Origin of the sequence: Martelella mediterranea DSM 17316 (assembly GCF_002043005.1) — a bacterium.
Taxonomy (GTDB): Bacteria; Pseudomonadota; Alphaproteobacteria; order Rhizobiales; family Rhizobiaceae; genus Martelella; species Martelella mediterranea.
The window spans coordinates 3,053,890-3,168,637 of the sequence record NZ_CP020330.1; the positions used below are offsets into that span (position 1 = coordinate 3,053,890).

The 114,748-nt window shown below is 60.7% G+C and carries 106 protein-coding genes, 1 tRNA gene, 4 pseudogenes and 1 riboswitch (2 of these 112 running past the window's edge); of the genes and pseudogenes, 79 read left to right on the forward strand and 32 right to left on the reverse strand.

Going from position 1 to position 114,748, the window contains the following annotated elements; all coding sequences use genetic code 11:
• The 4 genes in view from Mame_RS14280 to Mame_RS14295 are tightly spaced (at most 30 nt apart) and all read left to right on the forward strand, a layout consistent with a single transcriptional unit that may run on beyond the window.
• Positions 1–315, forward strand: partial view of a CocE/NonD family hydrolase gene (locus Mame_RS14280; protein WP_018063159.1) — the 3' end only. 1,299 nt of this gene lie to the left of the window's left edge; only the last 315 of its 1,614 coding nucleotides appear in the window; the start codon falls outside the window, past its left edge; its stop codon occupies positions 313–315.
• The gene (locus tag Mame_RS14285) at positions 305–1,330 is read left to right on the forward strand and encodes an ABC transporter ATP-binding protein (RefSeq protein WP_018063160.1); all 1,026 of its coding nucleotides are present in this window, start codon (positions 305–307) and stop codon (positions 1,328–1,330) included. Before Mame_RS14280 ends, Mame_RS14285 begins: the two co-directional genes overlap by 11 nt.
• A 30-nt stretch (positions 1,331–1,360) precedes the next feature.
• A complete protein-coding gene (locus tag Mame_RS14290) occupies positions 1,361–2,413 on the forward strand; it encodes an ABC transporter substrate-binding protein (RefSeq protein ID WP_018063161.1) in 1,053 nt (350 codons plus the stop codon).
• The gene (locus tag Mame_RS14295) at positions 2,410–4,098 is read left to right on the forward strand and encodes an ABC transporter permease subunit (RefSeq protein ID WP_018063162.1); all 1,689 of its coding nucleotides are present in this window, start codon (positions 2,410–2,412) and stop codon (positions 4,096–4,098) included. The genes Mame_RS14290 and Mame_RS14295 overlap by 4 nt, the downstream gene beginning before the upstream one ends.
• 70 nt (positions 4,099–4,168) lie before the next feature.
• Here the strand turns inward: Mame_RS14295 and Mame_RS14300 are convergent, their stop codons facing one another.
• Entirely contained in the window at positions 4,169–5,071 is a 903-nt protein-coding gene (locus Mame_RS14300; protein WP_018063163.1) for a LysR family transcriptional regulator, read from the reverse strand.
• A gap of 253 nt (positions 5,072–5,324) precedes the next feature.
• Between Mame_RS14300 and Mame_RS14305 the strand changes: the two genes are divergently transcribed.
• From Mame_RS14305 to Mame_RS14325, 5 genes are all read left to right on the forward strand, one after another.
• Positions 5,325–5,753, forward strand: a complete 429-nt coding sequence (locus tag Mame_RS14305; RefSeq protein WP_018063164.1) for a cupin domain-containing protein — start codon at positions 5,325–5,327, stop codon at positions 5,751–5,753.
• Entirely contained in the window at positions 5,753–6,538 is a 786-nt protein-coding gene (locus Mame_RS14310; RefSeq protein WP_018063165.1) for a cysteine hydrolase family protein, read from the forward strand. The genes Mame_RS14305 and Mame_RS14310 overlap by 1 nt, the downstream gene beginning before the upstream one ends.
• The gene (hpxZ, locus tag Mame_RS14315; protein WP_018063166.1) at positions 6,535–6,948 is read left to right on the forward strand and encodes an oxalurate catabolism protein HpxZ; all 414 of its coding nucleotides are present in this window, start codon (positions 6,535–6,537) and stop codon (positions 6,946–6,948) included. The genes Mame_RS14310 and hpxZ overlap by 4 nt, the downstream gene beginning before the upstream one ends.
• A 110-nt stretch (positions 6,949–7,058) precedes the next feature.
• Positions 7,059–8,216, forward strand: coding sequence for an amidase (locus tag Mame_RS14320; protein WP_018063167.1), 1,158 nt, complete (start codon positions 7,059–7,061; stop codon positions 8,214–8,216).
• Positions 8,217–8,223: 7 nt separating this feature from the next.
• A complete protein-coding gene (locus Mame_RS14325; protein WP_018063168.1) occupies positions 8,224–9,810 on the forward strand; it encodes a gamma-glutamyltransferase family protein in 1,587 nt (528 codons plus the stop codon).
• A 6-nt stretch (positions 9,811–9,816) separates the two neighbouring features.
• Here the strand turns inward: Mame_RS14325 and Mame_RS14330 are convergent, their stop codons facing one another.
• Both Mame_RS14330 and Mame_RS14335 read right to left on the reverse strand, forming a co-directional pair.
• Positions 9,817–10,779: an NAD-dependent epimerase/dehydratase family protein gene (locus Mame_RS14330; RefSeq protein ID WP_018063169.1), complete on the reverse strand. Its 963-nt coding sequence runs from the start codon at positions 10,777–10,779 to the stop codon at positions 9,817–9,819.
• A 17-nt stretch (positions 10,780–10,796) separates the two neighbouring features.
• Complete coding sequence (locus Mame_RS14335; RefSeq protein ID WP_018063170.1) at positions 10,797–12,302, reverse strand: amidohydrolase family protein; 1,506 nt, start codon at positions 12,300–12,302, stop codon at positions 10,797–10,799.
• A gap of 142 nt (positions 12,303–12,444) precedes the next feature.
• Here Mame_RS14335 and Mame_RS14340 point away from each other — a divergent pair, with 142 nt between their 5' ends.
• The 9 genes from Mame_RS14340 (at position 12,445) to Mame_RS14380 (ending at position 21,092) form a co-directional block, all read left to right on the forward strand.
• A complete protein-coding gene (locus Mame_RS14340) occupies positions 12,445–13,431 on the forward strand; it encodes a LysR family transcriptional regulator (protein WP_155122119.1) in 987 nt (328 codons plus the stop codon).
• A 163-nt stretch (positions 13,432–13,594) separates the two neighbouring features.
• Complete coding sequence (locus tag Mame_RS14345) at positions 13,595–14,626, forward strand: extracellular solute-binding protein (protein WP_018063172.1); 1,032 nt, start codon at positions 13,595–13,597, stop codon at positions 14,624–14,626.
• Between the two features lie 86 nt (positions 14,627–14,712).
• Entirely contained in the window at positions 14,713–15,561 is an 849-nt protein-coding gene (locus tag Mame_RS14350) for an ABC transporter permease (RefSeq protein WP_155122120.1), read from the forward strand.
• Positions 15,558–16,352, forward strand: a complete 795-nt coding sequence (locus Mame_RS14355) for an ABC transporter permease (protein WP_018063174.1) — start codon at positions 15,558–15,560, stop codon at positions 16,350–16,352. The genes Mame_RS14350 and Mame_RS14355 overlap by 4 nt, the downstream gene beginning before the upstream one ends.
• A gap of 13 nt (positions 16,353–16,365) precedes the next feature.
• Positions 16,366–17,193 carry a nucleoside phosphorylase gene (locus Mame_RS14360; protein WP_018063175.1) on the forward strand — a complete coding sequence of 276 codons (828 nt, stop codon included), beginning with the start codon at positions 16,366–16,368 and terminating at the stop codon, positions 17,191–17,193.
• On the forward strand, positions 17,186–18,286 hold the full coding sequence (locus Mame_RS14365; protein ID WP_018063176.1) for an ABC transporter ATP-binding protein: 1,101 nt from the start codon (positions 17,186–17,188) through the stop codon (positions 18,284–18,286). The genes Mame_RS14360 and Mame_RS14365 overlap by 8 nt, the downstream gene beginning before the upstream one ends.
• Positions 18,283–19,218: a carbohydrate kinase family protein gene (locus Mame_RS14370; RefSeq protein WP_018063177.1), complete on the forward strand. Its 936-nt coding sequence runs from the start codon at positions 18,283–18,285 to the stop codon at positions 19,216–19,218. Before Mame_RS14365 ends, Mame_RS14370 begins: the two co-directional genes overlap by 4 nt.
• Before the next feature lie 3 nt (positions 19,219–19,221).
• On the forward strand, positions 19,222–20,274 hold the full coding sequence (locus Mame_RS14375) for an ADP-ribosylglycohydrolase family protein (RefSeq protein ID WP_018063178.1): 1,053 nt from the start codon (positions 19,222–19,224) through the stop codon (positions 20,272–20,274).
• Positions 20,271–21,092, forward strand: a complete 822-nt coding sequence (locus Mame_RS14380) for a creatininase family protein (RefSeq protein ID WP_018063179.1) — start codon at positions 20,271–20,273, stop codon at positions 21,090–21,092. The genes Mame_RS14375 and Mame_RS14380 overlap by 4 nt, the downstream gene beginning before the upstream one ends.
• Positions 21,093–21,171: 79 nt before the next feature.
• Here Mame_RS14380 and Mame_RS14385 read toward each other — a convergent pair whose 3' ends face one another.
• Positions 21,172–21,615, reverse strand: a complete 444-nt coding sequence (locus tag Mame_RS14385; RefSeq protein WP_018063180.1) for an RrF2 family transcriptional regulator — start codon at positions 21,613–21,615, stop codon at positions 21,172–21,174.
• A gap of 129 nt (positions 21,616–21,744) precedes the next feature.
• Here Mame_RS14385 and Mame_RS14390 point away from each other — a divergent pair, with 129 nt between their 5' ends.
• The gene (locus tag Mame_RS14390) at positions 21,745–22,434 is read left to right on the forward strand and encodes an NnrU family protein (protein ID WP_018063181.1); all 690 of its coding nucleotides are present in this window, start codon (positions 21,745–21,747) and stop codon (positions 22,432–22,434) included.
• Between the two features lie 5 nt (positions 22,435–22,439).
• Here Mame_RS14390 and Mame_RS14395 read toward each other — a convergent pair whose 3' ends face one another.
• From Mame_RS14395 to Mame_RS27330, 3 genes and pseudogenes are all read right to left on the reverse strand, one after another.
• Positions 22,440–23,633 (reverse strand): NnrS family protein, encoded by a 1,194-nt coding sequence (locus Mame_RS14395; protein ID WP_018063182.1) that lies wholly within the window; start codon positions 23,631–23,633, stop codon positions 22,440–22,442.
• Positions 23,634–23,641: 8 nt separating this feature from the next.
• Complete coding sequence (locus tag Mame_RS14400) at positions 23,642–23,938, reverse strand: NnrS family protein (RefSeq protein ID WP_018063183.1); 297 nt, start codon at positions 23,936–23,938, stop codon at positions 23,642–23,644.
• Between the two features lie 302 nt (positions 23,939–24,240).
• Positions 24,241–24,455, reverse strand: a pseudogene (locus tag Mame_RS27330) (IS3 family transposase); the annotation flags it as partial.
• Positions 24,456–24,751: 296 nt separating this feature from the next.
• On the opposite strand from Mame_RS27330, the gene Mame_RS14410 reads away from it, so the two are divergent.
• From Mame_RS14410 to Mame_RS14440, 7 genes are all read left to right on the forward strand, one after another.
• Positions 24,752–25,243, forward strand: a complete 492-nt coding sequence (locus Mame_RS14410) for an RNA polymerase sigma factor (RefSeq protein ID WP_018063185.1) — start codon at positions 24,752–24,754, stop codon at positions 25,241–25,243.
• Between the two features lie 48 nt (positions 25,244–25,291).
• The gene (locus Mame_RS14415) at positions 25,292–26,293 is read left to right on the forward strand and encodes a FecR family protein (RefSeq protein WP_018063186.1); all 1,002 of its coding nucleotides are present in this window, start codon (positions 25,292–25,294) and stop codon (positions 26,291–26,293) included.
• Between the two features lie 143 nt (positions 26,294–26,436).
• Positions 26,437–29,055, forward strand: a complete 2,619-nt coding sequence (locus tag Mame_RS14420; RefSeq protein ID WP_085986542.1) for a TonB-dependent receptor — start codon at positions 26,437–26,439, stop codon at positions 29,053–29,055.
• A gap of 87 nt (positions 29,056–29,142) precedes the next feature.
• Positions 29,143–29,943, forward strand: coding sequence for a calcium-binding protein (locus Mame_RS14425; RefSeq protein WP_018063188.1), 801 nt, complete (start codon positions 29,143–29,145; stop codon positions 29,941–29,943).
• A gap of 10 nt (positions 29,944–29,953) precedes the next feature.
• Entirely contained in the window at positions 29,954–31,786 is a 1,833-nt protein-coding gene (locus Mame_RS14430; protein WP_026173204.1) for a type I secretion system permease/ATPase, read from the forward strand.
• Positions 31,773–33,077, forward strand: a complete 1,305-nt coding sequence (locus Mame_RS14435; protein WP_018063190.1) for an HlyD family type I secretion periplasmic adaptor subunit — start codon at positions 31,773–31,775, stop codon at positions 33,075–33,077. The genes Mame_RS14430 and Mame_RS14435 overlap by 14 nt, the downstream gene beginning before the upstream one ends.
• A gap of 136 nt (positions 33,078–33,213) precedes the next feature.
• Entirely contained in the window at positions 33,214–35,958 is a 2,745-nt protein-coding gene (locus tag Mame_RS14440) for an autotransporter family protein (protein ID WP_162141073.1), read from the forward strand.
• Between the two features lie 221 nt (positions 35,959–36,179).
• On the opposite strand, the gene Mame_RS14445 is transcribed toward Mame_RS14440, so the two are convergent.
• Entirely contained in the window at positions 36,180–36,848 is a 669-nt protein-coding gene (locus Mame_RS14445; RefSeq protein WP_018063193.1) for a TetR/AcrR family transcriptional regulator, read from the reverse strand.
• Positions 36,849–37,046: 198 nt separating this feature from the next.
• Here Mame_RS14445 and Mame_RS14450 point away from each other — a divergent pair, with 198 nt between their 5' ends.
• From Mame_RS14450 to Mame_RS14460, 3 genes are read left to right on the forward strand one after another with little or no spacing between them, the layout of a single operon-like run.
• On the forward strand, positions 37,047–39,197 hold the full coding sequence (locus Mame_RS14450) for a TonB-dependent siderophore receptor (RefSeq protein WP_018063194.1): 2,151 nt from the start codon (positions 37,047–37,049) through the stop codon (positions 39,195–39,197).
• Between the two features lie 5 nt (positions 39,198–39,202).
• A complete protein-coding gene (locus Mame_RS14455) occupies positions 39,203–40,330 on the forward strand; it encodes an ABC transporter substrate-binding protein (RefSeq protein WP_026173206.1) in 1,128 nt (375 codons plus the stop codon).
• Positions 40,331–40,332: 2 nt separating this feature from the next.
• Positions 40,333–41,460: a siderophore-interacting protein gene (locus Mame_RS14460; protein ID WP_155122121.1), complete on the forward strand. Its 1,128-nt coding sequence runs from the start codon at positions 40,333–40,335 to the stop codon at positions 41,458–41,460.
• Between the two features lie 157 nt (positions 41,461–41,617).
• On the opposite strand, the pseudogene Mame_RS14465 reads toward Mame_RS14460, so the two are convergent.
• Together Mame_RS14465 and Mame_RS27625 are read right to left on the reverse strand one after the other, a co-directional pair.
• Positions 41,618–41,804, reverse strand: a pseudogene (locus Mame_RS14465) (PhnE/PtxC family ABC transporter permease); the annotation flags it as partial.
• A 330-nt stretch (positions 41,805–42,134) separates the two neighbouring features.
• Positions 42,135–42,227 (reverse strand): annotated as a pseudogene (locus Mame_RS27625) (hypothetical protein); the annotation flags it as partial.
• Between the two features lie 485 nt (positions 42,228–42,712).
• Here Mame_RS27625 and Mame_RS14470 point away from each other — a divergent pair.
• The 8 genes from Mame_RS14470 to Mame_RS14500 all read left to right on the forward strand — a co-directional run bounded on the left by Mame_RS14470 (position 42,713) and on the right by Mame_RS14500 (position 49,386).
• Positions 42,713–43,693: an alpha/beta fold hydrolase gene (locus tag Mame_RS14470; protein ID WP_079920822.1), complete on the forward strand. Its 981-nt coding sequence runs from the start codon at positions 42,713–42,715 to the stop codon at positions 43,691–43,693.
• 86 nt (positions 43,694–43,779) lie between these two features.
• Positions 43,780–44,481: a YoaK family protein gene (locus Mame_RS14475; RefSeq protein WP_018063199.1), complete on the forward strand. Its 702-nt coding sequence runs from the start codon at positions 43,780–43,782 to the stop codon at positions 44,479–44,481.
• Positions 44,481–44,639: a hypothetical protein gene (locus tag Mame_RS27030; protein WP_018063200.1), complete on the forward strand. Its 159-nt coding sequence runs from the start codon at positions 44,481–44,483 to the stop codon at positions 44,637–44,639. The genes Mame_RS14475 and Mame_RS27030 overlap by 1 nt, the downstream gene beginning before the upstream one ends.
• Before the next feature lie 24 nt (positions 44,640–44,663).
• Positions 44,664–45,182 carry a Dps family protein gene (locus Mame_RS14480; protein ID WP_018063201.1) on the forward strand — a complete coding sequence of 173 codons (519 nt, stop codon included), beginning with the start codon at positions 44,664–44,666 and terminating at the stop codon, positions 45,180–45,182.
• An 88-nt stretch (positions 45,183–45,270) separates the two neighbouring features.
• Positions 45,271–46,926, forward strand: coding sequence for an FAD-dependent oxidoreductase (locus Mame_RS14485; protein WP_018063202.1), 1,656 nt, complete (start codon positions 45,271–45,273; stop codon positions 46,924–46,926).
• A gap of 265 nt (positions 46,927–47,191) precedes the next feature.
• Positions 47,192–47,770 carry a helix-turn-helix domain-containing protein gene (locus Mame_RS14490; protein WP_018063203.1) on the forward strand — a complete coding sequence of 193 codons (579 nt, stop codon included), beginning with the start codon at positions 47,192–47,194 and terminating at the stop codon, positions 47,768–47,770.
• A gap of 127 nt (positions 47,771–47,897) precedes the next feature.
• On the forward strand, positions 47,898–49,121 hold the full coding sequence (locus Mame_RS14495) for an MFS transporter (protein ID WP_051085065.1): 1,224 nt from the start codon (positions 47,898–47,900) through the stop codon (positions 49,119–49,121).
• Positions 49,122–49,203: 82 nt separating this feature from the next.
• Positions 49,204–49,386, forward strand: coding sequence for a hypothetical protein (locus tag Mame_RS14500; RefSeq protein ID WP_018063205.1), 183 nt, complete (start codon positions 49,204–49,206; stop codon positions 49,384–49,386).
• Positions 49,387–49,458: 72 nt separating this feature from the next.
• Here the strand turns inward: Mame_RS14500 and Mame_RS14505 are convergent, their stop codons facing one another.
• The 4 genes from Mame_RS14505 to Mame_RS14520 all read right to left on the reverse strand — a co-directional run bounded on the left by Mame_RS14505 (position 49,459) and on the right by Mame_RS14520 (position 52,193).
• Positions 49,459–49,704: a DUF2188 domain-containing protein gene (locus Mame_RS14505; protein ID WP_018063206.1), complete on the reverse strand. Its 246-nt coding sequence runs from the start codon at positions 49,702–49,704 to the stop codon at positions 49,459–49,461.
• Between the two features lie 111 nt (positions 49,705–49,815).
• Positions 49,816–50,526, reverse strand: a complete 711-nt coding sequence (locus Mame_RS14510; protein WP_018063207.1) for a pirin family protein — start codon at positions 50,524–50,526, stop codon at positions 49,816–49,818.
• A gap of 75 nt (positions 50,527–50,601) precedes the next feature.
• Positions 50,602–51,207 carry an alpha/beta hydrolase gene (locus Mame_RS14515; protein WP_018063208.1) on the reverse strand — a complete coding sequence of 202 codons (606 nt, stop codon included), beginning with the start codon at positions 51,205–51,207 and terminating at the stop codon, positions 50,602–50,604.
• A gap of 53 nt (positions 51,208–51,260) precedes the next feature.
• Complete coding sequence (locus Mame_RS14520; protein WP_026173207.1) at positions 51,261–52,193, reverse strand: VOC family protein; 933 nt, start codon at positions 52,191–52,193, stop codon at positions 51,261–51,263.
• A gap of 128 nt (positions 52,194–52,321) precedes the next feature.
• On the opposite strand from Mame_RS14520, the gene Mame_RS14525 reads away from it, so the two are divergent.
• Positions 52,322–53,221 carry a LysR family transcriptional regulator gene (locus tag Mame_RS14525; RefSeq protein ID WP_018063210.1) on the forward strand — a complete coding sequence of 300 codons (900 nt, stop codon included), beginning with the start codon at positions 52,322–52,324 and terminating at the stop codon, positions 53,219–53,221.
• Positions 53,222–53,233: 12 nt separating this feature from the next.
• Here Mame_RS14525 and Mame_RS14530 read toward each other — a convergent pair whose 3' ends face one another.
• Entirely contained in the window at positions 53,234–53,779 is a 546-nt protein-coding gene (locus tag Mame_RS14530) for an NADPH-dependent FMN reductase (protein WP_018063211.1), read from the reverse strand.
• A 285-nt stretch (positions 53,780–54,064) separates the two neighbouring features.
• On the opposite strand from Mame_RS14530, the gene Mame_RS14535 reads away from it, so the two are divergent.
• The 4 genes from Mame_RS14535 to Mame_RS14550 all read left to right on the forward strand — a co-directional run bounded on the left by Mame_RS14535 (position 54,065) and on the right by Mame_RS14550 (position 59,308).
• Positions 54,065–55,372 carry a c-type cytochrome gene (locus Mame_RS14535; protein ID WP_051085066.1) on the forward strand — a complete coding sequence of 436 codons (1,308 nt, stop codon included), beginning with the start codon at positions 54,065–54,067 and terminating at the stop codon, positions 55,370–55,372.
• Positions 55,369–55,863 (forward strand): (2Fe-2S)-binding protein, encoded by a 495-nt coding sequence (locus Mame_RS14540; protein WP_018063213.1) that lies wholly within the window; start codon positions 55,369–55,371, stop codon positions 55,861–55,863. The genes Mame_RS14535 and Mame_RS14540 overlap by 4 nt, the downstream gene beginning before the upstream one ends.
• Positions 55,860–58,109 (forward strand): xanthine dehydrogenase family protein molybdopterin-binding subunit, encoded by a 2,250-nt coding sequence (locus Mame_RS14545; RefSeq protein WP_018063214.1) that lies wholly within the window; start codon positions 55,860–55,862, stop codon positions 58,107–58,109. The genes Mame_RS14540 and Mame_RS14545 overlap by 4 nt, the downstream gene beginning before the upstream one ends.
• An 80-nt stretch (positions 58,110–58,189) precedes the next feature.
• The gene (locus tag Mame_RS14550; RefSeq protein WP_018063215.1) at positions 58,190–59,308 is read left to right on the forward strand and encodes an FAD binding domain-containing protein; all 1,119 of its coding nucleotides are present in this window, start codon (positions 58,190–58,192) and stop codon (positions 59,306–59,308) included.
• Between the two features lie 30 nt (positions 59,309–59,338).
• Here the strand turns inward: Mame_RS14550 and Mame_RS14555 are convergent, their stop codons facing one another.
• Together Mame_RS14555 and Mame_RS14560 are read right to left on the reverse strand one after the other, a co-directional pair.
• The gene (locus Mame_RS14555; RefSeq protein WP_157624488.1) at positions 59,339–59,902 is read right to left on the reverse strand and encodes a nucleotidyltransferase family protein; all 564 of its coding nucleotides are present in this window, start codon (positions 59,900–59,902) and stop codon (positions 59,339–59,341) included.
• Positions 59,899–60,882: an XdhC family protein gene (locus Mame_RS14560; RefSeq protein ID WP_018063217.1), complete on the reverse strand. Its 984-nt coding sequence runs from the start codon at positions 60,880–60,882 to the stop codon at positions 59,899–59,901. The genes Mame_RS14555 and Mame_RS14560 overlap by 4 nt, the downstream gene beginning before the upstream one ends.
• Positions 60,883–61,290: 408 nt before the next feature.
• Between Mame_RS14560 and Mame_RS14565 the strand changes: the two genes are divergently transcribed.
• The 6 genes and pseudogenes from Mame_RS14565 to Mame_RS14590 all read left to right on the forward strand — a co-directional run bounded on the left by Mame_RS14565 (position 61,291) and on the right by Mame_RS14590 (position 67,876).
• Positions 61,291–62,553: a sensor histidine kinase gene (locus tag Mame_RS14565; protein WP_018063218.1), complete on the forward strand. Its 1,263-nt coding sequence runs from the start codon at positions 61,291–61,293 to the stop codon at positions 62,551–62,553.
• Positions 62,554–62,724: 171 nt separating this feature from the next.
• Positions 62,725–63,651: a helix-turn-helix domain-containing protein gene (locus tag Mame_RS14570; protein ID WP_018063219.1), complete on the forward strand. Its 927-nt coding sequence runs from the start codon at positions 62,725–62,727 to the stop codon at positions 63,649–63,651.
• Between the two features lie 133 nt (positions 63,652–63,784).
• Entirely contained in the window at positions 63,785–64,900 is a 1,116-nt protein-coding gene (locus Mame_RS14575) for an HlyD family secretion protein (protein WP_018063220.1), read from the forward strand.
• Positions 64,897–66,480 carry an MFS transporter gene (locus tag Mame_RS14580; protein WP_018063221.1) on the forward strand — a complete coding sequence of 528 codons (1,584 nt, stop codon included), beginning with the start codon at positions 64,897–64,899 and terminating at the stop codon, positions 66,478–66,480. Before Mame_RS14575 ends, Mame_RS14580 begins: the two co-directional genes overlap by 4 nt.
• Before the next feature lie 286 nt (positions 66,481–66,766).
• Positions 66,767–66,964: pseudogene (locus tag Mame_RS14585) on the forward strand (hypothetical protein); the annotation flags it as partial.
• Positions 66,965–67,231: 267 nt separating this feature from the next.
• On the forward strand, positions 67,232–67,876 hold the full coding sequence (locus tag Mame_RS14590) for a response regulator transcription factor (RefSeq protein ID WP_018063223.1): 645 nt from the start codon (positions 67,232–67,234) through the stop codon (positions 67,874–67,876).
• A gap of 23 nt (positions 67,877–67,899) precedes the next feature.
• On the opposite strand, the gene Mame_RS14595 is transcribed toward Mame_RS14590, so the two are convergent.
• The 5 genes from Mame_RS14595 to Mame_RS14615 form a co-directional block, all read right to left on the reverse strand.
• Positions 67,900–68,850 carry an ion transporter gene (locus Mame_RS14595; protein ID WP_018063224.1) on the reverse strand — a complete coding sequence of 317 codons (951 nt, stop codon included), beginning with the start codon at positions 68,848–68,850 and terminating at the stop codon, positions 67,900–67,902.
• The gene (locus Mame_RS14600; RefSeq protein WP_026173209.1) at positions 68,847–70,049 is read right to left on the reverse strand and encodes a low temperature requirement protein A; all 1,203 of its coding nucleotides are present in this window, start codon (positions 70,047–70,049) and stop codon (positions 68,847–68,849) included. The genes Mame_RS14595 and Mame_RS14600 overlap by 4 nt, the downstream gene beginning before the upstream one ends.
• Before the next feature lie 325 nt (positions 70,050–70,374).
• Complete coding sequence (locus Mame_RS14605; protein WP_018063226.1) at positions 70,375–70,743, reverse strand: response regulator transcription factor; 369 nt, start codon at positions 70,741–70,743, stop codon at positions 70,375–70,377.
• Between the two features lie 31 nt (positions 70,744–70,774).
• A complete protein-coding gene (locus Mame_RS14610) occupies positions 70,775–71,452 on the reverse strand; it encodes a response regulator transcription factor (RefSeq protein WP_018063227.1) in 678 nt (225 codons plus the stop codon).
• The gene (locus Mame_RS14615) at positions 71,445–73,022 is read right to left on the reverse strand and encodes a sensor histidine kinase (protein WP_018063228.1); all 1,578 of its coding nucleotides are present in this window, start codon (positions 73,020–73,022) and stop codon (positions 71,445–71,447) included. Before Mame_RS14615 ends, Mame_RS14610 begins: the two co-directional genes overlap by 8 nt.
• Positions 73,023–73,443: 421 nt before the next feature.
• Between Mame_RS14615 and Mame_RS14620 the strand changes: the two genes are divergently transcribed.
• The 6 genes from Mame_RS14620 (at position 73,444) to Mame_RS26710 (ending at position 79,130) form a co-directional block, all read left to right on the forward strand.
• Positions 73,444–73,689: a XapX domain-containing protein gene (locus Mame_RS14620; RefSeq protein ID WP_026173211.1), complete on the forward strand. Its 246-nt coding sequence runs from the start codon at positions 73,444–73,446 to the stop codon at positions 73,687–73,689.
• 46 nt (positions 73,690–73,735) lie between these two features.
• Complete coding sequence (locus Mame_RS14625) at positions 73,736–75,580, forward strand: amidohydrolase (protein WP_018063230.1); 1,845 nt, start codon at positions 73,736–73,738, stop codon at positions 75,578–75,580.
• A 48-nt stretch (positions 75,581–75,628) separates the two neighbouring features.
• Positions 75,629–76,543, forward strand: coding sequence for a VOC family protein (locus Mame_RS14630; RefSeq protein ID WP_018063231.1), 915 nt, complete (start codon positions 75,629–75,631; stop codon positions 76,541–76,543).
• Positions 76,543–76,962 carry a DoxX family protein gene (locus tag Mame_RS14635; protein ID WP_018063232.1) on the forward strand — a complete coding sequence of 140 codons (420 nt, stop codon included), beginning with the start codon at positions 76,543–76,545 and terminating at the stop codon, positions 76,960–76,962. The genes Mame_RS14630 and Mame_RS14635 overlap by 1 nt, the downstream gene beginning before the upstream one ends.
• 234 nt (positions 76,963–77,196) lie before the next feature.
• Positions 77,197–78,762: an MFS transporter gene (locus Mame_RS14640; RefSeq protein WP_018063233.1), complete on the forward strand. Its 1,566-nt coding sequence runs from the start codon at positions 77,197–77,199 to the stop codon at positions 78,760–78,762.
• 203 nt (positions 78,763–78,965) lie between these two features.
• Positions 78,966–79,130 carry a hypothetical protein gene (locus tag Mame_RS26710; protein WP_018063234.1) on the forward strand — a complete coding sequence of 55 codons (165 nt, stop codon included), beginning with the start codon at positions 78,966–78,968 and terminating at the stop codon, positions 79,128–79,130.
• Between the two features lie 130 nt (positions 79,131–79,260).
• Here the strand turns inward: Mame_RS26710 and Mame_RS14645 are convergent.
• Positions 79,261–79,347 (reverse strand) — tRNA-Ser (locus Mame_RS14645).
• Between the two features lie 290 nt (positions 79,348–79,637).
• On the opposite strand from Mame_RS14645, the gene Mame_RS27575 reads away from it, so the two are divergent.
• The 12 genes from Mame_RS27575 to Mame_RS14705 all read left to right on the forward strand — a co-directional run bounded on the left by Mame_RS27575 (position 79,638) and on the right by Mame_RS14705 (position 91,899).
• Entirely contained in the window at positions 79,638–80,504 is an 867-nt protein-coding gene (locus tag Mame_RS27575) for a septal ring lytic transglycosylase RlpA family protein (protein ID WP_018063235.1), read from the forward strand.
• A 175-nt stretch (positions 80,505–80,679) separates the two neighbouring features.
• Complete coding sequence (gene tmk / locus Mame_RS14655; protein ID WP_018063236.1) at positions 80,680–81,339, forward strand: dTMP kinase; 660 nt, start codon at positions 80,680–80,682, stop codon at positions 81,337–81,339.
• Positions 81,332–82,360 carry a DNA polymerase III subunit delta' gene (locus Mame_RS14660; RefSeq protein ID WP_018063237.1) on the forward strand — a complete coding sequence of 343 codons (1,029 nt, stop codon included), beginning with the start codon at positions 81,332–81,334 and terminating at the stop codon, positions 82,358–82,360. The genes tmk and Mame_RS14660 overlap by 8 nt, the downstream gene beginning before the upstream one ends.
• Before the next feature lie 126 nt (positions 82,361–82,486).
• Positions 82,487–84,034, forward strand: coding sequence for a methionine--tRNA ligase (gene metG, locus Mame_RS14665; RefSeq protein ID WP_026173212.1), 1,548 nt, complete (start codon positions 82,487–82,489; stop codon positions 84,032–84,034).
• 10 nt (positions 84,035–84,044) lie between these two features.
• A complete protein-coding gene (locus tag Mame_RS14670) occupies positions 84,045–84,824 on the forward strand; it encodes a TatD family hydrolase (protein WP_018063239.1) in 780 nt (259 codons plus the stop codon).
• 3 nt (positions 84,825–84,827) lie between these two features.
• Entirely contained in the window at positions 84,828–85,643 is an 816-nt protein-coding gene (locus tag Mame_RS14675; RefSeq protein WP_026173213.1) for an MBL fold metallo-hydrolase, read from the forward strand.
• 315 nt (positions 85,644–85,958) lie between these two features.
• A complete protein-coding gene (locus Mame_RS14680; RefSeq protein WP_026173214.1) occupies positions 85,959–87,053 on the forward strand; it encodes an ABC transporter ATP-binding protein in 1,095 nt (364 codons plus the stop codon).
• A gap of 79 nt (positions 87,054–87,132) precedes the next feature.
• Complete coding sequence (locus Mame_RS14685) at positions 87,133–88,233, forward strand: extracellular solute-binding protein (protein WP_018063242.1); 1,101 nt, start codon at positions 87,133–87,135, stop codon at positions 88,231–88,233.
• A 153-nt stretch (positions 88,234–88,386) separates the two neighbouring features.
• On the forward strand, positions 88,387–89,643 hold the full coding sequence (locus Mame_RS14690; protein WP_026173215.1) for an ABC transporter permease: 1,257 nt from the start codon (positions 88,387–88,389) through the stop codon (positions 89,641–89,643).
• A gap of 10 nt (positions 89,644–89,653) precedes the next feature.
• Positions 89,654–90,505, forward strand: coding sequence for an ABC transporter permease (locus tag Mame_RS14695; RefSeq protein ID WP_018063244.1), 852 nt, complete (start codon positions 89,654–89,656; stop codon positions 90,503–90,505).
• A 63-nt stretch (positions 90,506–90,568) separates the two neighbouring features.
• Entirely contained in the window at positions 90,569–91,366 is a 798-nt protein-coding gene (locus Mame_RS14700) for a DUF1295 domain-containing protein (RefSeq protein ID WP_018063245.1), read from the forward strand.
• A complete protein-coding gene (locus tag Mame_RS14705; protein WP_018063246.1) occupies positions 91,363–91,899 on the forward strand; it encodes a hypothetical protein in 537 nt (178 codons plus the stop codon). Before Mame_RS14700 ends, Mame_RS14705 begins: the two co-directional genes overlap by 4 nt.
• On the opposite strand, the gene Mame_RS14710 is transcribed toward Mame_RS14705, so the two are convergent.
• The 3 genes from Mame_RS14710 to Mame_RS14720 are packed head-to-tail and all read right to left on the reverse strand — an operon-like array spanning position 91,883 to position 95,239.
• Entirely contained in the window at positions 91,883–93,097 is a 1,215-nt protein-coding gene (locus tag Mame_RS14710) for an SAM-dependent methyltransferase (protein WP_018063247.1), read from the reverse strand. The two genes, Mame_RS14705 and Mame_RS14710, sit on opposite strands and share 17 nt — an antisense overlap.
• Complete coding sequence (locus tag Mame_RS14715) at positions 93,081–93,884, reverse strand: DUF1365 domain-containing protein (protein WP_018063248.1); 804 nt, start codon at positions 93,882–93,884, stop codon at positions 93,081–93,083. The genes Mame_RS14710 and Mame_RS14715 overlap by 17 nt, the downstream gene beginning before the upstream one ends.
• Positions 93,881–95,239, reverse strand: coding sequence for an NAD(P)/FAD-dependent oxidoreductase (locus Mame_RS14720; RefSeq protein ID WP_018063249.1), 1,359 nt, complete (start codon positions 95,237–95,239; stop codon positions 93,881–93,883). Before Mame_RS14720 ends, Mame_RS14715 begins: the two co-directional genes overlap by 4 nt.
• A gap of 298 nt (positions 95,240–95,537) precedes the next feature.
• Here Mame_RS14720 and Mame_RS14725 point away from each other — a divergent pair, with 298 nt between their 5' ends.
• From Mame_RS14725 to Mame_RS14755, 7 genes are all read left to right on the forward strand, one after another.
• Positions 95,538–96,032 carry a sigma-70 family RNA polymerase sigma factor gene (locus tag Mame_RS14725; protein WP_018063250.1) on the forward strand — a complete coding sequence of 165 codons (495 nt, stop codon included), beginning with the start codon at positions 95,538–95,540 and terminating at the stop codon, positions 96,030–96,032.
• The gene (locus Mame_RS14730; protein ID WP_018063251.1) at positions 96,029–96,703 is read left to right on the forward strand and encodes a ChrR family anti-sigma-E factor; all 675 of its coding nucleotides are present in this window, start codon (positions 96,029–96,031) and stop codon (positions 96,701–96,703) included. Before Mame_RS14725 ends, Mame_RS14730 begins: the two co-directional genes overlap by 4 nt.
• Before the next feature lie 9 nt (positions 96,704–96,712).
• On the forward strand, positions 96,713–97,126 hold the full coding sequence (locus Mame_RS14735) for a DUF2177 family protein (protein ID WP_018063252.1): 414 nt from the start codon (positions 96,713–96,715) through the stop codon (positions 97,124–97,126).
• A 46-nt stretch (positions 97,127–97,172) separates the two neighbouring features.
• Positions 97,173–97,763, forward strand: coding sequence for an IMPACT family protein (locus Mame_RS14740; protein WP_018063253.1), 591 nt, complete (start codon positions 97,173–97,175; stop codon positions 97,761–97,763).
• Between the two features lie 15 nt (positions 97,764–97,778).
• A complete protein-coding gene (locus tag Mame_RS14745; protein WP_018063254.1) occupies positions 97,779–98,189 on the forward strand; it encodes a hypothetical protein in 411 nt (136 codons plus the stop codon).
• A 163-nt stretch (positions 98,190–98,352) separates the two neighbouring features.
• Positions 98,353–99,444, forward strand: coding sequence for an AbrB family transcriptional regulator (locus tag Mame_RS14750; protein ID WP_018063255.1), 1,092 nt, complete (start codon positions 98,353–98,355; stop codon positions 99,442–99,444).
• 75 nt (positions 99,445–99,519) lie between these two features.
• Positions 99,520–100,497, forward strand: coding sequence for a linear amide C-N hydrolase (locus tag Mame_RS14755; protein WP_018063256.1), 978 nt, complete (start codon positions 99,520–99,522; stop codon positions 100,495–100,497).
• 74 nt (positions 100,498–100,571) lie between these two features.
• On the opposite strand, the gene Mame_RS14760 is transcribed toward Mame_RS14755, so the two are convergent.
• Positions 100,572–102,059 carry an anti-phage dCTP deaminase gene (locus Mame_RS14760; RefSeq protein WP_157624491.1) on the reverse strand — a complete coding sequence of 496 codons (1,488 nt, stop codon included), beginning with the start codon at positions 102,057–102,059 and terminating at the stop codon, positions 100,572–100,574.
• Between the two features lie 71 nt (positions 102,060–102,130).
• Between Mame_RS14760 and Mame_RS26715 the strand changes: the two genes are divergently transcribed.
• A complete protein-coding gene (locus Mame_RS26715) occupies positions 102,131–102,301 on the forward strand; it encodes a hypothetical protein (RefSeq protein WP_155122123.1) in 171 nt (56 codons plus the stop codon).
• Between the two features lie 78 nt (positions 102,302–102,379).
• Here Mame_RS26715 and gcvP read toward each other — a convergent pair whose 3' ends face one another.
• From gcvP to gcvT, 3 genes are read right to left on the reverse strand one after another with little or no spacing between them, the layout of a single operon-like run.
• Positions 102,380–105,244: an aminomethyl-transferring glycine dehydrogenase gene (gene gcvP / locus Mame_RS14765; RefSeq protein WP_018063258.1), complete on the reverse strand. Its 2,865-nt coding sequence runs from the start codon at positions 105,242–105,244 to the stop codon at positions 102,380–102,382.
• On the reverse strand, positions 105,244–105,609 hold the full coding sequence (gene gcvH, locus Mame_RS14770; protein WP_018063259.1) for a glycine cleavage system protein GcvH: 366 nt from the start codon (positions 105,607–105,609) through the stop codon (positions 105,244–105,246). Before gcvH ends, gcvP begins: the two co-directional genes overlap by 1 nt.
• Before the next feature lie 17 nt (positions 105,610–105,626).
• On the reverse strand, positions 105,627–106,769 hold the full coding sequence (gene gcvT, locus Mame_RS14775; protein WP_018063260.1) for a glycine cleavage system aminomethyltransferase GcvT: 1,143 nt from the start codon (positions 106,767–106,769) through the stop codon (positions 105,627–105,629).
• A gap of 161 nt (positions 106,770–106,930) precedes the next feature.
• Positions 106,931–107,018: riboswitch (glycine riboswitch) on the reverse strand.
• A 139-nt stretch (positions 107,019–107,157) separates the two neighbouring features.
• Between gcvT and Mame_RS14780 the strand changes: the two genes are divergently transcribed.
• Complete coding sequence (locus Mame_RS14780) at positions 107,158–107,604, forward strand: type II toxin-antitoxin system RatA family toxin (protein ID WP_018063261.1); 447 nt, start codon at positions 107,158–107,160, stop codon at positions 107,602–107,604.
• Here Mame_RS14780 and Mame_RS14785 read toward each other — a convergent pair.
• Together Mame_RS14785 and Mame_RS14790 are read right to left on the reverse strand one after the other, a co-directional pair.
• Positions 107,595–108,089 (reverse strand): CinA family protein, encoded by a 495-nt coding sequence (locus tag Mame_RS14785; RefSeq protein ID WP_018063262.1) that lies wholly within the window; start codon positions 108,087–108,089, stop codon positions 107,595–107,597. The two genes, Mame_RS14780 and Mame_RS14785, sit on opposite strands and share 10 nt — an antisense overlap.
• On the reverse strand, positions 108,086–109,297 hold the full coding sequence (locus tag Mame_RS14790) for a bifunctional 2-C-methyl-D-erythritol 4-phosphate cytidylyltransferase/2-C-methyl-D-erythritol 2,4-cyclodiphosphate synthase (protein ID WP_026173218.1): 1,212 nt from the start codon (positions 109,295–109,297) through the stop codon (positions 108,086–108,088). The genes Mame_RS14785 and Mame_RS14790 overlap by 4 nt, the downstream gene beginning before the upstream one ends.
• A gap of 145 nt (positions 109,298–109,442) precedes the next feature.
• On the opposite strand from Mame_RS14790, the gene dusB reads away from it, so the two are divergent.
• The 4 genes from dusB to Mame_RS14810 all read left to right on the forward strand — a co-directional run.
• The gene (gene dusB, locus Mame_RS14795) at positions 109,443–110,459 is read left to right on the forward strand and encodes a tRNA dihydrouridine synthase DusB (RefSeq protein ID WP_051085067.1); all 1,017 of its coding nucleotides are present in this window, start codon (positions 109,443–109,445) and stop codon (positions 110,457–110,459) included.
• The gene (locus tag Mame_RS14800; protein WP_018063266.1) at positions 110,456–111,607 is read left to right on the forward strand and encodes a two-component system sensor histidine kinase NtrB; all 1,152 of its coding nucleotides are present in this window, start codon (positions 110,456–110,458) and stop codon (positions 111,605–111,607) included. Before dusB ends, Mame_RS14800 begins: the two co-directional genes overlap by 4 nt.
• Position 111,608: 1 nt before the next feature.
• Positions 111,609–113,060 carry a nitrogen regulation protein NR(I) gene (gene ntrC, locus Mame_RS14805; protein WP_018063267.1) on the forward strand — a complete coding sequence of 484 codons (1,452 nt, stop codon included), beginning with the start codon at positions 111,609–111,611 and terminating at the stop codon, positions 113,058–113,060.
• Between the two features lie 176 nt (positions 113,061–113,236).
• On the forward strand, positions 113,237–114,748 hold the 5' portion of the coding sequence (locus Mame_RS14810) for a sensor histidine kinase NtrY-like (protein ID WP_235726784.1). The gene runs 765 nt beyond the window's last position; only the first 1,512 of its 2,277 coding nucleotides appear in the window; its start codon is at positions 113,237–113,239; its stop codon lies off the right edge, out of view.

Genomic DNA, 114,748 nt, shown 5'->3' on the forward strand with positions numbered 1-114,748 from the left:
CCGGTCTTCGATCTCGTTGCAACACTCTCTCTGGTCACCCCCACCGGACGCGTAAATGTGATCCAGACCGGCATAACCCGGACAAAAAACACGGGTGCGCCGGTGAGCGTCGGCCTCAGAGCGGCTTATGTCACAGTACCGGCGGGCTTTAGCCTCCGCCTGTCGCTGCAGGCCGCCGCCTGGCCCGCCTTTTCTCTCCACGCACAGGACCCGGCATCTGCCGACGGGATGGAGCCGCTGACGCTGGCGATCCGTCACGCGGCCAGCCGTCTTGTGCTTTCCGTTCTGAAAGAGGACACCGTCAATGGCGCCTAAGCCCTATCTCACCCTCGACAATGTGTCGGCGACCTACGGGGATACTACCGCCGTTTCCGGCCTCACGATCGAAGTGCCCAAGGGCGAGCTTCTGTCGCTGCTCGGCCCGTCCGGTTGCGGCAAGACGACGACGCTGCGCATGATTGCGGGCTTCGTCGAACCCTCCGGCGGTCGCATCATCCTCAACGACAAGGACATCAGCCACCAGCCGGTGCATAAGCGCAATATCGGCGTCGTGTTCCAGTCCTATGCGCTGTTTCCGCATCTGACCGTGATCGACAATGTCGGTTTCGGCCTCAGGATGCGCAATGCCTCGCGCGCCGAGTGGCGGGAGCGGGCGGCGAAAACTCTGGAAACCGTCGGCCTCAGCCCCTATGCCGATCGCTATCCCGGCCAGCTTTCCGGCGGCCAGCAGCAGCGCGTCGCCCTTGCCCGCGCGCTGGTGATCGAGCCGGATGTGCTGCTTCTGGATGAACCGCTCTCCAATCTCGACGCCAACCTCAGGGCCGATATGCGCAACGAGATCCGCTCGCTGCAGCAGCGCCTCGGCATCACCACCATTTTCGTCACCCACGACCAATCCGAAGCGCTTTCGATGTCGGACCGGGTGGCGGTGATGAGCAAGGGCGTGATGAGCGAGATCGGCACGCCGCTTGCCCTTTGCGATCAGCCCAGAAGCCCGTTTACCGCAACCTTCCTCGGCCACCGCACGGTGATCGACGGCAAGGTGGAAAACGGTATGTTTTCCGCCCCCGGCATCACCTGCGCCGGTGCGCCGGAAAAGGCCACCAAACTGGTGCTGCGCGCCTCGCGCCTGCGCTTCGGCGAAGGAAATTCCCCGCTTTCGGTTTCAGGAACGCTCGTCAACGCAGCCTATCTTGGCGAGACCTATGAGGCCGATATCCAGGCCGCCTGCGGCATGATCCGGCTTGTCGTTCCCTCCGACACGCCGCCGCCGCCGGTGGGAACAGCATGCCAGGTCACCGCCGAACCGGGCGGGACCACCTTTATCTGACAAAAACATAAAACCAGGAGAACAGCTGACATGAACATCAAGAGACGTTCCTTCAACAAACTCATTCTGGGCGGGGCCGCCTCGCTTGCCGCTCCCTATTCCTTCGTCCGGGCCCAGACGCCGGACCCGAAGCCGGGTGATGAGCTCGTCGTCGGCATCTGGGGCGGCACCCAGGAAAAGATCGTCAAGGAGTATATCGAGCCGGTGCTGGTCGACAAATACGGCTGCAAGATCTCCTACGTGCTGGGCGGCACCGTCGAGCGCCGCGCCCGCGCCTATGCCGAACGCGGCCGTCCGAGCTTCGACGTCCTCTACCTCAACATTTTCGAAAGCCGTCAGGCCGTGAAGGATGGCGTCACCCAGCCGGCGACCGATGCCGTTGAAAACGCCCAGTATCTCTACCCGATCGCCAAGAAGGGCGGTTACGGCGTTGCCATCAATCCCTGCACCATCGTCTACAACAAGACCAAGGCATCCGCCCCGATCACGTCCTGGAAGGACATGTGGAAGCCGGAATGGCAGGGCCGCATCGCCTGGCCGAACGGCCTCGGCGCCGAAGGCATTTCCGCGCTGATGATGTCGACGCTTTCCTGGTTCGGCGACCAGACCAAGATGGCGCCGGAAGGCTTCGACAAGGTCAAGGAACTGAAGCCGTTTGCCGCCATCCAGGGCAGTCAGGCGCAGCTTTTCGACATGTTCGACCAGGACATCGCCGATCTTTCGGTCGAATTCGGCAGCTTCTGCGAAAAATACATCGAGGAACGCAATCCCGATTTCGCCCTTGCCGATCCGGAAGAAGGCAAGGCGCTGGCCATGAACGTTGCCTGCATCACCGAGGGCACCAGGAACCAGAAGCTTGCGGAAGAATGGGTCAACCTGCACCTGTCGCCGGAAGTCATGCTCGCCTATGCCAAGGAGATCTACTATTCGCCGACCGTCGACAATGTCGATATCCCGGCCGACCTCCAGAGCAAGCTGATCATGCCGGATGAAATCGACACGCTGGTCGACTTCGACTGGGACTACATCAATGCCAACCGCAACAAATGGCAGTCCATCTACGACCGGGAGATCGCCGGATGAGGAAATGGCTTGGACCGGCGCTTTCAGCGCCGGTCACCATCTGGCTCCTGATCGCTTTTGCCGCACCGCTGGTCGCGGTGATATTCCTGTCGCTGCATGAATATTCCGATCCGTTCGGACCGCTGATCCAGTCGCCCTCGCTGCAGCAATTCATCGATATTGCCACCGACGGTTTCTACTATCGGGTGGTTTTCGAGACGATCTGGCTTTCGCTCGCCGTGACCATTGCCTCAGCGCTGCTCGGTTATCCCGTGGCCTACTGGCTGTCGCGCATGCCCGGCAAATACCGCGCCTTTGCCTTTGCCATCGTTCTCATTCCGCTTCTGACCAATGTGGTCGTGCGCTCGCTCGGCATTATTCTGCTGCTGTCGCCGGAAGGGCTTATCAACATCGTAACCGGCTGGTTCGGCATTCCCCCCGTCAAGACCATGCTGTTCAATCATGGCGCGGTGATCGTGGCGCTCACCCAGGTATACATGCCCTTCATGGTGCTGGCGCTCTACGACAATCTGCAGAACACATCGCCGCGCGTGCACGAGGCGGCTGAAAGTCTCGGCGCCTCGCCCGCGATCCGCTTCCTCACGGTTGATCTTCCGTTGTCCCTGCCGGGGCTGAAATCCGGCACGATCGTGGTCTTCCTGCTGTCGTCGACCTCCTATGTCTCGGCCACGATGCTGGGCGGCAAGAAGGTCTGGACCACCGGCATGCTGGTGCTGCAGGAGGCCATGCACAACCTCAACACCTCGCTTGCCGCAGCTTTGGCGCTGGTGATGACGGTGACCGGCCTGCTTTTCGCCGTGCTGGCAACGCTCGCGCTCAACCGGCTGATGACCTGGCGGTACGGCGGCAAGAGCCGGCCGATCGCGCTGCCGCGCTTTGTCGAGCCGGTCGTCAATTTCACCGGGCCCATCGTCTCCTGGCTGCTGTTTGCCGCCGCCGTGATCCTGCTTCTGCTGCCGCTCGGCCTCGTCTTCGTGCAGAGCTTCAATGATGTGGAACTGGCAACCGCCGCAGGCTTCCGCGGTTTCACGCTGCGCTGGTATCACGAGGTTTTTGTTTCCGGCTACTACACGGATTCCTTCATCGTCTCGGTCAAGGTGGCGCTCGCGGCGCTTGCCGTATCACTGATCATCGCCGTGCCGGCGGCCTTCGCGCTGGCGCGTTTCCCCTTCCGGGGCCGCTCGGCGCTGCTCGCCTTCTGGCTGCTGCCGTTGACGCTGCCGCATGTGGCGCTCGGCGTCGGCATGCTGAAGCTGTTGCAGATCTATGTGGCCGTGCCGCCCTTCATCGGTCTGGTGGCGATCCATGTGGTGGTCATCCTGCCCTTTGCCATCACGCTTCTGACGGCATCGGTGATCGGGCTGGACGAGGCGCAGGAAGAGGCCGCCGCCAGCCTCGGGGCGAACGCCTGGAAGCGCTTCCTGCTGGTAATCGTTCCGGGGCTGGCGCCCGGCCTGTTCGCCACCTCGATCGTCGGCTTTCTGCTGAGCTTCGACGAGGTGACGGTCACGAGCTTCCTCACCACCGCCCGCCTGACGACGCTGCCGGTGCGCCTCTACGCCGAAGCCTCGTTCGAGCTGAGGCCAACGGCGCATGCGCTGTCCTCCGTACTGATCCTGCTGACGGTTGCGCTGCTTGCCATCGTCGGCCGCTTCGTCCGGCTGGACAGGCTCTACGCACGTTAGACACGAGCATCGGGCGGTCAGTCATGATCGGCCGATGCTTCAAACTCACCGGTCGGTTTCGGTCGGCCGGTCAGTCGGCCATCTCCCGCATCACCGTCCTGATATTCTCCACGAATACGCTGGCAATCGCGGAGATGTTGCGGCGGCCGCCGATCAGCATCAATTGCTGGGTATCGGACTGGAACTCCCGGACCGGCACATAGACGAGGCGGCCCATGCGGCTTTCGAATGCGATATCGAAGGGCGTCAGGAAGGTGAGGTAACCTTCGCTCATCGCCAGATGCCGCATCATCTCGATCGAGTTGGCCTCGACCGCAAACGATATCTGCAGGTTGGAGCGCGCAAACACCTGTTCGATATGGGGTCGGATCGCCGTGGTCTGGTCCGCGCCGGCGACCGGATAGCCGACGCATTCGGAAAGGCGCACGCTGGTGGAGCGCGCCAGCGGATGATCGGGCGCCACCGCGATCCCGAGCCGGCCGATCGCGATCTCCAGAACGCTGATATCCGCATCCGAGGGAAAATCGAAGCCGAGGCCCATATCCGCCTCGCCGGCGCGCACCGCATTGCGGATATCGTCACCGGTGGTCATCAGTATCATACGCACGCTGACGCCGGGATTGGCGCGCTGGAACCGGCCGACGGCGCGCGGCAGGAGATTGGCGGCCAGCCCGCTCATCAGCGCGATCGTCACAACGCCGCGGCGCAGGCCTTTCAAGTCCTCCATCATCGCTTCGGCGCGGTTCATGCCCTTCAGCGTCTCGCGCACATGGCCAATGAGAATTTCGCCCGCCGCCGTCAGTGTCAGACGCCGCCGGCTGCGGTCGAAAAGCTGGGTGTCGAGCGCCTCTTCGAGGGCGGCGATCTGGCGGGAGATGGCCGACGCCGAAACATTCAGCCGCTCAGCCGTCTTGCGCACGGAGCCGGTGCGGGCAACTTCGTCGAGATAATTGAGCAGTCGGCCATGCAGCATGGCATTTTCCTTTGTTGCCTTAGAGGCAACATCATATGCAAAAATAAATGCTTTTAAAGTGACAAAAACTGACACAACATGGTCTCAGTGCTGAAGGCACTTGTGGCGACCGTAAAGCGTTTTTCCCCAGCAAAGCGGTGGTTTCAGCCTTCGGTTCCGGCATGAGCGGTCCATTAAGGTCTCCCACCACCTTGAAATGCTCCGCGCCGCTCATGCCGGCCCCTATCTTCAGAAAAGAACTCCAGAGGGTTCCATGCTCACCTATGCGTTCGAACAGGTTGAAAAGGCCGAGGTCTTCAAGATCGCGCCAACCGACACCAATTATTTCGCGATCCTCTTCGATCCGGAGAAGGACGGGATCGACAACATCTTCGTCATCGAGATCTTCACCGTCGGCGGCGCGACGCCCCCGAACGAGCACAGCCATGCCCATGAATTCTTCTATGTGATCGAAGGGGAGGGCATGGCCTCCAGCGATGGCGAGGAAATGCCGATCAGGAAGGGCGACGCGCTGATGCTGCGTCCGGGCTCCGAGCATGTCGTCAGGAATACCGGCTCCTCCAAGCTTTATACGCTGACGGTGATGACGCCGAACCAGGACTTTGCCGAGCTGATCCGTTCCGGCGAGCGCGTGTCGCTCGACGAGGAAGACCTGAAGGTGCTCACCGGGAAGGCGGCCTGATGCAGGAAGACGCCGATGCCCTGCCGCTCGGCCCCTCGCGGCTGAACCGCTGGCAGGTTTCCGCGGGCCGGGTGGACATGATCCGGCCCCAGCCCGCGCCGCGACCGCTTGTCGTGAAGGACGGCGACCGCGAGGTCGTTCTCGATCTCAACCGCACGGCCATCGTGATCATCGACATGCAGAATGACTTCTGCCATCCCGAAGGCTGGCTTGCCGGCATCGGGGTCGATGTGACGCCGGCGCGCAGGCCGATCGCGTCACTCAACCGGCTTCTGCCAGGCCTGCGTGAAGCCGAAGTTCCGGTCGTCTGGCTCAACTGGGGCAACCGCCCGGACAAGGCCAACCTGCCGCCGTCAACGCTCCATGTCTACAAGCCGACGGGCAGGGAAACCGGGATCGGCGATCCATTGCCCAATGGGGCCAATGTGCTGGAAAAGGACAGTTGGGCAGCCGCCGTCGTCGACGAACTGGAAATCGCCGAAACCGATATCGCGGTCGACAAGTTCCGCATGTCCGGCTTTCAGGACACCGAACTCGACAGCATATTGCGCAATCTCGGCGTGACGACCGTGCTGTTTGCCGGGGTAAACGCCGACCAGTGCGTTCTGTGCACGCTTCAGGACGCCAGTTTTCTCGGCTATGACTGTCTGCTGGTGGAGGATTGCGCGGCGACCACATCGCCGCAATTCTGCATGGATGCGACCCTTTACAACACCCGCCAGTGCTTCGGCTTTGTCTGTTCCTCGGACGATATCGTCGCCGGCCTTTCGCGAGTTCGCGCATGACACAGCAAGACAAGGATGCGGCGGTTCAGCCGGTCAATCTTTCGGACGTTCTGGAGGAGGTCACCAAACTCTGTGATCTTTATGAAAAGGCGCTGATGGAAAACGATCTCGATACGCTGGATGCGCTGTTCTGGGAAAGCGAGCAGACGTTGCGCTATGGCGTCGGCGAGAATCTCTATGGCATTGCCGAAATCCGCGAGTTCCGCAAAGGCAGGTCGGGCGGCTCGCCTCAGCGTGAGGTCATTCGCCGCCAGATTACCACCTTCGGCAGGGACTGCGCGGTCTGCGATCTCGAATTCCAGCGGCCGGGTGCCGCCGTTCGGGGGCGGCAAAGCCAGACATGGATTCGCACTGCTTCCGGCTGGAAGGTTGCCGCCGCCCATGTATCGCTGATGGGCAATTCCCATTGAGGCCGTTTGCCGGGCAGCATCCCTGAATTTCGGGCGTGCGCTTCGCGTTGCGTTTTCAGCGCGGCGCGTGCATGCTCCAGCCACTGTTCCTCCATTATCGGACAAGCTTCATGACGCAGTCCATCGGTCCCTTTGTCGAACGTTTTGAACCTCCGGTCACCGCGGAGACGCCAGCTACAGATCTGCTTTCGGGGCTCACCGTCGCGGTCAAGGACAATTTCGACATCGCGGGCACTGTCACCGGCGGCGGCAACCCCGAATGGGCGGAAGATCAGACTCCCGCCGCGCATCATGCGGCGGCGGTGCAGACCCTTCTCGAAAATGGCGCGGCCCTTGTCGGCAAGGTTCATATGGATGAACTCGCCTATAGCCTGATGGGGATGAATGCCCGGTTCGGCACGCCGGAAAACCCGGCCGCGCCCTCGCGCGTCCCGGGCGGCTCATCCTCGGGCTCGGCCTCTGCGGTCGCATCGGGGCTGGCCGATATCGGGCTTGGCTCCGATACAGGCGGGTCGGTGCGGCTTCCGGCCTCCTTCTGCGGGCTTTTCGGCTGGCGGCCGACCCATGGGCTTGTGTCGGGCGAGGGGCTCTTGCCGCTCGCAGAAAGCTACGACGTGCCGGGCTTTCTGACCCGCGAACTGGAAACGCTGTCCCTCCTCGGTGAAATCTTTGCCGATGGGCAAAGCGCCGATGAGGATGTCCGGCTGGTTTATCCCGCCGATGTCTGGCGGCTGTGCGAGGATGCGGCGGCGGCGGCCCTGAAATCGGCGCTGCCGAAGGGCGATCGCAACGACAGCCCGCTGCTTCCGGGCGGCGACCTGAAGGAATTACTGCCGGTTTTCCGCACTCATCAGGGCTATGAGGTGTGGCAGCATTTCGGGTCCTGGATCGAAAAGCGCGAGCCGGAATTCGGCCCCGGTATCCGCGAGCGCTTCGCGATGGCGGCAAAAATTACGCCGGAGGAATTCGAGGCGGCGAAGAAAAAGCGCGCCGCGTTTCGCGCACATCTGGGCAGGGTGTTGTCGCCGGGCATCATCATGGTCTACCCGACGTCACCGGGACCCGCGCCGCTTCTTACCGATGGCAATGACATCATCGAGACCTTCCGCAGTCGCGCGCTTTCGATGCTGGCGATCGCCGGCCATGGCGGCCTGCCGCAAGTGTCCATTCCGCTTGCGGCAAGCCAGGGCTCGCCGCTTGGGCTTTCGCTGGTCGCGGCACCCGGCAGCGACAGGCTGTTGATCGAAACGGCGAAACGCTTCATCTGAGGGCATCATGCTTCATACCGCGAAAGGCTTTGACGGGGCGTTTTCCGCACCCCACGCTGCGGCAGCCCTGGCAGGCCGCGACATCTTGCGCTCCGGCGGCACTGCGATCGAGGCCATGGTCTCCGCGGCGGCCACGATTGCCGTCACCTATCCTCATATGAACGGCATTGGCGGCGACGGCTTCTGGTTGATCCACCGATCCGGCCACAAGGTAACAGGCATTTCCGCATGCGGGCAGGCAGCCCGCCTGGCAACGCCGGAATGGTATGGAACGCGCGGTTTCGCCGACGCGATGCCGACGCGCGGAGCCCTTGCCGCCCTTACGGTTCCGGGTACGGTTGGCGGCTGGGAAAAGGCGCTGTCTTTGGTGCCGGAAGAAAAGCGCCTGCCGCTCGAAACGCTTCTTTCTTCGGCGATCGGTTATGCCGAAAACGGCATTGCGGTGACCGGTAACCAGTCTTTGTGCACGGCTGAAAAACTTGAAGGCCTGCGCGATGTTGAGGGCTTTGCCGGAACATTCCTTATCGATGGCGAGGTGCCCAGGGCCGGGGCGCGACTTTGCCAGAAGCCGCTGGCGGCGACTTTGCGGGCGCTCGCAGCGGAAGGATTGTCTTCCTACTATTCCGGTGAACTCGCCCGCACCCATACGGCCTTCCTTGAGGAGAACGGCTCGCCGCTGCGCTTCCGGGATTTCACTGCCTATCAGGCGAGCATGGTCGACCCGCTTCATGTCGAGACCGCGCATGGAAGGCTGATGAACATGACCCCGCCGACCCAGGGGGTCGCCTCGCTGATGATCCTGGCCTTGTTTGATCGGCTCGGCGTCGGAGAGGCCGAAGGATTTGATCACCTCCATGGCTTGGTCGAAGCCACGAAACAGGCCTTCATCATCCGCAATGCCGGGCTCGGCGATCCGGATTTCATGGCCGAACCCGCCCAAGCCTGGCTTGCCGATGATCGTCTCGATGCGCTTGCCGCGAAAATCGACATGAAGACGGCCTTGCCATGGCCCTATGAGCCTGCCGATGGCGATACGATCTGGATGGGAGCGGCGGATCGCTACGGCAATGTCGTCTCCTTTATCCAGAGCGTCTACTGGGAATTCGGCTCCGGCCTCACCTGTCCCGAGACCGGGGTTTTCTTCCAGAACCGCGGCGCCGGCTTCTCGCTTTCGCCCGGCCCCAACCAGCTTGCGCCTGGAAAACGTCCGTTCCATACGCTCAACCCCGCGCTTGCGCATCTGAAGGATGGCCGCGTGATGGCCTATGGTACGATGGGCGGGGAGGGCCAGCCGCAGACACAGGCCGCTCTGTTTTCGCGCCACGTGCAGTTCGGCCAGGATTTGCAGGCCGCCATTACCGCGCCGCGCTGGTTGCTCGGCCGCACCTGGGGGGAGGAGACCACGACGCTGAAGCTTGAGGATCGGTTTGATCCGGCACTCGTGACGGCGCTGAAAGAGGCCGGCCACGAGGTCGAGATGCTGCCCGCCTACAGCGATGCCGCCGGTCACGCAGGCGCAGTCGTGCTGCACGACAACGGGTTGATGGAAGCCGCAACTGATCCGCGCGCGGATGGTCTGGCGCTTGTGGACTGATGTCTCTCAGGCCGGATAATGCGTCCTGAGAAAACCGTCGATGAAATCCGAGGCCTTTTCCTCCAGCAGCGGGAAGCCGAGTTTTCGGGCTGCTTCGGCTGCAAAACAGGCGGGAAAATTCTGCGGCCCGTAGACCGGCGGATCGGTGCGGTCGATCAGCGACAAGATGTCGTCTCCTGCCCGTTCTGCAAGCGCTGAAAGCAGCGCCTCGACGGTCAGCGGCACGCCGGGCATCACCAGCGCCCGCGCATAAGCGGGGATCCGGCCCTCGATATTTGCCGCGTGGATGAGCTGGGCAACCGCCGTTTCCGGCGAGGCCAGCCAATGGCGCACATCGTCTGAGGCGGGCAGAAGCGCGCGGCGCCCTTCCAGCGGTTCGCGGATGATGTTGGAAAAGAAGCCGGAATTACCGTGGGTGGCTTCGCCGGGCCTCACTGCAATTGTCGGCAGGCGCAGGCAGATGCCGTCGACAAAGCCCATGCGCGAATAATCGGCGATGATTGCCTCGCTCATCAGCTTCTGCGTGCCGTAGGAACTGTCCGGCCGGGGCGTGGACGCATCATAGATCAGTGCTGGAAAAGGTGCGCCATAGACGCCGATTGACGAAGCATGAACGAGGCGCGGACAATAGTCGTCGCCTGAAAGCCGGATCGCCTCGACGGTTGTCCGCACCGTATCGAAATTGATGTGATAGCCGATGGCGAAATTGCTGTCGGCCTGGCCCATGGCCGTCGCGGCCACGTGGAAGATCACATCCGGCCGGGACGCCACGACACGGTTGATCGTTTCGAAATCCGCCGCATCCCCCGTCACCCATTGCGTGTCGGTGCCACCGATATCGCTCTTGCGGATGTCGGAGAGGATGAGAGCATCAATGCTTTTCCTGCCAAGCCTGCCCCTTGCAATCAGCGTCCGGGCAAGATTGGCGCCGATCATGCCGGAAGCGCCGATGATGGCGACGGAGGTCATGGCCGCTCTCCTTGCTCCTACACCTTCACGCGTGGATAAAGGCCTATCTCGCGCGTTGTCGCCTTGTCGTACATCTGGTCGAGATAAGGCCGAACTTCGGCTGCGCCCCTGCTCATTTCCGGGCAATGGTCGCGTTCGAACCTGGCGGCCGCTTCGGCGATTTCGCCACGCAGATCGTTCTCGTTTACCCTTGTGAGTTTGCGGTCTTCCATCACCAGGTTTCCGCCGACGATCGAATGGGTAACGACATCGGAATTGACCGAAAAGGCAATCTTCTTGATCGGGTCATGCAGCGGCATGAAGCCCCAGTCCGTCCTGTCCATCAGGATGATGTCGGCAAGCATGCCTTCTTCCAGCGTGCCGACCTCCTTTTCCATCAGGCTGGAGCGCGCGGCAGACGTGGTCGCCATGTCGTAGACCTCATGCGCCGAGATCCAGTCATTGTAGTCGAAACTGCCGATCTTGTGCAGGCCGGCGGCTGCCTTGAAGGCGACGAAGATGTCGGCGGTATCGGCAGAGGCCACGCCGTCGCAGCCGAGCGCGACATTGACGCCGGCATTCATCATCCGCCGCACCGGTGAAACGCCGGAGCCGAGTTTCAGATTGGCGAGCGGGTTGTGCGTCGTCGAGCAGTTGGCCGCGCCCATCATTGCAATGTCTTCGTCGGTCAGCCAGATCGCATGGTTCATGGTCAGCCGATGGGTCATCAGGCCCATGTCCTTCAGGAATTGCACCAGCGTGCGGCCATATTTCTCCTCGCCGGTCACGGCCTGGGTCTTGGTTTCCAGAACGTGGCAGTGGACCGGCAGATCGCGCGCTTGCGAAAGGTCCGCGCATTCCTGCAAAAGCCTTTTCGAGCAACGCTGCGGGCCGCAGGGGCCGAGGATGATGCGGATATTGTCCTTGCCGTGCCATTTACCGGAAAGCTCCTCGAACAGCGCGATCTGCTCCTTCCAGTCGGGCGCGGGCATGGCATCGAGCCGTGCCTTCATTTCGGCGGGCATGAGATCGCCCATGAAGGGCAGGCTGTTGCAATAGCTTTCATCCCACATCGAGGCGGTGATCCAGCCGCGCAGCCCCACATCGCGGAAAGCGCTCGCCGTCGCGTCAACGGCTTCCGGCGTGCCGGAAATGTTGATCACATCGTCCTGCAGCGTGGTGACGCCGGAGCGCAGCGAAATGATCGCGACCAGCATGGCTCTGAGATAATGCTCGCGCCAGGTCATCGCCGGCGACCCCAAGGGCGGGTAGACCTCCGAAAGCCAGATTTCCAGCGGTAAATTGTCATACCGGCCCATCTCGAAGCCTTCATTGGAATGCATATGGGCATCGATGAAGCCGGGCATGACCAGCTTGTCAGAGGCATCGATCACCTGAAGGTCCTGAAAGGCGGCGGCGCGTGCCGAAAGATCACCGCCTTTGCCTATTATCCGGTCACCGTCGATCAGCACATCGCCGGTCGCAAAGCTGTGTGCGCCGGTTTTCTGGTTGATGACGAGGCCGTTCTTGATCAGGATTGCCATGCTTTACTCCGTTTGCCTGCCGCTTTTGGTCAGGCGGCATGAAAATTGCTTGGGTATTTGCCGGGGATGAAATTGCGCCGGTCGGACCGCTTGTGGTGGGAGCGATCCGGCCAGACGGAAACCTTGTGAAAGGAACAACGTTTTGGCCACACCAGCCGGAGACCACGGTCTCGACCTGCGCCTGATGCGCATTCTCGATGTGCTGCTTGACGAGTGCAGCGTTTCGAAAACCGCCACGATCCTTGGCCAGAGCCAGCCTTCCGTTTCGCTCGCGCTGAAGCGGCTTCGCGAAATTCTCGGCGATCCGCTTCTGGTGCGCTCCGGCGTGAAGCTGATCCCGACTGAAAAGGGCATCGCGCTGCGCGCGCAGGTCTCCAGTATCCTGCGCGAGATCGACGCGCTCGCCATCTCCGAGGATACGTTCGACCCGGCAAGCTACAACCGCCGCTTCCGCGTCTACGCCGCCAATTGTCTCGGCACCTTCTTCATGCCGCGCATCGGCGAACTGGTGCGCCGCGAAGCGCCCAACATGCCGCTCGATTTCTGCGCGATACCCGAGGAATCCCGGATATTTACCGAGCTTGAGGAGGGCAAGCTGGATCTCGTGATCGGCAACTGGCCGATGCCGCGCGACTACCTGCGGTTTGCGCCGCTGCTCGAAACCGACATTGTTCTGGTGATGCGCAACGAACACCCGCTTGCAGGCCGCTCCCGCATCGACCTTCAGGAATATCTGAGCCTCGACCATCTCTCGCCGACGCCGCATACGAGCCCGGCTATCAGCCCGATCGACGGACAGCTTGCCCAGCTCGATGCCAAGCGCGAGATCGCCATGTCGGTTGCCGAGTTCACGCTTGTGCCACACATGCTGGCGCGCACTGATCTGGTGTTCACCAGCAGCCGCCCCTTTGCCGAGCAGATGGCGCAGTCTGGCGCCTTTTCGATTGTCGGCGCGCCGGAGGAACTGGCCCGGATGAGCTTTTACACGCTGTGGCATGAACGGTCGCATCTCTCGCCCGGCAATCAGTGGTTCAGGAGATTATTGCGCCGGGTTGCCAAACAGATAAGCGAATTCACACCCCTTCCATCAAGTGAAACTTCGCCCGAAGCCATTAGCGGGAACCAATAGAGTCTATTGGGGTCACGGGGCTTATGAAACGTCAATTCCTGCCGTTTAATCGGTTTCGAGAGAGCCGGTTTTCCTCGGACCTCTTCTTGATATCCGGCAAGCGGTTCAGTTGTCCGCGATCCGGGTTCCAGCCAAACAGATAAACAAGGGGAATTGGAACATCATGCTGAAGAAACTGAGCACAGCCCTTCTTGCCGGCACCATCGTTCTGCCTGCCGCCGGCGCCTTTGCCGCTGACGACTATTCCGGCCACACGCTCGTCGTCGGCGTGTGGGGCGGCGATATCGAGCGCCTGCTGCGCGAAAACGTCGCCGAGCCGATCGAAGAGGAAACGGGCGCATCCGTCGAATTCGTTCTCGGCGGCACGGGCGACCGCATGGCCCGCATCTATGCGGAAAAGGACAATCCGACCATGGATGTCGCATTCCTCAATATGTACGAGGCTCCGCAGGCGCTTTCCGATGGTATCGTGCTGCCGCCGGATCCGGAAAGCGACATGTACAAGGCGATCTGGGACGGCATGAACAATGGCTGCTACGCCATGTCTCTGGTCGGCCTCGGCATCGCCTACAACAAGAATATCGTTCCGGAAGCCCCGGAATGGGAGGATATGTGGGATCCGGAATATAACGGCATGATCGCCGTTGCCCAGTATCCGGGCTCGGAAGGCGATGGCCTGATCGGCGTCGCGGCACGCCTTGCCGGCGCCGATGAGCATGATCCCGATGCCGCTTTTGAAAAGCTTCAGGGCCTGAAGCCGATTGCGATGACCTATACCAATCTCGATGAAGTCTTCGCCATGATGGATGTCGGCGAAGTGGCCATGGCGCCGATGATCTCCGGTTACGTTCTGTCGGCGCTGAAGGAACATCCCGATATCGGCTTCTCCTTCCCGACCGAGCCCGGCCCGGTTCTGGTGCGGGACATGCTGTGCCTGGTGAAGGACAGCCCCGAGCCTGAGCTTGCCAAGATGTTCGCGGAAAAGGCACTCGGCGTTGCAAACCAGACCGATTATGCCGAGCAGATATTCTTTGGCCCGACCAATTCGCAAGTCGAGCTCTCGGAAGAAGCTTCGGCAGACGTGATCGACACGCCGGAAGAGGTCGAAAGCCTGGTGCAGCTTGACTGGCCGTATGTCATTGAGCAGCGCAGCGACTGGACCCAGCGCTGGAACAAGGAACTGCTCGAACAGTAAGCGTCGCGATCATTGCCGCCGCGCCGTAACCGACGCGGCGGCGTTCACCCTTTCGGTGATGCTGCAATCCGGTAGATGTGATTTCGATGAACAAACGGGCGCTCATGCTGCTGATGCCGGCACTTATTCTGTCGGGCATCGTCTTTCTGCTTCCCTTCCTGTGGCTGTTCGTCACCAGTTTCAGGGTGCAAGGGGAAGGTTCGCTGTTGATGGCGGAGGGATTTTCGGCGGCCAATTATGCCAGACTGGTTTCCGACAGCTATTTTGCCGAGGTGTTTTTCCGAACCATTTGGATGAGCGCTGCGGCCACCCTCATTTCGCTTGTCATCGCACTGCCAATGGCGCGCCAGATTGCCGTCAGCGCCGGTCGCGCCAAGGGCCTGCTGCTTGCGCTCATTCTGGTGCCGCTCGTCTCCGGCGCGCTTCTGCCCACGCTCGGCATGCTGCATCTTCTGGGGCCTCTCGGCGTCGTCAACTCCATCCTGAAGGACCTCGGGCTGATTACCCGCAGCGTCAAATTTCTCGGCACGGCGCCGGGCGTCATCATCGGCCTGGTGCAGGCCTTCCTGCCGCTGATGCTGCTGCCGCTCGTCAATGCGCTCTCCCGCCTGCCGAAGGATGTGGAGGCGGCGGCCGAAACGCTTGGCGCGCCGACACTCATCGTGTGGCGCCGGGTCATCCTGCCGCTGATCGCGCCGGGCATCATAGCAGGCTCCGTGCTGGTGTTCTGCGCCTCGCTGACCTCCTTCGTCACGCCGCAGATCCTCGGCCAGGGCAAGATCGCGACCTTCGGCACCATGGCCTATCAGCAGGCATCGCTGGTGCTTGACTGGCCTTTTGCTTCGACCGTCGCCGTGGTCATGCTGGCAATTCTCGGGCTTGGCCTTGCCATCGGCTCGCTTGCCGCGAAACGGCTCGCCCGGAGGCCCGCATGAAAACCTATGGCTTTGCCGTTTCGGCCCGCTTTGTCTGGACCGTCCTCGCCTTCGTCTTCCTTTTGGCGCCGATCGCGGTGCTGATCTTTGCGTCCTTCGACGATGCGAGCTTCTTCCGCTTTCCGCCGAATTCCTATTCGCTCCGCTGGTATGAGGCGGCCATCGAAAGCCGGGAATATAGAAGCGCGCTGTCGGTCTCACTGCTGGTCGCGGTGCTTGCAGGCTTTATCGCCGTACTCTTCGGCGCGATGGCAGCCTTTGCGCTGGTGCGTTACAAGCCTGCCGGCGGACGGATCGTCGAAGCGATCCTGATGACGCCGCTGGTGCTGCCGTTGATCGTGTGGGCGATTGCGCTTCTGCAGATCTATTCGAAACTTGGCATGTCCGGCACGCTGCCGGCGCTGGTGCTTGCCCATGCGGTGATCACCATGCCGTTTTCCGTGCGCATCATGGTCTCGACCTTTGCCGATCTCGATCCGCTGCTGGAACAGGCCGCCGCCACGCTTGGCGCCTCTCCCGGACGTGTGGTCCGGCGCATCACGCTGCCGCTTGCCATGCCGGGACTTGTCTCTTCCGCCGCCTTCTCCGTGCTGATCTCGTTCAACGATGTGATCGTTTCCTCGCTGATCGCGGGTGCGCGCTGGATCACCTTTCCGGTCAGGCTTTACGCCCAGCTTCGCAGCCAGGGCATCGATCCGATCACGCTTGCCATCGGTTCGGCGATCGTCGCTTTTATCCTTGTCGCCGCGCTGATCGGCGAATTCATGTTCAAATGGTCACGCCGTCTTTGAGAAAGATCGAATAATGTCTGAAGAATACCGCTATCTCAAAACCATGCCGCATTTCGTGCGCGCCGGCGTGCCGCTGCTCACCGGCTTCAAACGCGATCGTATCGCTCCTTATGTGGTGCTCGCCGTCAAGGATCCGCTGGTCGTCGGGGACGGCGCGGAGGAAGATTCCCTTGCCGCCGCTCTCGACAATGGCGAAGTCGCAGCCAGGACCGGCCTCTTCACCACGGTGACCGGCACCTATGAAGGCGCGCCGGTCTCGATCGTTTCCGGCGGCTCCGGCTCGCCCGAGGCGGAGCTTGCGCTGATGGATCTCTTCAACTTCACAGATTGCACCACAGTCATCCGCATTGGCGGCTGCGGCGCATGGAGCCCGAAGGTCGGCGTCGGCGATATCGTGATCTCGTCTGGCGCCGTGCGCGACGAAGGCATGACCAAAGCCCATGTGCGCGCCGAATACCCGGCCGTTGCCGACTGGCAGGTGGTGAGCGCGATGAAGGAGGCGGCCGATCAGGTCGGTCATCCCTATCACATCGGCATTACCCGTTCGGGCGACAGCGAATATTGCGGCTGGGGCAAGCCGGGGCCGGGCGGCTATCTGCAGGAAGACCACAAGCAGATCATCGATTACTGGAGCCGCGCCGGCGTGCTCAATACCGACCGCGAGGCTGCCGCGATCCTGACGCTCTGCAGCCTCTACGGCCGTCGCGGCGGGGCGGTCTGCTCGGTCGGCGACAACGTGGTAACCGGCGAATTGCACAAGTCGGGCTCCGGCCAGACGGCCGCGATAACGGTCGGCCTTTCCGCCCTTGCGCGACTTTTCCGGGAGGACGCTGATGCCTGAGCCGCGCGCACCCGACCATCTGGTAATCCAGAAGGTGATGAAGAAGTATGGCAGCGGCGAACCGGCGCTGAAGAGCGTGTCGCTCAATGTGCGCAAGGGCGAGTTCCTGGCGCTGCTCGGCCCCTCCGGCTGCGGCAAGACCACGCTCTTGAAGATCATCGCCGGTCTTGAAAAGGCCACCCAAGGGCAGATGGCGCTTGCGGGCGAGGGGCTGGACGCAATCCCCACCTACAGGCGCGATATCGGCATTGTCTTCCAGTCCTATGCGCTTTTTCCGCACATGACGGTCGACGCCAATATCCGTTTCGGCCTCGATATGCGCGGCATCAAGGGAGACGAGGCCGATCGGCGCGTGGCGGAGGCGCTCGATCTCGTCAAGCTTGACGGACTTTCCGCCCGCATGCCCAACGCGCTTTCCGGCGGCCAGCAGCAGCGCGTTGCCCTTGCCCGCGCGCTGGTGATCCGCCCGAAACTGCTGCTGCTTGACGAGCCGCTCTCCAATCTCGATGCGGTGCTCAGAAAAAGCGTGCGCGTCGATATCCGCGAGTTGCATGAGCGCATCGGGCTCACCACGGTGATGGTCACCCACGACCAGGAAGAGGCGATGAGCATGGCCGACCGCGTGGCGGTGATGGCCAATGGCTATGTGCTGCAGCACGACACGCCCGAGGTGATCTACGAGCATCCCGCATCGGCTTTTGTGGCAACCTTCGTCGGCAACCCGCCGGCGATCCTGTTGCCGGTGGAAAAGACAGCCAGGGGCTACGGCATTGGCGGCACGGCATTTGCCCCGTCAAGGTCGCTCGCCGCGGCCATCGACCGGCAGAACGGAAAGCCGGTTCTGCTCGGCTTGAGGTCTGACCGGCTCTCCTTCGCCGACGAGTCCGGGCCGCTGACAATTACCGGCGAGGTGCATTCCAGCGAATATATCGGCGGCTCCTGGCTGGTGCATGTTGCGCTCGGCGAACATCGTATTGCCGTGCCGACGCGAGCGCGTCCGCCGGCATTCGGCAAGGCGGCGCATATCCGCATCGATGAGGCCGAGCCGCTGCTGTTTGATCCCGTAACCGGCGCGAAGGTGGCGCTTCCATGAGTGGCGCCGTCTATTGTCTCGGCCCGCTCGTGCTCGACCGGGTCTTGAGCGTCGATGACCTGCCCGGCCATGATGAAAAGGCCTTCATCAAGGAGAAGGAAGAGCGTGCCGGCGGGCCGCCGCTCAACTGTGCCTGGGCGCTGAGCCGGCTTGGCGAGGATGCCCGGCTGGTCTCGACCATCGGCGATGACGGCGAGGGCGCGATCCTGATGCAGTGGCTCGCCGAACGCGACATGAGCACCGAGGCCGTTGACGTCAAGGCCGACAGTGCAACCGCGTCCGCCACCATCATCGTTGACCACACCGGCGAGAAGGCGATCCTGATTGATCCGGTGCCCGTGGAAACGCTGGCGGTGATCGGCGACACGGTGACGCTGCAGGCGGATGACACGGTTGTGTCCAACTTCTTCCATCCGGAAGCCGTGGCGCGCATGTTCGACCGTGCGGCGGGAAAGGGCATCGACCGGATGATTGATCTTGAACTGCCGGAAATCGAGCGCTGGGGCTGGCAGGCGATGGAAAACATCCTTCCCTTCGCCTCGCTGGTGGTAACCAACCGGCAGGTTCTGGAAGCGTGGATGGCGCGCACCGGCAATGAGCGACCGATCAATGAAGCCGCTGAAGAGCTTGCGCGTTTCCTGGCCGCCGATGGTCGCTGTAAGGCGGTCGTCACGCTCGGCTCGGAGGGGCTGGTCGCAATCGACGGCGGTGCGGTTCATCGCGTCGGGGCGTTCAGGGTCACGCCGAGCAACACGACCGGCGCAGGCGATGTGTTTCTGGCCGGCCTTGCCACGGCCATGCGGCGCGGACGCCGGTTTGGCGCGGCGCTGGTCTTCGGCACGGCCGCCGCCGCGCATTTCCTGGAAACGGGACGGTGCGATGGTGCAGCCGCCGAGGCGCTAGTGAAAGAAAAGATGAAGGAAAGACTGTAGAAAATGGCAACCACGTCGAAAGCAATCGAGGCCGTATTGTCGGCCGCCTGTGTCGCCGATGCGCTGGGCGCCGCCACCGAATGCATGCACCCGGATGAAATCGTCCGGGTTTTCGGCGGGCCGGTAACGACCTTTCGCACGCCCCCGGAGAAATCGCCCTTCGCCAGGGGGCTCGCGCCGGGCCGGCTGACGGATGACGCCACGCAGATGCTGGCGATGGCCAGACGGATTATCGGGCTTGATCGCCCGCCGGTCTCCGCCGATGCGATTGCCGGTTTCATCGACTGGTCGCATGACGAGGAAATGTTCCAGCGCTTTGCCGGCCCGACGACCCGCATTGCCGTGGAGGCGATGCGCGCCGGCGCGCCCGCAGAAGCCGTTGCCACCCCGGAGGTCTATTCCTGCATGTTCGGCACGTCAAACGGCGGCGCCATGCGCGCGCCGACAGCGGGCTGTGCGGCGGCTGGCAATCTTTCCGAAGCTGTCAGGCTCGCCTGCCTGATGTCGGCGCCGACGCACAATACCCAGATCGCCTATGCCGGCGCTTCCGCCGTCGCGGGCGCGATTGCCGTTGGCCTTTCGGGCGACCGATCAATGACGGTTTCCGAGGCGGCGATCGAAGGCGCGCGGCAGGGCGAGGCTGAGGCGCGCCGCAGCGGCCGCATCGTTGGCGGCGCGGGCGTATTGCGCCGCATCGAGATCGCCTTCGAGGTCGGTCTCCGCTACAAGGCGGATCTCGAGGCGGCGCGGGCAGAGCTGATCGAGGTGATCGGCAATGGCGTTGCCATGGCGGAAGCCGTGCCGCATGCTTTCGGGCTCGTCGTCGCTGCGGATGGCGACCCGTGGCAAGCGATCGTCGCAGCCGTCAATGGCGGCAATGACAGCGATACGATCGCGATGATCGCCGGTTCGGTTGCCGCCGCCTGGAACGGCGCGGAAAGCATTCCCGCTGCGCTGATCGAGGAGGTATCGAGCGTCAACGGGCTTGATTTCGCGCGCATTGCCGAGGGGCTGGCAAAATTCAATGCACAGGTGATTGCAGGGGAGCAGGTATGAAACGCTACTGGCTGGAGATGACATCGCCGGAACATGCGGTGCTGCCGAAAAACACCGTTGCGGTACTGCCCGTCGGGGCGACCGAGCAACATGGCCCGCATCTGCCGGTCGGAACCGATTGCCTTATCAACAACGGCATCGTCGCAGCCGCGCTTGAGAGGCTCGGCGACGATATCCCCGCCGTGGTCCTGCCGTTACAGCCGGTTGGCGCGTCGCAGGAACATCTCGATTATGCCGGTTCGCTCGCCCATCCCGCACCCGATCTGATGCAGTCCTGGACGCGGGTGCTCGACTGCGCGGTGCGCTCCACTGGGCTGAACCGAATCCTGATCTTCAACAGCCATGGCGGACAGTCGGGGCTGCTCGCCGCCGTCGCGCTCGACCAGCGTGTGCGCCACAACGTTCTGGGCGCCTATGCCACCTGGTTCGATGCCGGCTATCCCGACGGGCTTTTCACCGAGGACGAGATCCGCACCGGCTTTCACGGCGGCGATATCGAAACGTCGCTGATGCTGGCGCTGCATCCGGAACTTGTCGTGACAAAAAACCTTGGCGACTTTCCGTCATCGGTCGATGAAATCGAAGCAAGAACCGGGCAGCTTTCCGCCAATCCCGGCGGTGGGCGCGTCGGCGGCCTGGGATGGAAGGCGCAGGACCTCAACTCTGACGGCGTGACCGGCAATGCGAGCCGGGCAACGGCCGATAAGGGCAGGGCGCTGCTGGAGTATACCGCGCAAAGCCTCGCGACGTTGATCACGGACCTGTCAAACGCTCCGATGCCCTCGGACAACTGGCCGCCGGAGCGGTACCGGGCTTGACCCACTGCTTTGCGGTTTGAATTTATAGACAAGGCGCATGGCATTCATCCTGCTTGCATCCAGGCGTTCCCGCCTGGCCTTATGAGGGGGAAGGCAGGGGCGGCGAGCCCGGCCCGAAGACGTGAGGTGAGAGCACGACGTCGGCGAGCGTGTAGTGGTCGAAAACGTTGAGGAAGGATGTGAGCGCTTCGTTCAGGATCGCCGGCAGCTTGCAGGTTTTCGTGATCACGCACTGGTTCCCGGTCGCAAAGCATTCGACAAGCGCGAAATCGGCCTCCGTTGCACGAATGACCGCGCCGAGATTGATCCGCTCGGGGGGCAGCGCCAGACGGAAACCGCCGGAGCGACCGCGAATGCTCACCAGGTAGCCGTTTCTGGTGAGCGCGTTCACAACCTTCATCAGATGCGTCTTCGAGATCGAATAAGCGGCAGATGTCTCCTCGATGGTGATCAGCCGGTCGCCGGCTGATGCCGCGTACATCAGCACGCGCAGCGCATAATCGGAAAAGGTTGTCAGACGCATGGGCGCGCTCCGTGGATGCTGTGGCGACGGAACACAGAGGACGTTCCGCATCCGGGTATTTTCTCTGTTGCCGGTATTATCATATATCGTAGATGAATCTTAAATGTCGGCGGGAGACGGGACCAAAACATGACGAATTTTCTGCTCGCGATTGTCGTTTTCCTGCTGGCCCATGTCATTCCGCCGGCGCCGCCCGTGCGGGCACGGCTGATTGCCCTGCTGGGGCGTCCTGCCTACCTCTTCGCCTATTCTTTTCTTTCGATCCTGCTTCTGGTCTGGATCATCGTCGCGGCCCGATCTGCGCGGATGATTTATCTCTGGTATCCAGCGCCCTGGCAGGCCCTTGTTCCGGTGATCGCGATGCCGTTCGCCTTCTGGTTCATTGCCGCGGGGCTCGCGGCGCAAAACCGGCTTTCCATCACCTTCCGGCGCAGCGGTGCGGCGGGCGCGCAAGGCACGATTACCGCCATAACCCGCCACCCTGTGCTGATCGGCTTTCTGATCTGGTCGCTCGCGCATATTCCGCCGAACGGGGATGTCGTGTCGCTGATCCTGTTTGGCGGCATGGGGCTGCTCGCGCTTGCCGGAATGCCTGTGCTCGATCGCCGGGCGCGCCGCCGGCTCGGCGATGCCGATTGGGCGACCGTCCGCGCGCAAACCTCCATCGTGCCGTTTCTGGCGATCGTTGAAGGGCGCGCGCATCTGCGCGCGGATCGAGACTTCTGGCTTTGGACGGGCGTTGGGTTGGCCTTCTATGCCTGGTTTCTGTTGCAGGGGCACCGCCTGCTGATCGGCGTCGACCCGCTGGCCTGGCTGTAACCGTTTCAGCTGCGGGGCTTAAGCAGCATCGGTCCGTAGACAACGCAGAAGCCGGCAAAGGCGATGACCCACGCCAGACCGGCAAGGGGCATCAGCGTGAACGTCCAGTTGGGATTGAAAGCAGCCACAAGACGCAGGACCAGTGCAATCATGATCGCCAGATAGATTGCGACAGTGGCCGGTGGTGCCGTCAGCGTATGGCCGGTGTGGCCGCGGCTGGCGCGGGTCATGATGGCAATCGTCATGCCGCCGATGGCGCCGACAGTCCAGCAATGGATCGCAGCGCTTTCCGCGCCCCCATCGCCCGTGAAAGCAGCATAGCCGGCGAAGAGGAAGCCGAGACTGACCGGCAGGAATGCAAGATGCAGGATGAAGACCAGCGGCTCGGCAAAGGTTTGCAGAGGTCGCCAGCGCCATTGCCGGAACAGGTTGAAGGCGCCGATGGCCATCAGAAGCAAGCCCAGCACCGGCTCTTCTATGTCAAATGCGGGAAACACGACCCATGCGCCGAGACCGGCAGCGCTCATCACCATCACGAACCGGTCGAATTCCCCGAAAGCGGGTGGCAGGGCCGGAGAACCCTGCTTCTTGAGCCAGTTGCGGGTGAAGCTCGGAACAATACGGCCGCCGATGATCTGGATCAGCATGATGATGAGGGCGATGGCGGCGCGTTCGGCATAGACGGACGTGCCGTAGCGGATGTTTTCGTAGTAAAACAGGATCTGCGTGGTGGTAAACAGCGAAAGGACCACGATCACCTTCAGGTTCCGCCAATTGTGTCCGGCCAGGATTTCCTGGGTCAGAAAACCGATCAGCGCCAGAGGGAGGGCGAGGGCAGCGAGATAGACAAGGGCGGGCGGGAGCGAAACCGAAAAGGCGACGATGACTCGCCCGCCAAGCCAGAGGCCAAACAGGCCCGCAAGCGGCCAACCGACCACCGGTAGACGTCCCGTCCAGTTGGGAACGGCGGTCAGAAGAAAGCCCGCGATGATCGCCGGAACATAGCCGTAAAGCAGTTCGTGGACATGCCATGAGACGGGCGTGAACATGCTCGGCACCTGGATGAAGCCCAGATACCAAGGCACCCAGAGCGCGATCAGCAGGGCGGCGTCAAGAGCGCCGAAAAGGAAGAAGGGCCGGAAGCCATAGCTGAAAAGCGCCGGTCCCTGCCATGCGCGCAGTCTTGCCATTGTCTTCATTGTTCTTCTCAGCGATCATGTTGGTTGAGTGTTGCAGGATCGGAGAACGCCGGCCAGTAGACCCTTAGCCAGAGCAGAAAGCCGCCGGCCCTGAAAATTGCCTCCACTGCGTGATGGTGACCGACGAGTTCGGATGCGATCCCGAATTCGGGAAGAGTTCGGATTGCGATCGCGATAACGATCAGTGCGATTGCTATCCTCGTCTCCACGGAAAATGCGAGCGGCTGACCCGTGTGTCTCAGCCCGGCGACACAGTGCGCTTCGTTGCCGGGCTGAATGGTGAGCAGGCCGGGCTCGACTACCATCGTCAACCCGGTTGAGCATGTTCATGACATGATCTGCGGCTTGCGTCGGGGCCATTGTGGTGGTTGGCGCGAGAAACGAAAGGCTGAATAAACGGAACAAGGGCACACCGGTCTGGGTATGGGACGGTCGCTGGCGAACACGTCAAAGATAAAACATGTATTTTGTATTCATCTTTTATGAGATCGGTCAACGATTGCTGCAGGGGCGGGTCAAGTTGACGCAGTGAGACCGGTTATTTGCGCATACTGCGATGCCGAGAATCCTTGAACGGCATGCAACCAATAGCCGCATGCTCGACAGCGACCGAGGCATCAAGGGTTTTGACATCAACGATTGGCCCTGCCAGTTCCGCCTTGGTTTCATTGCCAAATTCGCAGGTCGCCCCCTCAAGGAACTGATCTCTCCATTGCTTGAACTGGCGGGCACATCGAACTGCAGGGATAATTCCACCACCGGCTGCTCACTCGGGATGGCGGCAAACGCCACTTTCGCCTTGAATGCCGGGCTAGGTTTCCGGCATTTATGCCGAAGTCAGGCAGACATTCCAATTATCCTCGCTGTTCAGGTTTTTCGGGCCCCGTCTTTCTGCCTCCATGAAAATTCCCCGTGGATCGCAACGAAAAATTCATAAAATCCGTGCAAAAAATAAACTTGAATTAATTAATCAAGTTTAATGGCTCACCTCGGAGAGCGCTTCCATGCTGGCAAATGATCATCGGCTTTGTGGGCAGGGGCGACCTCGAACGCGCAATCTAACGTCGGCTGCAGGTTGCAAGGAGCGTTGGTTTCTTATGACTTCGTGGAAACACCAATTGGCGCGGCTTTTCGCCATGCATCGGGGACATGTCGAGCAGATCGCCTTTCGCAAGGTCCATGACCGCGAAGCCGCCGCCGATATCGTTCAGACGGCCTTTGCCAAGCTTCTGGCGGCGGAAGGCCGGCAAAGCGAGGAAGAGAGCACCAAAATCCTGTTCGCGACCGTGCGAAACGAGAGCCTGAACTATCTTTCTGGCCGTTCCCGGCGCTCGCGGATCATGTCGGCGCTGACGACGGAGCAGCTCTATCACGGCTCGCCATCTTCCCAGGATGCGGTTGAGGGCACGCAGGCGATGACGGCTTTGGAAGCGGCGCTTGCGGAATTGCCCGAGCGAACCCGGACCATCTTCATAAGACGCCGCCTGCATGGCGAGAACAATGCCGACATCGCCGCCGATCTCGGGATATCTGTCCGCGCCGTCGAAAAGCATCTGGTGCGGGCGATGGAACATTGCCGTTCCGCGATCGACGACTACTTTTCCGCCTGAATGTGTGTGAAACTACGTGACGCACAGCACCGGGAAGGCCGGCCGAACATGAGCAAGGAAGAGAACAACAGTGAGCTTGAAGACGTGGCCATGCAGTCCATCACGCTGAGCGGCGAGGAGCGAAAAGCCGCCTATGCCTGGCTGGCGCGCCGGGACGACAACACATCGGCGGCGACCGAGGCGTCCTTTCAGAAGTGGCTGCGCGACAGCCCGAGAAACAGGCGGGCCTATGACGAGGCTTCCCGCCTGTGGGCGATGATGGGCGCGCCGGCTGCGGCCGTCGCCGCCGGCGGCGAGTGTCGCCCGCCGGTGCGGCGGCACAGGCAACGTTCCGGTTTCTTTGCGCCGGCCGCTCTGGCGGCGTCGATCATCCTGACGGCCTGTGCCGCGCTCCTAATTTTCAGTTCCAATATGCTGCAGGACTGGCGGGCCGATGTAGTGACCGCCTACGGCCAGATCAGGGAATATCCGCTTCCCGATGGTTCGACCGTCACCCTCGGTCCGGATACCGCGCTGGCGCTTGATTTTGACGGCAGCGCGCGGCGGGATGTCGAGATCCTGCGCGGCCAGGCGTTTTTCGAGGTCAGGCACGGCCTTCCCGCGCCCTTCACCGTCGAGGCCGGCAAGGGGCGGGTCGAGGTTACCGGCACGGCGTTCGATGTCGACCGACTTGGCGATGACGTCACGGTGGTTGTCGAGACCGGTTCGGTCAAGGTTTCGGGCAGCGGCGAAAACGCAGCTCTGCTGGGCGCTTCGGAAATGGTCGATGTCGACGATGGCGTTCCAGGCACTGTTCGTGACGTCGATACCAGCCTCGCACTCGGCTGGATGCACGGGCAGGTCTCCTTTGATCGCCAGCCCGTCGACAAGGTGATGGCGACGCTGCAGCGCTATCTGCCCGCCAAGGTGGTGACCCGCGGGAAAATCGGCGAGCGTCTGGTTTCCGGAAGCTTCCCGACCGATGATCCGGAGCAGGCGATCCAGGCCATCGCCTCGACCGTCGACGCTCGGGTTCAGCGCTTAACACCCTGGTTGATCGTCATCTACTGATCTTCTGCCAGGGTGGAGATGACGCCTCCAAAAAAACTTGAGTAAAAAAGTTCGCTTTTAGCGATCTCACTTGTTTTAGCTGATGAGAGGCACGGTTGCCTCCCGCCGGGTTCGGCGCGGATAAAACAGGGAATGCTCAATTTATGTTGTATCGAGTAGCGGGCGAGCGGCGTCGGTTCTGCTTCGCTTCGATGTTGTTGTCGTCGGTCGCCTTTGCCGTTCCGGCTTACGCACAAACCTCTGCCGGCAGCGCTGCTGTCGAAACTTCCGTTTACGATTTCAACCTTCAGCCTTCGGTCCTGGGCTCGACCGTTGCCAGGATCGGTGCCCTTACCGGCTGGCGCATCTTCTATGGCGGCGATGTGCCATCCGATACGCTGACGACCGCCGTCAGCGGCCGGTTCTCGGTGACCGAAGCGCTCGGGCTCGCGCTGCAGGGAACCGGGTTGCAGTATCAGGTCACGGGGCCGCGCTCGGTGAGCATCGCCTCGTCGATGTCCTTTGACGACATATCGTACATGAACGATCCCGAGGCGACGCTGCTCGAGCCTGTCTTTGTCACGACCGGGGTTCAGGGGGCGTCGGGCGCCGGTTTCATGGGTACGCCGGACTGGGTCTACGACACCGCTGGCTCCGTCAGCGTTGTCTCCCGCGAGGCCATTCTCGGTGCGCCGTCGCGCAGCGCGGGCGATCTTCTCGACAATGTCGCGGGCGTCTATGCCAACCGCTCCAATGGCCAGGACCCCGGCATTTCGGTCAATATCCGCGGTCTTCAGGACCAGAACCGCGTCGTCACCATGGTCGACGGCGCCCGCCAGAACTTTCAGATCGCCGGCCACGGCACCACGTCGCGCGCCTATGTGGACTCCGCCTTCATCCGCGAGATCGATATTGACAAGATGGGCGGCTCAGGCGTCGGCGGGGCGGGCAATCTTGGCGGATCGGTCAACTTCCGCACCATCATCGCCGACGATCTGATCACCGGCGACAAGGACTGGGGGCTCTCCTTCAATGGAACCGGCGGTTCCAACGAATTCAATTTCGACGGTTCCATCGCGGCGGCGACGCAACTGACGGACAGTTTCTCGGTTCTGGCGGGCTACAGCCGCAAGAAGATCGGCGCCTACGAGATCGGCACGAACGGCGATATCGAGCTCAATCCGGAGACCACGTCGGACAACGTATCGGTGTTCACCGGGTCCGAGGTGGAATCGAGTATCCTCAAGGCCGAGGCCCAACTGACAGACGATCTCGACCTGACGCTCTCCTGGCTGCGCAACAGTTCCAAGTTCAGCACCGGCGGCTATATCACGGCCGGCACGCTGGAAGGCGGCACGCAGGAATCCGAGTATGACGTGGTCAACAACACGTTCACCGCCAATCTCGGCTGGGACCCTTTGAGCGATCTCGTCGATCTCGACGTCAACCTCTGGTACAACCACCTGCAGAACGATCAGGAATTCGAACAGCTTCTGATCGGCGTCATCCTTGCAGCACCTGCACATTACGAGCTCGGCACGTTCGGCGGCAGCATCGACAATACCAGCTTCTTCGAAACGCCGCTCGGCGATCTCACCGTCAATTACGGCATCGAGGGCTTCCACGATGACGGCAAGACCGAGGTCGATGCCGACTTCCCGATGGATGAACTCACCGGCAATGAGGGGCTTACCGGGCCGAACCCGACCGGTACGCGCGATGTCTTCAGCGGTTTCGCCAGCGCCACGCTGGAGCCGACGGACTGGCTCTCACTGACCGGCGGACTTCGCTACGATTGGTACAGAATCAAGGGGATAGGGTCCTACGCCTGGATACGGAAGCACCCTTCGACCTATGAATGCATAAGAGGAGTCGGCTGCACTGGTGAGAGGGCTTGGCAGGAATGGGCCAAGGAAGATGTCGACATCGACCGGTCCGACGGCGCCTTCCTGCCTTCGGTGACGGCGGCCTTCGGGCCGTGGGACGGCCTTCAACCTTTTGTCCGCTATGCGAAGACCTTCCGTCCGCCGACGCTAATGGAGCAGCTCTGGGGCGGTCAGCACTATATCGGCAGCTCGCCGCTGTCCTTCGCGCCCAATCCGGACCTGAAGGCCGAGCGCGCCGATACCTACGAGATCGGGGTCAACTATGCCCGGGACGGATGGCTCCAGTGGGATGACAGTTTCAGGATGAAGGCCGTCGGCTTCTTCCGCAAGGTCGACGACTATATCGCGCTCGGCCACGTCTACAAGGAGACCGGCGAACGCGCCTATCAGTCCTTCGTCAATCTCAACGGCGCAAGCTACATGAAGGGCATCGAGTTCGAGGCCAATTACGATGTCGGGCGGTTCTATATCGGCGCTTCGGCAACCCTTCTCGATACCGACTATGCCGACACCTACACCTATTACGGCGAAAGGGCGCCGGGATCGGGGACGAGCAAGCCGTTCAAGCCCGGAGACGTGCTGAGTTCCGACACGCTCTACGTGCCGCCGACATTCTACCTGACCATGGATGCGGGGCTGCGGTTCTTCGACGAGCGCCTGACGCTTGGCGGCCGCCTGACCCATTCCAACGGCGGCAAGGCCGGGGACATCGAAACCTACGATGTCGAGAACTACACGGTCTACGATCTTTACGGCTCGTGGGTGTTCAACGATACCGCCGCGCTCCGTTTCGCGATCGATAACGTGACCAATCTTGCCTACGTGCCCTCGATGGGCACCGCAGACCTGCCGGCGCCCGGCAGGACATTCACGGCATCGCTCAATCTGACGTTTTGAGATTTCGCGGCTTCAGCCGCGAACAGGGGTCCGTCCCCCCCGGACGGATAATGTGAGGAACGCCATCAACTTGGAAGGAAAAGGACCATGGCAGTTACGATCACGCAGCAGAATGGCTTCAGCAACGATTTGCTCGGCTACTTCAATTCCTGGAGCGACAACTACACCTATTATGATCACGGGTTCTTCAACCCGGCCTCCGGCAGCACCTACACCCAATGGGGTGCCGGCACGGAGTATGATCCGACGGATCCGGGCGACACGCCAACTTCCAGCGTCATTCTGAATGGCGACGACTTCACATATTCGACCGGACGTTTTTCCGGGGAGATCGAGTCGCTGAATTTCGGCGAGGGAATTCACTACGACGGCGGCTCTTCCGAATATGTTCAGACGGACGAGCTTCTCATTGACGTCAGCAGCGTGAATGTCGGCAGTTCGAGTACTTTCACCTATGCGATCTACGTTCTGTCGAACTACGGGTCATTCGAAAGCCAGACCGTTTTCGGCACGAATTTCCCCGGCATGTACGATTTCTTCGCCGAGCAGGGGACTGAGCAGATCGGCACGGCCGGGGCGGATACCCAGTCCAGCTTTGGCGGCGACGACACGCTGACCGGCGGTTCGGGCAACGATACCTTCCGCTTCGTGCTGGATGACACCGGCGCGAGCGCCATAGGCAACGATACGATCACGGATTTCGACGCTGCGAATGAAGTGATTTGGTTTGGCCTCAACGATACGGCTTACGACAGCGATGCCGAGATCATCAACGCTGCTTCCGACACCGTTGACGGCGCTTATATCGACCTCGGTGCCTACGGGTCGGTCACGTTGGCTGGCGTGAGTGTCTCCGAGCTGTCCGGCAGCAACTTCGATTTCGCATAGGCAGAAACGAATGTTTGGACCATCCAGACAGGTTCCGTCGCAGCATTCAGCTGCGACGGTATCCTTCCCGGTCGCAGGGAGTGCCGTGGGCATTGGCCTGATCAGCGGTGTAGTCAATCTTCTGGCGTTGACCTCACCGCTGTTCATGCTGCAGGTCTATGACCGCGTGCTGGCGAGCGGCAGCGTTCCCACACTTGTCGGCCTGGCGGTGCTGGCGGCGGGTCTCTACGCCTTCCAGGCGGTTCTCGACGCCTTGCGCGCCCGCGTGCTGCTCAGGATCGGCGAACGCTTCGATGGCGCCTTTTCCGGCAGGGTCTACGATGCGATCCTGAAAACGCCGCTTCTGACGCGCGTCAATGGCGACGGGCTGCAGCCGCTGCGCGACCTCGACAGCGTGCGCGGCTTTCTGGGCGGCAACGGGCCGACGGCGTTTTTCGATCTGCCATGGATGCCGCTTTATCTGGGCATCTGCTTCCTGTTCCACTTCTGGATCGGCATGACCGCTCTCATCGGCGCGACGTTGCTGATCGCGGTGACGCTGCTCGCCAACGCGCTTTCGCAGAAGGCGGTGCGCGATGTCAGCGCGCGCGGCGTGACGCGCAACGCCATGATGGAAGGGGCGCGCCGCAATGCCGAGGTCGTTCGCGCCATGGGGCTGCAAGGCGTGCTGGCGGCCCGGTGGCAGGACGCCAACAGCGCCTATCTCGATGCCAACCGCAAGGCCGGCGATGTCTCCGGCGGGCTCGGTTCGCTCTCCCGGACCCTTCGGATCATGCTCCAGTCCGCCATTCTGGGCGTTGGCGCCTATCTTGTCATCCGCCAGGAGGTGACCGCCGGGGTGATGATCGCAAGCTCGATCATGATGGGCCGCGCGCTCGCACCCGTCGATACGGCCATCTCGAACTGGCGCTCGTTCCTGATGGCACGGCAGGGCTGGGGACGGCTCAGGGAACTGCTGGCACATGTTCCCGCCGAAGCATCCGTCCTGCAACTTCCGGAGCCTGGCAGGGACCTCAGGGTCGAGGGTCTCGCGATTGTCCCGCCGGGACAGAAATCCGCGAACCTTGCAGGCGTGAGCCTGAAAATCGAAGCGGGCAATGCGCTCGGCGTGATCGGGCCGTCGGGGTCCGGCAAATCCACCTTCGTGCGTGCGCTCGTAGGCGTCTGGCAGCCGGTATCTGGCAAGGTGCGGGTCGATGGCGCGAGCCTTGAGCAATGGGACCGCACGCTGCTCGGGCGCCATATCGGTTACCTTCCGCAGGGCGTCGAACTTTTCGACGGCACCATCGCCGAGAATATCGCGCGTTTCGAGCCCGGCGCGGACCCAGCCCGGATCGTCGAGGCGGCGGAGGCCGCCGGCGTGCATGAACTCATCCTGCGCTTCGAAAAGGGATACGAAACCCAGATCGGCGAAAGCGGTTCGGCGCTCTCGGCGGGGCAGCGCCAGCGGATCGGCCTTGCGCGGGCCCTTTACGGCAGGCCCTTCATTCTGGTGCTGGACGAGCCCAATGCCAATCTCGATGTGGCTGGAGAGGCGGCGGTCATCCAGGCGATCGCGGGCGTGCGGGCGCGCGGCGGGATCGCGGTGGTCGTCGCCCATCGTCCCAGCGCGATCGAGGCCGTGGATTTCCTGCTGATGCTCGAAAACGGTCGCCAGAAGGCTTTCGGCAAGCGCGACGAGGTGTTGTCGCGCGTTCTGCAGCCGACATCGCCCGGCGCTTCACGTGGGTTCCCGGCGACGGGCGTCGGGTTGACGCCGTTGCGTGTTGTCGCCGATGCGGCGTCCGCGCCGGCCGGGCCGCAATCGAATGCAGTGGAGGAGGTGCCCGATGGCGCGCATTGATGTGGTTTCCCATTCGATCCGCCGTCATCTGATTGCCGGACTGGCCGTCAGCCTTCTGCTTGTCGGCGGCATCGGCACATGGGCGGCGGCGACCAGTCTTTCCGGCGCCGTGGTGGCATCCGGACATTTCGTGGTCGACAGCTATGTGAAGAAGGTTCAGCACCCCACGGGCGGCGTGGTTGGCGAGATATTCGTCAGCGAGGGCGACACGGTCGAGGCCGGCGATGTCGTGATGCGGCTCGACGCCACCCAGACCCGCGCCAATCTCGCCATCGTGGTGAAGCGGCTCGATGAACTCACGGCAAGGCTTGCCCGCCTGCAGGCCGAGCGGGACGATCTCGACACGATCACTTTCCCATCGGCGCTGACACAACGCGCCGATGAGCCCGAGGTCGCCTCCATCATTAACAGCGAGACGAGCCTTTTCGCGTTCCGCCGCGAGTCGCGCGCCGGCCGGAAAGCGCAGCTCGAGGAGCGGATTGCCCAGTATCGGCACGAAATCGAGGGGCTGAAGGCGCAGGAGATGGCCTATGCGGAAGGGCTTGAGGTGCTGCAGGGCGAAATCGCCTCGCAGGAGGCGCTGTTCAAACAGGGGATCGTCTCCGTCCAGCGCCTGAACGGCCTGCGCACCGAGGCGGCCACTTTCGGCGGCGAGCGCGGCGAAAAGATCGCCTATCAGGCGCAGGCGGCCGGAAAAATTGCCGAAACCAGATTGCAGATCCTCTCCATCGACAATGATCTCAAGACCGAGGTCGGCCAGGAGTTGCGCGAAGTTCAGGCGGAGATCGGCGAATATGTGGAGCGCAGGGTTGCCGCGGAGGACGAACTCAGGCGCGTCGACATTATCGCGCCCCAGGCCGGCGTGGTGCATCAGCTTGCCGTGCACACTGTCGGCGGCGTGATTTCGCCGGCCGAACCGGTGATGCTGATCGTGCCGGAAGGCGACGACCTTGCGCTCGAACTGCGCATCCGCCCGCAGGACATCGACCAGATCCGGCCGGGCCAGAAGGCGATGCTGCGCATGTCCGCCTTCAATCTCAGGACGACGCCGGAACTCGAAGGCTATGTCAGCCGTGTTGCGGCCGACCTCTCGACCGATGAGCAGAGCGGCCTTTCCTATTATCTCATCCGCATTTCGGTGCCCGCCGGAGAGATCGCGAGGCTCGGTGAACTGGCGCTGGTGCCGGGCATGCCCGCGGAGGCGATGATCCGCACCGGCGATCGCACCGCGCTTTCCTATCTCGTCAAACCGCTTTCCGACCAGGTCGCGAAGGCATTCCGTGAACATTAACCGAGAAATCCGGACGTCCGCGTCGGCGGCGTCCTTTTTGAAGACAGAGGGACCAAGTAGAATGTCTGTAAGGAAGTATCGCGTTGAAAGTGCATCAGGCGCATCGAGGGGGACGGCCGGCGGTAAGCGGCAGCGCGTGCTCGCCAGTGTCTTCCTCGCCTCGAGCGTGCTCAGCGCTGCGACGCCGCTCAAGGCCTCGGAGTGGGTCGTGGGCGATGGAGACTGGTTCACCGCTTGCAACTGGAGCGATTGCATGCTGCCGAGCGTGCAGGCTTCGGCCTACATCAGAAATGGCGGCAAGGTCACGATTGCGAGCGGCGATGCCGTCGCGGGCACGCTGCAGGTGGGCGACAGCGGTGGCAGCGGCACCCTGACCTTTTCCGGAGGCAGCCTGAATTCAGGTAACGCGGCAATTGAAAACGGTGTCATGACCGTGACAGGCCGGGGCACGGAATGGGACCTGACCAATCCCCGTATGCCTGTTATCAAAGGCCAGATCGACATTGGCAAGCACGGGACAGGCGTACTTGTCGTTTCCGGCGGCGCCAAGGTCCTGAATGTTGGCGGCGTGACCATCGCCCCGGGGGAGGGAGATTCAGGAACACTTACCCTGACAGGGATCGGGACCACTCTGGCTGTCGAGGGGACGGTCAATATCGGCGGAGGGATAGGCGGTGCCGGAACCGTGACGATCTCGGAGCGGGCCAGCTTCTCAACGGCCTCTTCTTTCAATGTTGGCACGTTCGATGGCGGAACGGGAACTGTCGTTGTAACCGGCAACGGCTCCAGCCTGACGGCAGCCAGGTTGACGGTCGGCTATCGCGGCAGTGACGATGAGCGGTCCAGCGGATCGCTGACGATTTCCGACGGCGCAGTCGTGAATGCCACCGAGGTACTCCAGATCACCCGGAGCACAAAGTATTCCGGTACGACCGGCACGGTGAACATCGGCGCCGCCGAAGGCGAGGCCGCCGCGGCCGCCGGCACGATCAATTCGGCCAATGGTATCTTCTTCGGCGATGGCGAAGGCATACTCGCCTTCAATCACACCGAGTCGAACTACGACTTTTCGCATGTGATGACCAATTCGGAGACGGGCACGGCGACGATCAGGCAACTCGCCGGCGTGACCACGCTTTCGGGAGACAGTTCCGCCTTCACCGGTTCGACGGAGGTCACGGGCGGCACGTTGCTGGTGAACGGCGCGCTCGGCGGCACGCTTTCGGCCAGCGGTTCGGGCGTGCTCGGCGGCGTCGGCACGATCGGCTCCGCGACGATCGCATCTGGCGGCGCGCTTGCACCAGGCCTGCGCAATGCGATCGGCACGCTCACCGTCAATGGCGACCTGACATTTGAGAGCGGCTCCTCCTATGCCGTCGACCTGACGGGCGCGGCCAGTGACCTTGTCAGCGTTTCCGGCAAGGCGACGCTGAATGGCGGCACGGTGCGCGTGCGCTCGCTCGACGATTCGACCAGTTATCAGCAGAGCCAGACCTACACGATCCTCTCCGCCGGTTCGCTTGACGGCAGTTTCGAAGAGACGCTCAGCACCTCCGCCTTTCTCGATGTCGCGACAACATATGAGGGCAATGACGCCAGGCTGACGGTGACCCTGATCGGCGAGGGCGAAGGCGAGGGCGGCGATGATGGTGGCTCCGATGGCGGCGGCGACAACGGCGGTGATGGCGGCGGCGATGATGGCGGCGCGGACTATCCCGGCGTCTTCACGCCGATCGCCGAGACCAAGAACCAGTATGCCGTTGCGCAGGCGCTCGATTCGCTGGATCAGTCCGGGGATTCCCTGGCACTCTACAACAGCATGCTCATGCTCGGCGTCGATGAGGCGCTTGAGACCTATGAACAGCTCTCGGGCGTCGTTTACGCGTCCGGTCAGTCGGCGCTGATGCAGAATGCGCTGACGGTCAACGCCGTCATCAACAACCATCTGCGCGGTGCCGCGCCGGGAAGCGTCGCGCCGCCCTCGACCGATGCGCTTGGCTATGCGGAAGAACCGCAGGCCGACCCCACCGGGGATTTCCCCGTTGTCGCGGAGGATGGTTTCGACGAGGGCCGCTTTGCCGTCTGGGGCAGCGGCCTCGGAACTTGGGGCAAGATCGACGGCACGGACGGAAGCTCGGACGCCGATCTGAAGAGCGGCGGTTTCCTGCTTGGCGCCGACATGCTGGCAAACGACATGTGGCGTTTCGGCGTGGCGGCCGGCTACACCCGTTCGTCCTTCGATATCGACCAGTCCAGCGGCGAAAGCGACGATTACATTCTGGCGGCCTATGCCGGCATGGAGCTGAACGGTTTCGCCGTCCGCAGCGGGCTCGGCTATACGTGGCACAATGCAAAGGCGACGCGGGGCGTGCCCGCCCTCGACCAGACCCTCACGGGTGAGTATGACGCCGACAGCTTCAATGCCTTCGGCGAACTCGCCTACAATTTCGATCTCGGCCCGGCCGCGGTCGAGCCTTTCGCCAACCTGTCCTTCGTCCAGGTCAAGACCGATGGCTTCACCGAAACCGGCGGCACGGGCGCGCTGACGGTTGACGGCCAGACCATGAACGCGACCTTCACCACGATCGGCCTGCGCGCGGCGACCGATTTCGACTTCGGCGGCGTGGCGACTTCGGCGCGCGGCGCGCTTGGCTGGATGCATGCCTTCGGCGATGTGGACACCGAGACGACCGCACGCTTTGCCACCGGCAACGACTTCACGGTCTTCGGAACGCCGCTCGACCGCAACACCGCGATCATCGAGGCCGGGCTGGATTTCCAGGTCACGGAATCGGCGACGATCGGCATCGGTTATGCCGGTCAGTTCGGCGAAAACGCACGGGATCAGGGGCTGAATGCGGATCTGCGCGTGCGGTTCTGATCGGACCGCAACTGTGCATTAGGAACAGGTCACTCTGTTGAACAGGAGCATCGCGCCGTTGCGGCGCGCGCTCGCAGCTTCGGGTTTCCCGACGGGGAATTCGAAGATCGTAGCGGTCAGCCAGCCAGCCATGTCCCCGGACTTCGCCAGCCAGCCAGCCGTTCCGGTCTGCATCCTATGTTTCGATTGTCAGTCGGAAGCCTTTTTCAGCCGCCCTTCGTTCAGCCCTGCCGCCTTGCGCCGTTGAGAAACAGATCCCAGGCGCGACAGAAATAGTCGTCCTGCGCTGCATTCTCTTCAAAATCTGTTTCTCCCAGCAGTCTTGACATCAGCGGTCTTATCGATGTGGCGTAGAGAAGCTGGGTTGCGAGGAATGCGCCATCGCCAGCGGCAATCGCGCTGTCGTTTTGCGCCTCTTCCACAAGGCCGGTCAGGCGTTGCATGATCGGGTCTCCAGCTTCCGGCTTGCGTTTGCCAAGGGCGGAAGGCTCGCTGAGCACGACGCGGTTAAGGGCGACCAGTTGCGGGCGCAGATTAACGGCAAGAATGGCGCGCGCATATTGCCGCAAGCGGTCAAGCGCCGGCCCGTCCAGCTGCAGGGCGGCTTCGAGTTCAGCCAGAACCTCTGCCTGAAGCCCGGCCATCAGGGCGCTGAACAGCGCCGTCTTTGATGGATAGCGGCGGTAGATCGTGTCCTTGCCCGCGCCGCAGGCGCTGGCGATCTGCTCCATCGATGTGGCCGCAAAACCCTGGGTGGCGAACAGGTTTGCCGCCGTCTCAAGGATGTGCCGCTCCAGCTTTGCCGCTTCCGCCTTGGAGGGGCGACCGCCACGGGCGCGGGGCGGGCGCTGCTCCGTCACGGTGTCGCTGCGGTCTGGTTTCTGGCTCATCACATTCTTTCGTTTCAAGCGGATCACTCTTTCAGTCAGCCGACTTTATCCGTCGACGGAAACCAAACGCAACCGTTCTGTTGCGGTATTGCAACGACAATAAATATGAGTAAAGGAGTCATAATTATAACTGGACGAGGCCGTCCCGTTTTGTTAGGCGAATTTAACGAAGGATTTTCGGACAGAAAGAGATACGCGATGACAACGGCCCCAAGGCTTGCCCTGCTTTCCGCCACTACGAGCTTTCTTGCGCTCACAGGCCCGGTTCTGGCTCAGGAAGCGACGACCATCCTGGAGCCCGTGACGGTTGAGACCCAGGCCGGCCTTCAGGCCGAATCCGGTAACGCCGTCTTTGTCCGGGACACATCGGCGGCAATGAAGACCGAGACGCCGGTGATCGAGACGCCGCAATCGGTGACCACGGTAACGCGCGAGCAGATGGACGAGCAGAGCCCGCAGACCGTCAGCCAGGCGCTGCGCTACACCGCCGGCGTTCTTTCCGACAGGGATGCCAATACCCGCTACAATTCGATCTTCATGCGCGGTTTCGGCGCGTTTGGCACCGCGACGAGCTATGTCAGTTATCTGGACGGGTTGAAGCTGCCGCGCGGTCAGGCCTTTGCCCAGGTGGCCATCGATCCCTACCTGCTTGACCGTATCGACGTTCTCAAGGGTCCATCCGGCGTGCTGTACGGCCAGATGAGCCCCGGCGGGCTTGTCGATCAGGTGAGCCGCGTGCCCTCTGCCGAACCATACAATGAAGTCTTCCTGCAGGGCGGATCGTTCGGTCGGGTCCAGGGCGGCATCACCTCGCGTGGTTCGCTGACCGAGGATGACAGCCTGCTCTACAGCTTCACCGGCATCGGGCGGTCCTCCGGCACGCGCTATGACGATGTCGACGAAGAGGTTTACGGTTTTGCGCCATCGCTGACCTGGCAGCCGGACGAGGATACCGCGCTGACGATCTCCGGCTATTACCAGAACACCCCGGAGGGCGGCTATTTCAACTCGATCTACCCGACATTCCTGGCGCCAGAGGAATACCAGCCCTATCTCGGTCGCGACGTGAATATCGGCGATCCGAACTATGACTATTTCAACCGCGAGCAATATGGCATCGGCTACGACTTCGAGCACTATTTCAACGACAGCGTGAAGTTCGAATCCGCGCTGCGCTACTCCGATGTCGATATCGATTTCCGCTCGCTGCAGATGGCGGCGCCTCTGGATGCCAATGGCGATATCCCCCGGCAAGCGCTGCGTTCGATCGAGCAGGTTGGCGGCATCTCGACCGACAACCGGCTGACATTCGAATTCGATACCGGCGCCGTCGAACACACCATGCTCGCCGGCTTCGATTACCAGCACTCGGATAGCGACTGGCAGTATCAATATGGCGCGGCTCCGGCGCTGAACGTCGTCAATCCCGTTTACGGCCAGCCGATTGCACCGCTGATGACGATCATCGACAGCAAGCAGACGCTTCAGCAGACGGGCATCTATCTTCAGGACCAGATGAGCTTTGGCGGACTGCATGCCGTTCTCGGCATTCGCCAGGACTGGACCGAGCAGGAGTCGACCAATCGTCTGGCAGGCACCACCTCCAGCCAGTCGGACGAAGCCACGACATACAAGGCCGGCCTTCTCTATGCCTTCGACAATGGCATTTCGCCCTATGTCAGCTATTCGACATCGTTCGAGCCGGTGATCGGCGTCGATGCCGCCGGTCAGCCCTTCGTGCCCAGTGAAGCGGAGCAGTATGAGATCGGCATCAAGTATGAGCCGGTCGGCTGGGACGCGCTGTTCACGGTCTCCGCCTTCGACATCACCCAGCAGAACGCATTGGTGCCGGACGCCCTGGGCTTCAGCCGACAGGCGGGCGAGATCCGTTCGCGCGGGCTCGAATTCGAGGCGCGCGGCAACCTGACGGAAGAGTTTGAACTGATCGCGGCGCTGACGCTTCTCGATACCGAATATGAAAAGACGTTCATTGCTGCAAATGAGGGCAACCGGCCGCAGGCTGTGCCGGATTATTACGGCTCCGTCTGGGGGAACTACACCTTTATGTCCGGCGCGCTGGAAGGCTTCTCCGCCGGTGCGGGGCTGCGCTTCGTCGGCGCAAGCTATGCCGATGATGCCAATACGGTGAAGGTTGATGGCTATACGCTGGTCGATGTGGCGCTGCGCTACGACTTCGGCGCCCGCAGCGAAAAGCTGAAGGGGCTCGAGGCGACCTTCAACATCACTAACCTGTTTGACGAAGACTATTATGCCAGCTGCAGCACCGGCTTCTATTGCCAGTATGGCGATGGACGCCAGTTTCTGGCCGGTCTGAACTACAAATGGTGAAGGCGATGATGCTTGGTCGACGTTCGTTCTGCGGCGCGCTTCTGTTGAGCGGTCTGGTTTCCCTGAGACCGGCAGCAGCAGCCGGCCCCGTCACCATGACGGACATGATCGGGCGTCGGGTGGTGTTGCCCGCCGTGCCGAAGCGCGTTGTTCTGCTGGAGGCGCGCGACATCATCAGCATGGCCATGCTCGTCGACGATCCGGCTGCGCGCGTCGTTGGCTGGGCGGCGGTGGACCGAATCGATGCTCCGTTGCTTCAGGCGCAACTGACCGGCGATCACCAGATCGCGGAAGTCGGCAAGCAGGGGCCGGACACGATCTCGCTCGAAGGCATTGTCAGGCTCGAGCCGGATCTCGTCATATCCAATTTCTACATGACCCCGCTGGGGGAGGACGACCTTCTGGTCCAGCGCCTCACGGAACTCGGCATTCCGGTCGTCTTCTCCGACCTTGCCACCAATGAAGAACCTGAGGGCGCGCCAAGGCCGGGACCGGTCGAAACGCTTGGCCGGCATATGCGGATGTGGGGCGAGGTACTGAATGAGGGCGCGCGCGCCGAGGACTATCTTTCATTCTGTAACAGCCATCTTGACCGCGTCCGTGCCTGCCTCAAGGACGCCGCGCCGGTGACAACTTATCTGGAGATCATGTCAACGGTCGACGATTGCTGCTGGGCGGCAGGCACAACCGTCTGGGGCGAACTGCTGGCGCTTGCCGGCGGGCAGACACTGCCGGGCGTGACAGAGGCCTGGTACCAGAAACTGCAGCTTGAACATCTCCTGTCGACGCCGTTCGACGTCTATATCGCCTCCGGCGGCGGCTGGTCTTCCGGCGGCCGACCGGCGATCGGCCCCGGCATCGATCCCGAGGAAGGCCGCGAGGGGCTGGGGCGGTTGATCGGCCGGACGGGGTTCAGCGAGCTCGATGCCGTTCGCGACAACCGAGTTTATGGCATCTGGACCGGGCTGATCGCCGCGCCGCCGCTCAATATCCTGTTCATCGAATGCGCCGCGAAATGGCAGCATCCCGCGCTTTGCGCGGAGATCGATCCATCGCGGACCCTGGCCGAAATAAACGAACGCTTCATGAGCATACCCATTGAAGGCCCGCTCTGGACAGCGCTGGAGGGCTGAGCATGCGAGATAAAATCTCTCTGGGTATGCGGTTTCGGGCAGAAGCGGAGGTCGATTTCCCAAGGATCGATGATTTCTTCGAGCCGATCGTTCAATCCATCGCCACTCACGACATGAAAGTCATCCGGCAGAAGGAGAGCAGTCGGGTCGTCACGGATATCGGCCTGGCCACGCTTGAAGCCGGGCCCGGAAAACTGTTTCTGCGGGTTGAGGCCGATGACACGGCATCACTCAACCGCCTGAAATACGCGCTCTATGGCCCGATCTCCTTCATTGCCGCCAGCGAGAAACCGGTCATCAAATGGTCTGGCCACGACACCGGCCTGACGCCCTTCGATGAACTGCGCGTTGTAAGGGTCAGCCGGGCGTCATTGATCACCCCGCATATGCGGCGGATCGTGTTTTCCGGTGAGGACCTTGGCCGTTTTGACCGTATGGACCAGCTTCACTGTCGGCTCATCTTCCAACCCAAGGGAACGCTGCGGCCGGAATGGCCGGGCCTTGATGCCAATGGCCATATCGTCTGGCCCGAAGGCCGCAAGCTCGACACGCGCGTCTACACGATTCGCGCAATCGATACCGTAAAAGGCGAAGTGACGATCGATTTCGCGCTTCATCCCAAGGCCGGGCCCGCGACGCGCTGGGCCATGGAGGCCGGGCCCGGCGATATTATCGGCATGGTCGGGCCTGCCGCCAATGGCCTTGAACAGGCGGAATTCTACGTCTTCGCCGGCGATGAAACGGCGCTTCCCGGCATTGCCCGCATGATGGAAGCGCTCGTCAGGTCTGCGACAGGTCATGCTTTCATCGAAGTCGACAGCCCCGATGACGTCCCGGACCTTCACTGTCCGCCCGGCATCACCGTAATCTGGCTCTTTCGCAACGGAAAACCGGGGGGGACGACCTCGCTTCTGGAGGAAGCGGTCCGTAACGTCTCATGGCCCGCCGATTTGTCATCCGTCTTCTTCTGGGGCGGATGCGAACACAAGGCGTTTCGCAAGATCCACCGCCTGCTGCGCCATGAGCGTGGCCTGCCGCGCGAGCGGATGGTTTTCTATTCGCACTGGCACCGCTCGCTCAGTGAAGAACAGATCATCGCGGAAGGCGCGGCGGCCTATTTGCCGGAGTGACGGATGGCTGTCGGGCAATGTTCCCGCAGCAACACGCCCGCCGGCCCTGAACCGGGCTAGATGATTGCGCGGCGGACGCGGACCGAGACCCATTCCGACATGATGACCGTTGCCAGAATGACGGTCATGGTCACTTGCGGCCAGGCCAGCACGTTGAGTCGAGCCGGTAAAGCGACAGGCCGATAAGCCGCGGCATCACCTGCGGCTGGACGGCGTATTGATCATCTGCAGCCACGAGGCGCCGGTGGCCCGGACGACTTCCGCCTGTGCCTCGTCTATGTGCTCGGTCAGGAGCTTGGATAAATGCCGATGGTCGCGAAGGACAGTGTCAGCAAGCCAGCAAAGAAACGCGCCTCGCGCGCCCAGCCTTCGGCAAGGCGGGCCCAGTTCGGCTCGGCAACACCGCCAAGCAACGCCGCGGCCTCACGCGGCTCGCTTCTCTGCGCATCGACCGTTTCAATCCGTTCGAGAAGTTCGGCTCTGGGGAGTGCGGCGACCTTCTCGACCGTCAGGTAGCGATAGCCACGGCGCTGGGCCAGCTCCGTGGCAGCCTGAAACCGCATCCCAGCATCCTCCGTGTCGCTGGCAAGCCGAGTCTCCCGGGCTGCGATCTGCTCGACCCAGATAAGCGGGGCCTCGACGTTGGCCCGTGTCTCGGAATCGGTGTGAAGATTGAGCCAGATCTCACTGCGGGTCTTGACCGCCGCGAAACGCTTCGGGACGCGCCGTCGAATACAGAATGCCGATCCTCTTCGCATGAGCGACATCGCACGCTCCCATAATCAATGTCTAGCCGAAACGAAGTGTAAGTTCGCAATCGAGGTTGAGCGATTAAATTATCGTTTTTTATGAGTTCTTTTGAGGTGGCCGGAAAGGGCTATGGCGGAGGAGGTGTCCTTCAGTTTAACGTCGTCATTTCATTATAATTCAAATTTATCAATATCTTAAGATTATTTCCCTGAGCTAAATGTGTAGCAGATTGTGTAGCGGGCACAGGTGTGACTTGCAGAGGTTTTCCATTTTGGAGTGAACCAGGTGTATCCTGGGTCGCGACACAAACACATGAAATGGACTGCTATAAAGAAGGGCGGCAGCGACGCGTTGCTCGCTTTGTTCGTACCTCAAACCTTTTCCCTATTTGACACCATGATTGTCCAAACCGGCTGAGGTTTTGACAATCGCCAGGTCGCTCCCCTGGCTATCTTCCTCTCTGTCAGAGCAACCGCGAGGGCTTGCCGACATGAAGGAGATAATGGTGACCAGCAAAGTTTGCTTTTCCCTCACGCGCCGGCAAGCGCTCATCGTAGGTGCATCCGCGTCCATCGTTGCAGCGCTACCGGCGATTGCGATGGCCAATGCGCCCGAAAATCAACCTGAAGGAGCGAGCCAGATGGCCGAGAGCTTTATCACCACCCAAGACGGCGTTGAGATTTTCTACAAGGACTGGGGACCGAAGGATGCCCAGCCGATCATGTTCCACCATGGCTGGCCGCTTTCCAGTGATGACTGGGATGCCCAGATGATGTTCTTCGTCAACAAGGGATATCGCGTCGTCGCCCACGACCGGCGCGGGCATGGCCGCTCGGCGCAGGTGAGTGAGGGGCACGACATGGCGCATTATGCCGCCGATGCCGCAGCCGTCACCGAGGCGCTCGATCTGAAAAATGCGATCCATATCGGTCATTCCACAGGTGGCGGCGAGGCACTTGCCTATGTCGCACGTTTCGGGCAGCCGCAGGGCCGCGTGGCGGGCCTCGTCATGGTCGCAGCAGTGCCGCCGATCATGCTCAAGGGCGCCATCAATCCCGAAGGCACGCCGCTTGCCGTTTTCGATGATTTTCGCAAGCAGCTGGCCGCCAACCGCGCGCAGTTCTTCCTCGATGTGGCTTCAGGCCCATTCTACGGCTTCAATCGTCCGGATGCGAAGGTGTATCCCGGCGTGATCAACAATTGGTGGCGCCAGGGCATGAATGGCAGCATCAAGGCCCATTACGAAGGTATCAAGGCGTTTTCTGAGACCGACCAGACTGCCGATCTGAAGGCCGTAACGGTTCCGACGCTGGTGCTGCAGGGCGATGACGATCAGATCGTGCCCTACAAGGGGGCTGCTGTCCTGCAGGCCGAACTTGTTTCCGGCTCGAAGCTGAAGATCTATCCAGGCTTTCCCCACGGCATGCTGACAACCCACGCCGATGTGATCAACCCGGATATTCTGGCCTTCATCCAGGGCTGATTATCCGACCTCTGCCATGGCGGGGCGAATGCTTCGCCATGGAAGGCCGCCAGAACAGTCTCACGGTTACAGATGGAGTAGTGAAAATGTCGCGGTCTGCAACAGCTTCGATCCTGAGTTTCAATGGCGGCTATGTCGATACCATGGGCTTTGTCGCGCTCAGTGGCCTTTTTACGGCACATGTGACCGGCAATTTCGTTACACTTGGCGCCACTTTATCGGAAGGCACGGGCGGTGCGCTGGCAAAACTCCTGGCTCTGCCGGTCTTCTGCCTCACGGTGTTTCTTGGTCATGGTTTCAACTATTGGCTTGAAGGGCGGAAGTATCCGCCGGTTCCGGTGTTCCTCTCGCTGAAGTTCACGCTCTTTGTGCTTGCTGCGGCATTGGCGCTATCCCTTCCACGCGAAAGTGCCGGCAGCGGTGGCGAGCTGCTCCTCGGCATGGTTCTCGTTGTCGCAATGGCATTGCAGAACGGCCTTCACCGCACCCACCTGTCAGATCAACCTCCGACCACGCTTCTGACCGGCACGACCACCCAGATCATGCTCGACCTGTCCGATCTGGTTTTCGGGGGCGAGGCCAAGGGCAAGGCAGTGGGGGCACGGCTTTTCAAGCTGGTCCGTGCGCTGGTCCTGTTTGCCGGCGGTTGCGCGGTGGCAGCGCTGCTGTTCCGGCTCTCGCACCGCCTTTGCTTCCTCGTTCCTCCGATCACCGTCGCTACAGCTTTTCTCATCCACAGTTTTGGCGGTGAAACCGACCAGAGCAAAAACCAAAAGGAGAAAGCGTGATGGCCCGAGAAAGGTCACCGACCAAGAAGCCGGATCGCAAGCCGGTCGAGGAGAATGATGCTGTGGTGGAAGATGCCCGTCTGGATGAGGTTCTTGATGAGGCGTTGCGAGAGAGTTTTCCGGCGAGCGACCCACCGGCAAGCGGCCATTTCGAATAAGCCTTCTCAAAAAGGAGAATGAATATGAATAGCACCATCAAAGAACGCAGAAGCGCGTCTCTCCACACGCCTTCAGGGCTTGGCGCCGAGGCAGGCAGAGATATCACCGCAGGCGCAAATGCGCTTCTTGCCGATGTTTTTGCCCTGTTCATGAAAACCAAGAATTTTCATTGGCACATGAGCGGCGCCAGTTTTCGTGACTGGCACCTGATGCTCGACGATCAGTCCGATGAGCTGATGGCGATCACCGATCCGCTGGCCGAAAGGGTCCGCAAGCTCGGCGGTTCGACTTTGAGATCGATCCGGGACATTTCTGCAAAGCAGCGCATTGCCGATAATGATGCGGAATTCGTGCATCCGCATGAAATGCTCGCCGAGCTCAGGTCCGATAATGCCGACCTTGCAGCCCGCATGCGCGCGCTTCACGCCGTCTGCGATGAGCATAACGATGTGGCGACGGCCAGCCTTCTGGAAAACTGGATCGACGAGACCGAAAAGCGAATTTGGTTTCTGTTCGAGATCCTTCGCTCCACCAACGCCTGATGGAGCATCTGCCGGGCGAACGTCCTCCCCTCTGCGTTCGCCCGGCTTTTTTTGTTTTCCGCGCGACGACAGTTGAAAGGATTTAGCAATGCTGATGACGAATGAGGAACTGAGCGATCCGTGGAAGCGCGAGGGACAGACATTCCCGGAACTTTCCGAAGACATGATGAACCGTCTGTCGGGATATGGACGCGAGGAACAGTTCGACAGCGAGACGCAGCTTTTCAAACGCGGCGACCGCTCGATCGATTTCTTCGTGGTTCTCGCCGGTGAGATCAGGATCACGTATACACATGCCGGTGCGGGGCAGGGACTGCTCTACACATACCGCCGCGGGCAGTTCACAGGCGAGCAAAACCTTTTCAACACGCGCAAAATCCTTCTGACCGCCACCGCAGTCCCGGGCACCGTCGTTCTGCGGGTCAGAAACGAGAACTTTCGTTCATTGCTGATTGGCGAGCCGGAGATCGGCGAGATCATAATACGCGCCTTCATCCTGCGACGCATGGGCTTTATTCGTCACCAGCGTGGCGGCGTCGTCCTTCTCGGACATCCGAATAATGGACAACTGCTCGAGTTGCAGCGCTTCCTCACGCGCAACACCTATCCGGTCGAGGTAATCGACAGCGTCTCCAGCCCTGAAGCAGAAGCGCTGATGACATCATTTGGGCTGACGGAAGCGTCGCTTCCTGCTGTCATAGAACCAGACAGGAGTGTTCTGATCCGCCCGAACACGATGGCACTTGCCGACCGGCTTGGTATCGCAGAAGCACCCGACACCGGCGCGATTTATGATGTTGCCGTTGTTGGCGCCGGACCATCGGGTTTGGCGGCGGCGGTCTATGCTGCGTCCGAAGGTCTGAATACGATCGTGCTGGAAAAGCTCGCGCCGGGCGGGCAGGCGGGAACGTCATCGAAGATCGAAAATTATCTCGGGTTCCCGACCGGTATTTCGGGTATGGCGCTTGCTGGCCGTGCCCATATCCAGGCGCAGAAATTCGGTGCGCTTTTGTCCGTGTCGCGCAATGTTGTGAGCGTCGACTGCAGTGACTTTCCGCTTCGACTGACGCTGGAAGATGGTCGGGTGGTTAGCGCGCGTTCAATCGTTGTTGCATCCGGCGCCCGCTACCGGCGTCTCGACGTTCCGGACTATGACCGGTTCGAAGGGCAGGGCATTCACTATGCGGCAACCGCCATGGAGGCGCAAATCTGCCGGGAGCAGGATGTGGTCGTTGTCGGCGGCGGCAATTCAGCCGGCCAGGCGGCGATATTTCTCGCCGGAACAGCACGCCATGTTCACATGCTCCTGCGCAGCGGTATTTCGCGCAACATGTCCGACTATCTGGTCCAGCGGATCTTGAGCGCGCCGAAAATCTCGGTCTACGAAAACTGCCAGGTCGAAGCGCTGCATGGGCTAGATGCTCTGCAAGAGGTGATCTGGCGCGACGCGGCCAGCCATAGGCCCATCCATCTTTCGACGGGGAACATGTTCGTGATGATCGGAGCTGCTCCGAATACGGATTGGCTGCAAGGATGTATAGACCTTGATCAGCGCGGCTTTGTGACGACGGGGATGACTTCGGAGCCTCAGGGGCCACTCTCGCCGTTTGCAACATCGCATCCCGGTATTTTCGCAGTTGGTGACGTCAGGAGCGGATCAGTAAAGCGTGTCGCATCGGCCGTTGGCGAAGGGTCGGTCGTTGTCAGCGCCATCCACCAGTTCCTGGCCTCGCAACACCACTGACGCAATAGCAAGCATTGCTCACCTTTAAAGGCTGGTCGTTCGAGAGAGCGACCAGCCTTGATGCGTGCGTAACGCAGTGCTTTTCCGCGTTGCCTCTTTCCGCTGCCGCCTGCTCCGCCTTCAACGGCATAAACCTATACAAGGGTATAGCCGTCTCAGACTGAGGTCTTGCATTTCCAGATGTGAGTTCAGTTCATTCCGGCTCCGTCGTCGGTCAACATCCCTGCATCACTTAATCCGATCCTACTCTTCTCAGGAGATGACGATGCCCGATGCAACCGCTTCGTTGAAAATGCCGAACCGATCCGCGCAGACCGGTGCCGAGGGGTCTTCTTCAGACGTTTCGAATATTGTGATGCATGCTTTGCTGCTGATAGGGCATGACCGCTCAAAGGCGCTCGACTGCTTGGACCGCGCCCGAGAAATGATGGCCACCAGCGAGGAACAGACGGCATCGGCTCCACCGGCTGCATTGCCGCCAGTCGCCAAAGGCGGCCTCGCTCCGTGGCAAATCTCGAAGATCAAACGCTACATCAATGAGAATATCGATGAGTCTATCACGCTGCTTGTCCTTGCCGGTCAATTACGGCTAAGCGTCAGCTACTTCTCCGCGGCCTTCAAGGTCAGCTTTGGCGTCTCGCCACATGCCTATATCGTCGCTCAGCGCGTGGAGCGCGCGAAGCAAAGGATCGCGCTTACAGATGCATCTCTTTCGGAAATCGCGCTGGATTGCGGTTTGGCGGATCAGGCGCATTTGTCCCGCATCTTTCGCCGCCACACGGGCTACACGCCTTCAGGCTGGCGGCGTGCGTGTGCCAGCGGCATGGAGGGCCGGCTGTCCTGACCTGGCCGGGTAGCGATGATCGGTTCCGCCGGTAGGGTCTCGGTCCCCAATCATCCCGAATCAAGGCATTTTCGAAGCAGTATCAGCCACTTTGGTGGATTCCAGTTTTAACATAAGGACGACAATCATGGCTTCCCCAGAGGGTACAGCGGCGAGCGAACAGGCCGTACTGACGCGCCCGGTTTTATATGCAATGGCGGTGGCAAGTGGCATAGCCGTCGCCAACATCTACTATAACCAGCCGATGCTGGGGCTGATCGATCAGGATTTTCCCGGCGGTCATACAAGCGCGCTGATCCCCACAGCAACCCAGATCGGCTATGCCCTGGGTCTGTTCTTTCTGCTTCCGCTTGGTGATATATTGCGCAGGCGCAAGCTGATCATCGTGCAGTTTATCATATTGGCGGCAGCGCTCGTGGTGACGGCCATCGCGCCTTCGCCGCTTCTGCTGGTCGTTGCCTCGCTCTTGCTGGGTGCGAGTGCGACCGTTGCCCAGCAGATCGTACCTTTTGCAGCGTCCCTTGCGCCTGAAAACAAGCGAGGGGCGACGATCGGTACCGTGATGGCCGGCGTATTGACTGGCATTCTCTTCAGCCGGACGCTCTCCGGTTTCGTTGGTGATTTTGCCGGTTGGCGTGAGATGTTCTGGCTGGGGGCGCCGCTGGCCCTTCTGGGAGCAATTCTGATGGTTGCCGTCCTGCCATCACATGCCCCGGTATCCGATGTGAAGTATGGCGCGGCGATCCGCTCGTTTGTGGGGTATTGGCGAAGCCATCCGCGTCTGCGCACGGCCGCCATTGTTCAGGCGCTGCTGTTTGCTTCGTTTTCAGCGTTCTGGACGATCCTTGCGCTTTATCTCGCCTCTCCGCGCTTCGACCTCGGGTCCGATATCGCAGGTCTTTTTGGTGTTGTCGGCGCCGTCGGAATATTCGCCGCGCCGCTTGCAGGAAAGATAGCCGACCGGCAGGGGCCGGATCGCCCGATTATCCTAGGCGCCATTCTGACGGTTTTCGCGTGGTTGCTTTTCGGGGTCTGGGGTTCTCTTGCCGCCCTGATCACCGGCGTCATTCTTCTGGATTTTGGGGTCCAGGCCGCGCTGATCTCGAACCAGCACGTCATTTACGCTCTCGATCCCGCAGCCCGCAGCCGTCTCAACACGCTGTTCATGACCGCGATGTTTACCGGCGGCGCTGCGGGTTCCGCGCTGGCTGCCTGGGCATGGCGGACCGGAGGTTGGCAGTTCGTCAGCCTGCTGGGCGCCATGCTGTCGATCATCGCCGTTGGAATGAAGCTTCTCGGCCACTATCAACAACGGCGCCGGCAGGAAACTGTCTGCTCTGAAGTGCAATAACAAAGCCTGTTCCGACAAGACGTGCCGGGTCCCGGCATGCTTGTCTTGGTCAGCACCAAAAGCAAACAGAGGATATTTGCCGATGACGAGCACTGACAAACGGGTTCTGCTACGTGACGGGATTGCAAGCCTGCCGGAGCCAATCGATATTGAACTTATTCTGCCGCAGGATATGCATGGGATAGCAGGGCGGATCAAACTCAGACTACCTGACATCGTGAGCGAGGCGATACTGGCGCAGACCATCCCGCCACGAGCCAAATAGAAGAAAAGCCACCGGAAAATCTACCGGTGGCTTTTTAGCATGGATCGAACCGTAAACGTTTGACTTGTCCGTCTATTTGCTGTCATCGATGACGATGGTTTCGGGACGGTCTCCGCCTTCGGCATATTCGCGATGCCATTCTCCATCTTCCGTTTCGAAGAGAATATGTGCGTTCTTGCCACCTGTTCTCTGTCTGGCGGCTGCACTGCGTGCGGCGGAAAGCGCGGCGTCATGGGTCGGGAATGTTTCTGACCAGGCGTTTTCCATCCTGTATGCATAGCCGCCATCATGACGTCCAACGTGGTAGATTACTTCCATCTTCTTCGTTCCTTGCTGGTGTGTTTGACAAGTTGGTTTCGCATCAGGATGCGGTTCCTCATTGCACCCGAACCAACTCACGCGGTCTTGTCGAAATCCGCTTTGCTGGTGTCAGGCATCTCGGCGCTTCAGGTCAAACAGCAGCGCCTGGCCCTGCGTGACCCATTCCAGCGGCGGAATCTCTTCGCCGGCGATCTGCAGGCCGGTTCCGGGGCCGAGCCGCTCGCCGTCGACCATGGCAAGTCCGCTGACGATCTGAACAAAGGTCAGGCGGTCGGGGCGGTGTGGAATGGCGAGCCGGTCGTCTTCGTTCGGATTGGCGATGTAGATACGGGTATCCGAAATCAGCTTCAGGCCATTCTCACCGGGCTTGTCTGCGGCAATCAGCGTCCAGTCGCGGGCGGTTTCGGGCGCGGGCAGGGGCTTTTGCTGATAGGTCGGATCGCCGTCGAAACTGTCGGGGATGATCCAGATCTGCAGAAAATGCGCCGTGTCCTCGTCCGAGGCGTTCATTTCCTCGTGACGAAGACCGCTTCCTGCCGACATCAGTTGAGCTTCGCCCGCGGTTATGATCGACGTGTTGCCGATCGTGTCGCGGTGGCGCAGCTTGCCGGACAGGACAATGGTCAGGATATCCATGTTGTCATGGGCGTGTTCGGAAAAGCCAGCGCCCGGAATGACCCGGTCTTCATTGATGACGCGCAGGGCGCCAAAACCCATACGGGTCGGGTCCTGGAAGCCGCCGAAGGAAAAGGTGTGGTGACTGTCGAGCCAGCCTTGCCGCGTGTGGCCGCGATGGGCTGTGTCATGGATCATAATCATGAGTTCAATCTCCGGCCGTCTCCGGCGCTTTCGTGAGGGCGGGAGACGGCCAATTGGAATGGCAGAGATCTGCCGTCAGCCATTGAGAAACCGGGTGATGGCAGAAATTTCATCGGGGCGGATTTCATGGCCGCCGCTGTGCATTACGGATTGGAGCTCAGCGTCTTGCGCTTTGAAGTAGTCCAGGAGCGCGGCCGACAGGGCCGGCGGGCAGATTGGGTCGCGTTCGCCTGCCGTTACCAGTATCTTGCGGCCGGAAAGCCCGGCATTGTCATCCGGTCTCCACGGGATCAGCGGGTGCAGCAGGGCGACGCGGTCGAAGAGTTCCGGTTTTCGGAACAGCACCGACGCAAGGATGTTCGCGCCGTTGGAATAGCCGAACGCATAGACATCGCGACCCGGATTGGCCGCCTTGTGACCGGCGATGAAGCGCGTCATCTTATCGGTGCGGCGGGCGAGGTCATCCATGTCATAGACGCCTTCGCCGGTGCGCCGGAAAAAGCGCAGCGCGCCATATTCGGAGACATCGCCGCGCGGCGAGACAATGGCAGCACCGGGGATAAGCTCGTCCACCAGCGGCACGAACTGGTTCTCGTTGCCGCCCGTGCCGTGGAAGGTGAAGACGAGTGGCTTTCCGCTTGCGCCTTCCCTTGTATAGGCCTGATAGAGATCTTCGGTCATGTTTTCAAACCTCCGGCAGGCGGACCGTTCGGTCCGCTGCCTTGAATGTGGTGTCAGTCTTCGATCGGCGTGAGGATTTCCTCGATTTTGGCGCGGTAGCTCTCATACTGCTGAGGCAGCTTGAGCGCTTCGCCGAGATGGGCGGTGTCCTCATCGGCATCGAAGCCGGGCTCATTTGTGGCGACTTCGAACAGCACACCGCCCGGCGTGCGGAAGTAAATCGCCCAGAAGTAGTTGCGGTCGATGACCGGCGTGACATTGTAGCCGGTATCCATCAGCGCCTTGCGGACTTCGAGCTGTGCGGCACGGTCTTCAACCGCAAACGCAATGTGATGCACCGAGCCTGCGCCCTGACGGGCCGAATTGGCGGAAGGCAGCGTTTCAATGTCGATGACATCGGCGCCGTTGCCGTTCGCGATGGCATAGCGGGTCCAGTCATCCTTGCTGTCGACCTTCTCGTAACCCATGAATCCGAGCAGTTCGGATGTCGCGCCGCTGTCCCTGAGTCGCAGACTTGCGCCATGGAAACCGCGGATCGCTTCGGCTTCGGCGACATCGCCCCTCAGCCAGCCGGCACGGTCATCATTATCGACTTCCACCAGCGCGAAGGCATCGTGATCGGGACCGACAAAATGAAGCCGTTTTTCACCGAAGACTTCGCTTTCGGAGATTTCTCCGACATTCAGCGCCGAAAGCCGTTCTCTCCAGAAGGGGAGAGAGCCTTTCGGAACCGCGAAAAGCGTTTCGCCAACTTCGCCCGTGCCGGGCTTGCCCCTGGCAATGTGCGGGAACGGGAAATAGGTCATCACCGAGCCGGGAGTGCCGACTTCATCACCGTAATAGAGGTGATAGACATCGGGTGCGTCGAAGTTAACCGTCTTCTTGACCCGGCGAAGGCCGAGCGTCTTGGTGAAGAAGTCACTGTTCTTCTGGGCGTCGCCCGCCATTGAGGTGATGTGATGCAGGCCCTTGATTTGCTGTAACATCATGATGGTCCTTTGTTCCTGCGAGGCCTACGGACCTCGTTTCTGGTCGTTAAGATGATGGCTGGAGCTAAAAACGTGAATAGGAATAAAATTGACGATATTATTGCAATAAGTGTAATAATGATCGAATGAAGGATTTGAACGATATCCGTGTCTTCCTGAACGTAGCGGAGCTGGGCAGCTTTGCCGCCGCAGCTCGTGTTCTGTCGATGACAGCGCCCAGCGTCACGCGGGCCATCAGCGCGCTGGAAGAACGGCTTGGCGTGCAGCTCTTCGTACGCACCACGCGGCAAGTTTCGTTGACATCGGCAGGCGCTGTCTATGCCGCCCGGATGCGCCCTTTGCTGCAGGCATTCGACGATGCGGCAGAGGAAGTCCGCGAGCAGGAGGCAGCCGTCAGCGGCCATATACGGCTGAACGCACCACTCTCGCTCGGTCAGCAGGTTTTGCCGGATGTCCTTTCGGGTTTCAGGGCGGAAAATCCTGCGGTCAGCCTTTCCATTACTCTGACCGACAGCTTCGTCGACATCGTCACAGCCCCTTATGATCTTGCAATCCGCATTTCGGGGCCGCCGGACGACAAGTCGACGATCTGGCGCAAGCTCTGTCCGATCCGGCGGGTGCTGGTTGCCTCTCCCGGTTACCTCGCGGCCAATGGAGCACCACAGAATCCGGATGACCTTCAGTCCGCAAGCTGTCTTGCCTTCGATGCGGAGGCTGTATCGGAAAACTGGGAGCTCACCAATGCCGGTCGGCGGCGGCGCGTTCGGGCCGGATCCGTGCTTGCCGGAAACAATGGCGAACTCCTGGCGCGGCTCGCCGAAAACGGGGAAGGGGTGGCGCTTCTGCCCTATTTCATCGTCGAGACCGCACTTGCCGAAGGGCGGCTTGTTCAGGTGCTCGACGACTGGACGCCGAGCGAGCTCTGGCTGACGCTCTACTATCCGCCCTACGAACGTCTGCCGATGCGCATCGCCCGCTTCTCCGATTTCTTCGAGGCCTATGTGACCCGCGTCAGGCTGCTCTGATCAGCCAGTCTCTCAATCGAGGCTCTTCGAAAATCCTGCAAGCATTTCTGTCAGGCTTTTCGTTGCGCGCTCGTCCATCAGCTTGCCGTTCTCGTCGAAGGCCTGGTGCGCGCGGGTGAGCAGAACGCGGCCGATCAGGTAAGGCCTGGTCCTGAGCGTGCGAAGAACGCTCAACCACTGATCCTGAGACAGCAACGTGCCGAAAGGACCGGGGGAGGCGCCGATAACGGCGACGGGCTTGCCGGCGAAGAGCGACAGTCCGTCGCCACGGGACATCCAGTCGATCGCGTTCTTGAAAACGCCGGGAATGCCATTGTTGTACTCCGGCGTGACCAGCAGAAGCCCGTCGGCCTTCTCAAGCTGGCGCTGCAGCGTCACCACCTGTTCCGGCAAGCCTTCGCTGGCCTCAAGGTCGCCGTCATAGAGCGGAACGCCACGGATCGTGCCGATATCGATAGTCATGTCTTCGGGGGCGAGCGTTGTTGCTGCCCTCAGAAGCGCTGCATTGAGTGACGCGGCGCGAAGGCTGCCAGAGAGGCCGAGGATCGTTTTCGTCATAAGATCTCCTGATCTGTCGTGTGCGGGGAAGGATGACCGTACTCAAATCATTCGCGCTGGCTTGCCGGTATCCTCCACTAAAAACAGTCCGCGCGCGCAAGAATGGAATCGACCCGGCGATCATACGCAATGGCGAGGCGACATTCTTGAAGAAACTGACGGTATCCAAACCCTGACGGTCCAAAAAGCGCTGCGCAATTACAGAGTTCTTTTGAACAAGAACGATGCTTGCACCCTGCATTAAGTTCGAAACGAGATTTCTGGACCTTTTTGCGGGACATACATATGGCGTTTGCCCTTCACCACAAGAAAGCCTGGCTGGGAACGTTGGCCGTCGTCGCTGTCGGCTGTGCGGCGGTGGTCGGAGCATATGTCTACCAGCCTGCCATACCGCCGATCGCGCGGCCCGATCCGTCAGACTTTTCTCCTGCCGAGGTTGCCCGTGGCGAGCAACTTGCCGCCATCGGTGATTGTGCCGTCTGTCATACACAGACCGGCGGCGCAGTCTTCGCCGGTTCTAGACCACTTGCCACGCCTTTCGGAACGGTATTTTCCTCAAACATAACCCCCGATGTCGATACTGGTATCGGAGACTGGTCGGCGGCTGCTTTTCGGCGGACGATGAAGGACGGTGTACGGCGAGACGGCGCTTATCTTTATCCGGCATTTCCCTACAATCATTTCACCAACGCAAGTGACAGTGATATCGATGCCATCTATGCGTTCCTTATGAGCCGGGACGCTGTTTCGGCGCCCAAGCCAGCCAATCAGCTCATCCCCCCGCTCGGATTCAGGCCGGTGCTTGCGGGCTGGAATTTGCTGTTTCTGCGACACGACAAGCCCAAAGACATGGGCAAGCACTCCGATGAGTGGGAGCGCGGACGCTATCTTGTGAACGGGCTTGGCCATTGCGGCGGCTGTCATACGCCGCGCAACCTTCTCGGTGCTGAGGAAAGCGGCAAGGCGCTGACCGGGGGTACAGCGGAAGGCTATCGCGCACCGCCGCTCGATCACAGCAATCCCATGGCGGCCAGTTGGACTGCGGATGCGCTTTTTCACTATCTGAAGACCGGTGAGGATCCTGCCCATGGTGCCGCTGCCGGTCCCATGGCGCCGGTCACACAGGAGCTTGCGCGCGTGAACGACCACGACGTCCATGCGATCGCCGTCTATATCGCTTCGTTGATGGAAGGTGATGATGGCGCCGAGGATAGCGCCATTGATGAGAAGCATGAAGCCTCGAAAGCGGCTTCGCCAACGAACAGTCAGGCGGAAGGGGCAATGCTGTTTGCCGGATCGTGTGGCGGTTGCCATGGCGATGATACGCCGATGCAGCGTAGCGGTCAGCGCGCGCCGCTGTCTGTCGTGACCGCTCTCAGCCAGGACGATCCGTCGAATGCGATCCAGGCGCTTATGAAAGGCATAGGCCCGGCCAAAGGCGCCGGCAGCTATATGCCCGCGTTCCGCGACAGCCTTGATGATCAGGACATGGCGGCGCTTCTGAACTACGCCCGTCAGAACTTCGCCGATAAGCCCGGCTGGGACAATCTTGAGAAAAAGGTCAGCGAAATTCGCAAGGAGGATCAGGAATGACGATTGTGCTGAAGGTCAATGGTGACGCACATAAGCTTGACGGTGATGTCGATCCCGCCACACCGCTCCTCTACGTCCTTCGCAACGATCTGAAGCTTAATGCGGCCAAATACGGTTGCGGGCGGGGCCAGTGTGGCGCGTGCACGGTGCTGATCGATGGCGAGGCGGTTTTCTCGTGTCTGACACCGGTTGGCGCCATCGGCGAGCGCCTGGTGACAACGCTCGAAGGACTTGGAACTGCCGAAAATCCCGGACCGTTGCAGTCGGCGTTCGAGGAAAAGCAGGCGGCTCAGTGTGGATACTGCATTGCTGGAATGATCGTGCGGGCCCAGGCATTGCTGGCACAAAACCCGGATGCCACCGACAGTGAAATTCGTGTCCACATGCAGCCCAACCTGTGCCGCTGCGGAACGCATATGCGCATCCTGGAGGCCATCAAGGCGGCTGGCCGAACGATGAAGGCCTCTGCGACGAAGGGGGCGGCGCAATGAGCAATTCCGCTCTGAACCAACCTTCCCGCCGCCAGTTTTTAAGGGCTACAGGCATCATCGTGGCGTTCTCTTTTGCCGGCAGCGCCCTGGCTCAGACAGCAGCCGGAGGCGAGGCTGAACCGACCGGTAAGAATGCTCTGCCCGATGACATTCAGGCCAATCCATGGCTCGATTCCTGGGTACGGATTGATGAGAAGGGCAAGGCAACCGTCTTTACCGGAAAGGCGGAACTCGGTCAGGGGATCGAGACAGCATTGCTGCAGGTGGCCGCAGAAGAGCTCGACATGCATCCCTCTGATGTCGCCATCATCACTGCCGATACTGAAAGAACGCCGGACGAAGGGCTGACTGCGGCGAGCCACTCAATGCAGTATGGCGGCCCTGCCATGCGCAACGCGGCCGCAAATGTCCGTATGCTCTTGCTTCAGCAGGCGGCGACAATGCTTGGCGACGAGGCGAGCCGGCTGACGACCACGGGAAAGGCTTCGGTCCGGGCGTCTGACGGCCGGGAGATCAGCTATGGCGAGATTGTCGGAAAAATTTCCCTTCACCGGCGAGCTATCGCTAACCCTCCGTTGCGTTTGCCGCAAGATTTTCGAACGATTGGCAAGAGCCTGCCGCGCCTCGATATTCCCGCGAAAGTTACGGGTGGTCCCGCATTCGTTCAGGATCTTCGTTTCGACGGAATGCTGCATGCGCGCGTCATCCGTGGACCGAGCGAAGGCACAGTGCTCGAGCTGCCGCCAAAGGCTGAGATCGAGGCAATGCCGGGTGTGTTCCTCTTTGTTCAAAACGGGCAATTTGCCGCTATCGTCTGCGAGCGCGAATGGGATGCCATCACCGTGATGCGTAAGCTTCAATCCTCGCCCTATCGACCGAGCGGCAAACCACTGCCGGTGACTGGCATTGCCGAGACGCTGAAGTCTCTGCCCTCCCGCGACTACAAGATCCTCGACGTGAAGACACCGGTCGCTGATCCGGTCAAACGGGTCTCCGCAAGCTATACCCGACCTTGGATCAGTCATGGTTCCATCGGGCCGTCTTGCGCCGTTGGATGGCTGGATGACGATGGTCAGCTGACGATCTGGAGCCACAGCCAGGGGATCTTCGACGTTCGGCGATTTTCCGCCGACCTCCTCGCTATGCCGCCGGAGAAAATTCGCGGGATACAAAGTCAGGGAGCGGGATGCTACGGGCAGAACGGAGCCGATGACGTTGCAGCCGATGCCGCATTGATCGCGGCTGCGATACCCGGACGCCCGATCAGGGTCCAGTGGATGCGCGAACAGGAATTCGGGTGGGAGCCGCTCGGGCCGGGCATGTTGACCGAGCTGGAAGCAGGCCTCGATTCATCAGGCCAGATTGTCGCCTGGAAGCATGACGTCTGGAGCAACCCCCACGACACGCGTCCGACCTCCGCCGGCGGCGTTCTTGCCGGCAGGGAGGTTGAGCGGCAGTTTGCCGTTCCGGACATCGAGCCAATTCCGATGCCGGCAGGTGATGGCAGCAGAAATTCCAATCCGCTCTACGCTTTGCCAAACATGGATGTCACCTTCCACTTCCTTCCGGATGGGCCTCTGCGCACATCGGCGCTGCGATCTCTCGGCGGGCATCTGAATATATTCTCCATCGAAAGCATGTTTGACGAGCTTGCTCTCGCCGGCGGCCTCGATCCACTCGATCTGCGCCTGTCGAGCATGAAGGACCGCCGCGCTCTTGATGTCATGAACACGGGCGCGGATGCGTTCGGTTGGCGCAAGCGCGTCAAACAGGGCAGGGGCCATGGTTTTGGCATGGCCTTTGCCAGATACAAGAACCTCGGCGCCTATTGCGCTCTGTTTATGGACGTCACGGTTGCCCGTGACACCGGCGTCGTGACCATCAACAGGGCAGTAGCGGCGGTGGATTGCGGCGAAGTTGTCAACCCCGACGGCATCCGCAACCAGATCGAAGGCGGATTGATACAGTCTGTGAGCTGGTGCACCCGCGAAGAGTTCCTGTTCGATGAGACGATGCGCACCAGCTTTGACTGGAGCGCCTATCCTATCATCAGGTTCTCCGATGTCCCGCTTTCGATCGATGTAGCCATTCTCCCTCGGCCCGGTGAGCCTTTCCTCGGTGTGGCGGAGGCGGCCCAGGGGCCAGCCTCGGCCGCTCTGGCAAACGCGCTCGCGGATGCCACGGGCGTGCGGTTCCGCGATATGCCGCTGACACCTGAAAAGGTGCGCAAAGCGATCGTGACCTGATGCGGTGAGCGCGCCGGTCGATCAGGCACGGCAACGTCAGCGCGGGTTTCAAGAGCAAGCGCTCATACTGGAGAACAAATATGAAAAGCTTGAAAATCGGCATTTCCGGCGGTTCGCTCGGAGGTCTGTTTGCTGCGATCCTGCTTCGCAAGCAGGGGCATGCGATATCCATCTTTGAGCGATCACGTTCCGGTTTGGTGGGAAAAGGTGCCGGCCTTGTCGGTCAGCGGGAGCTTCTGCAGATCTTACGCATGATCGGTTGCGCGCATGTTGCCCGTGTCGGTGTGGTTGCCCATGAGCGGATACACTTCTCACGCACCGGCGAGATCGTGCATCGCCAGTCGACGCCACAGACCCAGATTTCCTGGGATACGCTGTTCAGTAGCGTGGCCAACCGGTTCGATGGCGGTATCTACAAGCTTGGAGCCGGCGTCCGAAGCGTCATAACTGATGGCCGTCAGGCTGACCTGCTGTTTGAGGATGGCCACTCGGATCAGTTTGATCTTGTTATCGGCGCTGATGGTCTGGGATCGGTGGCGCGTGCTACGGTCAATCCGGATGCCTACGAGAACCGCTATGCGGGCTACCTGACCTGGCGAGGACTCATCCCGGAAAGCGCCGTTCCGGACAAGGCGGAGGTTCTTCTGGGTCGATTTAGCTTCTACTCGGAACCGGGAGAACATGTCCTCGGCTATCTTGTCCCCGGACGAAACGGGGAAACCGTGGCCGGTAGCCGACGTTACAATTGGGTCTGGTATCGCAAGGCGACGCAGGAAAATCTCGAGGCGATGATTGCTGAAACCGGCAAGGATGAGTGGCGCTTCTCCGTTCCTCGGGGCCTTGTCTCCGATGCCCGCACAAGTGAAATGCATGACAGCGCGTTTCGCACGCTTCCGCTGCCATTTTCCAGCGTCATCGTTGCCGAGGAATCGCCGTCTATCCATGGCATCTATGATTATGAAGCAGAGAAACTGGTGCGCGGCCGTGTGGCGCTGCTGGGCGATTCCGCTTTTGTCGTGAGGCCCCATACCGCAATGGGCGTTGCCAAGGCAGCAGGCGATGCCATGGCGCTCGCTGCCGCTTTGGCAGAGGCGTCTGATGTCGACACTGCGCTTGACCGATATGAACGGACACGCATGCCGATTGGCGCGGAGATAGCGTCCTATGGTCAGGATCTGGGGCGAGGGCTCGGCTTCTGATCCGGCCGCAAGCGGAAGGATCTCGCGTTGTCATGAAGAGGCAAATGCGAGATCCGATGGCCTGTCGATGTCTCTTATCCTGGACTGAGGAAACTCGATCCTGTTTTCCTCCGGTAGGTTGGAGATAAGGGCGGAAGCGCCTTTGTCCTTAGAGAGCTGCATCAATCTATCATAATAGCGCGCCGGAAAGACGGCTGGCGGCATCGCGATTCCCTCGCAAACTGCACACCGGATGCTGTCCCGAGTGTCCGCGATAAGCCGGGCAAAGTCTTCTGTCGTCACAAATGGCATATCTCCCAGCGCGACCAAGACCGATTTGGTCCGTCGCTTCTGAACGACCCGCATGCCGGACCTGATACTGCTGGAGAGCGGGCGGCCAGGTGAAATCGTCGCGAGTTCGAAACCACACCTTGCGAGAATCAGCCCCACTTCGGGGTTCGAGACCACGCCGATGCGATGGGTAAGCGGCAATGCAGCGAGAGCCAAGGCTGCATGTTCGACCAGAGGCCGACCGGACAATGGCGTCAGAAGTTTGTCTGCCGCGCCGAAACGTCGTGAGGCTCCGGCAGCAAGAAGCAGCGCAGCGGTGGTCACGATCGGCCCCGCGCATGTTCGATCACATCTGCCAGCACAGATATAGCCAGTGCTCTGGGATCACGGACCGAACGAACAAGGCCGATGGGCATGACCAGCTTATCGATCATGCCAGAGGGGATCCTGAGGGCGTGAAGCGCGTCTCTCTGCCTACCGGCTGTTTTACGGCTGCCCTGAGCGCCGATGTAAAAGGCGTTGGACCGCAATGCACCTGCCAGCAGGGGAAGTGCGTAATCGTGATCATGGAAGAAGAATGCGATCGCCGTCTGCTGGTCGACGGCAAGATCCGACGGCCATTGAGCCGATTTAAGATGCTGAAACATGATATCGCCTGCCGTTGCATCGCTGGCATCTGGCGAGAAAAACCGGGTCGGGTAACCTGCCTGACGGGCCATCGAAGAAAACACTCTGGCTTCTGATCCCTTGCCAAATACAAGGAAACGGATATCTGGCGTTATGGTGATCGTAAGACTGGCATCTGCTTCATCGAACACAAGCTGATTGCGGGCGCAATCCACATATAGTGTCGCGCTCTGCCGCTTCTTCAACCGGCTGGCTAGAGCAGCAATATGACGTTTGTCTGGGCGCGGAAGAATAAGGATTTCAAGGCGTCCGCCACAGGGCAGCCGCAGGTCGCCAAAGGGCGATCCCGTGCCATAGACCAGTCTCTTGGGTCGCCCCGTTTTCAGCGTCTCCAGCGCATGAAGCCCGATGTCGGCCTCGATGCATCCGGACGAGAGGTTTCCCGATCTGCGTCCGTCTGCAGTAATCGCCATTGCCGCGCCGACAGGACGATAGGCGGGGCCTTCGATCCCGACGATCAAAGCCAGTGCGCAGTCCTCTTCAAGGAGCAGATGAAAAGCGAATTCCGTTTCGCAGACCGCCGCTTTCCACGGCGAGGTGCGTCGTATCGCGGCGGAAATCAGGGCTTCCGACCTTTCATTTGACGCCCCTGATTTGAGGTTCCCGCTCACGAGCATTGTCGATCTTCCGCTTGAATTGACATTTGTAAATGGGTGCGACGCCACCGGTCGTGCTGTAATGCGCTGCGATTGACGATGACCGATCTGGCCTGTGATCCGGCCTTTCCTGCGTAAGTTTAGCATTCTCCATTTCCGGTGGATTGAACATTCCGATGCCAATAGATTAGACCGCGAACGTCTGGTGTCGCGCTTGAATTGCGTCTCCCATGCCCAGCCGTGTCGAACGGCGGATCAGAGACGCCAATCTTCAGCCGTTTTTGGTCGTTTTTGAATAATTCTGCTCTTGCGCCTGAGGATTGAAGGATGCTGCCTCGAAAACGCCCAGCCCGGTGTCTTTGCATTGACGGCTGATTTCCTTGAGCGCTTCTAGACAGAATTGACATCGGTTATGGATATGGTGACGAAATGGTTGGCGCTGCTTGCCAGAAAAATCCCTCTGATGACGACGACCTGAGTTGGATTGAGACGAACCTCTCCGGCATGCTGGTCGATGCCGTTGCATTCTCCGGTGCTGACAGGGGATACATTCTGACTGACGAGCGAGGCGGAGTGGGGTTCCTGGCCTCCGCGCGCCGCACGAATGGCGAGGTGACGGTAGGAGAATCCGGGCCGGCTGCAATAGATTCAGCCGAGCTCGGCGTCATGCATCGGGTTGTTCACTATGCCGAGCAGCATCACGTTTTCGGCTGGTCAGAGGGTTTTCGTTCAGTCACGGGTGAGGGGCACGAACAAGTCGTCGACACAGGTCGCCGTGGCGCCATTCTATGCTTTGCTCTGCAGCTGAGTGCGGCTCCGCCTTCATTTCTCTACCTTGATCTCGCAGGCGCCGGTCAGGTTTTTCCCCCGCATATTGGGGACGGGCTTGGATTGTTCTGTCGAGCACTCGCGACTGTGCTCGATCTGCGTGCGAAATTCTTGCCGGAAACGACAGTATCCCGGACCGGCCTGAGCGCCGGAGATCCAGAGCACGAAACGCGTGCGATGCTCGATTCAGCCGTCTGGAACGGTGTGGCAGAAGCGATGGCTGCTGAACTGAACGATCCTATATCGGCGATTGTCGCTCATACCAGTGCTGGGCTGCAATGGCTCAGTCATGAGCCTCCAAAGGTTGAAAAGGCCCGGCGCTCGCTGCGCAATATTGCATCATCAGCGTTTGCCGCAGCCGGAACGCTCTCGGCAAGGCGTATGATGGCAAGCCCGATGTCAGGCAGCAGGGCTCGGATTGACATTGAGAATCTGGTTCAGAAGACTCTTCAGGAGTTTCGGTCAGAGCTCGATGCCAGCGGCATAAACACGTGTTGCGAGCTTTCGAATGGCATGAAAGTGGCTGCGGATGAAAAGCAGATCGAGCATGCGATCGCCAACCTGATCAGCGTCGCCATCGAGGCGATGAAGGACGTCCAGACGATGAGAATGCTGCATATTTCATGCGAGCGAGATGATAGGAACTATGTCCTGCGGCTGTCGAACACCGGCGCTGAAATACCGCTCGATAGCCGGGACGCAATTTTCGACCCGCATTATTCTTCGAAAGAGGGAAATCGCGGCATCAAGCTTGCCATTGCGCGTACGATCGCCCAGTTGCATGGCGGCGGGCTGGATGTTGCGCGTTCGGACGGGAATGGAACGACGATGCTGTTGATCCTGCCGGCCATTCCGGTTGAATGAGCCAGGTTGTTGCATTGCACCATCAACTGATGGTTACTGGGTTTGAACCGGAATCGGGCGTATGGATTAAGCGCTTCTATGAGTAGCTATCTGCTATATTGAAATTCGTCTACCGGGGTGACTTGTAACGAGGTGGTTTTGGTGCAGTCTGTTGCTGATAGAAATCGAAACATGGAGTTCTTGCGCACGGTCAATACGCCCGACGTGAATGCCGCGACACTCAATGGTGGGTTGCTGTCCGTATCGAGATTTGTGCGGCGCACGCCGGGTCATGGCATGTCGGAGGAACATGCTCAGGAAGATGCCTATATGCTCTCCCTGCAGCGCCACGATTATCAGGGCGACCTGTGGGTCGATGGCAAGCGCGTGGATTTTGGCGGCAGCAAGGCTGGGAACTTCACGCTCTATGATTATTCACGGGCTTGGCGCGCGGATCTTCGAACCGAATTTGACTGCGTGAATTTTCATATTTCGCGGCGAGCCCTACTGTCACTCGAAGAGGAGATCGGCCCAAGGCCGTTTGACGGCTTCAACCTGTTGCCGGGAGCGGATATCACAGACGCTGTCGTGCAGGGCATCGTCAATTCGGTTGTTCCCATCCTCGAGCGTCAGTCGGACACAAGCCAGCTGATGCTGGACTATATCGGCACGGGGCTGTTGATCCACCTCGCCTCGGTTTATGGCGGTGTGCCTGAGGCGGCCGGATTTGTTAAGGGCGGGCTGACGCCCCGTCAATTGTCCCGTGCAAGAGCGCTTCTCGACGCCAATCTTGATGGCAGGCTGAACCTGGCGGATATTGCGAAGGAATGCGGGCTTTCACCGTCCTATTTCGCGCGCGCATTCAAGGTTTCCACCGGAACGCCACCGCACAAGTGGATGATGGAGCGCAGGCTCGACAAGGCCGCCGACCTCATGAGGAACTCGGCGTTGTCCCTGAATGAAATTGCGCTAGCGTGCGGTTTTTCCGATCAGCCGCATTTTACACGCGCTTTCCACGCGGCCAGAGGCATGTCACCCGCGGCCTGGAGGAAAGACGCAGTGCGCTCGCATTCCGTTAGCCTGTTTGATATTCCGGCCGATCGCTTTCCAAGAGGATAAGCATTGGTGGTGCTGTTTCTCGACCAAGGTAGAGAGTGACCTAACCCTACGTATGATGTTCTGTTTCCTGCCGGCCCGCTACCCTTGCTGAAACTCTCCAAGGGACCCCATAGCAGGGCAGGTTTCAGTCAAGATGGCCGGAGCGAACGCCAATACACAACCCGACCAGGAAGTTGGCGCCAGAACCGATTCATTTGCAGCGCAGGCCTCAGTACGGCGACTGTTTATTCCGGTTTTCGCTGTTTTTGCCGTTGTTGCCTCCATTGGCGTCGTCACGATTAACTGGAATAGCTGGTTCGCACGCGCCATCCGCCAGTCCACGACAGATGCAACGATCAGCGCCGATATTTCCAATTTGAGCGCACAGATATCGGGCGTCATCAGCAGTTTTCCTGTTGCAGACTATCAACGCGTCACAAAAGGTCAGCTGATCGCCCAGATCGACCCGAGAACCTATCAGGCGGCCGTGAGCGTCGCGAAAGCCAATCTTGAGTCCGCCAAAGCAACACTGGAAAACCTCTCCAACCAAGTCGCATTGCAGAACGCAGTTATCGAAGCGGCAAGGGCCAATGCGCGCTCTGCCAAAGCCAAGCAGGCCCAGACGGCGGAGGAATACCGGCGTCAGCAGACGCTTGAAGGCGCTACATCCAGACAACTGGTGCAGCAGGCGCAAGCGGCCGATCTCGAAGCCCGGGCGGCAGTCGAGTCGGCAGACGCTGCCATCGACCAGCAGCAAGCTCAATTGCGGGTTCTTAAAGGACAGGAGCCTCTGTTAAGGGCTAAAGTCAAAGCGGCACAAGGTGCACTCGATACCGCACAAATCAACCAAGGCTTCAGCAGAATTCATGCCCCATTCGACGGTGTTCTGGGCAAACGGCAGGTCCATGTTGGCGATTTCGTGACCGCTGGTAGTGGCATCGTTTCTGAAATACCTCTTCCGGATATTTATGTGGTCGCCAACTACAAGGAAACCCAGCTTTCACAGATGAAGGTCGGCGACACGGCCAGTATTCGGGTCGATACGTTTCCGGGAAAGACACTGTCCGGGCATGTGGAAGACATTTCCCCTGCCAGCGGCTCTGTCTTTGCCTTGCTGCCACCCGACAATGCGAGTGGAAACTATACCAAGGTGGTTCAACGTATTCCCGTCAAGATCGCCATAGATCCGGAGCAGCCACTGGTGCAGCACCTGCGTCCCGGCATGTCGGTCACCGTTACGGTTGATACGTCGGATGAGACCGGTCGATGACAGGGGCCGTCCGCTCTTTCGGTCCCGTCACCAACGGCACAACGACAAGACACCCGCTGTTGATCGTGGCGGCATTGCTGCTTGCTTCCTTGCTTGTTGGCTTTGATACACGGGTATTCATTGTCGGTCTGTCCGATATTCGAGGCGCTTACGGGTTGAGTGTCGATGAAGCCGCCTGGCTGAAGACGATTGCCAACGCACCGCAGATCCTGATTGCATCTGCGGTTGCCTGGCTGGTAACCGTCTTTGGCGTCCGGAAGGTAATGATACCGACAGCCTTGGTGTATGCAGCCGCCTCGCTGGCGATACCGTTCGTGGATGACGGGGGCATGCTGTTTGCGTTGCATGCCTTGCGGGGCCTGCTGCTCGGTGTCCTCATCCCTGCGACCATCATGGTCATTTTCCGCAACCTAGACCGGAAATACTGGCTGATCGGGATAGGGATCTATGCTTTGCGGGTTCCGCTCTCGCAAAACCTCGGTTTTGTACTCGTCGGCATTTACGGCGACGATTTCGGCTGGCAATGGATCTACTGGCAGGATGTGGTCATCGCCCCCCTGATCGCGTTTCTATTGTTCGTGGCCGCGCCAAAAGAAAAGGTAAATGTTGGTCTGCTGGAACAGGCAGATTGGGGCGGCATGCTGCTTCTCGGCACTTCCATGACCATGCTTTATGTCGGTATCGATCAGGGAGACCGTCTTGGCTGGCTACAATCTGGAATTGTTGTTTCCCTGTTAGCGGGCGGCAGTGTCCTGGCCGTCGGCTTTTTCGTTAACGAGAGTCTGGTTGCCCACCCATGGGCTCATGCCAGCGTTATCCTCACCCGTAACATCGGGCTTGGTTACGCGGTGATTATCTGTTTTTCGATGGCAAGCGCAGGAAATGGCATCGCGGTGTCTGGCTTTCTGCAAAATGTCATAGGGCTTCGGCCGATCTGGATTTCCGGCCTCTATCTGAGCGCCGCAGTCATGCCCGTCTTCTTTTTCATTTCTGTTGCCGGCCTGCTTCTTTTCGTTTTCGATGCGCGTTTGTGCATCGTTATGGGTCTGTTACTGATGGCTTTGGGGGCGAGGTTGGGGTCCGAACTGAATCACGACTGGATGCCGATGAATTTCTTCTCGACCCTGTTCTTTCAAACGGCCGGGCAATCACTGGCCTTCTTTGCAACAGTTGTCTATCTGATCGGCAATTCTGACCCGGCCCGGTCGACAGCCGTTGCCGCGTACATTCAGGTCTTGCGCCTCGGCAGCGTTGAAGCGGCAACCAGTCTGATGTCGGTGATGCTCAGACGGCGCGAACAATTCCATTCGGCAGTTCTCGATGGTTCGATCACGCCAACTTTATCCGCTTTTCATCGCGTGATGGAGAGGCTTGCCGACGCTTTCAGATCATTGCCGCTTGGACAACTGGAAAGTCTGGCGACAGTTGCTGCCAGAACCCGCAGCCAGGCCTATGCGCTGGCCTATGGCGACCTGTTCACGCTGTCTTTCTGGGCCGCGATATCCGGTCTTCTCATTGCGGTATTTCTGACGGCGATGCCATTCGGTCCGCTGCATTATAGGTTTCGCGACAGCGACTGAAACGGTTCTGGCTTCTGCACTGCACCATAGGGCTTGTCGTGTCCATGCCAAGCGAACACGCACCCGAGCTCTTCTCCGTAAGGCTGGGCTATGGATGTTTCAGTCGCTGCGTTCGGGCATTGCTGCCGACACCATACGTATGGGGACGTCGGCGTACACTCAGGTGCATGCCTATGTGCTTGCAGGACATGCCGATGAAAGCTCTGTTCTGACCTATCTCTATGTATAGCTTAAGGGCCGTTTCCGCTCTGCTAGGCTGTCAGTCTCGCTGCACATGGAGAGCCCGATGATGAAAAAGCGGCCGGATGGCATCAAGACATATAAAGGCCCCGCAGGCGGTTGGGGGGCGCTGAAGGCCGTCGCCGAGGCGCTGTCGCATCAAAATCTGGCGGCCCAAGGCGCGGCGACGCTGCTGAAAGCCAACCAGCCGGAAGGGTTCGATTGCCCCGGCTGCGCGTGGCCGGACTCGAAGCACACGTCTTCTTTGCGGGATGGTGACCTGATCGACATTCATGCTGTCACCGTGGACGGGCCGAAACATACCGTCCACGGCTACACGGCGGTCGCCTATGATTTGCCTCCAGGCTCGGTCGGCGGCTACTATCCGGAGATGAATGCCGTAGTCGCGATTGGTCATTACGACCGCCTTTCGGGCACACCAGCTTACAAGGGCGTTCCTGTCCGGATCGTTCGTTCTGCTTCTGCATGAGTGTCTTGACAGGGCGGTTGGAAGCGAAGGAATGTCAAGGTCATGAAGCCTTCCAACATAAGGGCCGCTGATCCACAGACGCCCATAGTCTATATCGTCGACGATGATATTTCGATGCGTGAGTCACTTGTCGATCTCCTCCGCAGCATGTCGATCGATGCTCTCGCCTTTGAGAGCACTGAAGCGTTCCTGGAAAACGCAGGAGCCGGAGCAGGGTGTATCCTGCTCGATGTGCGGCTGCCGGACCTGGACGGTCTGGAACTTCAGCAAAAGCTGAATGCGTCGGGCAACAGCATGCCGATCATTTTCATGACCGGATACGGTGATATCCCGATGACGGTTCGGGCTATGAAAGCCGGTGCATCGGATTTCCTGACCAAGCCGTTTGACCCGTCAGAAATCCTGAAGGCAGTCAACGTAGCTCTCCAGCGCGACTCTGAACTCAGAATGGAAAAAGGTCGCCACGAAGAGCATACCCGCCTCTATCAAAGCCTGACCCCGCGCGAACGGGAGGTCATGAAGCTCGTCGTCGGCGGAATGATGAACAAGCAGATTGCTCATGAGCTGGGTATCTCGGAGATCACGGTGAAGATGCATCGCGGCAGTGTCATGCGCAAGATGGATGTTCGTTCACTCGCCGATCTGGTCCGCCTCGGAGAGGCGCTTGGGCTGGGTAAACCGGCCTGAAAACGACGGCAGGATGACTTCCCTTAGCGCGGCGGAGAAAAAACATGATCGCATTTGGGGCAACGGCATTGCCTGGGCGGCTGTTCTCGCTGCACTTCCTCGTAAATTGAACGCACTGCGGTACGGCTTATTCCAAGTTCCCGCCGCAAGGCCTCAACGCGCCTGCCGTCAGCAAGATCGAGACGGCCGTCTTGAAGAACCTCGCGGAACTCGTCGCAGAGACGGTTGCGTCGTTCATGCAGGTGCTGGGCGAGACCGGTCGCAATGATACCGGCAGGGAGCGCAGCCATGCCGACACCCAGAAGCGTGATCAGTCCACCGAAAAGACGCCCGATTACCGTATGCGGTACGACATCGCCATAGCCGACCGTGGTCAGCGTTACGAGCGCCCACCACATGGCAGAAGGGATTGAGCCAAATGCTTCAGGCTGGACCTCGCGCTCGACCAGCCAGGCGCCCGACGCTGCGAAGACCAGCAGGATTGCGAGAATGATAAGAGCCGCGAACAGCGTGCCGGCCTCTTCGCGGATGACAGCGAAAAGTGCCGTGAGGGCAGGGGAATAGCGGGCCAGCTTGTAGATCCGAAGGAGGCGAAGCAGGCGTAGAAGGCGAAAATCGATCGGCACGACAAACGCCAGCCAGAATGGGAGAATAGCGACCAGATCGATCAGGGCCATCGGCGAAATAGCCCATTTGAGACGCGCCTTCCATGCGGGTAATTCAGGATAAGCCTCGGCGGCAGCCCATAAACGGGTCGCGTATTCGATCGTGAAGATCACGGTGATCCAAAGGTCTACCCGCATGAGAAACGGTCCGTGTACCTTCAGAACATCTGGCACGGTTTCGAGGCAGACAGCGATGACGCTGATTATGATGAGTAAAATCAGCAGAAGCTCGATCAGCCACGACGGTCGGTCAACCCGGCTTGGAAATTCCAGAAGCTGATAGGCGCGTGCCCTGAAACGGTTCATCATGATGATGGCTCCCGCTTCCAATCTCGCCAACTGCGCGAAAGCGGCCAGATGATCTGCGACCAGAGTGCGAACGCGAAGATAGTATTGGCCGCCAGTCCCGGCAGATGCTGGATGATCACCATCAGCAGAAGCGCGATTACGATCCCGAATATCCGCACCCCGCCATGGGCATGGCGTCTGACTATTTCGCGATTCGCGATCAACGTTTGCAGATACCAGATCATCAGGATGAACAGCGCCAACCCGCCAGTCCCCAGCAGGCCATAGCCCAGCGGGTAGGGTGCTGCGAAGCCCGCATAGATTTCGCCGGCGAGGGCCACGCCCAGCATCACCGTTGCCCACATCAGCACCAGATGTCCAAGCCACCACCCCAGAAGCACCTTTATGTCCCTCGACTTCGGACGCGCATTGCCGACGCTGTCGAAATAGATCCAGGCCAGCATGAAAATCGAAAGCCCGCCGATGCCGAGATTGACGAGCGCGCCGGTGCCGAGCTTGTAGATTCCCTTGTCCGAAAGGGTAACGACGAGTTTGAAAAAACCTTCCCCCAAAAGGATCAGCATGATCAGGCCGAACCGTTCACTCAGATGGCCAAGTCGTGGAATGAAGTGGGCGATCCGCAACGTGCCGAAGCGCGGCGCCATATATTGAATCTGGATGGCGGCAAGACCCAGAGCGAAGACGATCCAGCCAAAAGGCTGCGGCAGAAAGGCAGATACAGCGAAGACCGCACCGAGCACAAGAAAGTTAGTCCCCTGCCGCCGCGCCAGCACATGCGCCGCGCTCTCGGTCGAGCTCGCCCGAAGGTACAAAACTGCCGTCATGGTGCGGTTGACAGCATAGGCTAGCGCGAAATAGCTCCAGCCCCCGCCAGTCACAGCAGGCAGGGCCGCCGCCATGAACATGGCAGTTACGACCTGAATAGCCATCAAGATGCGGTGTGCAAGGTCGGTTGAGATGAACAGGGAATTATAGACCGTGCTATCTGCCCAGGCGAAGAAAATCGCCACGAAGAGCCCGGTAAAAATCCAGAACCCGGCCCAATCCAGATGATGGGAGAGAAAGTTTCCGAGCAGAAAAATGGTCACGACATGGATCAGGTCGAAAAACAGTTCGACCCAGTGAACGTGGTCAGACGCCTTTTCAACATCGAGGTGATGCGTCGGTTTGGACCACATCGGGTGGCGGGAATGCGACATGCCTTCGGGCTCCTGGATCGTGATAAAGCAGGCCAAGTCCCGCTTCTTTTCTGAAAAACTGATCAAGTCAGCTGAGGTAGCCGGCGTCCTCGTCAGCGATTATCTTCGTTGTGAAATTGCGTGGACGGCTTTTCGCAGAGCATGCACGAAGCCAGTTCTTTAAAGGCATGCCCCTTTTGCTCACCGCTGGCGGAAATGCGGGTAAACCGCGTCTAGACAGACACTAGAGCGTTTCCAGGAAAAGTGGATACCGGTTTTCCGTCTGGAAACGCGCAAAAACAGAGAATTAGAGCGCCGATCCGATTCAATCGGATCGAAACGCGCTCTAAGGCTGCATTGCCTCCTCTATGCACCTGATCAGCTTGCCGAGATCGACAGGTTTGCCCAGAAAGGCCAGCGCACCGCCATCCATCGCCGCCGCGCGGGTGCGGTCGTCGTGGTATGATGTCATGAAAATCATCGGCGGTCGGTCTGCCTCCTGGTTCAGGCGTCTTTGAAGCTCGATGCCGCTCAGGCCTGACATCTTCACGTCGACAACCATGCACGAGACCGAAGATCGTGGCTGAAAGCGCAGAAATTCCTCCGCCGATGCAAAAAGGAGGCTTTCATAGCCGAGCGATCTTATCAGGTCATCGAGAGCCTCCCGAATGGCCAGATCATCATCGACGATCGCAATTATTGAAGTCTCAGACACTGATTCCGACTTTCCTGGTATGTGCAATCTTCTATGCCAGACGCATAATGGCTGATGGCGATAGGTCGGATCGCAGTTCCTCGGCGCGCACGTTCAAACGAACCAGTTCGGCAACCGATCTGACATTCATTTTACGCATGACGTTGCCGCGATGGAGTTTCACCGTGATTTCGCTGATCCCGAGCTTGTAGGCGATTTGCTTGTTCATCAGGCCTTCGACTACGGCCTCCATGACCTCCTTTTCTCTGGGCGTTAAAGCTTCAAAACGGCTGGCCAATTCGCTCTGGCAGATGACCTCTCGTCTTTGGGTCGCATCGCGCTCCAAAGCCGCGAAAACGGCATCGAGGATGTCCTGATCACGAAAAGGCTTGGCGAGAAAATCTTGCGCTCCAGCCTTCATTGCCCGCACGCTCATCGAAATATCGCCGTACCCGGTCATGAACACGATCGGGTGGAGACTTCCTGCCTGCTCGAGTTGCTTATGAAAATCCAGACCGCTGATGCCGGGAAGCCTGACATCGAGGACGATACAACCCGGTCTTTCAAGCTCGGCCTCTGCAAGAAACATATCAGGACTTTCAAAGGATTCGGCGTCGATCTTCACTGACCGGAAGAGGTCCGTCAGCGATTCCCGCATCGAGATATCATCGTCGATGATGTAGACCACCGGGTCAGCGTGGTTGTTCTTTTCGTGTCTGAGGTTAGGCATCCTCTCGCTCCCCTGGCAGGCGGATTTCGAACATGGCGCCGCCATCTGGATGGTTGCTTCCTTCAATCGAGCCGCCCATCGCCTCTATCGTACTTCTGGAAATCGAAAGCCCGATTCCCATTCCGCTGGACTTGGTGGTGAAGAAGGGCGTGAAGAGTTTGGCGCGAGCGGCCTCGTCCAGGCCATCGCCGGTATCGCAGACGATAAGCGAAATCATGTCGTCGACCGTGTCGAGCGTGATCGTGACAACGCGCCGATCCGGTTCGGCGGCGGCAATCGCTTGAATAGCGTTGGAAATGAGATTGATGAGCACCTGCTGCAACTCCAGTCTGACAACGGAGATTGGCGGGATTGCGCGCTTTTGGACGACCTCGACTGACACGTTTTCTGCCTGCAAATCGTGCTTCATCAGCTCCAGCGTGTCATCAATCAGCTTGGCTAGAGCAACAACTTCCGGCTGTCTCGGCATATCGGAAAGCATCAGGCGCGTGGATTTCAGGATGTCGCTGCCACGGCTGCTGTCGCGAAGAATTCGCTCTGCGGAACGTTTGGCGGCCTCAACGTCCGGCGGGTCGCGGTCAAGCCATCGGGTCAGAGTCTGTGCATTGACCGCAATAGCGCCGAGCGGCTGGTTTAGTTCATGCGCAAGCGAAGCTGATAATGCGCCGATTGTTGCGGCTCGGGTTGCGTGGCTCAGTTCTTCCTTTGCTGCAGCAAGCGCGAGACGGGCCTCTTCGCGCTGAGTGATGTCGATCATGCCGACGACGACGCGATCGAAGGCTTCCACGTCAGTCGGAAAGCTGATTGACACCAGCACGTGTTTGCGTTCGCCACTCTCTGTCATGATCTCGGCGTTGCCTTCGAAATAGGTGTCGCCATCAACGATCGCCTGAAGGACAGAAGCGAAGGTATCGTCGCCCATTGGAATGAAATGACTTCCGGTGCGGGCCAGGCTGCTATCGTCTCTGGTGCCGAGAAGTTCATGTGCAGCCTGGTTGGAAGCAACGACATCGATCATGCCTATGCATTCGTTGACAAAGTCGGGGTTCTGCCGGGCGTAAGACTTAATATCCGTCACACCTCTGGCGGACATCTCCAGCAGGTGTGCGCGCAATTTAGAATAATCGCGCTCCCAGAGCGCTACGCGGGTGCGATCGAAGATCGAGCGATAGCGGGCCTCGCTCAGCGCGAGTGCCGCGTTAATGCGGAGCAGTTCGGCTCTCGCTCTGTCATTTCGCAGCAGCAGCGCAGTGGTCAACCCCAGTGAAATGAGAGCCACGCCGAGCCTCATATAGGTCGGAAAATCCGCCTTGGCAGCATGCGTGAACGTGAATGAGATCAATGCCATACAGAGGAATAGGGCTGAAAAGAACTTAAGGCCGGTTCGCTCGACCGATTGCGCGGCAAGCAGAAGGGCTATCGAGTACAGGACGGCTATCGCACCTTCGATCTCGGTAAAGGTGTCGATCGTGAAAACCGATGCGGCAATCAGGATGGCTGCTCCCCTGAACAGCAAATCGTAACGGCCCGGTTCCTGTCTTGTCAGTCTGATCACGCGCTTCTGTTCCATCGTTGTTCGACGACCAAGATACCGCAGTTCCGGGGGCGCCGGACCTATACAATGGTGTGGCAGGCGTTTTTGCAGAGGTTGAACCACCTTCAACGACAGCGAGCAAGAACCGAGATCTGCAACAGGGTTCTGCCGGCGTCATTGACGCATTCAGGATTTACGATTGTTTCTTCAAAAAAAGAAGCTTTGCGGACAAGAGCCCGCGACCGAGGTTCAATAGGTTTGCGGATAGACAAGGGGCAAACGCGGATGTCCGCGGTCCCTGTTGATCCCTGATCCTTTCAGGCGAGACGCCCCGTGAGAGCATATCTCGCGTCTGTCGCCGCCGATGGGGCGGGGTCGTCGATCGCCAGCGCACAGAATGCCGTCGTTCCGGCTTTCATGCTTGGCTAGCCCGCTTTGCCAAGATGGATCAATAACAATGAAAACTTACCTCCTTTCTCTCGGAGCTGGCGTGCTGGTCGGCATCGTCTACAGCCTTCTCGGGGTGCGCTCTCCGGCGCCGCCGGCAGTGGCTCTTGTCGGACTTCTCGGCATTTTGGTCGGTGAGCAGGTGATACCGCTGGCCAAGCAGTTCGCCATCCACCCAACCGCCGCCGTTTCCTACCTGCGCAACGAGGCGAACGAGCATGTGCTGGGCAAGTTACCCGGCAATCGCAAGTCGTAACCGTGTGCGCTGATTGATGCCATCTTTCTCCGAGAGGACGCCCCCAATGCCTGACATGATCCTGTTCAATGCCAAGGTCACAACGCTGGACCCACAGAACCCGCAGGCGCAGGCCATTGCAATGCGCGATGGCAGGTTCCTCGCTGTGGGAAGCGAGCAGGAGGTGCGCCGGGAGGCGCCCGAAGCCATATTGATCGACGCCAAGGGGCGACGGGTCATTCCCGGACTGATCGACAGTCATACGCACATCATTCGCGGTGGCCTGAACTACAACATGGAGTTGCGCTGGGATGGCGTGCCGTCGCTTGCCGATGCAATGGCGATGCTGAAGCGGCAGGTCGATAACACGCCTGCGCCGCAGTGGGTGCGGGTGGTCGGCGGCTTCAGCGAGCACCAGTTCGCGGAAAAACGCCTGCCGACGATCGAGGAGTTGAATGTCGCCGCCCCCGATACGCCGGTGTTCATCCTTCATCTCTATGACCGTGCACTGCTGAATGCCGCGGCGCTGCGGGTGGTGGGCTATACCAGGGACACGCCGAATCCGCCCGGCGGCGAGATCGTGCGGGATGCGGCGGGCAATCCGACCGGTCTGCTGCTTGCGCAGCCCAATGCGACGATTCTTTATGCGACGCTCGCCAAGGGCCCGAAGCTGCCGCCCGACTACCAGCTGAACTCGACCCGGCATTTCATGCGCGAGATGAACAGCCTTGGCGTGACCGGGGTAATCGACGCCGGCGGCGGCTTCCAGAACTATCCCGAAGATTACGACATCATTGAAAAGCTGCACAGCGCGGGCCAACTGACCCTGCGCATCAGCTACAACCTTTTTACCCAGAAGCCGAAGGAAGAACTGGCGGATTTTTCCGGCTGGGTGGGCCAGGTAACGCCCGGGCAGGGTGACGACACCTACCGGCACAACGGTGCTGGCGAGATGCTGGTCTATTCCGCTGCTGATTTCGAGGATTTCCGTGTGGAACGCCCGGACATGCCGCCGAACATGGAGAGCGATCTCGAACAGGTCATTCGCCTGCTGGCCGAGCATAAATGGCCCTGGCGGTTGCACGCGACCTACGACCAGACGATCAGCCGCGCGCTCGATGTTTACGAGAAGGTCGCCCGCGACATCCCCTTTGACGGCATCAACTGGTTCTTCGACCATGCCGAGACAATCAGCGACCGCAATATCGACCGGATCGCGGCCCTGGGCGGCGGCATCGCCGTGCAGCACCGTATGGCCTATCAGGGCGAGGACTTCGTCGAACGCTACGGCCATGAAGCAGCGGAGCGGACACCGCCAATCTCGAAGATGATCGAAGCAGGCATTCCCGTCGGCGCTGGCACCGATGCAACGCGGGTCGCAAGTTATAACCCCTGGGTGTCGCTCTCCTGGCTGGTGACGGGGCGCACGGTGGGAGGGCTTGGCCTTTACCCAGCGAAAAACCGTGTCAGTCGCGAGAAGGCGCTCAGCATGTGGACGCATGAGAACACCTGGTTTTCCTCGGAGGTCGGCAAGAAGGGACAGATCATGGCAGGCCAACTGGCCGACCTGGCGGTGCTCTCGGATGACTTCTTCAGTGTGCCTGCAACCGCCATAGCGCATCTGCGCTCGGTTTTGACGGTGCTGGGCGGCAAGGTTGTCTACGGCGAGGGCGATTATGCCCCGCTGGCACCCGAGCTGCCGCGCCCGATGCCCGACTGGTCGCCGGTGGCGACCTTTGGCGGCTACCATCGGCCCCCTGAAACCTCACAAAAGCTGGCGCGGGCCTGCGGCTGTTCATCGGCTTGCGCGGTGCATGGGCACGACCATGCCGCAGCGCTGGGTGCAAACGTCCCCGCCGCCGACGTCCAGTCGTTCTGGGGTGCCTTCGGCTGCGGCTGCTGGGCGGTCTGACGCCTCTCTTTGATATCGACCTTCAAGAACCCGACACGGAGATTTGTGATGAAGAGACTTTCCCTGTTCACGGCCGCCATCGCGATCAGCGCGGTACTCGCCGGCCCGGTGATGGCGCAGGACACTGCCACCAACATTGCGCCTGCCGCGGACTTTGCCGTTGGCGCCCAGTATGACACCAGCCACGTTTACGTGGCGCCGGATCAGTTCGATGCTTTCGTGACCAGCTTTCAGGCCACGTTCGGCGGCACGACATCGCCCCAGGGCCAGTTTCAGGTGACGCCGACGACCAGCAAGACCAAGTCTCAACTGGTGCTGACGCCGGCCGGAACCGTTTCAGTCTTCGGCTTCCTGACGCCGGTTCCTTACCCCTTTGGCATTGAGCGTACGGGTTACCTCGTCAGTGATATCGATGCGGCGGTGGCCTCTGCCGTTGCGCACGGAGCAACGCGACTGGTGGATACCTTCCCGGATCCCATCGGCCGCGACGCGGTGGTGCAATGGCCCGGCGGCGTCGACATGCAGTTCTACTGGCACACCAAGGCGCCCAGCTATCCGGCGCTCGAGACCGTGCCGGAGAACCGCGTCTATCTGACGGCCGATGCGGCTGACGCATTTGTGTCGCGCTGGAACGGTTTCGCCCATGCCAGCGTAAAAAGCGATATTCCCGACGCGGATGGAGCGGCAATCGGCATGCCCGGCACACACTACCGGCAGATCCTGCTGACTTCGGGCTATGGCGATATGCAGGTCATCGTGACCAATGGACAATTGCCTTGGCCTTACGGGCGCGACGTGACCGGTTATGCCGTGAAGGATCTTCATGCGACGCTTGACCGCGCCAGGGCGGCCGGGGTCAGGGTTCTCGTAGCGCCGCATGCGGCAGGCGACCGGACATCCGCCATGGTGCAGTTCCCCGGTGGCTACATCGCCGAGATCCACGCAGCCGGGGGGAAAGCGTGATGCGACCGCATACGCCGCGTGTCGTCTCGGTCATCGTCGGCCACCCTGCGGTCTGGTTCCTGGCCCGGCTTGCGCTCCGCGGTGCCTATCTGCTGGGCGGCTTGACCAAGCTTACCGACTGGCAAGGTGCGCTTGCGGAACAGGCGCACTTCGGTGTGGCGCTGCCGGCACTTTCGGCTGCGCTCACCATTGCGGTGGAGTTGATCGGCCCGCTCTTGATCCTGTCGGGGCAACTGGTCTGGCTGGGTTCGGGAATGCTCGGCGTGTTCACGCTGTTGGCCGCAATCGTCGCCAACAATTTCTGGGCGATGCCAGAAGGGCAGGATCGCTTCATGGCCATGAATGCCTTCTTCGAACATATCGGCCTGATCGGCGGTTTCGTTCTGGTGGCGATGCTTGCGGATCGACGCGAGCGGTAAAGGCGGCTGACAGCATGAAAACAGTCTTGTGAACGGGTTGGCGGGCCGCAGGTCCACCGCTTGGCCGGTGCCTTCTCTGTCCATGCTGAAGGCAGAGAGGGACGCTGCTTGGGCCACGTGTTCCCACCCACTCCGGTCTGTATCAATGCCTCTGTCAATTATTCTGGAGATCATCATGGTCCCTGTAGCAACCGCCCTGCGCTCCGAGAGCAGCTCCCCACGGAGGATATCGCAGTGACAAATCCTCTTGCCGTCCCGATTTTCCGCGCCCTCTGGTTTGCCACGCTGGTGTCCAACATCGGCACCTGGATGTCCAGCGTCGGGGCCGGATGGCTGATGACCTCCCTGGCGCCGGATCCGCTGGTCGTGGCGCTGGTTCAGGTTGCCTCAACCTTCCCGATGTTCATTCTGGCGCTGCCTGCGGGAGCGCTGGCGGATATCGTCGATCGTCGCAAGCTTCTCATCTGTGCGCAGCTTTTTGCCATTGCCGCAGCGGGTAGCCTGGCATTTTCGACATGGGCAGGGCTGATGACGGCACCGCTGCTGCTGGCATTTACCGGACTGATGGCGATCGGGGCCGCGCTGGCGGCCCCCGCATTCCAGGCAATCGTGCCGGAACTGGTTGCGCGTGAAGCGCTGCAGGACGCAGTGACGCTGAACGGACTGGCGATCAATATCGCCCGGGCTATCGGCCCGGCACTGGCGGGCCTGATCATCGCCGCGACGGGGCCGGAAGCCGTTTTTGCCCTGAACGCCTTGTCGACGATGGGCGTGGTGTTGGTGTTATGGCGCTGGAAGCGCAAGACTGAGGTCAGCCTGCTGCCTCCCGAGCATCTGAGCGGCGCGATGCGCGTCGGCTTGCGTTATGCGCTTCGCTCCGCCGAGTTGCAGTCGGTGCTGGTGCGCGCGGCCGTCTTCATCGTCTTTGCCAGCTGCCTCTGGGCGCTGCTGCCTTTGATCGCGCGCGACACGCTGGGGCAGGGCGCGGCCGGTTACGGCGGGCTCTTGGGCTTCATGGGGATCGGCGCAGTGGTCGGGGCGGTGCTGATGCCCCGGCTTAGGGCGCTCGTCTCGACGAACCGCATCTCGATTGTGGCTTCTATCCTGATGGCCGCAGCGCTGGCGAGCCTGGCGGCCGTCAAGGATTTCGGCGTCGCTTCGACCTTGCTGTTCGGGATCGGTATCTGCTGGATCGCGATGATGTCGGCGCTGAATGGTGCCGCACAGGCCAGTTCAGCGGACTGGGTGAAGGCCCGTGCTCTCGCGGTCTATCTGCTGGCGTTTCAGGGCTCGATGTCGCTCGGGGCTTTGTTCTGGGGCGCGCTGGCGGGTGCGTGGGGCATACCGTTGACGCTGTCGATCGCGGCTGCGGGCATGGCCGTGTTGACGCTTCTGGTGGCCCGCCGCTTCGCTCTGAACACCGCGGCGACGCAGGATTTCGCCCCCTCGGACCACTGGCCGACGCCGATCGTCGCGGCAGAACCGGAAGCCGATCGTGGCCCCGTTCTGATCACCATCGAATATCATCTGGACAGCAATGATGTGGCAGCCTTCAGTCAGACAATGGCGGGCATGCGCCGCATCCGCAAGCGCGACGGTGCGATCCGCTGGGGCCTGTTCGAGGATGTCGCACGGCCCGGCGTGCTGATCGAGACCTTCACGGTTGAAAGCTGGCTGGAGCACCTGCGCCAGCATGCCCGGGTCAGCAACGCGGACCGCGTGTTACAGGATGCCGTGACCGCCTTTCACACTGGAGATGAGAGGCCGATTATACGCCATTTCATTGCACCAAAACGGTGACTGGTATCTTGTCATCCCGACGGATTCCGGCCCGCATAGCCGCAAGGCGTGTCAGGGCCTGGGTTGCTTTAAACCACAGTACCCGAGCTCGATATGACAATGTCCCTGAGATACCTCATGGACGCATTTACAATCACAATCGCGGTAATGAGTGGCTATTATTCGATCTGTGGCGACACCAAAACCAATCAGCCGACAACGTCGTGATCAAGCTCGACAGCAAACAAATGCAACGCGACATGACGACAAAGGCGAAGGATGCGGAAAGCCAGGCTCGCATCAGCCACGTGGAAGAATATCGTGACGCCACGACAGACCGGCACGCCGGAATCGAAGAGCAACTGGAGAGGTTTACGAAGCTGACATAGGCACCTAAACGCCAGCGTTCAGAAACTCCTGCGCGCCATCTAGAACACCCGCTGAGGACATTTCTGACTGGGAACACTCCGATAAAATTAAAACAATAAATAAAATCAAATACTTAATAGCATAATACGGCGGAGGAGGTGGGATTCGAACCCACGGTACGCTTTCACGCACGCCGGTTTTCAAGACCGGTGCCTTAAACCGCTCGGCCACTCCTCCGGCTCAGGCGCATTCACGAAATATTCGTAGATGTCGCTTAGAGGATGGCCTTTAGCACCGTGTTCTCTTGCGGGTCAATCCCGGGATATGTGCCGGTTCGATGCGGACACGCGGGGGCGGTCAGAACGTGGCCGGGGCAATTTCGGGTTGCGCAATTTCGCCAATTTTGTTAACGCGCCACAAAGCGGCCATCAAGCATCCGCATAGGAGAGTTTGACACAGTTTCAAGGTCCAGGGGTTCCGGCAAGCAATCCTGACGGTACATCGACATAGACGGAAGAAATGTTGGCATGAAAGAAATCCGGTTTTCCACCTCGCTGGCAATGCTGGCTATGACTGCATTGATGGCTTCGTGCACGACCACGGGCGATACATCCAAAGACATCAAGGATGACGCGGCGGAAGTCGCCGATGCTGCCAAAAACAGCATTTCCGAAGCGGATGCGCTTTCCTACCAGAAGATCGGCAAGCCCTATCAGGTGAGGGGCAAATGGTACACGCCGAAGGCCGACACCAAATATTCCAAGACCGGGCTCGCCTCCTGGTACGGGCCGAAATTCAACGGCGCCCAGACGGCGAGCGGCGAAATCTACGACATGAACCACCTGTCGGCGGCCCACAAGACGTTGCCGCTGCCGAGCTATGTCCGGGTGACCAATCTCGACAATGACAGTTCCGTCATCGTGCGCGTCAACGATCGCGGACCCTTCGTCTCCGGCCGGATTATCGACCTTTCCAAGAAGGCCGCCGAAATGCTGGACGTCACGGGTTCGGGCGTGGCCAATGTCAAGGTCGATTACGTCGGCCCCGCCTCGCGCAACGCCGACGACATGAACTACCTGATGGCCTCCTACGAGAAGAAGGATGTGCCGGAAGGCGTCGATCCGGGACGTTTCGGCGAGGTGCAGCTCGCCAAGGCCGAAACGCCGGCAGCCGTCGCAACAGTCGAGACGACCGAGACGGTCGTTGCCGCGACGGAGACGGCCCAGACGCCCGTCGCGCTTGCCGAAGCTTCGGTGAAGCCGGAAGAGGCGAGCGCGCAGCTTGCCCTGGTCGAGGAGGCAAAGCCCGTCACGGCAAGCGACGCCAGTGCCGCGACCGAGACCATTCTGGCGGACAATACCGGCTATTCCGTTCCGATCCCGTTCAAAAGATAGCCCGCACAGGCCTTTTGCCCCGGCCTGAATTCGTCTAGATCATCGGACGGTTAATATGAACCGCCCGATGCTCTAGTTTTTTGTTTTGCCGCATCGGGTTGTCAAAAACCGGATTCCACTTTTTCGCCCGATGCTCTAAACGACGACGAAGCGATGGCCGGAGGTATGTGAGAGCTTGAAACGCGGGGTATTTATCAGCTTCGAAGGCGGCGAGGGCGCCGGCAAGTCGACGCAGATCCGTCTGCTGGCCGAACGCCTCACCAGCCTTGGCCGTGCTGTGGTCGTCACGCGCGAGCCCGGCGGCTCAGCGGGGGCTGAAGCCGTGCGCCACGTGCTGCTATCGGGCGCTGCCGAACCGTTCGGCGTTGGCATGGAAGTGCTGCTGTTTGCCGCCGCCCGCAACGATCATGTCGAGGAAATCATCAAGCCTGCGCTGGCAGACGGCAGCATCGTGCTCTGCGACCGGTTCATGGATTCCTCGCGCGTCTATCAGGGGACGGCCGGCGGGCTTGCGCCCGATTTCATCTCGACCGTGGAGCGGGTCGCCGTCGACGGCACCATCCCGGACCTCACCCTGATTTTTGATCTCGATGCCCTTGAGGGGTTGCAGCGCGTGAAGGCCCGCTCGCCCGAACAGGCGCTTGCCGGCACGCCCGATCGGTTCGAGAAGGATGATATCGCGGTGCACGAGGCGCGGCGCAGGGCGTTTTTGAAGATCGCCGAGGCGGAACCGGACAGATGTCGGGTCATCCGCGCCGATGATGCACCGGAAGCGGTGGCGGAAGCGGTCTGGCAGGCGGTCTCGCCCTTTCTGGAGGAGCGCGGCGATGGCTGACGATATGGTTCTGGAAGGCGCGGTGCATCCGGCGGCCAATCCCAATCTGTTCGGTCATGAGGAAGCGGAGGCCTATCTCGCGACGGCCTATCGTTCCGGCAAGGGGCATCACGCGATCCTGCTGGAAGGCGGCGAGGGCATCGGCAAGGCGACGCTCGCCTTCCGGTTTGCCAACCACGTCCTGCATTTTCCCGAGCCGCATAGCGCGCCCGATCACATCATCGCTCCAGATCATGCAGCGCCGCTGACGCGCCAGATCATTGCCGGCGCCTCCCATGATCTGCTCCATCTGGAACGCCCGGTCGATGTGAAGACCGGCAAGCGGAGGACGGCCATAACCGTCGACGAGGTCCGCAGGGCCGGGCACTTCCTGTCGCAGACCTCGGGCACCGGCAACTGGCGGATCGTCATCGTCGATGCCGCCGACGACCTCAACCGCTCGGCTGCCAACGCCATCCTGAAAATTCTCGAGGAACCGCCGAAACATGCGATGTTCCTGCTGATCTCGCATACGCCGGGCCGGCTGTTGCCGACGATCCGCTCGCGTTGCCTGCCGCTGCGCCTTCGGCCGCTGGAGCCCAATGACCTCCTGAAGGCACTCGGGTCTCTCGGCGTCGATCCCGCCGGCGAGGACGCGGCGCGGCTTGCGGCGCTTGCCAATGGCAGCGTTTCGGAAGCGCTGAAGCTGGTCAATTACGGCGGCGGCGAGATCATCGACGCCTATCATGAAACGCTCGCCGGCTCGGACGCCGAGGCGAGGGCGCTGATGCACCGGCTCGCCGATACCCTTGCCAAGCGCGACAACGAGACGGTCTTCGCCTTCCTGCTCGCCCATGTCGAGGAGGATGTTCGCAGCCGCGCGCGTGAAGCGGCGATGGGCGGTGAGATTGCACGGGCCGAGCGGCTGTCAGCACTCTCCTTAGAACTCGGCAATGACGTGGCGACGGCCGATGCCTACAATCTCGACCGCAAGCAGCTCGTGCTCGACCTGCTCACCCGGATCCGCGCCGCCGTCAATTGAACGACGCGCGCCGGTCGGTTTGACTTGATGCATTGCGGCACTGGCGTTAAGACCGGCGAAACGATCGAGGCCGGCGCCGCTTTTTTTGGCGGCCGGCAGCAGCAGTCAAGCGGACGGGTTTCGGACATGAGCGACAAGGCCAATAATTTCTACATCACGACGCCGATCTTCTATCCGAACGGCACGCCCCATATCGGCCACGCCTATACAATGATCGCGACCGATGTGCTGGCCCGCTTTGCCCGGCTCGACGGCAGGAATGTGCGGTTTCTCTCCGGCACGGACGAGCACGGCCAGAAGATGCAGCAGACCGCCGAGAAGGAGGGGATCGCGCCGATCGAGCTTGCAACCCGCAATTCGGCGGTGTTCCGCGACCTTCTGGCGCGGCTGAACTGCTCCAATGACGATTACATCCGTACGACCGAGGAGCGCCATCGCGTTGCCGTCCAGGCGCTGTGGAAGCGCATGGAGGAAAACGGCGATATCTATCTCGGCAAGTATGGCGGCTGGTATTCCGTGCGGCAGGAGGCCTATTTCGACGAGAGCGAGACAACGCTGGGCGAGGATGGCGTGCGTCGCGAGCCGCTGGGCTCGCCGGTGGAATGGGTCGAGGAGGAGAGCTATTTCTTCAAGCTTTCCGCCTATGGCGACAAGTTGCTCGAATATTACGAGGCGCACCCGGATTTCATCGGTCCCAATGAGCGCCGCAATGAGGTCGTCTCCTTCGTCAAATCCGGGCTGAAGGACCTGTCGATCTCGCGCACCACCTTCGACTGGGGCATTCCCGTGCCGGGCAACCCCGATCACGTCATGTATGTCTGGGTCGATGCGCTGACCAACTATATCACCGCGCTCGGCTTTCCGGATGAAGCCAATGCGCTCTGGGATTTCTGGCCCGGCATTCACATCATCGGCAAGGACATCATCCGCTTCCATGCCGTCTACTGGCCGGCCTTCCTGATGTCCGCCGGTGTGGCGCTGCCGAAACGGGTCTATGCCCATGGCTTCCTGCTCAACAAGGGCGAGAAGATGTCGAAATCGGTCGGCAATGTCGTCGATCCGTTCAATCTGGTGGAGCATTTCGGGCTCGATCCGATCCGCTATTTCTTCCTGCGCGAGGTCTCCTTCGGCCAGGACGGCAGCTATAGCGACGAGGGAATTGGAACGCGCATCAATTCCGATCTGGCCAACGGGATCGGCAATCTCGCCAGCCGCTCGCTGTCGATGATCGTCAAGAATTGCGACGGCCAGGTGCCGGAATGCGGGCCGCTGACCGACGATGACAAAGCCATGCTCGAAACCGCCGATGGCGTGATCGCGACTGTGCGCGCCGATATGGACAAGCTTGCGATCCACCGCGCGCTCGCCGCGATCATCGGCGTGGTCTCCGATGCCGACCGCTATTTCGCGGGCCAGGAGCCCTGGGCGCTGAAGAAGACCGATCCCGAACGCATGGCGACCGTGCTTTACGTCACGGCCGAAGTCGTGCGTCAGGTCGCGATCCTGCTGCAGCCGGCCATGCCGGAATCGGCGGCGAAATTGCTCGATCTGGTCGCCGTGCCGGAAACCGAACGCACATTCGCGCATTTGGGTGAGGCGGGTCGTCTGAAACCGGGCACGCCGCTGGAAAAGCCCGCGCCGGTTTTCCCGCGCTATGTCGCGCCAGAGGAATAGAGAGACTTTCATGCTGATCGATACCCATTGCCATCTGGACTTCCCGGATTTCGACGCCGAGCGCGACGAACTGGTCGCGCGCGCGAAGGGAGCGGGCGTTGCGCAGATGGTGACGATCTCAACGCGCGTGAAGAAGTTTCAGCAGATCATTGATATCGCTGAAAAATATGAGAATGTCTTCTGCTCCGTCGGCACCCATCCCGCCAATGCCGATGAGGAACTGGATATCACCGCGGAAGACCTGATCGCGCTCACCGCGCATCCGAAGGTGGTGGCGATCGGGGAAGCCGGGCTCGACTATCACTATCAGCCGGAAAAGGCCGAGGCGCAGAAGACCGGGCTTCGCCGTCACATTGATGCGGCGCGGCGCACCGGGCTGCCGCTGGTGATCCACAGCCGCGATGCAGATGACGACATGGCCGCGATCCTGACCGAGGAGAGCGAGGCGGGCGCCTTTCCGTTCATCCTGCATTGCTTCTCGTCGGGCAGGGGGCTTGCCGAAACCGGCGTCGCGCTTGGCGGTTATGTCTCGTTTTCCGGCATTCTGACCTTCAAGAATTCGCAGCAAATCCGGGACATCGCGGCCGATATCCCCATGGACCGGCTGCTGGTGGAAACCGATGCGCCGTATCTGGCGCCGACGCCCTTTCGCGGCAAGCGCAACGAGCCTTCCTATGTGGTCAACACCGCCCGGGTTCTCGCCGAGGTCAAGGGCGTCAGCGAGGACGAGATCGCGGCGATCACCACCGAAAACGCGTTTCGCTGCTTTTCCAAGATGACGCGGGTGTGACCCTTGGGGTATCGGCGACGTTTTACCATACTCGGCTGCTCGTCCTCGCCCGGCGTGCCCCGGATCACCGGGGACTGGGGCGCGTGCGATCCGCAAAATCCAAAGAACCGACGCACCCGCGCCTCGCTGATGGTGGAACAGATCGGGCCGGATGGCGGTGTGACCACTGTGGTGATCGATACCGGTCCGGATTTCCGCGAGCAGATGATTCGCTCAGGCGTCACACGCATCGACGCGGTGCTCTTCACCCATGCCCATGCCGATCATCTGCACGGTATCGATGATATTCGCGGCTTTTTCCATGCGCAGCGCCGCCGCATCCCGGTCTATGCGGAGCCGGTGACGATGGGGCGGATCCTCGACGGCTTCTCCTATTGCCTGCGAGTCCCCGAGGGCAGCAACTACCCGGCGATCGCCGAGCCGAACCTGATCGAGGATCTCGATTCGCCGGTGCGAATCGAGGGGCCGGGCGGGGCCATCGAATTTCAGGCCTTCCCCCAGCAGCATGGCGATATCGTTTCGCTCGGTTTCCGGATCGGCGATGTCGCCTACTGCACCGATGTCAGCGATTTTCCGCCCGAGGCGGTCGCGAAGCTTCAGGACCTGGACCTGATCATCATTGATGCACTGCAATATCACTGCCACCCGAGCCATCTGTCGCTGTCGCAGGCGCTCGGCTGGATCGAGAGCTTTGGCGCCCGCCGCGCGGTGCTCACTCACATGCACACGCCGCTCGACTACGACACGGTGATGGCTGAAACGCCGGGCCACGTGGAGCCCGGCTATGACGGTCTGACGATCGAATTTGATTCGATTTAGCACCTGCCTGCCGCCGCAGGCAGCGTCATCCAGCGTCGCAAACAGGCGCGGGGCGCGTTGGTGGCCGCGCTATCCTCGACACTGACTTTTCGCCGGTTCAACGGCCGAGCGCCGCCAGTTTAAAGGTTATGCATATTCATTATACCAAAGTCTTAACTGCGTGGTGCTTCGCTTGAGCTTCAAGGCAAAATCGACCGTTCATTCCGCGAGGACTGAAATTTGAGGTTGATTTGGCGCGCGTGAATTGCAGTATTGGGTACGGCCTGCCTAAAAATCGCGCATGAGAAAGCGATGGGCAAAACAGATGGGGACAATATGGCGAATAACCGTGGCGCATCGGTTAAGTACGAAAATGTTCAAAAAAGCTATGATGGCGAAAGCCTGGTCGTCAAAAAGCTGAACCTCGATATTCCACCGGGCGAATTTCTGACGATGCTGGGACCCTCGGGGTCCGGCAAAACCACCTGCCTCATGATGCTCGCCGGCTTCGAGCCCGCGACCGGCGGCGAAATCTACCTCAACGAGCGACCGATCAACAACGTGCCGCCGCACAAGCGCGGCATCGGCATGGTGTTTCAGAACTATGCGCTGTTTCCGCATATGACGGTCGCCGAGAACCTAGCCTTTCCGCTGCAGCTGCGAAAGATGAGCAAGTCCGAGCAGGAAGAGAAGGTCAAGCGCGCGCTCGACATGGTCCAGCTCGGCAAGTTCGGCAATCGCAGGCCGGGCCAGCTTTCCGGCGGCCAGCAGCAGCGCGTCGCCGTGGCCCGCGCGCTGGTGTTCGACCCCGAGCTGGTACTGATGGACGAGCCGCTCGGCGCGCTCGACAAGCAGCTGCGCGAGCAGATGCAGTATGAAATCAAGCACATCCACGACAATCTCGGCGTCACCTTCGTCTACGTCACCCATGACCAGACCGAGGCGCTGACGATGTCGGACCGGGTCGCCGTGTTCAATGACGGCATCGTCCAGCAGCTTTCGGCGCCCGACGTGCTTTACGAGAGCCCGGGCAATTCCTTCGTCGCCCAGTTCATCGGCGAGAACAACACGCTGAACGGGATCGTGACCTCCATCGAGGGCAATGAATGCAGGGTGCGCGTCGAGGACGGCACCACGCTGTTCGCCGAAAAGGTGAATGTCGTAAGTGAAGGCGACCGCACCACGCTGTCGCTGCGGCCCGAAAGGGTGGAACTCATCGCCGCCGATACGGTCGAGAACAAGGTGACCGGCCGGGTCGAGGAGCTGATCTATCTCGGCGACCATATCCGCGTGCGCATGAATGTGTGCGGTAATGACGAATTCATCGTCAAGGTCAGGAATCGCGGCGAACGTTGGGATCTCGAGGTTGGCCAGACGCGTACGGTCGGCTTTGCCGCCCGCGACTGCAAGGCCCTCGATTACGCCGCCTGACCTGCGGTGAAACGTGGCGGCCGCCTAGGCGGCCGTTCAGATAAACGTAACCAGTGAAATCTGCAAAAGGGGAACTGACATGAAACTCCGTACTATCATCCTGGCCTCCGCCGCCACCGTGGCGATGGGCAATGCGGCCTTGGCCGAGGACCTGACGATCGTTTCCTGGGGCGGCGCCTATTCGGCCTCGCAGGACAACGCCTATCACCAGCCGTTCATGGCCGAAAATCCCGATGTCACGATCATCAACGACGAATCCTCGAACGAGGCCGTCGCCAAGCTGCGCGCCATGTCCGAAACCGGCAATGTCACCTGGGACATCGTCGATGTCGAAGGTCCGGACAGCCAGCGTCTCTGCGACGAGGGCCTGGCCATGGAGATCGACCTCAACGAGTGGACCAAGGCAGCACCCGACGGCACGCCGGCCGTGGAAGATTTCGGCGATGCCGTGATCAATGACTGCTTCATTCCGCAGATCGTGTTCTCGACCACGTTCGGCTATCGCAGCGATGTCGCCGCATGGAACGGCAAGGAGCCGACCGAGCTCTGCGATATCTTCGACACCGAAACCTTCCCCGGCAAGCGCGCGCTTGAAAAGCGTCCGAAGAAGAACCTGGAATGGGCGCTGATCTGCGACGGCGTCGCCAAGGAAGACCTCTACGACGTGTTGTCGACGCCCGAAGGCGTGGACCGGGCGCTTGCCAAGCTCGACACCATCAAGGACGACATCATCTGGTGGTCGGCCGGCGCCGAAACGCCGCAGCTTCTCGCCGATGGCGAAATCGTCATGGGCTCGACCTATAACGGCCGTCTGTTCAGCGTGATCGCCGAGCAGGACCAGCCGGTGAAGATGCTGTGGGACTGGCAGGTGTTCGACTATGACGGTTGGGTCATTCCCGCCGGCCTGCCGGACGACAAGCTGGCCCTGGTGAAGGAATATATCATGTTCGCCACCGACACCCAGCGCCTTGCCGACCAGGCTAAGTACATCTCCTACGGTCCGGCTCGCGCGTCGTCGCAGCCGCTCGTCGGCGACCATGCCGAGCTCGGCATTCCGATGGCGCCGCATATGCCGACCAACCCGGCCAACATGGGCAACTACCTGGTCAACAACATCCTGTGGTGGGCCGACAACCAGGACGACGTGGAGCAGAAGTTCCAGGCCTGGCTGGCACAGTAAGCTTGAGAATGCGTCCGGGACCCCCGGACGCGCTCCCGCTCATGAAAACTCTGTCCCGGCATGCCGGGGCAGGGAGCCGATTGCGCAAATCGGCGATCCGGCCCTTTTGCGCAATCCGCTTCAGACCGAATAAAAACAGGGGAACCGACCGGCGTGGCTGAGCAACAAATTCTGACCGGCGAAGGAAAGCCGCTCAAACAGGCATTGAGGAAGGCGTTGAGGCGCGAGAAGATGCGCTCTCTTCTGCTGATAGCGCCTCTGCTTGCCTTCGTTCTCGTCGCCTTCATCGCGCCGATCGGCGACATGCTGTTCCGCTCGGTGGAAAACAACATCGTCGCCGACACCCTGCCGAAAACCACCGCGGCGCTTCGCGACTGGGACCCCGCCGAGGGCCAATTGCCGGACGAGGCTGCCTATGAGGCGCTCTATGACGATCTGACTGTCGCGGTAGAAAAGAAGATCCACACCCGTCTCGGCTCACGCCTCAATTACGAGCAGGCCGGCATGTCGAGCCTGTTCCGCAAGGCCGGCCGCACGGTGCGCAACATTGAGCCCGGTTCGCCGGACATCAAGGCACAGCTGATCGAATCCGACAAGGACTGGGGCGATCTCGACACGTGGGCCATTCTGAAAATGTATTCGCCGGCCTATACGCCGGGCTATTTCCTGAATGCCGTCGATGCCGAGATGGGGCCGGATGGCATCGGCATGAAGCCGGAAAACGAGCGCATCTATCTGTTCCTGTTCGGCCGCACGCTGATGCTGTCGATCATCATCACCTGCTCCTGCCTCGTGCTCGGCTATCCGATTTCCTATCTCTTGTCGCATCTGCCGCTCAGCCGCGCCAATCTTCTCATGGTGCTGGTGCTGCTGCCGTTCTGGACCTCGCTTCTGGTGCGCACCTCGGCCTGGAAGGTGCTGTTGCAGCAGCAGGGCGTCATCAATGATCTGCTGGTGTGGAGCGGGATCGTCGACAATGCCGGCCGGCTGGTGATGATCAATAACGCCACCGGCACGATCATCGCCATGACCCACATCCTGCTGCCGTTCATGATCCTGCCGCTCTACTCGGTGATGAAGACGATTTCGCCGACCTATGTGCGCGCCGCCCGCAGCCTTGGCGCCACGAGCTGGACGGCGTTCTGGCGGATCTATTTCCCGCAATCGGTACCCGGCATCGGCGCCGGCGCGGTGCTCGTCTTCATCCTGTCGATCGGCTACTACATCACGCCCGAACTGGTCGGCGGCACCTCGGGGATATTCATCTCGAACCGGATCGCCTACCACATCTCCAGTTCGCTCAACTGGGGGCTCGCGGCGGCACTTGGCACGCTGCTTCTGGTGGTCGTGATGTTCATGTTCGTGCTCTACGACAAGATCGTCGGCATCGACAATGTGAAGCTCGGATAGGAGAGGGACCATGGCCATTCAGCCCTATGATTCGCCGCTCGAGAAGATCTGGCACTATGCCTTTCTGGTCATCTGCGGCCTGATCTTCTTCTTCCTGATCTTTCCGATCCTGGTGATCATTCCGCTCAGCTTCAACGCGGAGGATTTCTTCACCTTCACGCCGAAAATGCTGGCGCTCGATCCCGAAGGCTACTCGTTCAAGCACTATCAGGATTTCTTCCATAATCCCGATTGGCAGCAGGCGCTGTGGAACTCCATCAGGATCGCGCCGGCGGCAACGCTGCTGGCCACCGGTTTCGGTACGCTGGCCGCGATCGGCCTTGCCAGAAGCCATGTGCCGTTTCGGGGCGCGATCATGGCGATCCTGATTTCGCCGATGATCGTGCCGCTGATCATTTCGGCGGCTGGCATGTATTTCTTCTATTCGCGCATCGGCCTTCAGGGCACCTATTGGGGCGTGGTGCTGGCGCATGCGGTGCTCGGCACGCCGTTCGTGATCATCACCGTGACGGCAACGCTGGTCGGCTTCGACCGCTCGCTGGAACGCGCCGCGGCAAGTCTCGGCGCCAATCCGGTGACGACCTTCTTCAAGGTGCAGATGCCGCTGATCCTGCCGGGCGTGATCTCTGGTGCGCTGTTCGCCTTCATCACCTCGTTCGATGAGGTGGTAGTGGTGCTGTTCCTTGGCTCCGCCTCGCAGAAAACCCTGCCGTGGCAGATGTTCACCGGGTTGCGCGAGCAGATATCGCCGACCATCCTGGCGGTCGCCTCGATCCTCGTGGCGCTCTCCGTGGTCCTGCTGACCTTCCTCGAATTCATGCGGCGGCGCTCCGAACGCCAGCGCGGACTTTCTCCGGGCTGATCAAATCCGGTCCTCGTCATCCTCCGTAGTAATGCACAAAGCACACTTACCGCGGAGATGACGATGTCGATAACCCTTCTGATCCTGGTTCTGGCGGGCCTTTGTATCGGCATGACCGGGGCCTGGGCGGTTCAGCGGATTACCCGCAACAGTGGCTGGATCGACGCGATCTGGTCGGTTCTGACCGGCCTTGCCGGTCTTTCGGTGATCGTATTTTCCGTTGACGGCAATCCGGCGCGCAAATGGCTCGCCGGCGTCGTGGTCGGCCTCTGGGCTGCGCGGCTGGCAACCCATATCGCCACCCGCAGCGCCGGCAAGAAGGACGACCCGCGCTATGCCGCGCTGATCGAGGAGTGGGGCTCGTCCGCAAGCTTCCGGCTCTGGTGGTTCCTGATGATCCAGGCTTTCGCGAGCTTCGTTCTGGCGCTTTCGATCTATGCGGCGATCCTCAACCCCGCGCCATTCCCCGGCATTCTCGATTTCGTTGGTCTGGCGATCGCGATTATCGCGATTGCGGGCGAGGGCACGGCCGACTGGCAGCTTTCCAAGTTCAAGAAGGAAAAGCCGGAGGGCAAGAAGGTCTGCGATATCGGCTTGTGGGGCTATTCGCGCCATCCGAACTATTTTTTCGAATGGCTGTGGTGGTGCGCTTGGCCATGCCTGGCGCTTTCCGGTTTTCAGGCGTTGTTCCCTTTCGCCGTCTCGCTGCTCGCGCCGATCATGATGTACTGGCTGCTCAATTACGTGTCGGGCATTCCCTATCTCGAGGAGCATATGGAATCCTCCCGTGGCGACGCCTTCCGCGCATACAAGAAACGCGTCAGGGCTTTCTTCCCGATCCCGAAAAAGGCTGATGCATGAACAAGGCGCGCGATCCGCTGGCGGAGGCCTGCGGGTCGGTCGCCCTGGTTCTGGCCCTCAACAAGCCGGTCTATCCGCTCTATGTTTGGTTTCTCGCCGAAAGCGCCTTTCAGATTTCTCTCCTCACGGCGCTTTCTATGCCTTTTTACATCACAGTTTGGTGGCTTGCGCGCCGCGGCAAGTCATTTGTGGCAAGGCTCGGAATGGTCGCGGTGGGAACCGCCGATACCATCTTCATCGCCTTTGTCCTGGGCGGAGAGAGTGGCACGCTGATGTTCCTGTTCGCCTGTATTATGCTCGCCGGAATGGCCTTCCATGCGCGCGAGGTCTTGCTTTCACGCGCGCTGATAGGGCTGATACTCGTGCTGTTCGTGGCGCTCTACGGCCGGATCGGCGCACCGGTCCGGCCCGTTACGCCGGACGATATGCAGACGCTCGATTACCTTAACACGACGGGCGCGGCGGCGCTCGCGGCGTTCATCGCGTTGCGGTTCTTCCGAAGCCGAGCGGAGACCGTCACACCGCTGGCTTGATGAGGTGGAACTGCGCCACGTCGATGCGGCCGGCATCGAAGCCGGTCGCGCAGTAATTGAGATAATAGCGCCACATCCGCTGAAACCGGTCGTCGAAGCCGAGGGGACGGATCGCATCCCATTCGGCCAGAAACCGGCGTTCCCATTCGAGCAGCGTGCGGGCATAATCCTTGCCGAAGGAGAAAAGATCCTTCACCGCAAGCCCGGCGCTGCCCGCGCCCTTCTTGAACGTTTCGATCGAGGGCAGCATGCCGCCCGGGAAGATATAGGCCTGGATGAAATCCGGGTTGCGGCGATAGTCGTCGAGCCGGTGATGCTCGATCGCGATCGACTGGATCACGGCCGTTCCGCCGGGCGTCAGGCGCTCATTGACGGTCTTGAAGAACACCGGCCAGTTTTCCTCGCCGACGGCCTCGAACATCTCGATCGAGACGATCTTGTCGAACGTGCCCTTGCAATCGCGATAGTCTTCCAGCCGGATATCGGCCCTGTCGGAAAGTCCGCTGGCGGCAAGCCGCTCGCGTGCATATTTCGCCTGCTCCTTGGAAAGCGTGAGGCCGGTGACATGACAGCCGGTGCGGGCGGCGGCGTGTTCGGCAAATCCGCCCCAGCCGCAGCCGATCTCCAGCACCCGGTCTTCCGGTCCGATCTGCAATCTCGCGATGATCCGGTCGTATTTGGCGGTCTGGGCCTCCGAAAGCGAGCGATCGCGGCCTTCGTAGAGCGCGCTCGAATAGGTCATCGTCTCGTCCAGCCAGAGCTTGTAGAAAGCGTTACCGAGATCGTAGTGGAAGGCGATGTTGCGGCGGCTGCCGGACTTGCTGTTGCGCCGCAGCTTATGCCTGAGAAGGCTGATCTTCCGAAACAGGAAGGATGAGGAAAGCGCGCTTGAAAGTTCGCTCTCATTGGCCATCGCCAGGTCGAGCACGGCGGCCAGATCCGGCGTATCCCAGTGGCCATCGATATAGGCCCGGGCGAAACCGAGATCGCCATCTTTCAGGAGCTCAAGCAGGGGCCGGGCATTCCTGAGGCGGATCGCTGCCTCGGGTCCGTCGCAGCGGCCTTCCGTCCTATAGACCTGGCCGTTCGGGAAGGTGAGCGTAAGCGCGCCGGCGGTGATCCGATCGGCCATGCCGGCGATCAGCCGCTGCCAGAGATTGAGACCGCGATGGCTTTTGTGTTCAGGCTTCTTGCTCATGATCGTTCTTGTCCCCTGTCGCACCGCCCGCAACCGCGCTTTGAACGCGATGGGCCGAAGGCCGGTGTCTGAATACCGGCATGCCTTTCAATATCAACCTCAATGCCTCGTAGTGAATACCGGCAATAATCTTGATGGTCATCAGCGGATAGGAAAAAAATGCCCGCGCCAGCGCGCGGTCCCCAAGCGCCATGCGCTGGCCGTCGAAACAGGCATAAAGCAAGGGTCCTTCAGCATCCGTTTCGTTGATGGCGATCTTCACCCTGTCCTCCGGCGGCTGGATGGTGAAATGATAGGTGCATTCCATCGGAATAAAGGGCGAGACATAGAGCTGCTTGTCCGCCGTCTGGCGAATGGGCCGACCCTCGTCATCCACGGGAATGATGTAGGTGAAGCGTTCCTTGAAGGTGTTGCAGACCTCGTAGAGAATGGCCGTCAGCCGGTCGTCCTCCCGGTAGCAGAAATAGACCGTGAGCGGATTGAAGACGTAGCCGAGAATGCGCGGGTAGCAGAGCATTTCAACCCGCGAGGCGCTGCGACCGGACTTTTCCAGTTCGCCGAGCGCCCAGGCCTTGAGATCGCCGCCGGAAAGCGCGCCGTGATCTCGATCATGGACGCTGAAGAGCGAGAACCCGTTATGGGCGAAGAGCTTCAGTTTACGTCCCATGGTCGGAAGCTCATCCAGATCGATCAGCAGCGAAAAGACGCGGTAATCGAGCGCATGTTTCTTCGGCCGGTGGCGCCGGTGGACGACCTTGCCCTTGAAGATAGCGGAACGAAAACTCATTCGGCGGCCACGCGCTCCGGTTCGAGGAATATCCTGCCGGATTCGTCTTCGACGTTCCAGGGGCGCCTGACGCCTGCGACCGCCTCGGCGGCGGCGAGACCGGATTGCAGCCCGTCTTCGTGAAACCCGCTGCCGAAATGCGCGCCGCAATACCAGACATTGCCCTGGCCCTGAATGCGCCAAAGATCGCGCTGCGCGTCGATCGCCGCCTTGTCGAACAGCGGATGCATGTAGGTGTAGCGCGCGTGGACAAGTTCCGGCCGGATTTCCTCGCAAGGATTGAGCGTCACGAACAGCGGCACGCGCTCATCGATATTCTGCAGCCGGTTCATCCAGTAGGTGACGCAAAGGTTTGGCGTACCGCCATCCCGACGCTCGAGATAATTCCAGCTCGACCAGACCTTGCGATGGGCCGGCATCAGGCGCTCGTCGCTGTGGAGCCAGGCTTCATTCGTGGTGTAGCGGAAGGCGGAAAGCAGGTTTCGCTCTTCCTCCGCGGGATTGTCGAGCAGCTTCAACGCCTGATCGCCATGGGTTGCGACGACCACCGCATCGAATCGCTCCTCCGCGCCCCCGGCAAGCAGCCTGATGCCGCCCCCGTCCCGCACGATGCGCTCAACCGGCGTGTTGAGGCGCACCGGGCCGCTGATCTGTTCCAGCATCCTTGTCACATAGGAACGGCTGCCGCCCGTGACGGTGCGCCATTGCGGGCGGTCTACCAGCGTCAACAGACCGTGGCTTTCGAAGAAGCGGGTGAAGGCTGCGAGCGGATAGGCGCGCATCTGCTCAGGCGTCGTCGACCAGATCGCGGCGCCCATGGGCAGGATATGGTCGCGCACGAACCGCTTGGAATAGCCGCGCGCGTCGAGATAATCCCCGAGGGTCAGATCCTGGTCGGCTTCCGATCTGGCGGCTGCGGGCGCATGGCGGTAGAAGCGGAAAATATCGTAGACCATGCGCCAGAAGCTGAAGCGCAATATGTTCGATTTCTGCGCCAACAGCGTTGCGATATTGCTGCCGCCATATTCGAACGCGCCATTATCCAGCGACGCCGAAAACGACATCTCGGAGGCCTCGGTCTCGACCCCGAGATAGGAAAACATGGCCGTCAGATTCGGATAATTGCGCTCGTTATAAACGATAAAGCCGGTATCGACCGGGATCGTGCGATCGCCCACGGCGACATCGGCGGTATTCGAATGTCCGCCCGGCCGGTCGTCAGCCTCGAACAGCGTCACATGGCAGGACCGGCTCAACAGCCAGGCGGCGGAGAGCCCTGAAATGCCGGAGCCGATGACCGCGACCTTCCTGTCGGCGCGAAGCTTTCTGTAAGCGTTTTCCTGGGGGTGGTGCATCGTGTTGTTTCCGCCTTGTTGTTCACCATGATTTACGCGACGACCCGCGTGATGGATTGAAAAGGCGCAAAATTTATCGGAACCTGTAATCCGGACGGAAATCGCGGCCGTAATAGCCGGTATGCTTGAAAGCGCTTGCCCCATGCCGGTCACCGGTCCGATCCCTGCAGCGCCCCGAAAAGGGGCGGCAGGCCGCGCCATGCGAAAACGGATGCGCACCGGGAAGGTGAGGAGTTTGCCCGAACTATCGGTAGAGGAAATGTCGCACTGCCTGGTCAGTGTCGGACGAACGCGGGACATGGCGGCCTATGAACGCCTGTTTCGCCATTTCGGCCCGCGCATCCGCAGCTACATGATGAAACGCGCATCGGACCCGGCGCTTGCCGAGGAACTGATGCAGGAAACCATGATGATGGTCTGGCGCAAGGCGGAACTGTTTGATCCCGCGCGTGGCAATGCCTCGGCCTGGATCTTCACCGTCGCGCGTAACGTCAGGGTCGACAGCCTGAGAAAGATGCGCCGGCCGGAATTCGATCCGGACGACCCGGCACTGGTGCCGGACGGACCGGAAGCGCCGGACGTCCAGTTCGAGCAGGACGAGAATGCCGCGCGGATGCGCTCAGCACTCTCCGGCCTGCCGGAGGAACAGGCCGAGCTTCTGCGAATGTCGTTTTTCGAGGAAGTCTCCCACAGTATCATCGCCGAACGCCTGGACCTTCCACTGGGCACGGTCAAATCCAGAATCAGAGCAGCATTTTCCAGGCTAAGAACCGCGCTTGGGGAAAATCAATGAAGACAGGCACCATCCATCACCATATCAGCGACGCGCTTCTGCTCGAATATGCCTCGGGCAACCTCGAGGAGAGCTGGTCGCTCGCGGTGGCAACCCATCTGGCGCTTTGCCCGCATTGTCGCGCAAGGTTGCGGCTGATGGAGGCCGCTGGCGGCGCCCTCATGGAAGAGGCGGAACCCGAAACCGCGGAGATTTCCGAGGACGCCTCCTGGGCGGCGCTTCAGGCACGACTGCAGGCGACGGATGTCGAAGCCAAAGCCAAACCGGCGCCGGCCGCGCCCGGCGCCGCGCTGATACCCGAACCGCTGCGCTCCTATGTCGGGGCGACCTTCGACGACGTGCCGTGGCGTCGCCTGGGGCTCTATGCCCATCAGGCGCTGCTTGAGACCGAGGACAAGGGCATTCAGGTGCGCCTGCTGCGGGTCGATGCCGGCAAACCGCTGCCCGAGCACAGCCATGGCGGCCGCGAGCTGACGCTGGTGCTGCACGGCAGCTTCACCTCGGAAGGCCAGGTCTTCGGGCCCGGCGATTTCGAGGAGGAGGACGAGGATACAATCCATCAGCCGGTGGTGGGGCCCGAGTCCGAATGCATATGCCTTGCCGTCACCGATGCGCCGCTCAGGTTCCAGAGCCGGTTCATGCGCGTGTTGCAACCCCTTCTGGATATCTGAGGTGAACCCGTGAAACGCGCCCTGACGGCTTTCGTGGCCACGGCCATCTGCTTTTCCCTGCTGGATTTCATCTGGCTCGGCACGATCGCCTTTCCATTCTACCAATCCGAGATCGGGCCGCTGCTGCTGCCGTCGCCCAACTGGACCGCCGGCCTGAGCTTCTATTTCATGTATCTGATCGGCATCTTCTATTTCGCCGTTCTGCCGGGCGTCAGGGCCGGCTCGGCGCTGAAGGGCCTCGTGAACGGCGCGGTTTTCGGGCTGATGGCCTATGGCACCTACGATCTCACCAATATGGCAACCCTTGCCGGCTGGTCGTGGACCGTGGTCTTCGTCGATATGGCCTGGGGCGCGTTTGCCACCGGGCTGACCGGCCTTGTCGCCTCTTTCGCGACGCTGAAGCTGACCCGCAGCCCGGCTTGACTTCGCCCTTGCCGTGCCGTTTGAAAGGCGCGGAAGGGTGACCCTCATGTTCAAGCTCAAAGGTCCCGCGACATCGGAGCGGGAGATCAAAAAAAGCCGCTTTGCGACGATTGCCGCCCCGGTGGATGACGAGGCGGCGGCAAAAACTTTTATCGCCGAAAACAGCTTCGCCGATGCCACCCATAATTGCTGGGCCTGGCGCATTGGCGCGGACTACCGATTCTCCGACGACGGCGAGCCCGGCGGGACGGCCGGAAAGCCGATCCTTCAGGCGATCGAGGCTCAGGAGATCGATAGCGTCGCGGTGCTTGTGTCGCGCTGGTTCGGCGGCGTGAAGCTCGGCACGGGCGGACTGGCGCGCGCCTATGGCGGCAGTGCCGCGGAATGCCTGCGGCTGGCCGAAAAGCTGCCGATCGTGGCGATGACGGCGGGGGTGTTGCCGGTTGCCTTCTCCGATCTGGCGCTTGTGGAGGCGCGGCTTCAGGATGTTGATGGCCTCGTGATCGCCGACCGCGATTTCACCGAAACCGGGGCCGACTTTCATCTGCGTGTGCCGGAGGCGGGGGCCGCGGCGCTGGCCGAGCTTGTGCGCGAACTCACGAATGGCCGCAGCAGCGTGAAATTCGATGACGACTGAGCGGATTTATCCGCTATGCTGCGGGAACCCGCCGCATGCGCCGGCGTTGATACGCTGTCGCCCCATTTTTCCGCAAAGGTCACCTTCATGCGCTCCGCTCTCACCGTCATCGCCCTTGCCGCAACGCTTGCCGCCTGCACCCAGCGCGCCGATTCGATCGGTGCCATTCCGGTTTCGCCCGAGGAATTCGCCGGCAGCAGTTGCGAGACGCTGCTCAGCCAATATGAGGATGAGAACGCGAAGCTGAAGGACCTTGCGCAAGAGCAGGACAGCGAGATCGTGGGCGATGTGCGCATGTTCGGCGCAAGCCTCGGCAGCATGTCCGAGGACCAGAACATCAAGAACCAGGAAACCGCGATCGCCTACGCCAAGGGTCGCGTCAACGCGCTGGACATCGCGATGCGCCGGAAGAACTGCGCGATGTGAGGCGATTGCGCTTGCCCGCCGCCGCCGCGTATAGAGGAACGGGAGCCGATTCCCGGTGACGGGAAAGATCAGCCATGTTGGATGGACCGGACCCGTCCGCCGGGTATGACGCAGCGTCGTCCCGCGGCTGCGGGCGATCCGGCGTTACAGGATTGTCCGCACGATGAATTCCGCAGAAGAGCCGGAAGAACCGGCCTCCGCTGACGGCGGGAAAAGACAGCTTCTGCGCATCTGGCTTCCGCTTCTGGCGCTCTCCATCCTGCTCGTGATCCTCATGCAGCTTGTCGCGCTGCCGGCCTCGCTGCTTTTGGGCCCGATGCTGGCGTCGATCCTGATCGTGTTTTCCGGGCGGCGGATCACCATGCCGCGCCTGCCGTTCAACCTGGCGCAGGGCGTGCTCGGCTGCCTGATCGCGCGCACCATGACATGGCCGGTGCTGCAGGAAATCGCCGCCGACTGGATGATCTTCGTGGGCGGCGTGCTCTCGGTGGTGTTCGCCAGCATCGCGATCGGTTGGGTTCTGGCGCGCTATCAGGTGTTGCCCGGCACGACCGCGATCTGGGGCGCGTTTCCCGGCGCTGCGAGCGTGATGACGCTGATGTCCGCCTCGTTCGGAGCCGACATGCGGCTCGTCGCCTTCATGCAATATACCCGCGTCGTCATCGTCACCCTCGTCGCCGCCACCTTCGCGCGGTTCTGGACCGGCGGCGCGGCGCAAACGGCCGTACCGGTCTACTGGTTCGCCGAGCCGGCATGGGGCCCGCTTGCCCAGACGCTCGCCCTGATCCTGATCGGCGTGTTCTTCGGCCGGTGGCTTAAGCTGCCGGCGGGACCGATGCTGGCGACGGTGATCGCCGGCTCGGTGCTCAATGTCACGGGCCTGATCGAGATCGAACTGCCGCAGATCCTGCTTGCCATCGCCTATGCCACGCTCGGCTGGGGCATCGGCGCGCGCTTCGACCGCGCCGTGATCGTCGATGCCGGCCGCGCCATGCCGCGCGTCATCGCCTCGATCCTCGCGCTGGTGGCGATCTGCGGCGTGCTGGCGGCGCTGCTCGTCTGGCTCACGGGCATCGATCCGCTGTCGGCCTATCTCGCCACCAGCCCGGGCGGCGCGGATTCGATCGCGATCATCTCCGCCTCCACCGATGTCGACGTCGCCTTCGTGATGTCGATGCAGATCGCCCGGTTCTTCTTCGTGATGGCGCTCGGGCCGATCCTCGCCAAGCTGGTGGCGAAGCACAGCCGGTTCTGAACCGATTTTGATTGTCCACGGCCCGCTGCCGGGTTAGCCTTCGCCAACGATAACAGGTGCGACGGAGGACAGATCATGTGCACGCGGATTTTCTACGAGACCGGAACCTCAACCTACATCACCGGCCGCTCGATGGACTGGCGCGACGTGACCATGCAATCCGACCTCTGGGTGTTTCCGCGCGGGCTTTCCCGCGATGGCGGGGTGGGCGAGGGGTCGGCGACATGGACCTCGCAATACGGCTCGGTGATCGTCGCGATCTACAATCTCGCCACCTCCGACGGCATGAACGAGGCGGGGCTTGCCGGCAACATGCTCTATCTGGTCGAATCCTCCTATGGCGATCCGGCCGCGCGGGGCAAGCCGCTGATCTCGGTCGGCGCCTGGCTGCAATACATGCTCGACAATTTCGCGACCGTCGCGGAAGCGGCCGAGGCCATGGCCGACGATCCGCTGACGGTGATCACCGGCGAGGCGCCGAACGGCGCGCCGGCGACCGTGCATCTGGCGCTTTCCGATGCCGCCGGCGACAGCGCGATCTTCGAATTCGTCGGCGGCAAGCTCACCATCCATCACGGCCGCGACTACAAGGTGATGACCAATTCGCCGACCTATGACCAACAGCTTGCCATCAACGGCTACTGGAACCTCGTCGGCGGCAAGAGTTTTCTGCCCGGCACGGTGAACGCCGCCGACCGTTTCGCCCGCGCCAGCTACAACCTGAAATCCGCAACGCCGCTCAAGGACCGGCGCGCAGCACTCGCCTCCGTGTTCTCGCAGGTGCGCGCGATCTCGACCCCGCTCGGCATGTCCGACCCCGAAAAACCCAACATCGCCTCCACCCTCTGGCGCACCGTCGCCGAACACGACCACCGCCGCTACTATTTCGACTCCGTCATCAACCCCTCGGTGTTCTGGGTCGATCTTGCGGATTTCGATCTCTCCGAGGGCGCTCCGGCGAAGACGCTGGGGCTGAATGATCCGGCCCTACCGGGCGGGGATGTTGCGGGGCTGATGAAAGAGGCAGCGCCGTTTGAGTTTTTGGTGCCGTGAGGGGGGATTAGGGTAAATATTTAGTGCCGATTGGCAGTCGCCACCGACACGTCCGTAGTCAAGTTTGGGTATTGTTATTCGCTACTGTTCTCCAAGGCTTTTTTAACTGCTGAGATCGCTACATTCTCTTGATTGAGGTAAGTTGATATGTCGTTTTTAAACATAGGTTTTGCGCTTCCACCACGGTAATCAATATACCGCCCTTCAGACTTTCGCTTCGTTCGAGCAAAGAATTCGCGATATCGCCGAGGGGTGATCCCAGAAAAAGGAACGAAGTTGACGGAGGGGAACTTTTCGAAAGAACCTCTAGACATTCCCTCAATATGAACTGAATCAGAATGAAGATCAGCCGTAAGGCTTTTTGGATAGGGCTCCAAGAACACTACTTTACTTATACCGCTTGCAACAATGTGCTTTGAACACATATGGCAAGGAAATGTTGTGCAATATAGCGTTGCGCCTTGAACGCTTATTCCTAATCGAGAAGCATCGCTAAGTGCAGACATTTCTGCATGGATGATTCTTCCATACTCTAGAGCGCTCATGAATTGGGATTCTTTTACGCGATCTTGTTGTTTTTTCGAAATTTTATCCCGATCAATATTGAATATATCAAGTATCTCATTAAATATTTCTGATTTTCTTATGTCATTGCTATCTTGAGAGGTTCTATATTCTCGCGCATCAAATGAATCGTCCGCCCAATATGTCCCACCTCCTGCTTTTGGCACTTCATTTGCCCCAAGTGCTGCGATCTCTCCAGTCTCCCTAAAGATCGCCGCTCCCACTTGTCGAGATAGATCTAAGCTTCTTAACGCGGCTGAATGCGCTAGGTACATACCGTATTCAAGATGGTTTGGAGAATAACCATTATAACCAAAGAGAAGCTCGATAAAGCGCTTAACTTGCACAGAGACGTCGTCGCTTTTGTCTATCAGGTCGGCATTCACAACAACATCAGCAAGCTGGAATATTTTCCCTACCTGTTGACCATTTGGTTGATTTATTTCATCTTCATCACGACAAACAAGAGCTTCGGCTTTATCTCTATAGAAGTTAGTATCGCGCTTTTTATTATCGTGAGACATATCCCTAGAAAGAGAGTCAACTCGGACGTGCCTGGCAGAGTAAACTGAGATTTGGAAAAAGGACCTGCCGTATATTTCTTTTAATAGGTTAATTTCGTCCTCTGTTTTCAGTTGATCGACAACGTAAACATTGCAACTATCGGAATAGTTAGATCTGGTTTCGGCGATCTTTGAAATGGAAAAAGCTGATAGGAACCTCGATCCTAACTTGTTTCTCAAATGATTTCCAAAATCTATATACGACGTTATGCGAGTGTATCTGGTGGATTTATCCAGTTTTTCATATTTGATTTCTTGAGCGATCTCATGAAAAGAGTTTGTGATCTTTATATGATGAAAATTGTATTTTTTCTCTATAAACCCTTTCTCCAAGGCGTCCAGAGTGCTTTTTAGCGGAGTCCCCACCGGAGATACGATTCCAATGACAATTTCAGGCAGCCGATCCTCTAATTCTCTGTATGTTTCGGTGGTCATAATCTTAGCCATTTGGTAGAGTTTGTGTGAGAGATTCTCTTCATAAATTACCGCTTTTCTTGGAGATGGCAATGCAATCTAACGATCGAAAAAAAGAAGAAAAACAAGTAACGAAAAGCCACGTCCTTGTAGAACGCCTCGAATCACTAACGAAAAAAAATGAGAGGGCCTATGACGCTGCGATCGAAGATTTTAGAGATAGATTTTCGTTGGGTTCTGTAAATTATTCTGAAGCAGAATAAAGTGTCAAAAGCCCCATCAACAGACGAGTTGATGGGGCTTTCTTTTCGATATGGAAATTCCTCAGGCTACTATTTCGACTACTCCGCAGCTTCCGCATACTCGCTCATCGGCGGGCAGGCGCACACCAGATTCCGATCCCCATAGACATTATCCACGCGGTTGACCGGCGGCCAGTATTTGTCGACGCGGAAGGCGCCGGGGGGGAAGCAGGCTTGTTCGCGGGAATAGGGGTGGGTCCATTCGCCGACAAGATCTTCCACCGTGTGCGGGGCGTTTTTCAGCGGGTTGTCGTCCCGGTCGGCGCGGCCTTCCTCGATCTCGGTAATTTCGGCGCGGATCGCGATCAGGGCATCACAAAAACGATCCAGCTCGGCCTTGGTCTCCGATTCCGTCGGCTCGATCATCAGCGTGCCGGGGACGGGGAAGCTCATGGTCGGGGCGTGGAAGCCGCAATCGATCAGGCGCTTGGCGATGTCGTCGACGGAGACGTCGGCGCTGTCCTTCAGCGGGCGCGTGTCGATGATGCATTCATGCGCGACGCGGCCCTTGTCCGACTTGTAGAGCACTTCGTAGGAACCCTTCAGTCGGGCCGCGATATAGTTGGCGTTGAGGATCGCCACGCGGGTTGCCTGCGTCAGCCCTTCGCCGCCCATCATCAGGCAGTAGCTCCAGGAGATCGGCAGGATCGAGGGCGAGCCGAACGGGGCGGCTGAGACCGCGCCGCCGTCCGCATCCGTCGCCGGATTGCCGGGAAGGTGCGGCGCCAGATGCGCCTTGACGCCGATCGGCCCCATGCCCGGCCCGCCGCCGCCATGGGGAATGCAGAAGGTCTTGTGCAGGTTGAGGTGGCTGACATCCGAGCCGATATCGCCCGGCCGCGACAGGCCCACCATCGCGTTCATATTGGCCCCGTCGAGATAGACCTGGCCGCCATGGGCGTGGGTGATCGCGCAGACCTCGGTCACCGTCTCCTCGAACACGCCATGGGTCGAGGGGTAAGTGATCATGCAGGCCGCGAGGTTTTCGGCATGCTGCTCGGCCTTGGCGCGGAAATCGTCGATGTCGATATCGCCATTGTCGCGCGATTTCACCGGCACCACCTTCATGCCCGCAAGCTGGGCGGAGGCCGGGTTGGTGCCGTGCGCGGAGGTCGGGATCAGGCAGATGTTGCGGTGGGCCTCGCCATTGGCGCGGTGATAGCGGCGGATCGTCAGAAGCCCCGCATATTCGCCCTGCGCGCCCGAATTCGGCTGCATCGAGAAAGCGTCATAGCCGGTGATCTGGCAGAGTTTTTCGGAGAGGTCGGCGATCATCTCGCGGTAGCCGGCCGTCTGGCTTTCCGGCGCGAACGGATGGATATCGGCGAATTCCGGCCAGGTGATCGGCAGCATTTCCGCCGTCGCGTTGAGCTTCATCGTGCAGGAACCGAGCGGGATCATCGACCGGTCGAGGGCGAGGTCGCGGTCGGCGAGGCGGCGCATATAGCGGGTCATCTCGCTTTCGGCGCGGTTCATGTGGAAGATCGGGTGCGTCATGTAAGCGCTTGTCCGCAAAAGGTTTTGCGGCAAGCGGTAGTCGGCCTCGAATTCGGCTATCGAGAACTTGCCGCCGAAGGCATCCCACACGGCTCCGACATGGGCCGGCCTTGTGCGCTCGTTGACGGAAATGCCGATCCTGGTGTCGCCGACCTTCCTGAGGTTGACGCCGTTTTCGACCGCGTTCTTCATGATCAGGCTCTGGAACGCGCCGACCTCGACCGTGACGGTGTCAAAGAAGGTCTCCGGCTCCACCGTGAAGCCGAGCGCCTCGAGGCCCTTCGCCAGCAGCACGCCCTTGCGGTGGACCTGCTGGGCAATCGCCTTCAGCCCGTCCGGACCGTGGAACACGCCATACATCGAGGCCATGACGGCGAGCAGCACCTGGGCGGTGCAGATGTTCGACGTCGCCTTTTCGCGGCGGATATGCTGTTCGCGGGTCTGCAGCGCCAGACGATAGGCGCGGTTGCCACGGCTATCCACCGACACGCCGACGAGACGGCCGGGCATGGAGCGCTTGTAGGCATCCTTGACCGCCATATAGGCGGCATGCGGGCCGCCATAGCCGAGCGGCACGCCGAAGCGCTGCGACGAGCCGATGGCGATATCGGCATCCATCTCGCCCGGCGATTTCAGAAGCGTGAGGGCCAGCGGATCGGCGGCGATGGTGGCGATGGCGTTTGCGGCATGGAGATCGGCGATGACGCCGGTGAAATCATGCACATGGCCATAGGTGCCGGGATACTGGAAGATCGCGCCGAAAACGGCGTCGGGCGTGAGATCCTTGAAGGGATCGCCGACGATCACTTCCCAGCCGAGCGGTTCGGCGCGGGTTTTTATCAACGCAATGGTCTGCGGATGGCAATTTTCGTCGACGAAGAAGGCGGTCGCCTTCGATTTCGCCACGCGGTTCGCCATCGCCATGGCTTCGGCTGCCGCCGTCGCCTCGTCGAGCAGCGAGGCATTGGCGATGTCGAGGCCGGTGAGGTCGGCCATCATCGTCTGGAAGTTCAACAGCGCCTCCAGCCGGCCTTGGGAGATTTCCGGCTGATAGGGCGTGTAGGCGGTGTACCAGGCCGGGTTTTCGAGAATATTGCGCTGGATCACCGGCGGCGTGATGGTGGCGTTATAGCCCTGGCCGATCATCGAGGCGAGCGGCTTGTTCTTGTTGGCGGTCTCGCGCAGCTTGTCGAGCGCCTCGCGCTCGGTCATGGCCGGGCCCCAGGCGAGCGGCGCCTTCTGGCGGATGCCGGCGGGCACGGTAGCGTCGATCAGCGCGTCGAGACTGTCATAGCCGATCACCTTCAGCATCGCCTCCATTTCGGACGGCGAGGGGCCGATATGGCGGCGGTTGGCGAAGTCGTAGGGCTGGTAGTCGGTGAACTGGAATTCCGCAGGGGTCGTCATCAGGCGATGAACTCCTTGTAGGCGGCCTCGTCCATCAGCGCATCGGCATCGGCCGTGTTGGCGAGCTTCAGCTTGAAGAACCAGCCGTCACCCATCGGCGCGGAGTTGACGAGCTCTGGATTATCGACGATCGCCTGGTTGACCTCGGTGATCTCGCCATCGAGCGGACAAAAGACATCGGAAGCGGCCTTGACCGATTCGACGGTCGCGGCATCGTCATTCTTGGAGAAGGTCGCGCCCACCTCGGGCAGTTCGACGAAAACGAGGTCGCCGAGCTGTTCGGCGGCATGCTGGGTGATGCCGACGGTCGCGACATCGCCCTCGATCTTCAGCCATTCATGTTCTTCGGTAAATTTGATGGTCATTTTGCTGTTCCCGCTGATTAGCGCTTGTAGGTAGGGGTTATGAAAGGCATGTCGGCGATGGTGACGGGCAGGCATTTGCCCCGTACCTCGGCGAAAATTTTTGTGCCGGTGGCGGTATGTTCGGCGGCGACATAGCCCATGGCGACCGGGCCGCCGGTCGAAGGGCCGAAGCTGCCGGAAGTGACGTGGCCGATTTCGACTTGGCCGGCCTCATCGGCATAGAGTTTCGACGGTGGACGAACCGGCGCGCGGCCCTCCGGCTTCAGGCCGACGCGCTTGCGAGAAACGCCTTCGGTAAGCTGTTGGAAAATGCGCTCTGATCCCGGAAAGCCGCCTTCGCGGGCGCCGCCCGGCCGGCGGGCCTTCTGCATGCCCCAGACGAGGGCGGCCTCGACCGGCGTCGTGGTCTCGTCGATGTCGTTACCGTAAAGGCAGAGCCCGGCTTCAAGCCGCAACGAATCGCGCGCGCCAAGGCCGATGGCCTCGCAATCCTCATGCGCCAGCAGCGCGCGGGCGAGTTCATCGGCCTTTTCTGCGGGCACCGAGATTTCGAACCCGTCCTCGCCGCTATAGCCGGAGCGAGAGATCACGCAGGTCACGCCGAGCATGTCGCAGGCGCGCACATCCATGAATTTCATCTCGGTCACGGCCTCGCAGAGCGACGCCAGCACGGCTTCCGCCTTCGGGCCCTGCAGCGCCAGCAGCGCCTTTTCCTCGAAGAATGCCTCGACATTGCAGAGGTCGGAAAGATGCGCCTTCATATGGGCGAGATCGGCTTCCTTGCAGGCGGCGTTGACGATCACCAGCAGGTGGTCGCCGCGGTTGGCGACCATCAGATCGTCCAGAATGCCACCGTCCTCATCGGTAAAGAAGGCATAGCGCTGGCGGCCGGGTTTGAGGCCCGCGATATCGACTGGCACGAGCCGTTCCAGCGCAAGCGCTGCATCGGCGAGATTGCCGGAAATCGGCTTCAGCCAGACCTGACCCATATGCGAAACATCGAAAAGGCCTGCTTTTTCGCGGGTATGAAGATGTTCTTTGAGAACGCCCATCGGATATTGCACCGGCATGTCGTAGCCGGCAAACGGCACCATGCGGGCGCCAAGCTCCAGATGAAGCGCGTGAAGCGGGGTTTGTTTCAGCGGTTCTTGCGAGACCAAGAGATTGCCTCCGGATTGCGTCTTTCATGAAAAACGCCGGCTCAAGGGTTGGCGTTCCGAAGAACGCCGAAGCGAATGAGCCCCCTCTGTCCCGTGCGCCTGAGATTATTATCCCTTCGGCCAGCCTCGGCTTTCACCTTGGCCTTGTCTCCAGAGTTCAGAACCTCGCGCTGGTCCTTTTGCCTGAGAGTTTCCGGGGCGGTTGCTCCTTCGGCACCACAGTGACGTGGCTTCTCCCAACGCGATACGACACGGATTATCCGGTATGCGGCGCAATTTGCAAGGGGGAAGCGCTTTGCGGGCGCGAAATCCACCGGCAGACGCGAAATTGCGCACCGGCGATCCGTTGCACTTGCCATTTTCTTCCCGGCGCATTAGCTGAAACATCATGCCAGAGTTCAAGACAACCCGCCACGTCAGCCATTCCGCCGATCGCATGTTTGATCTGGTTGCAGACGTTGAACGCTATCCGGAATTCCTGCCGCTGTGCGAGGCGCTGACCGTGCGCTCCTCGCGCGAGAAGGACGGCAAGACGCTGCTGATCGCCGACATGACCGTCGGCTACAAGGGCATCCGCGAGAGCTTCACCACCCAGGTGCTTCTCAATCAGGCCGAGTGCAAGATCGATGTCAGCTATGTTGACGGGCCGTTCCGCTTTCTCGACAATCGCTGGCGGTTCGAGCCGGAAGGCGAGGGCGCCTGCGCCATCCAGTTCTACATCAATTACGAATTCAAGAACCGGATTCTGGGCGCGATGATGGGCTCGATGTTCGAGCGCGCGTTCCGCAAGTTCTCCGAGGCCTTCGAGGCGCGGGCGGACGAAATCTACGCCTGAATCAAGCCTTCCAGCATGCCGAGCGCCGTCTGCACGGTGGCAAGCCGGATGCCGTGGCGGCCGATATCGCCATAGCGGCTTTCGATATGGTGCAGGTGTCCCCGGCGATCGCGCGCGGCGAGATGGACGAGGCCGACCGGCTTTTCCGGGCTGCCGCCGGAGGGGCCGGCAATGCCGGTGACCGCGACGGCCAGATCGGCGCCCGAGCGCAACAGCGCGCCCGCCGACATCTGCAGCGCGGTCTCGCGCGAAACCGCGCCATGGGCTTCGAGCGTGCGGGCGCTGACGCCGAGCATCTCCATCTTCGCTTCATTGGAATAGGTAATGTAGCCGCGATCGACGACCGCCGAAGAGCCGGCGATATCGGTCAGTGCTGCGACCACCAGCCCGCCGGTGCAGGATTCGGCGGTGGCGATGGTGAGGCCGGCAGCCTTGCAATGTTCGATCAGCGTGCGGGCGCGTTCGGCGATATCTGCGTCGATCATGAAATGCTCCCGTAATTTACGCTGGCCGTGGCGATCGCCGCGATGCCCTCGCGGCGGCCGACAAAGCCGATGGTCTCGTTGGTCGTGGCCTTGACCGAGCAGCGGGCGAGATCGATGCCGAGACAGGCTGCGATGCTTTCGCGCATGGCGAGGCGATGCGGTCCGACCTTCGGCGCTTCGGCGATCAGGGTAACGTCGGCGTTGAGGATCACGCCGCCATGTTTGCGCACAATCTTGGCCGCATGGGCGAGGAAGATATGCGAGGCGGCGCCCTTCCATTGCGGGTCGGATGGCGGGAAGTGGTCGCCGATATCCCCTTCGCCGCAGGTGGCGAGCAGGGCGTCGGTCAGCGCGTGGAAGGCGACATCGGCGTCGGAATGACCGGAAAGTGCCATGTCATGCGGGATCTTGATGCCGCAGAGCGTGACGCCGTCGCCGGGCACCAGTTGATGGACGTCGTAGCCATTGCCGGTGCGGATATCGGCGATCGGGGTGCGCGAAAGCTTTTCGTCGGCCATGGCGATATCTCTCTTGTAGGTCAGTTTCACATTGTCGGCGAGCCCGTCCACCAGCCGCACCGCGAGACCGGCCCATTCGGCAATGCCGGCGTCATCGGTGAAATCGGTGCGACCTTCAGCGGCCGCCTTGCGGTGGGCGTCATAAATAACCGGAAAGCTGAAGGCCTGCGGGGTCTGGGCGGCATAGAGGCCCGCGCGCGATACGGTGACGCCGACATTGCCGTTACTATCCGCCTTCTTCAGCGTATCGGCCACGGCCACAGCCGGAAGGACCGCGGCGTGGCCGGCTTTGAGCGCATCGGACACCCGCTCAAGCAGAGCAGCATCGAAGAACGGCCGCACCGCGTCATGGATCAGCACGTGGCTGGGCGCGTTCGCCGCGAGCGCCGCAAGGCCGTTGAGGACCGATTGCTGACGCGTCGCGCCGCCGTGGACGAAACGGATGCCGACCTGGTTCGTCAGGTGAGACAGCGCATCGGCAAACAGGGCCTCGTCATCCGGATGAATGACAACCACGATGCCGGCCGTCGCGCGTCCCCATGCGGCAAATTCGCGCAAGGTGTGGGCAATCACCGGCATGCCGCCGATCAGTCGATACTGTTTCGGCCCTTCTGCGGGCGCGCCGGCGCGTTCGCCGCGCCCGGCGGCAACCACGACCACCCCTGGATTGTAGCTTTCACCCGCTGCCATGTTCGGCTAGAACCTGCGTGTTGATTCCTGTTGGCCGGAACTTACCCGGATTGACCCAATTTTCCAGCATTTGCCTAAATTTTATAAGGCGCCAGCGAAAGTGCTTGGCAAGGAATGGCGTCTTGTCTAAAAATAGGGCAAAGTGATGTGCTGCATGAAAGATAGCCATTTGCCTCACCGCAAACCATCAGATTCTTTTCGGATCGGCCCGATCGAGATCCGCAACCGCGTGATTCTCGCGCCGATGTCGGGCGTCACCGATCTGCCGTTTCGCGCGCTTGCCTGGCGGCACGGTGCTGGGCTCGTGGTGACGGAGATGATCGCAAGCCGCGAACTGACGTTCAACACCGCTGAAAGCTGGGTTCGGCTGCGCGGGGCGGGGCTAAAACCGCATATGGTGCAGCTTGCCGGGCGCGATCCGCATTACATGGCGGAGGCGGCGCGGATCGCCGAATCGAACGGCGCCGATATCATCGACATCAACATGGGCTGCCCGGCCAAGAAGGTGGTCGGCGGCTATACCGGTTCGGCGCTGATGCGCGAGCCCGAGCGGGCGCTCGAAATCATCGAGGCGACCGTCGGTGCGGTGAAGGTGCCGGTCACGGTCAAGATGCGGCTCGGCTGGGATCATGACAGCATCAATGCGCCCTATCTGGCCCGGCGCGCGGAAGAGGCGGGCGTTCAGGCGATCACCGTCCACGGCCGCACCCGCATGCAGTTCTACAAGGGCAAGGCCGACTGGCAGGCGATCGAGCGCGTAGCCGAGGTCGTCTCCGTGCCCTTCATCGCCAATGGCGATATCGAGAGCCGGGAAGATGCCGCCTATCTGCTGTCGCGACCCGGCATCACGGCCGTGATGGTCGGCCGCTCGTGTCAGGGCCGTCCCTGGCATGCCGGTTATCTGGCGGGCCGGGCCGAACCCGCTTTTGACGAAAAGGCGCGGATCGCGATCGGGCATTATCAGGCCATGATCGACTTCTACGGTCCTGAAGTCGGCGTCCGCCATGCGCGCAAGCATCTCGGCTGGTACCTTGAGCGGCTTGCGCCCGGCGTCGGCGCGGAGGCGCGATCCTCGATCATGACCTCCGACGATCCCGAGTCCGTGTCAGCGCAGCTTGCCGCCATCTTCGAATACGCATCGCCCGAAAGGAAAGCGGCATGAATTCCGTTATCGGCAATGGCAGCCAGCGCCTCGGCGCGGAGGCCGTCGCTCTGCAGGTTTTGAACGCCATTCAAAACCCCGTCGTGCTGATCGCGCAGGACGGCCGCCTTTCCTATACCAACTGGGAGGCGGAGGTGTTCTTCGGTGCCAGCGCATCACACCTGTCGCGCAAGACGCTGTCCGATTTCATTCCCTTCGACAGCCCGCTTCTGGCGCTGATCGCCCAGGTGCGCGAACGCCGGGCCCCGGTCAACGAATACCGCGTCGACCTGTCCTCGCCGCGCCTCGGGCAGGACAAGCTGGTGGATATCTATGTCGCTCCCGTGGGCGAGGAGGGGGCCGTGGTGCTCGTCTTCCAGGTCCGCTCCATGGCCGACAAGATCGACCGGCAACTGGTGCATCGCGCCGCCGCCCGCTCGGTGACCGGTCTTGCCTCGATGCTTGCCCATGAGATCAAGAACCCGCTTTCCGGGATCCGCGGCGCGGCCCAGCTTCTGGAAACAAATGCGAGCGACGACGACCGGGCGCTGACGCGGCTGATCTGCGATGAATCGGATCGGATCGTCTCGCTGGTCGACCGGATGGAAGTGTTTTCCGACGAGCGGCCGATCGACCGCGTTCCGCTCAACATTCACTCCGTTCTCGACCATGTGAAGGCGGTGGCCAAGGCCGGCTTTGCCCGCAACATCAAGATCACCGAGGAATACGACCCGTCGCTGCCGCAGGTCTTCGCCAACCGCGACCAGATGGTTCAGGTGTTCCTCAATCTGATCAAAAACGCATCGGAAGCCGTGGGCGACAAGCCGGACGGCGAAATCATCCTGACTTCGGCCTACCGCCCCGGCATCCGCATGTCGGTCGCCGGCACAAGGGAGAAGATTTCGCTGCCGCTGGAATTCTGCGTGCAGGACAATGGTCCCGGCGTGCCGTCCGATCTGATGCCGCATCTGTTCGATCCGTTCATCACCACCAAGCCGAACGGCACCGGCCTCGGACTTGCGCTGGTCGCCAAGATCATCGGCGGTCACGGCGGCATCATCGAATGCGAGAACATGAACGGCCGCACCACCTTCCGCATCCTCATGCCGGTCTCGAAAGACGTATTGCCGCTGCCGCCGGAAATGGCCAGCCCGAATATGGATACATGACATGACAGCTACGATCCTTGTTGCCGATGACGACGCGGCGATCCGCACCGTGCTGAACCAGGCGCTGAGCCGGGCCGGTTATGACGTCCGCATCACCTCGAATGCCGCCACGCTGTGGCGCTGGGTCTCCGCCGGCGAGGGCGATCTGGTGCTGACCGACGTGGTGATGCCGGACGAAAACGCCTTCGACCTGTTGCCGCGCATCAAGAAATCGCGGCCGGAACTGCCGGTCATCGTGATGAGCGCGCAGAATACCTTCATGACGGCGGTCCGCGCTTCAGAAAAGGGCGCCTACGACTATCTGCCGAAGCCGTTCGACCTGACGGAACTGATCGCGATCGTCGGCCGCGCGCTGTCGGAGCCGAAGCGCAAACCGGCGCCGCTCGGCGATGACATGCAGGACGGCATGCCGCTGGTCGGTCGTTCCGCCGCGATGCAGGAAATCTACCGCGTCCTCGCCCGCCTGATGCAGACCGATCTGACGCTGATGATCACCGGCGAATCCGGCACCGGCAAGGAACTGGTGGCCCGCGCGCTGCACGACTACGGCAAGCGCCGCAATGGACCTTTCGTGGCCATCAACATGGCGGCGATCCCGCGCGACCTGATCGAATCGGAGTTGTTCGGCCACGAGAAGGGGGCCTTCACAGGGGCACAGACCCGGTCCTCCGGCCGGTTTGAACAGGCCGAGGGCGGCACGCTGTTTCTGGACGAGATCGGCGACATGCCGATGGATGCGCAGACAAGGCTTCTGCGCGTGCTCCAGCAGGGCGAATACACCACTGTCGGCGGGCGCACGCCGATCCGCACCGATGTCCGGATCGTGGCCGCAACCAACAAGGACCTGAAACAGTCGATCAATCAGGGTCTGTTCCGCGAGGATCTCTATTACCGCCTCAACGTCGTGCCGCTGCGTCTGCCGCCACTGCGCGAACGGGCGGAGGATATCGGCGATCTGGTGCGCCATTTCGTCAATGAGGGCGAGGTCGAGGGCTTGGGCGGCAAGCGCTTCGAGCAGCAGGCGCTCGACGCGATGAAATCCTATGGCTGGCCGGGCAATGTCCGCGAACTTGAGAATCTCGTTCGCCGCCTGATGGCGCTCTATCCGCAGGAGGTCATCACTCGCGAGATCGTGGAGCAGGAATTGCAGGCCGACCAGCCGGAAGCGCCCGCCGAGGGCGCTGCGGTGAGGAACGGCATGCCGACCATCGCCCAGGCGGTGGAGGAGAACATGCGTAGCTATTTCGCCGGGTTCGGCGATGGGCTGCCGCCCTCCGGCCTCTACGAGCGGGTGCTCAACGAGGTCGAGTATCCGCTGATCCTGGCGGCGCTGACGGCGACCCGCGGCAACCAGATCCGCGCCGCCGACCTGCTCGGCCTCAACCGCAACACGCTGCGCAAGAAGATCCGCGAACTGGGCGTTTCGGTCTATCGCAGCTCCCGCAGTTCCTGACGCTTCCAGACGCCGGTTGCAGCTTTCCGTTGCAATTGTGCCACAATCTGTTGCATATCCTCCCCATAAGGGGAAAGCGCGAGTCGTTCCAAAGGCTGCGTTCACCCGCTCCATGGGCGGCGCATGATGATGCGCCTGACCTGACAAGAAGGGCGATGATGACTGCAGAGGGCAGCATGGCGGAGACGCACTCCGTCCATCAGGAGGGGACCCACGATGGCGCGCCATACGGGCGCGGCGGCGCGCGGGCTATTCTCAGATCGCCCGGCATGTTCGTTGTCAGCGGCGCGCTGATCACCGCCTTCCTGTCGCTTTTCATCCTGCTTGGCCTGACGCCGATCAAACCCACCGGCAAGGTGGTGATCGCGCTGGTGGCGACCAACTCCTTGTTCGTCCTCGCCATGGTGTTCCTGATCGGGCGGGAAGTCAGTCATCTGCTGAAGGCCCGCAGACGGGGAAGGGCGGCGGCGCAGCTTCATATCCGCATCGTGGCGTTGTTTTCGATCGTGGCGATCACGCCGGCCATCCTGGTGGCGATCTTCGCGACATTGACGCTCAACGCCGGGCTAGACCGCTGGTTTGCGCTCAGGACCCAGTCCATCGTTCAGTCCTCGCTCAATGTGGCGCAGGCCTATATGATGGAGAACGCCAGCTATCTACAGGGCCAGACGCTCTCCATGGGCAACGATCTGGAGCGAAACCGGTCGCTCTATCTGCTCGACCGCCGGGGCTTTTCCGACCTGATGGCGCGGCAAGCGCGCGGGCGCGGCCTGCTCGGCGCCTCGCTGGTGCGCGCGGATGGTAGCGTCATCGTCGAGGCCGATCTCGGTGACGACAAGCCGCTGCCTGACATTCCCAAGGACGCGCTGGAAAAGGCCGCCGCCGGCACGCCGACGCTGATCCCGCCGGGCGATACCAATCTGGTCGGCGCGATCATCGCACTCGAGGCGATCCCCGACAGCCTGCTCTACACCGTCCGTGCCGTCGACCCGACCGTGATGGGCGCGATGCGGATGATCGAGGACAACGTCTCCGAATACAGTTCGATGGAGGAGGGCCGGGTCTCTATCCAGGTCGCCTTCGCCGTGCTCTATCTCGGCTTCGCGCTGATCGTTCTGCTTGCCGCGATCTGGACCGGCATCGCGGTTGCCGACCGCATCGTACTGCCGATCCGCATGCTGATCGGGGCCGCCGACCAGGTCGCCTCCGGCGACATGAAGGTCGCCGTGCCGGTGCGCTCCATCGACGGCGATGTCGGCAGGCTTTCCAGCACGTTCAACAAGATGGTCGCCGAAATCCGCGAGCAGCAGCGCGAAATCCTTGTCGCCAAGGACGAGGTCGATGACCGCCGCCGGTTTATCGAGGCCGTGCTTTCCGGGGTGACAGCGGCGGTGATCGGCGTCGATGAAAATCGCATGGTCACGATCGTGAACGTCTCCGCCGGCGAGCTTCTGGCGGCAAGGGACGACGAATTGCTCGGCCGCAAGCTGGAGGAAATTTCGCCCGAGATCGATCTGGTGATGACCGCTGCGATGCGCCGCAGCCGGCAGAATTTCCGCCAGCAGATCAATCTCGTGCGGCTCGGCAAGGAGCGCACGCTTTCGGTTCAGGTGACGCGCGAGGATTCGCGCGACGGCTCCAATGCCTATGTCATCACGCTCGATGACATCACCGATCTGATCATCGCC

Coding starts and splice junctions, on each gene's coding strand:
- Mame_RS14565 (WP_018063218.1), top strand. CDS start 61,291: ATGGTTGGCGCTGCTTGCCAGAAAAATCCCTCTGATGACGACGACCTG.
- Mame_RS14520 (WP_026173207.1), bottom strand. CDS start 52,193: ATGTTACAGCAAATCAAGGGCCTGCATCACATCACCTCAATGGCGGGC.
- hpxZ (WP_018063166.1), top strand. CDS start 6,535: ATGACACAGCAAGACAAGGATGCGGCGGTTCAGCCGGTCAATCTTTCG.
- Mame_RS14740 (WP_018063253.1), top strand. CDS start 97,173: ATGTTCAAGCTCAAAGGTCCCGCGACATCGGAGCGGGAGATCAAAAAA.
- Mame_RS14415 (WP_018063186.1), top strand. CDS start 25,292: ATGAGCAAGGAAGAGAACAACAGTGAGCTTGAAGACGTGGCCATGCAG.
- Mame_RS14390 (WP_018063181.1), top strand. CDS start 21,745: ATGACGAATTTTCTGCTCGCGATTGTCGTTTTCCTGCTGGCCCATGTC.
- Mame_RS14360 (WP_018063175.1), top strand. CDS start 16,366: ATGTCTGAAGAATACCGCTATCTCAAAACCATGCCGCATTTCGTGCGC.
- Mame_RS14470 (WP_079920822.1), top strand. CDS start 42,713: ATGGTGACCAGCAAAGTTTGCTTTTCCCTCACGCGCCGGCAAGCGCTC.
- Mame_RS14495 (WP_051085065.1), top strand. CDS start 47,898: ATGGCTTCCCCAGAGGGTACAGCGGCGAGCGAACAGGCCGTACTGACG.
- Mame_RS14455 (WP_026173206.1), top strand. CDS start 39,203: ATGATGCTTGGTCGACGTTCGTTCTGCGGCGCGCTTCTGTTGAGCGGT.
- Mame_RS14445 (WP_018063193.1), bottom strand. CDS start 36,848: ATGAGCCAGAAACCAGACCGCAGCGACACCGTGACGGAGCAGCGCCCG.
- Mame_RS14295 (WP_018063162.1), top strand. CDS start 2,410: ATGAGGAAATGGCTTGGACCGGCGCTTTCAGCGCCGGTCACCATCTGG.
- Mame_RS14430 (WP_026173204.1), top strand. CDS start 29,954: ATGTTTGGACCATCCAGACAGGTTCCGTCGCAGCATTCAGCTGCGACG.
- ntrC (WP_018063267.1), top strand. CDS start 111,609: ATGACAGCTACGATCCTTGTTGCCGATGACGACGCGGCGATCCGCACC.
- Mame_RS14720 (WP_018063249.1), bottom strand. CDS start 95,239: ATGCACCACCCCCAGGAAAACGCTTACAGAAAGCTTCGCGCCGACAGG.
- Mame_RS14320 (WP_018063167.1), top strand. CDS start 7,059: ATGACGCAGTCCATCGGTCCCTTTGTCGAACGTTTTGAACCTCCGGTC.
- Mame_RS14660 (WP_018063237.1), top strand. CDS start 81,332: ATGGCTGACGATATGGTTCTGGAAGGCGCGGTGCATCCGGCGGCCAAT.
- Mame_RS14670 (WP_018063239.1), top strand. CDS start 84,045: ATGCTGATCGATACCCATTGCCATCTGGACTTCCCGGATTTCGACGCC.
- Mame_RS14375 (WP_018063178.1), top strand. CDS start 19,222: ATGGCAACCACGTCGAAAGCAATCGAGGCCGTATTGTCGGCCGCCTGT.
- Mame_RS14450 (WP_018063194.1), top strand. CDS start 37,047: ATGACAACGGCCCCAAGGCTTGCCCTGCTTTCCGCCACTACGAGCTTT.
- Mame_RS14325 (WP_018063168.1), top strand. CDS start 8,224: ATGCTTCATACCGCGAAAGGCTTTGACGGGGCGTTTTCCGCACCCCAC.
- Mame_RS14480 (WP_018063201.1), top strand. CDS start 44,664: ATGAATAGCACCATCAAAGAACGCAGAAGCGCGTCTCTCCACACGCCT.
- Mame_RS14780 (WP_018063261.1), top strand. CDS start 107,158: ATGCCAGAGTTCAAGACAACCCGCCACGTCAGCCATTCCGCCGATCGC.
- Mame_RS14710 (WP_018063247.1), bottom strand. CDS start 93,097: ATGAGCAAGAAGCCTGAACACAAAAGCCATCGCGGTCTCAATCTCTGG.
- Mame_RS14745 (WP_018063254.1), top strand. CDS start 97,779: ATGCTGCGGGAACCCGCCGCATGCGCCGGCGTTGATACGCTGTCGCCC.
- Mame_RS14380 (WP_018063179.1), top strand. CDS start 20,271: ATGAAACGCTACTGGCTGGAGATGACATCGCCGGAACATGCGGTGCTG.
- Mame_RS27575 (WP_018063235.1), top strand. CDS start 79,638: ATGAAAGAAATCCGGTTTTCCACCTCGCTGGCAATGCTGGCTATGACT.
- Mame_RS14590 (WP_018063223.1), top strand. CDS start 67,232: ATGAAGCCTTCCAACATAAGGGCCGCTGATCCACAGACGCCCATAGTC.
- Mame_RS14790 (WP_026173218.1), bottom strand. CDS start 109,297: ATGGCAGCGGGTGAAAGCTACAATCCAGGGGTGGTCGTGGTTGCCGCC.
- Mame_RS26715 (WP_155122123.1), top strand. CDS start 102,131: ATGCAATCTAACGATCGAAAAAAAGAAGAAAAACAAGTAACGAAAAGC.
- Mame_RS14310 (WP_018063165.1), top strand. CDS start 5,753: ATGCAGGAAGACGCCGATGCCCTGCCGCTCGGCCCCTCGCGGCTGAAC.
- Mame_RS14500 (WP_018063205.1), top strand. CDS start 49,204: ATGACGAGCACTGACAAACGGGTTCTGCTACGTGACGGGATTGCAAGC.
- Mame_RS14350 (WP_155122120.1), top strand. CDS start 14,713: ATGAACAAACGGGCGCTCATGCTGCTGATGCCGGCACTTATTCTGTCG.
- Mame_RS14695 (WP_018063244.1), top strand. CDS start 89,654: ATGGCCATTCAGCCCTATGATTCGCCGCTCGAGAAGATCTGGCACTAT.
- Mame_RS14560 (WP_018063217.1), bottom strand. CDS start 60,882: ATGCTCGTGAGCGGGAACCTCAAATCAGGGGCGTCAAATGAAAGGTCG.
- dusB (WP_051085067.1), top strand. CDS start 109,443: ATGTGCTGCATGAAAGATAGCCATTTGCCTCACCGCAAACCATCAGAT.
- gcvP (WP_018063258.1), bottom strand. CDS start 105,244: ATGACGACCCCTGCGGAATTCCAGTTCACCGACTACCAGCCCTACGAC.
- Mame_RS14420 (WP_085986542.1), top strand. CDS start 26,437: ATGTTGTATCGAGTAGCGGGCGAGCGGCGTCGGTTCTGCTTCGCTTCG.
- Mame_RS14510 (WP_018063207.1), bottom strand. CDS start 50,526: ATGATTATGATCCATGACACAGCCCATCGCGGCCACACGCGGCAAGGC.
- Mame_RS14515 (WP_018063208.1), bottom strand. CDS start 51,207: ATGACCGAAGATCTCTATCAGGCCTATACAAGGGAAGGCGCAAGCGGA.
- Mame_RS14550 (WP_018063215.1), top strand. CDS start 58,190: ATGAAAAGCTTGAAAATCGGCATTTCCGGCGGTTCGCTCGGAGGTCTG.
- Mame_RS14525 (WP_018063210.1), top strand. CDS start 52,322: ATGAAGGATTTGAACGATATCCGTGTCTTCCTGAACGTAGCGGAGCTG.
- Mame_RS14610 (WP_018063227.1), bottom strand. CDS start 71,452: ATGCCTAACCTCAGACACGAAAAGAACAACCACGCTGACCCGGTGGTC.
- Mame_RS14800 (WP_018063266.1), top strand. CDS start 110,456: ATGAATTCCGTTATCGGCAATGGCAGCCAGCGCCTCGGCGCGGAGGCC.
- Mame_RS14725 (WP_018063250.1), top strand. CDS start 95,538: ATGGCGGCCTATGAACGCCTGTTTCGCCATTTCGGCCCGCGCATCCGC.
- Mame_RS14635 (WP_018063232.1), top strand. CDS start 76,543: ATGCGACCGCATACGCCGCGTGTCGTCTCGGTCATCGTCGGCCACCCT.
- Mame_RS14595 (WP_018063224.1), bottom strand. CDS start 68,850: ATGATGAACCGTTTCAGGGCACGCGCCTATCAGCTTCTGGAATTTCCA.
- Mame_RS14630 (WP_018063231.1), top strand. CDS start 75,629: ATGAAGAGACTTTCCCTGTTCACGGCCGCCATCGCGATCAGCGCGGTA.
- Mame_RS14400 (WP_018063183.1), bottom strand. CDS start 23,938: ATGGTAGTCGAGCCCGGCCTGCTCACCATTCAGCCCGGCAACGAAGCG.
- Mame_RS14760 (WP_157624491.1), bottom strand. CDS start 102,059: ATGACCACCGAAACATACAGAGAATTAGAGGATCGGCTGCCTGAAATT.
- Mame_RS14395 (WP_018063182.1), bottom strand. CDS start 23,633: ATGAAGACAATGGCAAGACTGCGCGCATGGCAGGGACCGGCGCTTTTC.
- Mame_RS14785 (WP_018063262.1), bottom strand. CDS start 108,089: ATGATCGACGCAGATATCGCCGAACGCGCCCGCACGCTGATCGAACAT.
- Mame_RS14300 (WP_018063163.1), bottom strand. CDS start 5,071: ATGCTGCATGGCCGACTGCTCAATTATCTCGACGAAGTTGCCCGCACC.
- Mame_RS14570 (WP_018063219.1), top strand. CDS start 62,725: ATGGAGTTCTTGCGCACGGTCAATACGCCCGACGTGAATGCCGCGACA.
- Mame_RS14425 (WP_018063188.1), top strand. CDS start 29,143: ATGGCAGTTACGATCACGCAGCAGAATGGCTTCAGCAACGATTTGCTC.
- Mame_RS14330 (WP_018063169.1), bottom strand. CDS start 10,779: ATGACCTCCGTCGCCATCATCGGCGCTTCCGGCATGATCGGCGCCAAT.
- gcvH (WP_018063259.1), bottom strand. CDS start 105,609: ATGACCATCAAATTTACCGAAGAACATGAATGGCTGAAGATCGAGGGC.
- Mame_RS14345 (WP_018063172.1), top strand. CDS start 13,595: ATGCTGAAGAAACTGAGCACAGCCCTTCTTGCCGGCACCATCGTTCTG.
- Mame_RS14485 (WP_018063202.1), top strand. CDS start 45,271: ATGCTGATGACGAATGAGGAACTGAGCGATCCGTGGAAGCGCGAGGGA.
- Mame_RS14435 (WP_018063190.1), top strand. CDS start 31,773: ATGGCGCGCATTGATGTGGTTTCCCATTCGATCCGCCGTCATCTGATT.
- Mame_RS14750 (WP_018063255.1), top strand. CDS start 98,353: ATGAATTCCGCAGAAGAGCCGGAAGAACCGGCCTCCGCTGACGGCGGG.
- Mame_RS14705 (WP_018063246.1), top strand. CDS start 91,363: ATGAACAAGGCGCGCGATCCGCTGGCGGAGGCCTGCGGGTCGGTCGCC.
- Mame_RS14575 (WP_018063220.1), top strand. CDS start 63,785: ATGGCCGGAGCGAACGCCAATACACAACCCGACCAGGAAGTTGGCGCC.
- Mame_RS14620 (WP_026173211.1), top strand. CDS start 73,444: ATGAAAACTTACCTCCTTTCTCTCGGAGCTGGCGTGCTGGTCGGCATC.
- Mame_RS27030 (WP_018063200.1), top strand. CDS start 44,481: ATGGCCCGAGAAAGGTCACCGACCAAGAAGCCGGATCGCAAGCCGGTC.
- Mame_RS14530 (WP_018063211.1), bottom strand. CDS start 53,779: ATGACGAAAACGATCCTCGGCCTCTCTGGCAGCCTTCGCGCCGCGTCA.
- metG (WP_026173212.1), top strand. CDS start 82,487: ATGAGCGACAAGGCCAATAATTTCTACATCACGACGCCGATCTTCTAT.
- Mame_RS14290 (WP_018063161.1), top strand. CDS start 1,361: ATGAACATCAAGAGACGTTCCTTCAACAAACTCATTCTGGGCGGGGCC.
- Mame_RS14600 (WP_026173209.1), bottom strand. CDS start 70,049: ATGTCGCATTCCCGCCACCCGATGTGGTCCAAACCGACGCATCACCTC.
- Mame_RS14475 (WP_018063199.1), top strand. CDS start 43,780: ATGTCGCGGTCTGCAACAGCTTCGATCCTGAGTTTCAATGGCGGCTAT.
- Mame_RS14535 (WP_051085066.1), top strand. CDS start 54,065: ATGGCGTTTGCCCTTCACCACAAGAAAGCCTGGCTGGGAACGTTGGCC.
- Mame_RS14680 (WP_026173214.1), top strand. CDS start 85,959: ATGGCGAATAACCGTGGCGCATCGGTTAAGTACGAAAATGTTCAAAAA.
- Mame_RS14700 (WP_018063245.1), top strand. CDS start 90,569: ATGTCGATAACCCTTCTGATCCTGGTTCTGGCGGGCCTTTGTATCGGC.
- Mame_RS14285 (WP_018063160.1), top strand. CDS start 305: ATGGCGCCTAAGCCCTATCTCACCCTCGACAATGTGTCGGCGACCTAC.
- Mame_RS14490 (WP_018063203.1), top strand. CDS start 47,192: ATGCCCGATGCAACCGCTTCGTTGAAAATGCCGAACCGATCCGCGCAG.
- Mame_RS14355 (WP_018063174.1), top strand. CDS start 15,558: ATGAAAACCTATGGCTTTGCCGTTTCGGCCCGCTTTGTCTGGACCGTC.
- Mame_RS14685 (WP_018063242.1), top strand. CDS start 87,133: ATGAAACTCCGTACTATCATCCTGGCCTCCGCCGCCACCGTGGCGATG.
- Mame_RS14580 (WP_018063221.1), top strand. CDS start 64,897: ATGACAGGGGCCGTCCGCTCTTTCGGTCCCGTCACCAACGGCACAACG.
- Mame_RS14385 (WP_018063180.1), bottom strand. CDS start 21,615: ATGCGTCTGACAACCTTTTCCGATTATGCGCTGCGCGTGCTGATGTAC.
- Mame_RS14755 (WP_018063256.1), top strand. CDS start 99,520: ATGTGCACGCGGATTTTCTACGAGACCGGAACCTCAACCTACATCACC.
- Mame_RS14505 (WP_018063206.1), bottom strand. CDS start 49,704: ATGGAAGTAATCTACCACGTTGGACGTCATGATGGCGGCTATGCATAC.
- Mame_RS14730 (WP_018063251.1), top strand. CDS start 96,029: ATGAAGACAGGCACCATCCATCACCATATCAGCGACGCGCTTCTGCTC.
- Mame_RS14460 (WP_155122121.1), top strand. CDS start 40,333: ATGCGAGATAAAATCTCTCTGGGTATGCGGTTTCGGGCAGAAGCGGAG.
- Mame_RS14540 (WP_018063213.1), top strand. CDS start 55,369: ATGACGATTGTGCTGAAGGTCAATGGTGACGCACATAAGCTTGACGGT.
- Mame_RS14715 (WP_018063248.1), bottom strand. CDS start 93,884: ATGAGTTTTCGTTCCGCTATCTTCAAGGGCAAGGTCGTCCACCGGCGC.
- Mame_RS14370 (WP_018063177.1), top strand. CDS start 18,283: ATGAGTGGCGCCGTCTATTGTCTCGGCCCGCTCGTGCTCGACCGGGTC.
- Mame_RS14335 (WP_018063170.1), bottom strand. CDS start 12,302: ATGGCAATCCTGATCAAGAACGGCCTCGTCATCAACCAGAAAACCGGC.
- Mame_RS14625 (WP_018063230.1), top strand. CDS start 73,736: ATGCCTGACATGATCCTGTTCAATGCCAAGGTCACAACGCTGGACCCA.
- Mame_RS14305 (WP_018063164.1), top strand. CDS start 5,325: ATGCTCACCTATGCGTTCGAACAGGTTGAAAAGGCCGAGGTCTTCAAG.
- Mame_RS14365 (WP_018063176.1), top strand. CDS start 17,186: ATGCCTGAGCCGCGCGCACCCGACCATCTGGTAATCCAGAAGGTGATG.
- Mame_RS14615 (WP_018063228.1), bottom strand. CDS start 73,022: ATGGAACAGAAGCGCGTGATCAGACTGACAAGACAGGAACCGGGCCGT.
- Mame_RS14545 (WP_018063214.1), top strand. CDS start 55,860: ATGAGCAATTCCGCTCTGAACCAACCTTCCCGCCGCCAGTTTTTAAGG.